This window comes from Pedobacter fastidiosus, from assembly GCF_014306625.1.
In the GTDB taxonomy this organism is placed as follows: domain Bacteria; phylum Bacteroidota; class Bacteroidia; order Sphingobacteriales; family Sphingobacteriaceae; genus Pedobacter; species Pedobacter fastidiosus.
This window is the reverse complement of sequence record NZ_JACRYL010000009.1, coordinates 10039-125381: the sequence shown is the minus strand read 5'-3', so window position 1 is coordinate 125381 and position 115343 is coordinate 10039. Positions and strand designations below refer to the sequence as shown.

The window sequence follows — 115343 nt, the reverse complement described above, 5'->3', positions numbered from 1 at the left end:
CTCGTTTTAGAAGTGCCAAGCTTTCATTTTATCAAGGTAATTTTGAATATAGCAATGGACAGTGCTTGGTATTAAAAGCTGCCACTTCTCAATTGATAGCTAACGATGCGCTAAATTTAAGCTTGTTGATTACCGATAACATTCAAACACCAGCAGATAGCAATGCCTTAAAAATGTATGCAGATGCGGAGATGTTATTATTCAGAAACCTTCCAGTTCAAGCCGTTAAAAAAATGGATAGCATCGCAATTGCATATCCTCAAAACAGCCTTACTGATGCGATTATGATGAGTAAGGCAAAAATATTTATCAACTCTGGCGAGTACCAAAAGGCTTCGGAAATACTTAAAAAGGTAACTGAAGATTTTAAGGAAGGAATTTGGACTGATGATGCCTTATTTACCTTAGCCGATTTATATGAGAAAAAACTTAATGATATTGCCCAAGCTAAAATCTATTTTCAAAAATTGATTACCGATTACCCAGGCAGTATGTTTACCGCCGAAGCCAGAAAAAGATTTAGGAATTTAAGAGGCGATGGCGTTTAGGCAGTTTTGACAACTCTAATAGCGCTTTGGAAGGAGAGTTGTCAAAGCTCAAATAACCTAACCATTTAAATTTAGCTTCGGATAAAATGATCATTCTATAGATCTTTCGGTCGGTGAGACACCAACCGATAAGTTAAAAAATTAAATTTGATTTGGAAATTTTGACATTTGACCATTTAAACTAAGTCTTTCTACACTAAACCTTAAAGCTTAATTATTTATCTTTGCCACATGCTTTTATACAACGTAACCTTAATATTAGATGATTCTGCAGCTGAAGAGTGGTTGCAATGGATGCAAGAAATTCACATTCCTGAAGTAATGGCTACAGGTATGTTCGTTTCCAGTAGATTATTAAAAGTTATTGACTCGCCGAATGAAGGCGTTACTTATTGTGCACAATATGTAGCCGAGAGTTTGGACAATTACAATCAATACCAAGAAGTTTATGCACCAGCGCTGCAGGAAGATTTAAATGAAAAATTTAAAAATCGCTTTGTTGCTTATCGTACTTTAATGGAATTTGTGTAATCCTTGGATGGTACTTTTGAAAGGCTCAAGCCAATACAAATATTACAATATACATTAAAAATTTTAAATCTGTTTCTGAAAATATCTAATAGAAAATAGCATAGGAACGATAGAAGGCAAAGTCCCCTTTAGGGGATTTAGGGGTTTATCTTTTTATTATTCTTATGCCTATCTGCATCACGGATACTTTTCTTAATCAAATTTTTCTCGAAAGCTTCCGTTAAGTTAATCCCCGTTTGATTGGCAAGGCAAATGAGCACAAACATTACATCAGCCATTTCATCAGCTAAATTTACTTCTTCATCGCTCTTTTTAAAAGATTGCTCCCCATATTTTCGAGCCATTATTCGGGCAACTTCTCCAACTTCTTCCATTAAAATGGCGGTATTGGTTAGTTCGTTAAAATAACGTATTCCAGTTGTTTTAATCCACTGATCTACTGTTTCCTGCGCTTCGTTTATCGTCATTATACTTATTCTTTATTTTTTGTGTCGATTAATATGGTAACCGGTCCATCGTTTAACAAACTGATTTTCATATCTGCACCGAAGATTCCTGTTGAAACTTTTTTGCCTAGCAATGCTGATAATTTCTCGATCATTTTTTCATAAAGCGGAATGGCTACATCCGGTTTGGCCGCTCTGGTAAACCCCGGACGATTTCCTTTTTTAGTCGCAGCAAATAAAGTAAACTGACTAATCAAAAGAATATCTCCATTAACATCAGCCAAAGCTTTATTCATCATTCCATTTTCATCGCTAAAAACCCGCATTCCAATAATTTTTTGGGCAAGCCAGTCTAAATCTTCGGCTGTATCCGCATCTTCAATCCCCAAAAGGACTAAAAACCCTGTTGTAATAGCGCCTGTTGTAATACCATCTACCACGCAACTTGCTTGTGTAACTCTTTGTAAAACTGCTCGCATTTTATGCTACTTTTGATGAATAAATTTGGTATGCGCAAGATAGGTATTTTAGTGATTTCTGTATTTTTCTTTGTCTCTTGCAAGCAGAAAATGCCTGTTCACCCCACATTTTATTTTTGGAGAACCGATTATCAGAACAAAAAAGCAGAGACAAACTACCTCAATCAATTTAAATCGAAATCGCTTTACGTTCGTATTATGGATGTAGATTTTAATCCCGATTTACAGCAAGCCGTGCCAGTTTCTCCCATAAAATTTTCTGATCCATTACCCAAAAACATCGATATTATTCCAGTTGTATTTCTAGTGAACAACCTATTTAATCAGCTCGATTCGCAACACGTTGCTCTGCTCGCTAATCGTGTTGCAAACTTTGTTGATGCTAAAGTTAAGCAAGCAGGCAAACAACATTTTACCGAACTCCAAATAGATTGCGACTGGACAAAAACAACCAAAAATCAGTATTTTAACTTCTTAAAAATATTGCAGACCAATCCGCTCCTAAAAAACAAAACGGTTTCGGTCACACTGCGATTGCATCAAGTAAAAAACTTAATCTCAAGCGGAATTCCTCCGGTAAAAAAAGCCATATTGATGTGTTATAACATGGGAAATTTAAGAAAATATGGCCAACAAAATTCAATCTTGAATCAACATGAGATGGACATATACTTAAAAGATTATTTAGAAAGTTATCCGTTGAAACTTGATGTTGCCTTGCCAATTTTTGAGTGGGCTGTGGTTTTTAGAAAACAACAATATGCCGGAATTTCTAAACGGGTAAATAAAGATTTGCTTTTAAACAAAAAGCTTTTTAAACAGCAGGGAAGTTCGATTTTATACGATCTTTTGATTGATTATCCAGAGGCAGGACTAAAGCAAGGAGACGTAATTCGATGGGAAGAAATTTCTCCTACAGATTTACTTGCAACATCCAGTTTTTTATCCCGATATTTAAAACCAGAAGAACGAAATCTCGTCTTTTATCATCTCGACACCGACCTTTTAAAACATTTTACGAATGAAGACTTTCAAAAAGTTATTGCTAATTTTTAGCGTTTTCTTAATTACATTTTTTGGCGAAATCGCCATCAATTTCGCTTGTGGTGGAGAAGTTGATCCTTATGATTATTACATTTCTTATTTCCATAACAATGTTGAGGGAGATGAGTATTCATCGTTCGCCTTTAATCAAATGCAATATTTAAATAGTGAGGATGAAAGAGAAGATGAGACTGAAATTAATAGTAAAGAATGGGCTAAATATTTAGACGTTAAAGCAGAAGATGTACACAAAGTGATGTATGAAACCGATAGCGCAACAAGTGTTAAGCTTGCAAATTATAAAGGACAAATCTCTGAACTGCCAGATAGCTTACAAAAGAACAGCTTTATTCAAAGTTTAAGTAAACAAAAAAATGTTTTGAAATATTATCTTTTCGCAAAAAACTGTGAGCCGTATGCAAATGTAGATTTCAATCTTTGGGATCCTAAACCTCGTGATAGTGTAGCTATGGATGTTAAGGCTAAGGAAGCTTTGAGTTTAACAGAATCAGAAAAAGATAGTTTTCTTAAATTGCGCTATGCATATCAGGCCCAGCGTATGTTTCATTATGCTGGCTTACACAACGATAGCAAAACTACCTACGATAAATTTATAGGTGGCAGTAAAGAAAACAGTGCAGTAAAAGGATGGGCTTTGGCATTGTATGCTGGTTCTATTCGGAGATTAGGTAATCCAGAGGAATCCGCTTACCTTTTTTCCAAAGTTTTCGCAAGCAGTCCAGAGAGAAGAGTTCAAGCTTATAAGAATTATTATTACAATAGCGCTCCGGTAAATGGTGCATTAAAATATGCAAAATCTAGTAATGAAAAAGCAAATATTTGGGCTATAAATGGTTTTGGAAATCCAGAATCGAATGTGGAAAGCTTAAATAAAGTTTATCAATACGAGCCTAAAAGCTTGCTGAATGGTGCCTTATTGGTTAGAGAAGTAAATAAACTAGAACAAGCTTTAATCGCAGATAACGACATTGCTAAAATATCTTTTAACTACTATTTCTCTGACAGCAACAATCCAAAATACAAGGATAGTATTAAAAACATAAACCTGAAACACCTCAACGAAATCAGAAATTTTGCTGTAAAACTAGCTTCAGAGAAAAAATATCCGCAACCAGAATTGGGCACATTAACTGCTGCTTATTTATCGTGGATAGAAAATAAAGATTTCTTGGCTTCGAATTATCTGGCGATTTTAAATCCGGATAAACTCCCAGAAAGATTACGCGATCAATACCGTATTACAGATCTTTTACTGAAAGCAAAAAACATTAAAAAAGGCAACCCATTTAATGAGAACGATTTATTGCCGACCTTGAAATGGCTTGATGAAAAACGATTTGAAGAAAACAAAACCCAGGTTAATGATTGGGATAATGAGGATAAAAGATTTAGTAGAACTACGAGAAACTTTTATCAGCAAATATTAGCGCCCTCCTACCTTAAGTTAGGTGATACGGCAAAGGCAGCTCTAGCGATGGTAAAGGGAGATTTGGAATCTAAAATTTTGAAAGAAAATTCGCTTTTCCAAAACATGAGCTATCAAACCAAAGTCTTTTGGCAACAATATCTAACTCCAAAAAGTATGCAACGCATAGCGGTTTATAAAACTAAAGCTTCTGGAAACGATGTGACTGCTTTATTGGCAAAAGCATTAAACCAACTCAAAAATGACGATTTTTATGAGCTTTATGGAACTACATATTTGCGTACGCACCAATATGACAAAGCAGTTCAAATGTTTGCAAAAGTATCTTCCACTTACACCTATTTCACTCCTGAAAATTGGTATGCTCAAGAGGAAAACACTAAATTATATGCAAATCCTTTCGTACAAACCATCAATGATTATCCTAAAAAATATGTAACGTCAAAAACATCTATTACGAAAAGATCTTTTGCTATTGAAATGCTTCACTTGCAAAAGTTAAGCGTAAGTGACAAGAAGAATGCTTCACTTTATTATTACAAAATGGCAAATGCAGTTTATCAAACGGGTTATTTCGGGAACAGTTGGTTTTTAATTAGCTATGATTGGTCATCTTATGATAATTATAGTCTGCCAAAATATGGTTACGATGTAGATTATAAAAAAGCGCAGACTGCGAAAGCTTGGTATTTAAAAGCAAGGGCTTTAAGCACAAATGCCGATTTTAAAGCGAAGTGTACTTTCATGCTGGCCAAATGCGCACAGAAACAGATTATAATGAATTCGCAATCACTTTCTTTTGGTTATTACGATAAGGATGATGTAAAGTATAAAGATTTTATTCGTGCAAATTACAACAATCCCTATTTTAAGGAATTAAGATTAAAATATAGCAAAACCCTATTTTATCAAACCGCATCAACAGAATGCAGTTATTTGGGAGACTTTATTGCAGGAAAATAAATCCATTAGGCTACGATAAGCATGTTGCGAACTTGCTGTAATTCTTCATTTTGGAGGCGGGCATAATAAACGCCTGGGCCATAATTTTGATTTTCGAAATTAATGCTATAATTTCCTTCTTCTTTAACTGCATCAACTACGGTTGCCATTAGGCGGCCCATTGTATTAAAAACCTGAATTAAAACATGGCCACCTTTTGAGTAATATTTAATGGTTGTAGTGGTTGTAAAAGGGTTCGGATAGTTTGTAATTAAAGATTCGCCACTTAAATGATTGGCTTGGGCTAAACTTGTAGACATGCAATTGGTGCTCGCCTGAATGATGGGTAGAGATTGAAAATCTTTAAGCATTACGTTAGAAAGTGTTGCCTTATCTACACAGAACCATTTTTCTAATAAAGTGGCATACACGGATCTAAAATCATACTGCATTGGAATATTATCATTTACTGATGTTGTGGCACTGATGGTTGGATTTTTACCTAAAACTCCACCTTGTATGGCATCTCCAAAAACAATTAGCGGTGCCGCTGCGCCGTGATCTGTTCCATTACTGGCATTGGATTTTATCCGTCGACCGAACTCTGAAAAAGTCATTCCGGCTACTCGTTTTGAAGCGCCAAGAGTTTTCAAATCATCCATAAATGCTTTAATTGCATCGCTAACCTTTTGCAGCAAAATAGCATGAGTTCCTGTTTCTGTTGATCCAGTATTTACTTGAGCGGCATGTGTATCAAAAGACCCAATGTTAACCATGTATAATCTGGTTTTTAATCCGCCAGCAACTAATCGGGCTACAACTTTTAACTGATCTGCCAACGAATTATTGGTTGGGTAAACACCTTGCTTGGTTACCTTGCCCGCAGCTGTTTTAATAACCGAAGAATATTGTTGCGTTTGTTGTGCAACCTGTCTTACATAAGTTAACTCTTTACCCGCATTTGTATTTGGAGCAGGCGATTGAATTCCATTTATTAAATTATAAAAATTTACAGGATCTGAAATGGCCATCCCCATGTTTACCGATGGCCCTTGAAAGGCTGGAGAAATGAATGATCCGATTTGAATCGCTAATGGATCTGGCATTACTGCATTTGGATAACCGATCGGAAAGTTTGTGTACTCCTCAGCCAAATATCGCCCGGCCCAGCCACTATTTACAACCTGATCAGATTCTGATGCCGAAAGCCAAATATCTGTCGCCCTAAAATGGCTGAAATTTGGCTGTGGATAACCAACAGATTGAATGACCTGAACTTTTCCATCATCATACAAGCCTGCCAAGCCAGACATAGCTGGGTGAATGCCGGTATTAAAGCCAGTAAGTTTTATAATTTTATTTTTAGGCAGGATTATATTGGTGCGAGCAATGGTTAAATTATCATATTGATCCAGTGGAAGAATCATATTTAAACCATCATTCCCACCATTTAATTGGATGATTACCAAAACATGGTCAGTTTCTTGATTGGCGGCAGTAATGGCCGATAATAAACTTGAAGCACCAAAGGCTTTAAGCGAAAAGCCACCAATTAATGATGGAATTAAAACCCCTGCAGGCATTGCCTTAGTTATAAAATCCCGCCTTTTCATGAGAGTTGATATTCTTCAAGGTTCATAATATATTTATAAAACTCCTGTAAACGGGTTAAAACAATTGTGGTTTTCATTGTTGTTGGAGCCGTCTTATAATCAAGCCAAGCAGTGGTCCAATAACTATCGTTAACCTGATTGCTTAAAAGAATACTTTTTAAAAACGCTCTAACTTCTGGGCTCACATCTATCGTGTATAAATGCGATAAAGCTTCATCAACCAGTACATTTGGATCTTCGGGTTTACTAAATTTTGAAGTATAGGCAATTGCATCAATCACAATCTTTTTCCCATTGCGGGTATAACCAGAGCTAATAAACCGATCGGTAAAAATATTTCTTTTTGGTAAAGTGTCAGAATTAATCCAGAGTTCGTAAAACTGAGGAATTTGATAATATGCAGGCCAACCAGAAACATTCGGTGGATCACCAAGATTTTGTTGAAGGTTGGATGCTGTGGTTCGCAAATAATCCCACATGTAATAGGCATTTACATAATCAGTCGCATCAGGGAAAACGATTTCAAATTCCTTGGCCAAACCGACCACAAAATCTACAGGGGCTTTAATATTGCATGATCTATTTTGTGCCAAAAAGAAATGACTGCTGGTGAGTAAAGCTTTGAGTACGGGTTTTATTTCGTAATTATTGGTTCTAAAAATTTCGGCAAGTGGCGTAATGATGTTCGATTCTACATCTGAAGTAATATCATAATAAACGAAAAAGCGATACAGTCTTCTGCAGATATATTTACTCAATTCTACCTGTGCAAAAAGCATATCCAGCAAATCATCAACCTCTTTTGCTCCATCTACACCTATTCTACCCTTAATTAATTTACTGCCGTAAAACGCAGAAAATTGTTTGTCGGCAACGTCATGTCTAGTCGAATCGAATACAGAAGTGATGGCAACCGAATCAATTTTATAGCCGGTTAACAATCTTGCTGCTGCCTTTACATCGGCTTCTGTGTATTTAGAATCTGGACCTTTCCCCATAGTAAAGAGTTCCTGTAACTCCCTTCCATAATTTTCATCGGGAGCAGATTTTGTACTTGCAGATCCGTTAAGGTATTTAAGCATGGCAGGATCAATAGTTACCTGCTTTACCAAAGTTTTAAAATTGCCTAAAGCTAAACTGCGAAGTAAATTATTGTGTTTGTAAATGTATCGGGCATCATCAACCGTATCAGCTTCTGTAGAAAAATGATTGTGCCAAAACAGCGTCATCTTTTCTACTAGCGAAATGGGTTGAGCCAACATTTGACTAACCCACCAAGCTTTAAACGAACCTACCCGCCGACTATTTGCCGTACCATCAGTATAAATGGCATTAACCCAAGTTTGGCCAGCAGCAACATTTGCATCGGTGTAACCGGTATCGTTGTAGTTATTTATTGGAGGATTTGGAAGCGGAAGATCTTTTAGGAGCAGATCGACAACTTGAGTTACAGACTGACCCATAACTATACTAATATCACTTCTTTTTGCGCCAAATAAAGTACGTTTAAGGAGGTGATTTATTTCTTTTGTTCCAAAATTGCCTGAGTAAATCTCTATCGCCATATAATCCTTTGTAACAAAAATAAAACTAAGGATTAAATTGCTGATTTTCAGCGATATTGATATATTTTTTTTCGATTTTTTATAAAACGTTTAATTACCACCTAATTAATGCGCTTGCCCAAGTAAATCCCGACCCGAAAGCAGCTAAACAAACTAAATCGCCATCTTTAATCTTACCCGCTTCCCAAGCTTCGCATAAAGCAATAGGAACTGATGCGGCGGTAGTGTTCCCGTATTTTTGGATATTATTGAAAACCTGATCATCGCGTAAGCCCAAAAGCTGTTGCACATATTGGCTGATGCGTAAATTGGCCTGATGCGGAACCAACATATCGATATCTTTTTCTGTTAAATTATTAGCCGTTAATGCTTCTTTTATTACTTCCGGAAATTTAACAACTGCTTTTTTGAAAACCGATGGTCCATCCATGTAAGGTAAAGCTGCGCCACTTTCCAAAATTTCATTGGTCATAAATAATCCACCTAATTCCTGATCAGGAAAGGCAGGTTTATCTTTCATCCATTTATTGGCGTGAGAACCGGGATAGTACATGGCCAAAATCTCAGCATCAGCGCCATCACTGTGTAAATGTGTACTTAAAATCCCTTTACCCGGTTCATCGGTTGGCTGAAGCACAACTGCACCTGCCCCATCTCCAAAAATTACAGAAACATTTCTACTTCTGGTTTCGAAATCCATCGCGAATGAATGTTTTTCACTGCCTACCACCAAAACATTTTTATACATTCCGGTTTTCACAAACTGATCCGCAACGGATAAAGCATAAACAAAACCCGAACATTGATTGCGGATATCTAAAGCACCAATTTCGCCCATTCCCATTTCGCGTTGCAGTAAAACGCCACATCCAGGGAAATAATAATCGGGACTTAAAGTTGCAAAAACTATAAAATCAACATCTTTTGCTGTAATCCCTGCTCGTTCTAAAGCTATTTTAGAGGCCTCAATACCCATAGTTGTGGTGGTTTCCTCATATCGATCGGCAAAACGACGCTCTTTAATCCCTGTACGTTCTTGGATCCATTCATCGCTGGTTTCCATAAAACGACTTAAATCATTATTGGTATATACATTTTTCGGAACGTAATATCCAATTCCGGCAATTTTAGATTGGTGCATGCTCATTTTATTATTTGGTTAACAAATGTATTAAAAGGGATGAAGATTATGTAAGAAGTACGAGGGAAGATGGAAAATGGATTGAACATCAGTAAACAAACCCAAATCGAAAATTAAAAATATTTCTATAACCTGCAAAAGCTCATCTTCCATTTAACATATTACATCTTCCATCATATTATCTTCCAATTATTGTTTATTTTTGCTCCATGTCTACAGAAACCAAAGAAGAGACCTTTACGCTCGAAGAAATTTTAACTTCCCTAAAAACCGTACATCGCCTTATTTTGTGGAATGATGATGTGAATACCTTTGATCATGTAATTTACTGCATGATGAAATATCTAGATTATAACGAATCTCAATCAGAAAAAATTGCGTGGAAAGTTCATAATGATGGAAAATGTCCTGTACTAGAAGGATCGTTTACTGAAATGGAAGTTTACCGTAAAATTTTGCAACAAGAAGGATTAACGGTTAGTGTAGATTAAACTAAAAACCATTTTAGCTGTTGAAAATGGTATATTTAGATTAAACAATAAATCCTATGGAAGTTACATTGGAAATAAAAGGCGAGAATGCCTTTTCGATATTAGAAACTTTAAAAAGCATTAAAGGTGTTAAGATTAAAAATATTGATCAATTAAAAGAACAATATCTAAATGAATTAGCTAACGCTTACAAGGAAACAGAATTAGCTGAAAAAGGAAAATTAAATTTAAAGCGTTTTGAGGACCTAGTGGATGAAATATGATGTACTTACATCATCCCTCTTCATTAAAGAATTAAAAAACTTTGCAAAAAACACAAATCTGCTAAAAATGATCTAATTACTTTTGTAGAAAACCTAAGAGAAGACCCTCTTCAGGGCACACCAATAGGAAACGATTGCTATAAAATTAGAATCACTATCTCAAGTAAAGGCAAAGGTAAATCTGCAGGCGCTAGATTAATCACTAGAGTTAGGATCGTAAAAGAAAAGATCTATCTCCTATCCATTTATGATAAATCCGAACAGGATTCTATTTCGGATAAAGAACTTGAAACTGTATTAAAATCTATTGAAGATTAAGAAACTGTTAAAGTGCTGCGTCATTTTAATTTTGTTTACAAATGAGCGCACATATTACCGATTGGGCAGGACGCTTTGGTTAGTGTCCCACAAAAAAGCAATGTTAGTATCTTTAAAGCCTAACTTAAATTTAGGCCGACGACTTTAATTAATTATCCTCCAACTGATTTAAAAGCCCACTTAACTCTGCCTGTGTAGTTTGAGTTTTATCTTTTGCGTACCAACCATGAAGTTTCTCTGCTATTACAAGCATTTCGGTTGTTTCCTTTTTCCACTCTTTTAGTAGCGCTTGTAAAACCTGGGGTCTTGGCGCCCAACTTGCCAGAACATTTTCGCCTGTTTTATCTAAAACTAGTAAAACTGGAATTGCTCTTCCGCCGTTGGTTAAATGCGCATCAATTAAAGGAAGATTTTTATCACGAAGTACGAATTTTAACTCAAATTTATCTGGCGCCGCCAAAGCAATTTTATTAAAAATTGGAATAATCTGTGCCGCATCACCACACCATCCTTCTGTAATAACCAATAGTTTATAGTTTCCTTTTATTTGATCAATTGCTGTCGATAATTCTGTGTTTAAACTTGCTGTTTTATCTACGCGACTCATGCGCTGAACATTCATTTTACTATAATGCAGCATAGCCTCAGAACTATCTGGCCCGGTGGTATGCCCTTCAGCTAAAAGCTTATCAACCAGTTGGCGATAAGTAGAATAATCCATTCCTTGCTCTTCGAAAATTTCGCGATAATTAACCATAGTACTTGCTAGAATTATTGCGCAAAGTAAAGGAGAAAATCAATCAAAATAATCATGGCTTTGCAAGAAAAAATTGCGGACGAAGCATATATTAAATGATGATACAGCCAAAAACCCATATGTGTACATTTCACACTAAGCTCGCAATCAAATTGACTGTTTTTCCTAACATATCATCGAAATTCTAACCATTACATTGTGCCTTCTTAACATCATTTAACAACTGTCGCAATTAATTTACATAGCATTTTTAGCTAACAAATCAACCTTAATACCCTGTTAAACAAGTTTTTAAACAGTTTTTAATGAAAAAATAAATCAATCGATTGATTAAATGACAGAATTTGGACAGACTTATTTTTTTTTAGGCTCTATTTTTGGACAGTTGAAGCGAAAATCAAAACTTCGGTATTTGATTACGCTTTTAACCCCGGAAATTTAAATTTAAACACACAGAAATAGTCCATGAGAAAAGTAACAACTCTCTTTTTTAGCATGAGCATCGGTATGCTTTTAGCATCCTGCGGAAGTAATGACGATGCAAAAAAAGCAGCAGCCGCAGCAGCGGCTGGTCCACAACCTTACCCGGTTTTTACCGTTAATGCACAAACAACAGAATTAAATTCAGATTATCCTGCAACTATAGAAGGAATTCAAAATATCGATATCCGCCCAAAAGTAGATGGCTTTATTCAAAAAATATTGGTTGATGAAGGCGCTGTGGTAAAAAAAGGGCAACTTCTTTTTACTATAATGGCACCACAATACGAGCAAGAAGTTAGAACAGCAAGAGCGGCAATTAGCAGTGCAGAGGCTGATGTTAATGCGGCTCAATTACAGGTAAACAAAACAAGGCCTTTAGTTGAAAAAGACATTATTAGCAAATACGATTTAGATGCTGCACAGTTAACTTTGCAAAGTAGAAAAGCAGCATTGTCTCAAGCTAAGGCAGCTTTGGCAAATGCACAGGTTAATTTAAGTTATACCTCAATTACAAGTCCTGTTGATGGCGTTGTTGGAAGCATTCCTTTCAGAAATGGAAGTTTGGTAAGCAGTTCGAGTACCGAGCCACTTACTACCGTTTCAAATACATCTAGAGTTTATGCTTACTTCTCCCTTAACGAAAAACAGCTTTTAGATTTTTCTAAAACGTACAAAGGAAATACATTGGCTCAGCAAATGAAAAACATTCCCGCTGTGAGTTTGGTACTGGCAGATGGAACAGTTTACGCTCAAAATGGCAAAATCGAATCGATTAATGGTCAAATCAATACTGCAACGGGTTCTGCAAGTTTAAGGGCTACTTTTCCTAATCCAATCTCCTTATTAAAATCAGGAGGAAGTGCATCTGTAAGAATTCCCCAACATATAGAAAACGCTATTCTCATTCCTCAAAAATCTACAATCGATTTACAGGGCAAAAAATTCGTTTACGTATTGGGCGATTCTGCTAAAATTATCAGCACTGAAATTCAGATTATGGATTTAGCAAAAGATAAATTTTATGTAGTAACTAAGGGTTTAAAAGCAGGCGATAAAGTAGTATTAGAAGGTTTCCAATCGTTAAAAGATGGTGCTAAAATTAAACCCGAAGAAAAAAGCTCTGATTCAGTTTATGCTGATATAAAAAAGTAATAGTAATCAGTACAATCTCACTAATCAGCGATATTAATTATGTTTAAGAAATTTATAGAAAGGCCGGTTTTATCAACGGTTATATCCATCATCATCGTAATTCTCGGTGTTTTAGGTTTAGCTACGTTGCCGGTTTCACAATATCCAGAAATTGCGCCACCAACGGTGCAGGTTTCTACTTCATACCAAGGTGCAAATGCCGATGTGGTAATGAATAGCGTTGTTGTTCCACTGGAAGAGCAAATAAATGGTGTAGAAGACATGACATACATGACTTCATCAGCCAGTAACGATGGTACAGCTACAATTACCGTAAACTTTAAATTGGGTACAAATCCAGATTTAGCCGCTGTAAACGTACAAAATAGGGTTGCCCGAGCAACAAGTTTACTTCCGGCTGAGGTAACTAAATCGGGTGTAATTACAGCAAAAAGACAAGCGAGTAATGTACTTATCTTTGGTATTTACAGTGATGATCCATCATACGATCAGAAGTTTTTACAGAATTATGCCAACATCAACATCATCCCTCAAATTAAGCGTATTAATGGCGTAGGTGATGCAAGTGCCTTTGGACAAATGGATTATACCATGAGAATTTGGCTTAAGCCAGATATTATGGCAACTTATGGCTTGGTTCCGAACGATATTAATGTTGCTTTGGCCGAGCAGAATGTTGAAGCTGCTCCAGGTCAGTTTGGAGAACAAGGCGATCAGGCATTTCAATATACTTTAAAGTATTCTGGTAGGTTAAAAGATGAGGCGCAGTTTAGCAACATCATAATTAAAGCAGATGCTAATGGGCAAATTCTTCGTTTAAAAGATGTTGCCAGAATTGAAATGGGTGCTCAAAGTTACGCCAGTTCAGTTAAGTTTAATGGTAAACAAGCTTTAGGTATCGCTATTAACCAAACTGCGGGCTCTAACGCGAAAGAGGTTATTGAAAACTCCATCAAGACATTAGATGAGGCTCAAAAAACTTTCCCGAAAGGAATTCACTATACAACTTTAGTTAACGTAAATGATTTCTTGGATGCATCAATCGAGAAAGTAATTCATACTTTAATTGAAGCATTTATCTTAGTATTCTTAGTTGTATTTATATTCTTACAGGATTTTAGATCAACATTAATTCCGGCGATAAGTGTTCCAGTGGCGATTATTGGTACATTCTTCTTTTTAAGTTTGTTCGGTTTTACCATCAATTTATTAACCCTTTTTGCACTTGTCCTCGCGATTGGTATTGTGGTGGATGATGCGATTGTAGTCGTCGAGGCGGTGCACGCAAAACTTGATGAAGGTTATACCGACGCAAAGAAAGCAACTATTGATGCGATGGATGACATTAGCGGTGCGATTATTTCCATCACACTGGTAATGGCCGCAGTATTTATTCCGGTGAGTTTTATTCAAGGATCTTCAGGTGTATTCTACAAACAATTTGGTTTAACCCTTGCCATTTCAATTATCCTTTCTGCAATTAACGCTTTAACTTTAAGTCCGGCGCTATGTGCATTGTTTTTAAAACCACATACGGAAGATCACGAAAAAAAGAAAAACTTTTTAAATCGTTTTTACGATGCATTTAATACTTCATTCGATGCCGTTACTGGAAAATATAAAAAATCAGTTGGCTTCCTATCTAGAAAAAAATGGGTTGTTGGTTTAGGTATCGCATTCTTTACCGTTGTTTTGGTTTGGACCATGAATACCACGCCTAAAGGTTTCGTACCTAACGAGGATTTGGGAACGATCATGTCTGATATTTCATTACCTGCCGGAACATCTCAAGAAGAAACAAATATTATAATTGCAAAAATCGACAGTATTGCACACAAGATTCCTGAAATCAAAAACTCACTAAGAGTTGTTGGTCGGAGTATGATTAGTGGTTCGGGAAGTTCTTACGGGATGGTAATTGCTCGTTTAGCTCCATGGGACGAACGTAAACGCGATGTTAAAGCAATTATTGGCGAACTCTTTGCAAAAACTGCAAACATAAAGGGCGCTAAAATTATCTTCTTTGCGCCACCAACCATCCAAGGTTTTGGTACAAGTGGTGGTTTCGAATTTCAATTACAAGATAAAACCGGTGGCGATATTAATAAATTTAATGATGTTGGAAATGGATTCTTGGCAGCGTTGAGTAAACGTCCAGAAATTCAATATGCATCAACTTCCTTTAACCCCAACTTCCCACAATATCAAATTGATGTTAATGTTGCAAAAGTTAAACAAGCCGGCTTAACAGTAAGCGATGTTTTAAGTGTAATGCAGGGCTATTATGGTGGTGTTTATGCATCAAACTTTAATAAATTTGGCAAGCAGTTTAGGGTAATGTATCAGGCCGATGCACAATATCGTGCCAATCAGCAAACTTTAACCAGCATTTTTGTTCGTAATAGTAAAGGAGATATGGCGCCAGTTTCTGAGTTTATCACCTTGACAAAAGTTTATGGACCACAAGCAATTTCACGTTTCAACTTATTTACATCTATCGCCGTAACAGGTAACCCAAATGCGGGTTATAGTTCTGGTGATGCATTGAAAGCTGTACAAGAAGTTGCCGCACAAAGTTTACCAGCAGGATATGGATATGAATTTTCGGGTTTATCTCGTGAGGAAATAAGTGGTGGAAGCCAAACCGTATTTATCTTTTTATTATGTATAATTTTCGTTTACTTCCTTTTGGCAGCACAGTACGAAAGTTATATTTTACCATTGGCAGTATTAATTTCTCTACCAGTTGGTTTGGCCGGTGTATTTGTTTTCGATAAAATATTCGGAGTAGATAACAACATTTATACTCAAATTACCTTGATTATGCTCGTTGGTTTGCTCGCTAAAAATGCCATTTTGATTGTAGAATACGCTGTAGATCGACGAAGAAAAGGAATGAGCATTGTTAATGCCGCAATAGATGGTGCAACAGCTCGTTTACGTCCAATTTTAATGACTTCTTTCGCCTTTATTTTAGGATTATTGCCTTTGATGTTGTCATCTGGTGTGGGAGCTTCAGGAAATAAATCAATTGGTACAGGTGCAGTTGGTGGGATGTTAATCGGTACGTTATTTGGTGTATTTGTAATCCCTGCATTGTTTATTATCTTCCAAAGCCTACAAGAAAGAGTGAGCAATAAATCGCCATTCGATGAGGGAATTGAGAAAGAACAGACACCTGAAGAATACGAATTAGCCACAGCTAACAGCAAACATTAATTTAACAGAACATGAAATTTAGCTATAAGCATTCCGTTTTAATCGGACTTACCATACTTACCCTGAGTGCCTGCGTAACTAAAAAATACGACCGTCCGCAGGTTAAGAATGATGGTTTATACCGAGATAATAATACAACTGACACCGTTACCATGGCAGATTTACCGTGGAAAAGCTTGTTTTCGGATACTACTTTACAATCATTAATTCAGCAAGGAATTAACGAGAATCTAGATTTGAAACAAGCTATTGAGCGGATTAAAATTTCTGAAGCAATATTACAACAAAGTCGTTTGGCTTTTTTACCTAGCTTACAAGGTGATGTTTCGGTTACCGACAATAAGGCATCTGCAGCGGCACAAAATTTTCCTGCAGGCATTAACATCAACTTAGAAACGCAAACTTACAGAGCGCAACTAAGCACCGCTTGGGAAGCCGATATCTGGGGAAAGTTAAGTAGTGCGAAACGTGCTGCTTATGCTACTTTACTTCAAAGCGATGCGGCCAAACGTGCTGTTCAAACCCAGTTAATTGCTACAATTGCCAATAGTTATTATACCTTATTGGCTTATGATAAGCAATTGGCCATTACAGAACAAACTGTAAAAATTAGAACACAGGATGTTGAAACCATGAAAGCCTTAAAAGAAGGAGCAGTTGTTAATGGAGCCGCAGTGGTGCAAAGTGAAGCAAATTTATATGCTGCACAAGTAACCTTACCAGATTTGAGAAGAAGTGTAAAAGAAGCAGAAAATGCATTGAGCGTTGTTTTGGCTAGAGCACCAGGCAGTATTAACCGCACTACTTTAGATCAGCAAACACCATATACGAATTTGCAAACAGGCGTTTCTGCACAGCTCTTGCAAAACCGCCCAGATGTTATTGCGGCAGAATTTGGATTTAGATCTGCTTTTGAAAACACCAATGTTGCAAAAACGTACTTCTATCCTGCTTTAACACTCACTGCTTCTGGTGGTTTAACAAGTTTACAACTCAGCAATTTTTTCGACAATTCTATTTTTTATAGTTTAGTTGGTGGTTTAACGCAGCCAATTTTTGCAAAAGGTGCAAATAAAGCTCGTTTAAAAACAGCACAGGCAAATCAGCAAATTGCATTTTACACTTTCCAACAAGCACTTTTAACAGGCGGACAAGAAGTATCGAATGCGTTGTATGCTTATCAAACCGCAGCAGAAAAAGAAGAAACCAGAGCAAAACAAATTGCTTCTTTAACCAAAGCTGTAGATTTTACAAAAGAATTATTACGCTATAGTTCGGCAACAAATTATACGGATGTTTTAACCTCAGAGCAAAGCTTATTAACTGCTCAGCTGAGTGGGATTAATGATAGATTACAGAAATTACAATCTGTCGTAAATTTATACCGTGCACTCGGTGGTGGCTGGAAATAAAATTTAAAATTCACAAAGTATTAAAGGCATTCTGGTTTTCAGGATGCCTTTTGTTTGTAGAAATAAATTTTATATAATTTATTATCAAACGTTCCTACGGAACGTAAAAAATACATGGTTTGGGTTCTACCCAGCAGTCGTCCCGATGGGACGAATACTTTAAAGGTATTGGAGCTAAAAACATATATCTTTTCTAAAATTACGTTCATACATAACCGGATCAATAAATATCAAATTAAACTGAAAGACCTTAAATATCATATAGTTATTAAGATTGTGCCTTCGAGAAGACCAATGAGTAGAGTCTTAACAATATATCTTTTTGAATATCGCCTAGATGAGACGAATAATTTAAAGCTCTTGAAACCAAATACATAAGATTTATAACCATTTCTTCACACCGAATCGGATCAATAAATGCTAAATTAAACTGAAGACATAATAATATATTGTAATGGGGTTAAAATCGTCCCATCAGAAGGATGATGACTCGACCTAAGGTAATAATATGTGTTGAAGTCGCTAACTTTATATGGCAAGAATAATTTAAACGTTCGAATATGATAAACATTTATGGCAAACATTTCCTCAAACGAATCGGACCGACAAACATCAAATTAAACCCAAGACATAAATAATATATTAAATGTTAAAATCGTCCCATCGGGACGACTGCTGGGTAGCAAAAAGGCCATTTAAAATTTACGTTCCGTGGGAACGTTTGATAAGCCGTAATTTAGAAATAATACATTATATATTTCATCTACATTTTAATTGAATAATCACGATAATTTGAATCAAAAATTTTATGCCCATTTAAGCTAGATTTTTTGATGTAAACTTAAATTATTGTAAGTTTAAAGTTTTTTAAGCGCCTAGCTTCTAAAAAATTTCAAACCATTCAATGTTACGTGTCGATAGCTCTAAAACCTGTAAAGTGGTGTACTCTTTGTGCAAGCATGAGTATTTGGGCTATGTTATTGAGCCTCATGTTGTTCAATTAAACCCACAAGGCGATTTTTCTTTTACTTATCAGAGAATTTTCACGCATACAGCTGAAGAATTTAATGCATGTCTTTCTGAAATAGATTACAAGCTAATCAAGATTTTGGATGATATTGAACAAGACTCTATCATTAAAAAATATTATAAAAAATTAATTCGCCCAACAGAGTTTTTCGCGAAGGTTTTTGATGATAAATTTTATGAAAGTGTAAGACCGAAAATCGAGAAAAAGCTTGCTGAAGCTTTGGAGCTTTTAAAGGTTAAAGATGAGCTTTATATAATGGATAAAGACGGCTGGCCTGTTGAACGCAAAATTGAATTGGCTACTGAACCTGCTTCAATACTTTTTCATTTCCGTAAGAACGAGACAGAAACCCGTTATTTTCCAACAATAAAATATCAAAATTTACGCATCGAATTTATGTTTAAAGATGCGCAGATTGTGAGCAACAAACCTGCTTGGTTATTGTTAAATGATGTCTTATACTTTTTTGATCAAGATATTGAAGGCAAGAAATTACAACCGTTTTTAAACAAACGTTACATCGCGATTCCGAAAGCGACAGAGGCAACTTACTTCGAAAAATTTGTAGCGCCGTTGATAGAGAAACATCACGTTTACGCTGAAGGTTTCGAAATTAGAACCGAGCAATTTGAAGCCACTCCTATAATTAAGGTTTTGTATGTTGATGGTGGTTTATCGCAAATTCAACTTTACTTTAAATATGGCGAATATACTTTCCCTGTCGAAAATGCACACCGAGTAACAGTTCGTTTAGAGAAAACCGATGATAACTATATTTTCCATAGAATAAAACGCTCTGCAGAATGGGAGAAAAAACAATTCAGTTTGCTTCTATCTTTAGGACTTAAAAAAACAAGTGCACTGTTTAGTAATTTGGAAGTTATTGCTGCGGATGAAAATCCGAGTTATGCGGCTATAAATTGGGTTAACGAACATATTGAAATTTTACAAGGTTCAGGTTTTGAAATTGAACAAGCTACAGGACAAAAGAAATTTGTTTTCGGCGCCAATAAAATAGATTTAGAAGTTAAAGAAGGCAACGACTGGTTTGATATTAATGCTGTAGTTTGGTTTGGAAAATACCAGATTCCATTTCTCTCTTTAAAACAGCACATCTTACATAAAAGAAGAGAATTTTTATTGCCCGATGGCGAAGTTGCCATTATTCCTGATAAATGGTTTACGCAATACGGCAGTTTATTTAGCCTGGCCGAAGCCGGAAAAACCTTAAAATTAAAGAAACACCACATTGGTTTAATTAACGATTTGGCCGAAGATAGCTTAGCAAATGTAACGCTAGAACGCAAGCTTCAACGCTTAAATGATTTCGAAAATATTGCCGATACGCAAATGCCGGTGCACTTTAAAGGCAGTTTACGCGATTATCAAAAGGCAGGCTATAACTGGTTTAGCTTTTTACGTGAATATAACTTTGGAGGCTGCCTTGCCGATGATATGGGTTTGGGTAAAACCATTCAGACTTTAGCCATGTTGCAAAAAGTTAAAGAAGACGATCAGCTTTTAGAAACCCAAACTACATCGTTGATTATAATGCCGACCTCGCTAATTTACAACTGGCTAACAGAAGCTAAAAAGTTTACGCCAAAGCTCAAGATATTGGCGCATACTGGCACAAACAGAAATAAAGACGTGGCAAATTTTGCCAATTATGATATCGTAATTACAACCTACGGCGTAACCAGGGTTGATGTAGATGAGCTTAAGAATCTTTATTTCAACTATATTATATTGGATGAAAGCCAGAATATAAAAAATCCTTCCTCGAAATCTTTCAAAGCGGTTAGAAGTTTAAAATCAAAAAATAAATTGATTCTGAGCGGAACTCCAGTAGAAAATTCTGTTGGTGATTTATGGTCGCAGTTAACTTTTTTAAATCCAGGCTTATTAGGCACACAAGCTTTTTTCTACGAAGAATATGTGCAAGCCATTGAGAAAAAGAAAGATGAAGAAAAAGCTAGAAAACTACAATCGATTATAAAGCCATTTGTTTTACGAAGAACTAAAGAACAGGTTGCGGCAGAACTTCCACCAAAAACAGAGCAGATTATTTATTGTGATATGAGCGAAGATCAAGCTCAGTATTATGAAAAAACCAAATCTGCTTACCGTAATGATTTATTGCAGAGCATGGATGATGGAACTTTTGCCCAAAAGCAGGTTCAGCTTTTACAAGGTTTAACGGCTTTACGTCAGTTAGCTAATCACCCTGTGATGATTGATAGCGACTACCATTCCGATTCGGGCAAGTTCGAAAACGTAATTCATACGCTCGATAATGTACTTAAAGGTGGGCATAAGGTTTTGGTATTTTCTCAGTTTGTAAAACACCTCGATATTTTTAAAAAGCATTTCGAAAAGGAACATATTCCTTTTGCTTACTTAGATGGCTCAACTAAAAACCGTGGAGAAATTGTTTCTGAATTTCAGCAAAACACAGAATTAAAGGTTTTCTTAATCTCAATAAAAGCCGGTGGCGTAGGTTTAAATCTTACCCAGGCAGATTACGTTTTTATTCTAGATCCTTGGTGGAATCCTGCGGTAGAGCAACAAGCAATTGACCGTACCCACAGAATTGGGCAAGACAAAAAAGTATTCATTTATAAATTTATCTCGAAAGATACTGTAGAAGAAAAGATTCTAGCGCTCCAGAAACGCAAAAAATCTTTAGCAAATTCTTTAATTACGACCGAAGAAAGTTTCTTTAAATCGTTAAGTAAGGAAGATATAAGAGATATATTGAAGTAAGAAATTATAATTATTGTTTCTTTATTTTTTTTCTGCATTAAGATTGCTTCGCACCTCGCCATGACGAGACTTCTAATTTATTCCGTGTTAATGTGTGTTTCCGTGGCAATACTTCTATCTAATTAATTTTAAAACTCAATCCTCCTTAACTTGTTATATTATAGAACATAAATTCTACGATCATGACAAATGAAGATTTAAACACCACAATAAGCAACATTAAAGAGGTATGGAAATACCCTGAATTATTCCAAAATGTTTCTCGATCAGAGCGTTGGTTATCTGGCGCAGCCGGAACTTATTTACTGTATAAAGGCTTAACGAGCATTTTTTCGCATCCAGTAATTGCTTTAACTGGCGCAGCAATTGGTGCAGGCTTGCTATACAGAGGCGTTACAGGCTATTGCCCAATGCGTGATTTAGCAGAACAGCAAAAAATTGATTTAGCGCCAGACGAAGTTTTAGTAACCGAAACCTATATTGTTGACGAATTGGGGTAAAATTTTAAATACGAAATTTCCATTTCTTAATAAACTGGTTAACTTTAGAAAGTTAATCCTTGAATATGAACAAATACGCATTATTATTTATTCCGGCATTTTTTGCAGTAGAAGCAATGGCGCAAGATAAAAAAGTAGATCCTGCCAATGATCCTAAAACTACAGAGGTTTGGGAACCCGTTCCGAAAGTAGTTTCACCAGGCAAACTTCCCCAAGAAGCACCTTCAGATGCCATTATATTGTTTAATGGAAGAAATTTAGATGCTTGGCATTCGGTTAAAGATCCATCTAAGCCTGCCTCATGGACAATTGATGATGGCTTCTTCACTGTAAAAAAGGGAACTGGAAATATCGAAACCAATAAAAAATTTACCGATTACCAACTTCACATGGAATGGAAAATTCCAGCGAATATTTCAGGCGAAGGTCAGGCAAGAGGAAATAGTGGCGTCTTTTTAGCCTCAACAGGCGGTGGAGATGATGGCTATGAAATCCAGATTATGGATGCATACAAAAACAAAACCTACGTTAACGGGCAGACTGGAAGTGTTTACAAACAAGCAATTCCTTTAGCTAATGCAAATAAACAACCTGGAGAATGGCAGTATTATGATATCGTTTGGAATGCACCTCGCTTTAACGAAGATGGAACTGTTAGTAAACCAGCAAGCGTTACCTTATTTTTAAACGGCGTGCTTTTACAAAACAACTTCATATTAAAAGGAGAAACGAGATATATTGGTGCTCCTGCTTATAAAAAACATGGCCCAGCTTCAATTAAACTTCAAGATCACGGAGATCCAAGTCCGGCGATAAGCTTTAGAAACATTTGGGTTAGAGAATTATAATAGCCAAAAAACCTTAAAACGAACCTGCAATATTTAAACATTGCAGGTTTTTGTTTTTTAAACTAATTTGGTTGATAATTGTAAACAAACTGAACCCAAACAAATTTTATGAACAAAGGCAGACTAGAAGCATTTAGCGATGGGGTAATTGCAATTATCATCACCATTATGGTACTCGAAATTAAAGTACCAGAAGGCGAAAGTTTAATGACTTTAAAACCGCTGATCCCAAAGTTTATAAGTTATGTTTTGAGCTTTATTTATGTAGGTATTTATTGGAACAATCATCATCATTTAATGCATGCTGTAAAAAAAGTTAGTGGCGCTATGCTTTGGGCCAACCTTAACTTTTTATTTTGGCTTTCATTATTTCCGGTTGCTGCAGGATGGATGGGCGAAAATCATTTTGCCTTATGGCCAGTAATTATGTACGGAGTTGTACTTTTTCTCGCTGCGGTTTCCTATACTTTACTTGTAATTGTGATCAAAAAAACGGAGGGTCAAGATTCTTTAATTGTTCATGCAATTGGCAATGATGCTAAAGGAAAAATCTCTTTATTGTTCTACATTACAGGTGTCGGCCTAAGCTTTATAAACCCGTGGATTGGTGTTTCATGTTACTTTTTAGTCGCTTGTATTTGGTTTATTCCCGATAAAAGAATTGAACACGCCATGCGCCAACAAGAATTATTAGATAACAAATAAAATTTAAATGGCTTTTTGAAGAATAGATGTATATAGTTCCCGTTCTATCATTTCAGCGCCCATACTCATTAAATGGTCGTTCGGCAACTGGCAATCAATTAAATCAAGATCTGTTTTACTTAGGTAAATTAGTGCTGTTTTCGACGCATTGCTTACGTGGCTAAACATACTTTCGCCACAAAAAACACGGTTAATTTTTATTCCATATAAACCCCCGACTAATTTTTTATCGAGCCACACTTCAACACTGTGGGCAAAACCTTTTTTATGTAAATTGATGTAGGCGTTTTGCATTTCGTTAGTTATCCAAGTTCCATCCTGCCCTATCCTTGGTGTATCAGCACAATTTTTAATTACGGCTTCAAATGCAGTATTAACTGTAACCTCGAAAACATTTTCTTTTAGAATTTTTTTCATGCTTTTGCTTATTTTAATTCTCTTCGGATAAATTACGCAACGCTGATGTGGTGAATACCAAAGGATTGGATCGTCTTCGCTGAACCAAGGAAAAATGCCGTTTGAATAGGCAAGGAGTAATCTCTCTAAACTTAAATCGCCACCAATAGCAAGCAAGCCATCCTCTTCTGCTAAAGCAGGATTTGGGAAACTTAGATCATCATCAGCGAGTTGAAAAAACATAGGTGAAAATAAGAAAGAAAACAAACATTAAACCCTAGCGTTTAAATTATGTCATACTGTTAAAATCGTCCACTATGAACGCGAAAGATAATTTCCTAAAAGTAAAACATCTTTACAACCGTGCAGGCTTCGGCATTTCCTATCCCGATTTACAAAAACTAAGCAGAAAGAACATCGATAAAGTTGTTGATGGATTATTAAAAAAATCTAAAAATGATGATAATATAACCTTGGTTAATGATGTTGAATCTAAACGCCAGTTATTGGCACAAGCTGGTCTTTATTCCAAAAAAGATTTAACGGATGAGGAAAAGAAAATGCGACAGGATATTGTGCGCATGCAGAACGAAGTTAGTCGCGATTTGAACATAGGCTGGGTAAGCAAAATGATTAATACTGATGCGCCTCTGAAAGAAAAGATGACGCTTTTTTGGCATGGGCACTTTGCTTGTAGAAGCAACAACCCATACTTTGCACAACAGCTTAACAACATCCAAAGAGAAAATGGTTTAGGCAGTTTTAAAACTTTATTAGTAGAGGTTTCCAAATCTCCTGCCATGTTGCAATACCTCAATAATCAACAAAATAGAAAGGGCAGACCAAATGAAAATTTTGCTCGTGAACTGATGGAGCTTTTCACCTTGGGCCGAGGAAATTATAGTGAACAGGATATTAAAGAATCTGCCCGTTCATTTACAGGTTGGCAATACGATAAAGATGGTGGATTTATTTTTCGTCCCAATCTTCATGATGACGGAACCAAAACTTTTTTCGGTAAAATTGGAAATTTTCAGGGTGAAAACATCATCGATATTATTTTAGAAAAACCAGAAACTTCACAGTTTATCGCTCGTAAAGTTTATAAGTTTTTTGTTAACGATAATCCTAACGAAGAGCAAGTTAAAGAATTGGCAACCCATTTTTACAATTCGAAATATGATATTTCGGAATTGATGAAAAAGATGTTCACTTCAGATTGGTTTTATGCTCCAGAAAATGTGGGTACAAAAATTAAATCGCCAGCAGAATTTCTAGTCGGTTTAAGTCGCGAGTTTTATGTTACCTACAACAAACCACAGGTTTTAATTCAGTTACAAAGTAGCCTTGGTCAATATTTATTTAATCCACCAAATGTTGCAGGCTGGCCCGGCGGACAAAGCTGGATTGATAGTTCCTCCTTAATGTTGCGGATGCGAATTCCTTCCCTAGTTTTAAATGATGGCGAAATAGATTTTAGTGGCAAGGCAGATCCAGAAGATGAAGCTGTAATTGCGTTGAGCAGAGCAGGAACAAATAATGCTAATGCAAGTATTAAGCCAAAATCTTACGTAAATGCAAACGCAGATTGGCCGAAGTTTTTAGATACGCTCCCTAAAGGATTAACCCCACTTGAACTCACTGAATTTTTATTGCAACCAAAATTAAACGATAAAATAATCAAGATGGTGAGCGATAATAAAGGTTTAAGAAGCACGTCGGTAGAAATTACCAGCCTGCCAGAATATCAACTTTGTTAAAAAAATTATAGTTGATGACTTGTTGGCTTTTGTGCCAAAATTAATATCTATCAACTATTAACCGTTTAATCAAAATTTAAAAAGATGAACAGAAGAAATTTTCTAAGAAATACAGGTTTTGTTGCAGCGGGTTCGTTATTTGTTCCAGCATTCATGAAACCGCTCGAAGCCATGGCTTTAGATGAGTTGAGTTTATATAAAAATTTGGTTGTGGTACAGCTTTCTGGAGGTAACGATGGTTTAAATACTGTTATCCCATTCGGGAATGATATTTACTATCAAAAAAGAAAAAGCATCGCTATCCAGCCAGATCAGGTAATTAAATTAAACGATATGCAAGGCTTAAACCCAAATATGGCCGCATTGCAAGAAATTTACGATCAAGGTTGGATGACGATTATCAATGATGTTGGCTATCCAAATCCCGATCGTTCGCATTTCCGTTCGATGGATATTTGGCAAACCGGAAGCGACAGCAATCAGTTTCTATCAACCGGTTGGATTGGCCGTTATTTAGATAGTAATTGCCAAACCTGTAAATTTCCATACACCGCAATAGAAGTTGATGATTCTTTGTCGCTTGCTTTAAAAGGACAGACGAAAAAAGGAATTGCTTTAAAAGATCCCGCAGCTTTGTTCCGCAATACGAACGATCCCTTTTTCAAAACGATGATTCAGAATGATAAAGAGCATTTAGATGAAGATAATTTAGGTTATTTGTACAAAACAATGATCGAAACTTCTTCATCCGCAAGTTACATTCAAAATACCTCAAAGGTTTATCAATCCAAAGCAACCTATCCAAATACTGGGTTTTCAAATCAGCTTAAAACGGTTTCTAAATTTATTTCCTCAGGGTTAAAAACTAGGGTTTATTATGTTTCTTTAAGTGGTTTCGATACTCATGTTAACCAAACCAACCAACAAGGCAATTTGCTTAAACAATACAGCGAGGGCATGGCCGCTTTCTTAAAAGATTTAAAAGCCAACAATAAGTTAGAAGATACTCTGGTAATCACCTTTTCTGAATTTGGCCGTCGCGTAGAACAAAATGCAAGTAATGGAACCGACCACGGAACGGCAAATAATATGTTCGTTTTCGGTGGCAGGTTACAGAAAAAAGGAATTTATAATCCAGCTCCAAATTTAGGCGATTTAGATACCGGAGACTTAAAATATCAATTGGATTTTAGGCAAGTTTACGGAACAATTTTAGATAAATGGCTCGATGTGAATAATGCTGATATCTTAAATAAGAAGTTTAATACTTTAGATTTTATTTAACGGTAGAAAAGCAATACCTGTTTTCTATCGGCTTGTTTCTCTCCCGCTACACATTACAACGCCAGCAATAGAAAAAATTGCTGGCATTTTCATTGCTATCGGGTTTATTTAACTTCGGCTTGTTCAATAAAGCAAGGTACTGCCAGCCTGTGTAAAAATTACTTTCTCTTCAAAATATAAACCGATCTGCCTGAGTCTTTTCCGTTTTGTTCGGAGTAAGCTTGAAACAGTTCATATCCATAATTCTTCATTTTGTTTACGCAATCAATTGCAGAGTTAAATGCTAGCTTTTTACCGTCTGGCCCTTTAATGTAGGCATCATCAAGATATTCAGCCTTTTGTCCAAAGTGCAGTGCAATCCAAATATTATCATTAAACGTGGAAGTAACAGCTCTAATTTCGATGTAATCTGAACGGATATCGCTCAGTTTTGTTCCGCTTACTGTTTGAGCCTTTATATTAGAAAATGCAAGGCAAGTGACGACCGTCGCCAATAAAATTGATTTTTTCATTTTAATAGGTTTTAATTTGTGTGTTATTGTAATTTAGGAAGAACTTCAAAATTAAAAAAGCCCATTAGCATTTTTCCGCGTAACAATTCTGGTTAAAACAAATCTTAAATAAAACACAAAAAATGAATTTTATAGGCAACATCATCTGGATAATTTTTGGCGGGATCTTTATTTTCTTTGAGTATATTATCGGTGGATTAATTCTCTGCTTAACAATTGTTGGCATTCCATTTGGCATTCAATGCTTCAAATTTGCTATTGTAGGCTTAGCTCCTTTCGGTGTTAAAATAACGGATACCTCTTCTAATACGGGTTGCCTTTCTACTATAATGAATATCATTTGGATTTGTTGCGGTGGTTTTTGGATTGCACTGACACACCTATTCTTTGGCTTGTTGCTTTGCATAACCATTGTTGGAATTCCTTTCGGTCGCCAACATTTTAAATTAATGAACTTGGCTTTTACGCCATTTGGAAAATCGATTTCTTAAGTATCTTATTTACGCTTCGTTGGTCGAGATTTGCAATCTCGTCCTATGGAATTGTGGATTTGTAATCCACCATAAAACCAGTTTTTCCTTCGCTGGTCGAGATTTGCAATCTCGTCCTATTAAGTTGTGGATTTGTAATCCACTAAGAAGTAACTATACATATCAAACAGCAATCTTTCAGAAGAACATTTAACCTGAGTTAAATAGACCCGATTGTATTGAAGCACCCGATTTTTCATCGGAGCGAAAAGAAAAGCGGGACTACCGAAACCGATTAGCACTGAAACTGCTCTCCAAATTACTGGATTAATCCTATAGTTTTTGAATGTACAATAGCTTCTTCGCTATTGTTAAAAAGGCAAGCATGAACCTTTTGAGATTCTATTTTTTGCAATAACAGCCTCGTTTCAGCTTCTTTCTCTGGGCGGATATTTCTAATATAAACCGCCTCGATATTTTGCGGATATTTTTCTACAATTACAGCATAAATGGATGGGTCTTGTTGAGAATTATCGCCAAAGAAAACAAACTTTTGATTCGGAAAAACATCTAAAATTCGCATAACTCGAAGTAATTTTCCCTCATGACCAGTTTTACCTGTTTTAACTAAATCTTTCCATCGCTTCAAAGTATTCAAAAGAAAAGCACCATCTGGTAACTTATTAAATTTGAAGGTTTCGATTAAATAATCGTATAAATTCCACTCGCTACTGCTTACATAAAAAAATGGATTTGGCTGATTTTCGGAAGTATGGGAAAGCGCCAATTGCTGATAGTGGCTCGGTGCATTTGGAAAGGTTTTACGGGTGTGTGGATTTTTAATAAACAGCTCTCGCAAACGCCGACCAATTGTTGCTGAGTGTGAAATCACAACGGTATCGTCTACATCAGAAATAAAAGCATATTGCGTAATATGCGGTACATAAATTTTTCCCGTTCCAACATTTAAAACTTGATCATCTTCTGTTAGGGCTTCAATCGTGACATCGTGCCAGCCTGCAGGTACTTCTGTTTCTGCTTCCCATTCGAACTTAAAAAACCCATCGCCTTCGGTTTTATTGTAAATTGTTTGTCCTAAAAACTGCAATTTGACCTTAACAAAAGGATAGGGTTTAAGAATAAAAAGCTTTAAAAGATGAATTATATTAACAAATAAATTATTGCTGTAAACCTGGTTCGCTTTGGCCTTCCGTTTAAAAACATGACCATAAACCACCAAATTATGGGTATGGCCATAACCGTGATAAACTTTTACACTTACAGATTTATTCATTATAGTTAAAACAGAGTTTATTTAAAGTTGTTTGTGTTGTAAAATCATTAAGGTTAACCGCATGAAATTACTATTCATTATCAACCCGGCTTCGGGCAGTCACGACATTAATTTAAAGGAAGTAATTTCTACTCATTTCAGCAAAAAAGAAACTGAAATTGATTTATTTGAACTGCCGGAAGATTGCTCTTTGGAGAAGATTAAGAAACGAATTAAAGATTCTAATGCCGATCGAGTTGTTGCTGTTGGTGGAGATGGAACCTTAAAATTGGTAGCCGAATGTTTATTAAAAACGGATATACCAATCGGAATAATTCCAGCTGGTTCTGCCAATGGAATGGCAAAAGAACTGGGCATTCCAACCGATATAGAACTTGCATTGGATTTAGCCGAAAGTGGTACGCCAAAAAAGATTCATGTAACAAAGTTGAATGATGAAATCTGCATCCACTTATCAGATTTAGGCTTTAATGCTTACTTGGTTAAAAAGTTCGATACCTTGCCAGAGCGAGGAATGTGGGGTTATGCAAAAGCAACTTGGCATGCCTTATGGAATCATAAAAGAATGGAGGTAGAATTGAAATTAAAAGGTGAAACCGTTAATTCTGCGGCTGCAATGGTTGCTATTGCCAATGCAACCATGTATGGCTCTGGCTTAAAAATAAATCCAGATGGAAAGTTAGATGATGATCTTTTTGAAGTGGTTTTAGTGAAGGATTATTCCTATCTGGAAATCATAAAAATTTGGCTTACCAAATTACCTTTTAACCCCAAAAAGATTGAGATTTTTCAAACATCAGAAGTTAAAATTATATCAAAATATAAGGCTCACTTTCAGGTAGATGGCGAATATATCGGAAAGGTAAATACTGTAGAAGCGAAAATTATTAAAGATGCGATTGCAGTTATTGTTTAGCTCAATTCTTTCCGATGAATTTTGATGGTATAGTACAATCTGAAGAACTCGGCAACGAAACACAGTTTAAAAAATATCTCGAACCATATTTCTTTAAGGTTTAACAATTCGGGAAGAAGGGTTATAAAACCGATCGAAAATACCCAAACTACTAATCGAAATGGGAATTGAATGTAATAGGCAATAAAGCCAAACTTTCTAAAGAGGAACAATCCAACTGCAGAAACAAAAAGGGAAAGGAATAATGGCAAAGTTAAAACCACTCTAGCCTGTGATAAAAGTTCTTGAGGGATTTCATTTAAATGCGTAATAATTCCCCAAAAGGGCTGGGCAAGCAATACGATACTTATAACATCTAAGAGCGCAAAAATTTTAATTGTGTATCGCATTTATTTACAATATTGAGCAATGTATTTATCGGCTTTCGCACTTCCTACATTTTTAACAAAGGAAAAATCTTCGCAAGCACCCTGTTTATCGCCTTGTTTAATTTTTTTTAAACCGTCTTTAATGCGGTCATCCAAATAATCATCATCTATCCCAAGCTGGTTTTTAATGGCGATAATTTGCGCTTCCTGTCCGGGTTTTGCAAGTGTTATATTTTTATAAAAGTTGATTACCGTTTTGGTTAAGTTCTCATCGGTTTCGTAAGCTTGGATGGCTTCACGAATATCAGCATCGCTTTTTCCCTCGCAGTTATAACCCGATAACTTAAAATTAACAGGCACAATTACCGAAGTTGTGGTATCGTAACCCATTGGAACTTGCCATTTGCCACTACTTAAGCGAACTAAGCGCAAAGCTTCTTCATCCAGTTCGGTTAAAATTCCTTTGGTAACTTTTGATGAATACACTTTCCCATCCTGATCCAATTTGAAGCTGATATTTACCGTTCCCTGAATACAATTTTGCTTTGAAAAAGGAGGATAAACGGTATTGTCTCGTAAAAAATTCACGAAGCCTGCCTTACCCGTTTTAAACTGCAACTGAGCTACAGCAACTGTACAGCAAAACATTAAACATAAAAACAGTAACTTCTTCATTAAGCTAATTTACGGTTTCTAAAAAGCTTTAATGCAAAGAAAATAAAGTTTCTCGCAACGAAGAGAAGAGTTTTTAGGAATTAAAGAGAAGAGAATTAATAACATATTTAAACTTTGTGATCCTTGTGTCTTTGTGGTTAAAATCTAAATTAACCAAATGAATAATTCAAAATCAAATTCGGATCTGGGCAATTGGCTAAATATTTTTCGCGTTCGCTAAATTTACAAACACCAGGATAATCGCCTTTTAAACCTTGAAGATCTTTAATTAGCTGGAAATGTAAATGTGGTGGCCAGTATCCATTTTCTTCTTTAGCTCCAAGTTCGGCAATCTTATTTCCAGCAGGGATAAATTGACCTTCTTCTAAATTATTTAAAGATGCCAAACTCAAATGACCGTACAATACATTGAATTTGAAGCCATCGATTTCGTAAGCCAAAATTATCGTTGCACCATAATCTCCAAAGTTATTGTTATTGGCAAAACTCTGAACTGTAGCATCATAAAAAGTATAAACAGGCGTTCCAGCCGGACCCCAAATATCTACCCCTAAATGTAAGCGACGAGGTTCTTCACCAGTATCAAAGTGCGCACTTCTGGAGTAAATGGTTCTATGCTCACCATAACCTCCAATGCCATAACGAGCATTATGATCCGTGAGTTTCTGACTCACCCAAGTAGAGAACAAATCCGTATTATCCAAGATCTGATCCGTAAGCTCAGTATTCGTAGCTGTAAAATCTAATGGTAAAAGTTGATCAGAAACCACATCAAAATCAACGACTTTAAGAATTGCCGATGCGTTTGATTTTATAATTTGATCGAAAGTTTTCATTTAAGAAAGATCTTCGCCGTCCTCTTCTTTTTGTCTTGGCTCTTTAGCAATCTTTTCAAAAAGATGATCCATTTTCTCTACATACTCATTGGTATCATCAACAAAGAAAGTTAACTCAGGCACAACTCTTGCCTGATGGCGAATTCTAGCCCCTAGTTTATATCTGATTTCTCCAGTATGCGCATTAACTGTATTAATCGAAAGTGTGGTATTGGTGGTATTAAAAAAGCTTAAATAAACTTTTGCCACAGATAAATCTGGCGATACCCGAACACGCGTAATCGTTACCAGTGTATTTGGCAAAAATGCACCACCCTCACGTTGAAAAATTTGTGCCAATTCTTCCTGTATTACTCCTGCAAATTTTTGCTGACGTTTACTTTCCATAATATTTTCCTCTTCGTCATTGCGAGGCACGAAGTAATCTTAAAAGCAATCGCTTAAATTTTGGCGTTGTAAGATTGCTTCGTGCCTCGCAATGACGGTTTAACTTAACTAATATAACAAATTATTATCATAGGGATATCTCGCCGTATGGATCTCCTTAACCTTATTGTATAACAATGTTTTAAACTCTTCTATATTTTCCTTTTCTGTTGCAGAGATAAACAAAACAGGCGTTTTTCCATGACTCATCCAGCTTTTCTTAAAATCAGCCAAACTCATTTTCCCTTTCTCAAAGGCGACTAAATCATCTTCCTCAGGTGCGACATAAGCATCAATTTTATTAAAAACCAAAATCATATCCTTATCAATTGCACCAATATCTTTCAATGTTTCGTTAACAATATGAATCTGATCCTCAAAGTTTGGATGCGAAACATCAACCACGTGAATTAAAACATCTGCTTCTCTAACTTCATCTAAAGTAGATTTGAAACACTCTACCAAATGGTGAGGTAACTTGCGAATAAATCCAACCGTATCCGACAATAAAAACGGCAAATTCTCAATCACCACCTTTCTAACCGTAGTATCTAAAGTTGCAAACAACTTATTTTCAGCAAACACTTCCGATTTCGAAAGCATGTTCATAATCGTCGATTTACCAACGTTTGTGTAACCAACCAAGGCAACGCGAATTAGCTGACCACGATTTTTTCTTTGTGTTTCATTCTGTTTATCAATTAAGCGCAAACGCTCTTTTAATAACGAAATTTTGGTTAAAATAATCCGTCTATCACTTTCAATCTGCGTTTCACCTGGCCCACGCATCCCAATACCACCTTTTTGGCGTTCCAAGTGCGTCCACATACCTGTTAATCGTGGTAATAAATATTGTAATTGCGCCAATTCTACCTGCGTTTTTGCCTGTGCAGTTTGGGCTCTATTTGCAAAAATATCGAGAATTAAATTACTTCTATCCAAGATTTTCACACCGATTTCACGCTCAATGTTTCTCAGTTGAGATGGTGATAATTCATCGTCAAAAATAACCACATCAATCTCTTCGGATTTTACAAAACCCTTAATTTCTTCCAGCTTTCCTGTACCTACAAAAGTTGCACGCTCAGGCTTCAACATCTTCTGTGTGAAGTTTCTTTCCACCACACCGCCAGCTGTTTCAACCAAAAAGGCCAACTCATCTAAATATTCTTTTGTTTGCTCTTCCTTTTCGCCAGGGGTAATTACACCCACCAAAATGGCTCGCTCCTGCTGAACAGCAGTATCATATAATTTTTGTTTTCCCATGTAATTGTAGCAAACTTAGATAAAATTGCTACAATTATAGTAGCAAATAAGCAATTTTATCGTTCTCTCCTTAACCTTTAAATAACAATTAATTTTCTTAAGGAAAGATACGAATTTGCTGTTCGTAATTCCATTTACAAACCAATTCGATGCAATAAATGTTTTTTATAAATTTGAAAGTGAAAGCCAGTAGCTTTTGGCCAATACAGCCCCGCTTTTTGTTGCAAGTTTTTGTGCGATGCCATCCTAAACCTGTCGAAAGGCGCAACAAAAACTTTCCACGTCAATCGGGCTTATTGAACTTTGGAAACTGCTGTTATTCGAAGCCTGTTACTTAGCCAGCCAATAAAACCAGTATTTGGTCGGTGAGACACCAACCGATAGGAATATGGATTACAAATCCACTCTTATACTAAGTTCGAGATGCGCTATGCTTAACATCTCGAACAGCGATGTTCCATAAATTGCTTCGGTCGTTGAAATACCAACCGATAGAACAAGCGCTTTAACATTGCTTCGTGCCTCTCAAGTACTAAAGCCTAAATTATCCGTGCATTCAGTGTTTCCGTGGCAAAAATTTATGACTACATCTCTGCTACAAATTCCTTTATCGCTTCACCCGGATTCTCTGTTTTCATAAAATTTTCTCCAATTAAAAATCCATTAAACCCCGCGGTTTTCAAATCTTTAATAATAGCCGGATCACTAATCGCACTTTCAGAGATCTTCAAAAACTCATTCGGAATCTTATTTACCAAATCAAAAGAAGTTTGAATGTTAACCGTAAAATCTCCAAGGTTTCTATTATTTACACCAATAGCATCCAAATTCGGGGAAATGCTTCTTTCAAGCTCTTCCAAATTATGAACTTCTAACAGTACATTTAAACCTAAATCATGGGCAAATTTTCCGAAATCATGAATTTGTTTTGGAGTCAAAATGGAAGCGATTAATAAAATAATATCAGCGCCCCAAGCTTTTGCTTCCAAAATCTGATATTCATCAATCATGAAATCTTTTCTCAAAATCGGAATATTATTTACCGCTCGTGCCGAAAGAATATCAGCCATTTTACCACCAAAGAAATCCACATCAGTTAAAACCGAAAGCGCCGAAGCGCCAGCATTGTTGTAAGCTTGTGTTACTTCAGCAACACCAGCAACGCCATTAATTAAGCCCTTAGAAGGCGAACGGCGCTTGAACTCCGCAATAATTCCAGTCCGATCTTCAGCCAGTAAAAATTCCTTGAAAGAGTAAGGCGTACGTTTAAAATATTCAGCCTTTTCTAAATCCTGTATAGAAACCAGTCGCTTTGCATCGGCAACTTCTTCTTTTTTTCGTAATACGATTTTATCTAAAATATTCATATTCATATATTGCCGTCATTGCGAGGCACGAAGCAATCTAACTCACAAATGAGATTGCTTCGTGCCTCGCAATGACGAAATTCCTTAAGTCGTCAACCAATTCTCCATCATCTGTTTCCCATACTCCGTAAGCACACTTTCTGGATGAAATTGAACACCGCGAACATCCAAACTTTCGTGTCTAAGTGCCATAATCTCACTTTTATGATCTCTGGCTGTGATTTTTAAACAAGCTGGAAAATTCTCTTTACTCACCACCCAACTGTGATACCTACCTACATTTATCGTTTGCGGGCATTCCCAAAATAAAGGTTCATCACCATCTACAACGGTTACTGGCGTAGCAATCCCATGCATGGGTCGGCCGAGGTTTAAAAGTGTACCACCGAAAGCCTCAGCAATGGCCTGCTGACCTAAACACACGCCAAAAATACTTTTTGTAGGCGCATAAGTTTTAATTACATCCAATAATAACCCAGCTTCTTCCGGAATCCCAGGGCCAGGAGAAAGCAAAATCTTATCGAACTTTTCTACATCAGCCAAGTCGAATTTATCGTTTCTCCAAACTACAGCTTCATAACCAACTTCGTTTATTAAGTGAACTAAATTGTAAGTAAAACTGTCGTAGTTATCAATTACTAAAACTGTTTTTTTATCTATATTTTCCATTGTAATTTCTTCTTTAATTTACACATCATCCGTTGCACATTTCCCCTCTTCCATTAAATGCCTTCTGCCATTACAATTGCTTTACGCAAGGCGGCAATTTTATTATTTACTTCCTGCATTTCAGTTTCGGGAACAGAATCTGCAACGATGCCTGCACCAGCACGATAATGCAATTCGTTGTTTTTGCTCATGAAAGTTCTGATCATAATCGCATGATTAAAATCTTCATTAAAGCCCATAAAACCAATTGCTCCTGCATAAAAATTACGACCAAGCTTTTCATTTTCATCAATTAACTGCATGGCTTTATATTTTGGCGCACCACTTAAAGTTCCGGCTGGATAAGTATCTGCAACCACTTTAAACGCAGTAACATCTTCCTGTAACTGCCCGCTAACTTTGCTTACCAAATGAATTAAATGCGAATAATATTGAACCTCTTTAAAAGACTTCACTTCTACCCGATTGCAATGTCTGCTTAAATCATTCCGAGCCAAATCGACTAACATTACGTGTTCGGCACTTTCTTTCGGATCTTGCTCTAATTTTTTTGCCTGTTCAGCATCTTCAATATCGTTTCCACTGCGTTTAAATGTGCCTGCAATTGGAAAAATATTAGCTGTATTATTTTTTATAGTAATCTGTGCTTCTGGCGATGAACCAAAAAGTTTAAAATTTCCGTAATCAAAATAGAACAGATACGGAGAAGGATTTATCGATCTTAAGCAACGATAAACATTAAATTCATCGCCAGAAAAAGCTTGTTTATATGCTCTTGAAGGAACAATTTGGAAAATATCACCTCTATAAATATGCTTTTGAAGTTTTTCTACTAAAGTCATAAAACCTTGATCTGTTAAGTTTGATGACTCTTCTCCACGAAGTTGAAACTTATATTCAGGATAGTTTTTGTTCTGAATTAGGTATTCCATTTTTTCCAAGCCACCCTCTTCTTCGCCTTCGAAAGTATTTTTGAACAAGGTAATTTCATTCTTAAAATGATCTATCGCAATTAAATAACGATACAAATGATATTGCATTTCTGGAATTTCCTCTCCTTCAGGAGTTTCAGAAGTAAATTTAATATCCTCAAAATGTTGTACTGCATTCCAAGTAAAATATCCGAATAAACCGCTAGAGATAAACTTAATCTCTGGGAATTCGGTTTCTTTAAATTTATCCTTAAAGGCAGTAATCTCCTCGGTTAAATTTTCGCTTTCTTTAATCTCTACAGAACCATCAGGAAAATAAGTTTCCAATCTTGTTCCCTTCAAAATAATGCCTGCAACTGGATCTGCACAAACAAAGCTCATGGAATTTTCACGACTGTGATAATCAGAACTTTCCAATAAGATACTATTTGGATATACATCGCGTAAGCGCAAGTAAATGCTTACAGGAGTTGTGGTATCGGCAAGTAATTTTTTATACGTTGTATTTATTTTAAACATTTTTTTATCGTCATTGCGAGGAGGCACGACGAAGCAATCTCCTCTTTTGTAAAACTATTTTTAAATAAAAAGCCCTGCGTGTGGTTCTACGCAGGGCTTTAATGGTTCAATTAGGTTTAGGTTGATAAACTATATTTTTCTCATACGCAGCCTGCGCAATCCGTTTTCGAATTACTTTGCCAAAGCCATGTGTGTATATTGCTGATCATGAGCGACAAAAATATAAAGAATTTTGAAAAACCGAAATATTTAAAGAAATAGTTTTGCTAAAATTATTTAGTCATACCAAAAAAAGATCTTCCTGGTACATCTTTAACCATAAGCAAAATGGTTACAATAATTAAAATTAAGGCCAAGCCAAAGAAAACTGAAATCGTTCGGTGCTTTGCAATAGACTCTGTTAATTTTTTTGATTTAGAATTTCCGATGGTGATTAAAACGATTGCAATAATCATCATACTAATGTGTTCCATTTTCCAATAGCGCCCAACAGCGTTGCTGCTATCTACTTTATACCAATCTCCTGCAAAATACAATACCAATCCAATTAATAATTGAATGTGTGCGCTAATCAATGTAAATACATTCAGCTTTCTATCCCCTTCGGTGTAAGCTTTATTACCCAACCAACCCGATAAAGCTTTAATAACAGCGATAACCAACAGAGCAAAAACGATATAGCGCCAACCTGAGTGTGCACTTTTTAAAATTTGATACATAATATGATATTTTGTTGTTTCAAAAGTAATCATTAATTGTAAAAAATAGGTTATCAAGCAATATCAACGCTTATTTATATTAGTTTTAAACAAATTAAACCCCTAAACAAGTTATGAAGAAAATTTTACTCGCCATTGTGCTGGTATTTTCTACTACAATTCTGTTTGCACAACAATCTACATTTCCTGTAAATGGTTCTTTTGATACAAGACCAGGAATGTACGCATTTACAAATGCAACAATTGTAGTAAATGCCAACCAAACCTTAACAAATGCCACACTTTTAATAAAAGGACAAACTATCCAAGCTGTTGGCGCCGGTTTAGCCGTACCAAAAGGCTACGTTATTATTGATTTAAAAGGAAAATTCGTTTATCCATCTCTGGTTGATGCTTTTACAAGCTATGGCTTACCAGAAGCTGCAACACCAGTTCGCGGTTTTGGAGGCGGTGGCGGTGGAGGTACGCGTCAATCTATTTTTGTATCTACCAAAAAAGGTGCATTTGGCTGGAACGAAGCCATTAGACCAGAAACGCAGGTAAAAACTATCTTTTCTGTAGATAGCAAAAAAGCCGATGAACTTCGTAAAGTTGGTTTCGGAAGTGTTAACGTAATTAATCGTGATGGAATTGCTCGTGGAACTTCTGCGGCAGTAACCCTGAACGAAGGATCGGATAATAATGTGTTTTTGAAAGATCAAACCGCAGCAAACTATTCATTTAACAAAGGAACTTCATCAAACGATTATCCAACTTCACTTATGGGGTCCATCGCTTTGCTCCGTCAAACTTATTACGACTCGCAATGGTATGGCAAACAGAAAGATGAATATAATATCTCGTTGGATGAATTTGGAAAACAGCAAGATTTACCTCAAATTTTTGAGGTTGATGGTTGGCAGAGTGTTCTTCGTGCAGATAAAGTTGGAAAAGAATTTGGCAAAAAATACATTATCAAATCTGCTGGAGATGAATATCAACGTATTAACGAAGTTAAAGCGACCGGTGCAACTTTAATTATTCCATTGGCTTTTCCAAAAGCTTATGATGTGGAAGATCCGGCAGAAGCCAGAAATGTAAGCTTACCCCAAATGAAAGGCTGGGAAATGGCTCCAACAAATGCTTCAGCTTTAGAAAAAGCAGGAATCAAGTTTGCTTTAACGGCATTTGGTTTAGAAAACAGTCGCGATTTTTGGGCAAATATCCGCACCGCGATAGAAAATGGCTTAACCGAAAAACAAGCTTTACAATCTGTAACTGAGATTCCTGCTTCGATTTTAGGCATTAGCGATAAAGTTGGTTCAATTGAGAAGGGCAAAGTAGCCAACTTCTTAATTTCATCTGATAACCTATTTAAAAACGGAAATATCATTTTCGAAAACTGGGTTCAGGGCAAGCGCTATATAGTTAACAAAATGGATGTTAGCGATGTACGTGGCACTTACAACTTAAATGTTGATGGCGTTGGTGCTTTAACTTTAAAAATCACAGGAACATCTGGCGGCTCTATTGCGGCAATCGAAAGAATTGGTGTAGATAGCGTTAAAACAACCGCAACATTTAGCAGAAATGGCGATTGGGTAAGCATCAATTTTAATTTGAAGAAAAATCCAAAAGGCGATGTTCGTTTAAGTGGTTATTTAACTTCTGCTAATCCGTTAACTTTTAAGGGCGAATCTGCACTTTCTGATGGAACAATTGGAAAATTCACAGCGACATATAAAGAGCCGGCGAAAGAAATGCCCAAGCGTGATGAGCCTAAACCAAGTTTAGCAGTAGGACCGGTTATTTATCCTTTTACCGCTTTTGGTACCGCTGAATTGCCAAAACAGGAAACTGTTTTAATTAAAAACGGCACCATCTGGACAAATGAAAAAGACGGAATTTTACAGAATGCCGATATCCTTTTAGAAAATGGAAAAATCAAAGCTATTGGGAAAAATTTATCGGCGGGCAGCGCTAAAGTAATTGATGCTACAGGCAAACACGTTACTACAGGAATTATTGATGAGCATTCGCACATTGCAGCAAATGGAATTAACGAAGGCGCACAATCTGTTTCTTCTGAGGTTCGCATGGGCGATATCATCAATCCTGAAGATGTAAATATTTATCGCCAGTTGGCTGGTGGGGTAACCACTTCTCAAATTTTACATGGCTCGGCAAATCCAATCGGCGGACAATCGCAATTAATAAAATTACGTTGGGGTAAATCTGCAGAAGAATTAAAATTTGCAGGTGCAGATGGTTTCATCAAATTTGCTTTAGGCGAAAACGTTAAACAAAGTAATTTCGGAAATGGAGCTCGTTTTCCTGTTACCCGTATGGGTGTTGAACAAACTTATGTAGATGAGTTTACGCGTGCAAAGGAATACGAAAAAGCAATGGCTGTTAAAGGAAATTCTGTCCGTAGAGATTTAGAATTGGATGCAATTGTAGAAATCCTTAACAACAAAAGATTCATCACCTGCCACTCTTATGTGCAGAGCGAAATCAATATGTTAATTCATGTTGCAGATAGTCTTGGCTTTAAAATAAATACGTTTACACACATTTTAGAAGGTTATAAAGTTGCCGATAAAATGAAAGCGCATAATATTGCAGGCTCTACTTTCTCAGATTGGTGGGCTTATAAAAACGAAGTTGCTGAAGCAATTCCGTACAATGGAAAAATTATGCACAACGTAGGGATTACAACTGCGTTTAACTCTGATGATGCTGAAATGGCTCGCCACTTAAATCAAGAAGCTGGGAAATCTATACTTTATGGAAATGTTCCAGAAGAAGAAGCCCTAAAATTGGTTACTTTAAATCCGGCTAAAATGCTTCATATTGATGGAAAAGTTGGCAGCTTAAAAGTTGGCAAAGATGCTGATGTTGTAATCTGGTCGGCTAATCCATTATCTATTTATGCAAAAGCAGAAAAAACTTTTGTAGATGGAGTTGCCTATTGGGATATTGAAAGAGATGCTCAAGTAATGAAAGCACAACAAGTAGAAAAAGCACGATTGATTCAAAAAATGTTAGATAGCAAAAGTAAAGGCAGTCGCACACAACGCCCAATGGGAGATGCGCCGCGTTTATTCAATTGCGAAACTTTAGACAATTATTCAGCAGAATTAACCGAAAAAGAACATGCACACTAACATGAAAAATTACCTATTCAGTCTGGCTTTATCGGCATCTAGCCTGATGTGTTTTGCACAAGCAAACATATCGCCAGCACCAAAACAAAGCAAAACCATTGCCATTACTGGCGCAACGATACATATTGGAAACGGAACTGTAATCGAAAATGGAACCATTCTTTTTGGAAACGGAAAAATTATTTCGGTAAGAGCCGATGGACAAGTGCCACAAGATGATGTAGTAAAAATTAATGCTTCAGGAAAACACATCTACCCAGGTTTTATTGCCTCTACAACCAATTTAGGTTTGGTAGAAATTGAAGCTGTAAAAGCAACATTGGATTTTCAGGAAATTGGAGATTTCAATTCGCACATCCGTTCTATTGTTGCTTACAATACCGATTCTAAAGTACCTGCTACTTTAAGAAGCAATGGTGTTTTAATGGCTCAGCCAACCCCACAAGGCGGAACAGTTTCTGGGAGTTCTTCGGTTGTGCAGTTAGATGCATGGAATTGGGAAGATGCCGCTTTAAGAAAAGATGATGCAATGCACATGACTTGGCCCGTTACCCCACGTTTTAGAGGTGGTTTTGGAGGTTTCGGAAGAGCCCAAACTTCGCCAGAATTATTAGCAGAACGTACTCAAGCCGCAATTGCGCAGTTAACAGCTTTCTTTGCTGAGGCAAAAGCTTATTCGGAGATGGGAAAACCCGAAGTAATCAATACTCGTTTTGAAGCCATGAAAAGGGTTTTCTCTGGTGATGAAAAATTGTTTATCGCAGCAGAAAGTCAGAAGGATATTGTTGCGGCTGTAAACTTTGGCAAAAAGTTTGGTATTACGCCAGTAATTACTGGTGCAGATGAAGCTTATCTTATAATCGAATTCTTAAAAGAAAACAACATCACGCTAGTAGTAAAACAGCCTCATGCTTTACCAAATAATATTGATGATGATGTAAACATGCCGTATAAAAACGCTGCTGTTTTAGCGAATGCTGGTTTAAATGTGGTTTTAAGTATCGATGGTTATTGGCAACAACGCAACCTTCCGTTTATGGCAGGTACCGTTACCGCTTGGGGCTTAGATAAAGAAAAAGCACTTTCTACCATTACCTTAAACGCAGCCAAAGCGATGGGAATTGATAAAACTACTGGCAGTATTGAAGTAGGGAAAGATGCTACGTTCTTTATTTCTGCCGGAGATGCTTTGGATATGAGAACAAACAAAGTTGAGCAGGCTTTTATTCAAGGAAGAGACATCAACTTGGATAATTTGCACAAGCAACTAGACAAAAAATTCAGCGACAAATACACCGCTGAAAAAAAATAAGTTAACACCACCTTAACATGAAACGGCCAATATTAGTTTATTGGCCGTTTTTTATTTTAACATCAGCTCAAAAACCTACAAATTGTAAACCTTTTCATAATATAAAGTCAAATTTCAGTTAACACTACAACAACATCTTTGCGGTCAGATAACAAATCAAAAAACTGATCATGATGAAAAATTTACTAGTCGCATTATTGCTCTTGTTTTGCTTTGCCAATAACTCGGTATTTGCACAAACAACTCAAGCATCCATATCCGGAACAGTAACGGATGAAGCTAAGAAACCTGTTCCTGGGGTTTCGGTTCAAATTAGAAATGAATCCACTGGCTTTACAACAAAAACTTCAACCAATTCAAACGGAGAATATATTTTTAAAGAACTTCCGTTGGGCGGACCTTACACTGTAAAAGCAGCGTACATTGGTTTCGGAGAGCAAACCCGTACGGGTTTCATGCTAAACCAAGGCGATGTTGTAAAAGTGAGCATCAAAATGCAAGAGGCTTCTCAAAGTTTAGATGCAGTACAAGTTACAGGTTCATCTTTAAAAAACAAGGTGAAAAACTTTGGAGCATCAACAGAGATTTCGGCAAAAACCATGACTCAACTTCCTGTAAACGGACGTAACTTCTCTAACTTAATGGATTTATCTCCATTAAGTCGCGGTGGTGGTATTTCTGGCCAGCTAGGTTCTTCTACAAATTATACTATTGATGGTATGGGTGCTAAAAACCCTACCTCTTCTGGTTCTACCACCAGCCGTAGCGGTGCGCCGTATTCTATTTCTATGGAAGCTGTTCGCGAGTTTAAGGTAATTACCAACCAATATGATGTAACTTATGGTAGAGCAGGTGGCGGTACCGTGAGTGCCGTTACCAAATCTGGCACAAACACTTTAAGCGGAAGTGCTTTTACCTACGGAAGAGCCGATTGGTTATCTTCTCCTTACGATATTAGAGGCATAAAACGCGATAATGACTTCTCTACATATCAATATGGCTTTACTTTAGGCGGTCCAATCATCAAAGATAAGTTACACTATTTTGTAGGATGGGATCATCAAAGAGATGCTCGTCCGTTGATTATTGCTGATGTTAACGGCGCTGCTGATGAGGCAAGATTCAGAATTACAAATAGCACTTTAGAACAATTTTTAGGAATAGCACGTACAAAATACGGTGTAGCCAATACGAAACAATATGGCACATTCGATAAAAAGCGTGGAACTGATGCCGCATTTGCCCGTTTAGATTGGCAGATTGATGATAAAAACTTATTAACTATCCGTGATAACTATACCAACGATAGAAATCCATTGGGCTTAGCTGATAATACGGCAATCAATTTCTTCGAAAGTTATGGTAACGATAAAAACGTTGATAACAATTTATTGGCAACCTTGCGTTCAACCATCAGCAGCAAGGTTACAAACGAATTAAAAGTACAGCATTTATATACTTTCCAGGCGAGCACACAAAATGATGAATTAACTGGTGCCATTCCAAGAGCACAAGTTGGTAATATTGTTTCAAAACTTGCTGATGGTTCGAGCATTGCTACTGCCATTCAAATTGGTGGTCACCGTTTCGGCCAAGAAGGTTTTACCAATAACGTAATTCAATTGGTAGATAACTTTTATTACAATACCGATAAGGTGAAATACACTTTTGGTGCCGATTTACAGTACACCCATGCAAAATCTCTTTATGGAAGTGAAGTAAACGGTCGTTTTGAATACAGCAGCAGTAATGGCGGAGCAACATCGGCAATACAGAATTTCGAGAACCTAGCACCAAACAGATACTATCGCGAAGTACCGTTATTAGCAGATCCAACAGTTAAAGCCGCCATTTGGAATACTGCAATTTATGGACAGATGCAAACCAAATTAGCTAAAGGATTAGACTTTATTGGTGGTGTTCGTGTGGATTACAGCGCTTATCCAAAATCACCATTAAACCAAAAATTATTTGATGCGATTGGCATCAGAACAGATCATAAATTAAAACAGTTTTTGGTGCAACCGAGAATTCAATTTGATTGGGACATCAACGAAAATAGAACTGATTTTGTTCGTTTAGGCGCTGGTATTTTCGGATCGGATGTAAACAATTATGTTACTATTAACAACTTAACTTTTGATGGCAAGCATTTAGCTACCGTAGATGTTTTCGGTCCAGATGTTCCAACACCAAATTTTATTGGTTATAGAAATGGTTCTGCTCAAGCACCAAGCTTAACTGCCTTGCAAGTTCCAACCATTAATACTTATGCAGAGGATGCTAAAATTCCAGTAGTTTATAAAGCCAATTTATCATATAGTAAATTAATTACCGATAAATTTAAGGTTGGGCTAACAGGCTATGCTACTTTAGGTCGCAACAACTATATGTATGTGGATAGAAACATGGCGGCCAATCCATTTTTCACTTTGCCTAATGAGGGAAATCGTGGTGTTTTTGTGCCAACCACTAGCATTGCAGCAGGCAACGGTGTTGCCGATTGGAAAGGTGGTCGTTTAACGAATCAATTTGGACGTGTGTTAGAATTAAATAGTCAAGGTAAGGTTAATCAATTCGCTGTGGTGTTAGACGCAACTTGGAACTATTTCAGAGATGGAGAAATTTCTGCAAGTTATACCTACAACGATACAAAAGACAATACTTCTTACAATGGTAATGTGGCTAACTCTGCAACTTTATCACTTCCAGTTAAAGATGATCCTAGAGATTTAAGCAAAATGTCTTACTCAGATAATCAGTTCCGTACCAAAGTGGTTATTTACGGAACGTTACCAACTTTCTACGGCATTACTGTTGGCGTACGCTACTCAGGAATTGGTGGCACTCGTTACAGCTTATTGGCTGGCGGAAACATCAATGGCGATTTTGTTGCAACGAACGATTTAGCTTATGTTTTCGATAGAAACAACACAAGTGTTCCAGCAAACATTCGTACTGGTTTACAAACGTTGTTGGATAATCCAGATGCGAGCCAAAGTTTAAAAGACTATATCAATAAATATTCTGGTCAAATAGCGGAACGTAACGGTGGTATTAATGATTTCTTCGGAATTGTTGATTTAAGAATCAGCAAGAAATTCAAAATCTATAAATCACATAACTTCGAGCTTTCTGGAGATATCTTCAACCTTGGCAACTTGCTAAACAAGAAATGGGGTGTTAACGAAACCATGGGTAACCAAGCTTTATATGCAGTTTCAGCGTTTGATGCCACAAACAGAGCTTACACATATCGTGTAAATAATACGGGTGTGGTTACGCCATCGGGTAATCCTTGGCAAATGCAAATTGGCTTACGCTACGGATTTTAAACCCTCAGCTAGTATCTTAGCTTAAAGTCATAAAAAAAGGGAATGGATTTATATCCGTTCCCTTTTTTTATGTTTGTAAAACAAACAACAAAACTTTAATGAACGTATTAATTAATTACCTGAAGGGGCACAAATGGATTGTGGCTTTAGCTCTACTTCTTGCAGGCATAAATATTGGCTTTTCTTTGATGGATCCTTATTTTACAGGGCGAATCCTAGATTTGTACATCAATAAACGAAGTGCCTTTACCAATAAAAGCGCATACATTTGGGGTGCTTTAGGCTTTATTGGCTTAGCTATTGGCGCTGCAATGATTTCGAGGATTGCAAAGAACTTTCAAGATTATTTTACCAGTGTAATTGTACAAAAAGTTGGCGCAAAAATGTATGCAGATGGCTTACAGCACTCCCTAAAACTTCCTTATCAGGTATTCGAAGATCAACGCAGTGGCGAAACTTTAGGTATTTTACAAAAAGTGAGATTGGATTCTGAAAAGTTCATCACCTCCTTTATCAGTGTACTTTTTGTAAGCCTAATTGGGATGGTTTTTGTAATCGTTTATTCGGTTTCCATTAGCTACAAAGTAACGCTTGTTTATTTCGCCGCCATTCCGATTATTAGTTTTGTAAGCTGGTTTTTAAGTCGAAAAATCAAAACCATTCAGCGTTCCATTGTTGGCGAAACTACTGCTTTGGCAGGTTCTACAACAGAATCGTTAAGAAACATAGAATTGGTAAAAAGCTTAGGTTTGGCCGATCAGGAGATTGAAAGATTAAACAAAACCACATACAAAATTTTAGGTTTAGAACTTAAAAAAGTAAAATATGTTCGAAGCATGAGTTTCGTTCAGGGTACTACCGTAAACTTGGTAAGAAGCTCGATGATTGTTGTGCTTTTACTTTTAATTTTCGACAATACGATTTCACCAGGACAATACTTCTCTTTCTTATTTTATTCGTTCTTCCTTTTTGGTCCACTTCAAGAGCTTGGAAATGTAATCTTAGCTTGGAGAGAAGCAGAAGTTTCTTTAGGCAACTTTAAAAAGATTTTAAGCACACCGATTGATAAAAAACCAGCCAATCCCATCTCGATTAAAAAAATCAAAGAACTTGCCTTTAAATCGGTAAGCTTTAAACACCTAACTGCAAATAGAAATGCGTTAGAAAACATTTCATTCGATACCCACAACGGACAAACCATTGCCTTTGTAGGCCCGTCTGGATCTGGAAAATCTACATTGGTTAAACTTTTGGTTGGATTATACCCAGCAAAAGATGGAGAAATTTTATACAACGGAACCTCAAGTAACGATATCGATTTGGATGCTTTACGCGAAAAAATTGGCTTCGTAACTCAAGATACACAGCTCTTTTCTGGTACGATAAGAGAAAATCTTTTGTTCGTTAATCCAAACGCAACAGATGAAGAATGTTATAAAGTTTTAAATCAAGCTGCTTGTCAAACTTTATTGGCCAGAGCAGATAAAGGCCTAGATTCTTTAATTGGAGAAGGTGGTGTAAAAGTTTCTGGCGGAGAAAAACAACGCTTATCCATCGCTAGGGCATTATTGCGTCAGCCAGATATTTTGGTTTTTGATGAAGCAACTTCTTCATTGGATTCGATTACCGAAGAAGAAATTACAAAAACCATTCGTTCGGTTTCAGATTTAACAGATCATATTACGATCTTGATTGCCCACCGACTATCCACCATAAAACACGCCGACACCATTTACGTTTTAGAAAAAGGACACATCATTGAGCAAGGTTCGCATGAGGGATTAATTGCACAAAATGGTTTATATCAAGCGATGTGGCGCCAACAAATCGGCGAAAGAATTGTTGAAGCTTAAACAAAAAGCTTCATCATGTTATTAGCACAAGTAGAAAGTAATCAAATCGCGATCATCATTATCATTGCAGCCATCCTTTGGTTAGCCCTCATTTTAGTCGCATTATTTCATATATCGAGAAACTCATCAATGGGTTTCTCGGTAAAAGTTCTATGGTTTATCATCATCCTTTTCGCCCCCTTTTTAGGATCGATCGTCTATCTGATTTGGGGTAAGAACAAGAAGTTTTAAATCTTTTCTATGATTAATTAGCTTCGAATAAATCAAAGATTTGGAAAGCAATGGTAGAAATTCTTCGGCTTGTTTCTGTCCCGCTGTACCTTCAAGCGCTATGAAAAATAGCGGCTTTGCGTAACATCGGGTTTAGCTTGCAGGGCAATTCGCCTTTTTTAAAGTTGGTTCAGCGATAGGAAAAAAGAATTTTGCGAATTAATAAGTCATAACTCTAATACGATCATGATCCTAAATAAATTCAGGATTTTCTTTATGCTATTTTATTGCCGTCCTTCCCACGCAGGTTGGAATCTTAATGCGTTTAAAAGAGGTTCTGCATTAAGATACACTACTAAGTTGGGTATCACGAGTGCATAGAAAAAAGGAATTAGAGCATAACCATAAATTTTTTGCTCACACTAAGCTACTTTCGTAGTTTGCTCATTAATATCCTTTAAACTCAATTTAGTAAGCGATTTTGTTTTAAACCAGGTTAGCCCAGCAATGGCAATCGTCATACTTCCACCAAAAACTACCGCAGGAACAAGCCTCATATATTTTGCGGTTAAACCCGATTCGAACTCGCCAATTTCGTTTGATGAACCAATAAACATGCTATTAACAGCAGAAACTCGTCCACGCATTTCATCTGGCGTTAACAACTGCATAATGGTTTGGCGGATAATTACGCTTACACTGTCAAAAGACCCCTCTAAGAATAAAAAGAATAAGGTTAAATAGAAATTCCTGGATAAACCATAACAGATAATGCTTAAACCGAAGCCTGTTACCGCAATTAACAAGTTTCGCCAAGGTTTACCCATTGGAGAGAAACGCGTCATTGCCAACATGGTAATTACAGCCCCAGCAGATGCTGCGCCACGCATCATGCCCAAACCAAATGAACCCATGTGAAAAACATCTTTTGCAAAAATTGGCAATAGCGCTACTGCTCCACCAAAAAATACCGAGAATAAATCTAAGCTCATGGCCCAAACCATCATTTTGGTTTTGAACACAAAACTGATTCCTTCTTTTAAACTATGGAATATATTTTCTTTCGGAACATAAGTTGAGGGATGCTTTTTAAGGGTAAATATGCAAATTAGCGAGATTGAAACTAACACTACAATTACACTATATGCGGCTGTAATTCCCCATAACCAATTTATTAAGCCACCCAATAAAGGACCAATAATTGTTGCCAATTGCCAAGTGCTGCTGCTCCATGTACTGGAATTCGGATATAATTCTTTAGGGATAATTTTGGCCATCAACGAAAATGTTGCTGGTCCGAAAAAGCCTCTCGCTATGCCAATACAGAAAACCAAACCATACATAATAAGCACGATCAAGTCTTCTTTTAGATGCAAGAATTTACTGGTAATAATGAGCATGAGTACTGATGCCAACCACACTCCAGAAAAAATCTTGATTAGCAATCCTCTCTTTTCACTTTTATCGGCAACATAACCACCGTAAAGTGCAATTCCTATCGCCGGAATGGCTTCGCATAAACCTACTAAACCGAGCTTTAAAGCGTCGTGGGTTAAATCGTAAATGTGGTAACCTATAACTACCGCTTGCATTTGATATGCAAGTGTAAAGAAGAAACGCATACCTAAAAACGATCTAAATTCTTTAAACCTTAAGGCGGCGAATGGATCTGGTTTTTCTACTATTGGATTGGGGTCGGAGTCTGCCACTAAAAAATATTTTGATGCTGCAAAATTACACTTTGAAAGGGAAATATTTCTATCGTTTTAAATTAAGAGCTCAAACCTTACAGATAAATGATTTTAAGAAATCTTATCGAAAGAAATTCCTCGTTCCAACTTTTTAAGATAAGCTTTCAACAAGGCATTTTCAGGTTTCTCTAATTGCATATCATCTTCTAAAAGTTTAATTACTGTATTTCTAGCTTCTTGTAAAATCACTTGATCGGTTGCTAAATCCGCTAATTTTAAATCTAAAACACCACTTTGCTGGGTTCCTGTAATATCTCCAGGCCCACGAAGTTGCAAATCGATTTCCGAAATCTCAAATCCGTTATTTGTTCTCACCATCGTTTCCAATCGAACCTTACCTTCTTTGCTAAGCTTATTTCCGCTCATTAAAATACAGAATGATTGCTCGGCTCCTCTCCCTACTCTCCCACGCAATTGATGCAGTTGGGAAAGACCAAATCGTTCCGCATTTTCGATCACCATTACCGAAGCATTAGGCACATTTACACCAACCTCTATTACCGTAGTCGCCACCATAATCTGGCTTTTACCATTAATAAATTGTTGCATCTCAAATTGCTTATCGGCATTTGGCATTTGGCCATGTACAATACTCATTTGATAATCTGGCCGAGGAAATTGATAACTCATTTGTTCTATTCCAGCTTCGAGATGAAGAAGATCCAACTTTTCACTTTCTTTTATTAAAGGATAAACAACATAAACCTGCCTACCCTTTGCAATTTCCTGTTTCATAAAGCCGAACATCCGCATCCGCTGACCTTCAAAAAGATGTTTGGTTTCTATGGGTTTTCTGCCAGCCGGCAATTCATCAATTACAGAAACATCTAAATCACCGTATAAGGTCATGGCTAAAGTTCTTGGAATCGGGGTGGCCGTCATAACTAAAATATGTGGTGGAACTAAACTCTTTCGCCAAAGCTTTGCCCGTTGCTCTACCCCGAAACGATGTTGCTCATCTATAACCACCAAACCCAAATTCTTAAACTGAACTTTATCTTCTATCAAAGCATGGGTACCAATTAAGATATCGATTTCGCCACTTTCCAACTGCTGATGCAGGATGGTTCTTTCTTTTTTCTTACTGTTTCCGGTGAGGATGGCAACTTTAACCAAATCATCAGTAACCAGATCGGTAATGGAAGCATAATGCTGGCGGGCCAAAATCTCTGTAGGTGCCATCATACAAGCTTGGTAGCCGTTATCATTTGCCAAAAGCATACTCATTAAAGCAACAGCCGTTTTACCGCTTCCTACGTCGCCCTGAACAAGCCGATTCATTTGAACCCCTCTTTGCGTATCTATGCGGATTTCCTTAACAACCCGCTTTTGGGCATTGGTAAGTTCGAAAGGTAAAAATTCTTTGTAAAACCTGTTAACTTTCTCTCCCACTTTTTCAAAAGTAACCCCCTTAAACTTCAATGCCCTAAGGTGTTTATTATTTAAAAGCTGAAGCTGAATGAAAAATAATTCCTCGAACTTTAATCTACGTTCTGCATCATTTAAATCTTGCTGATTTTTGGGAAAATGAATATTCAGCAAAGCCATTTTTTTATTTGGCAACTGATATTTATCTAAAATATATTGAGGCAAATTTTCTGGAACCTGAGGAATTACCTGATCTAATAATCCCGCAATTAACCGTTGTAATCCTTTCGAATCGAGATTAAATTTCTTTAACTTCTCTGTCGAATTATAAACGGGTTGTAAAGTTAAATTTCCTCTTCCAGTAGGTTTGTTTTGATACAATTCCATCTCTGGATGAGAAATACTGAATGTTCCGTTAAAAAGGTTCGGCTTTCCGAAAGCTACATAAGCCACCCCAACTGTTATATTATCGTCAACCCACTTTAAACTTTGAAACCAAACCAATTCCATTAAACCTGTTTCATCTTTAAAAACAGCTACAATTCTTTTGGTTCGTTTTTCGCCAATTACTTTTTTACTAATTACGCGACCAATAATCTGGATGTATTGAGAATCTGGATTGATTTGATTGATTTTGAAATACTTCGTTCTATCAATATACCGAAATGGATAGTGAGAGAGCAGATCCTGATAAGTAAAAATGCCAAGGTCCTTTTTTAAAACGTCGGCACGAGTTGGCCCAACGCCTTTTATAAACTCAACAGGTGTATCTAAAATCGAGTTAAACACAATCTTTACTGCTTTTTGTAAACAACACTTTTTATCAATTGCGCATTAAAAATAACAATCGAAAGCAACAAAAGTAAATAGGCAAAGATTTGGTGCATATCGATTTTCTCTTTAAAGTATAAAAATGCGACTGCAAAAGCAACTATTGGGTTTAAATAAATTAAAATCCCCAATGCTGATGAAGGCATCCCCAAGAGCGCATAAGAATTTAAAAATAAGGGAATTATGGTAAACACTATCGCAATAAGAAAAATATGCGACCAGAAAAAACCATTAACAGGGAAAGGATTTGAGCTAATTAAATACATCGGCAACATGATTAAACCCGATAAAATTAACTGCAAACCTAGGAAGTTAAATTTATCTACATCTTTAATCACTTTTAAAACAATAACATACGAAGCATAGAATGATGCAATTACAACTGCCCAAATCACTTCGCGAAATGAGCCTGTTGCCAACAATACTATACTCACTAGGGCAATTATCATTGCGATAATTTTTGCCTTGGTAAGTTTTTCCTTTAAGATAAGGAAACCGCACAAGGCCGTAAGTAATGGGCAAACCATGTATGCAAACGCTGCAGATTTTAAGCTAATGCTATTAACAGCATAAATGTAAGTAAACCAATTTCCCGTAATTAAGAAAGCTGAAATAACGGTTAAAAGTAGGAGCCTATTCTTTTTCGCTACACTTAAAGACTTAATAAAAATAATGTCCTTTTTAAGGGCTTCTCTTCTGAACAATAAAATAGTTGCCCAAATCATCACAATAGAAACAAATATTCTGTAGTATAAAATTTCCTGCGGAGGAAAGCCTTTTATATTGCGTAACGGGATAGACATTGTTCCCCAAATGATATAGGGAATAATGCCAGCTAAAAAATATTTGCTCCTGCTTGTTGCCAAAATTATTCTACAATGGCGATTACTGAAATTTCTACATTAACATTTTTTGGCAATACAGATACTTGAACTGTTTCACGAGCAGGAAAATCTGCTGTAAAATATTGACCATAAACTTCGTTCACTTGCGCAAAAGTTCCCATGTCACTTAAAAAGATGGTCGATTTTACCACATGATCAAAAGTTAATCCTGCTTCAAGCAAAACGGCTTTTAAATTTCGCATTACCTGATGAGTTTCTTCCTCAATATTACCCAAGTTTAATTCCCCACTTTCTGGATTAATAGCCACTTGACCAGATACGAACAAAAAATTTCCTGCTTTTACAGCTTGGCTATAAGGCCCAATAGGTGCTGGTGCACTCGTTGTTTTAATGATTTCTTTCATGATAAAATTGGAAGTAATTTAATTATTTAATAAGCCACTGAATTAGCTTATAGATGATGCCTGCCAGAAAAACAGAAATAGCCAATGCATTTATGATGTGCATTATTTTGATATTGATGTTGTTTGGCCGATTCGGATCCTTTTTCCTAAAGAAGTACATAAAGCAAACTTAGCGAAAAAGCTTAATACAGGAAATTAAAAGGCACAAAAAAAGTCCCGATTCGCATCGGGACTTTCTTTTAAACTTTATATTGAAATACTAGTTTCTAGCAGTTTCAACACGACGGTTTTCAATACGACCTTCTTCAGTATCGTTAGAAGCAATTGGATTAGCTTCACCGTTTCCTTTAGTAGCAACTTGACTAGCGTTAACACCAGAGTTTACTAAGTAAGTTTTAACAGAATTTGCTCTGTCTTTAGATAATTTCAAGTTATATGCAGCAGTACCTTCGCTTGAAGCGTAACCGTTTACAGTTACTTTACCACCGTTTTCACGTAACACTGAAGATAATTTATCTAAAGTTGGATAAGATTCAGTTTTTAAAACTGATGAGTTGAAATCAAAACCGATTTTTTCGAAACCTGTTACACCAGTAGCTGGAGCAGTAGTTGCAACTGGAACTGGAAGAGGACAACCTGAACCATCAACAGCAGTACCTGCAGGAGTTCCTGGGCATTTGTCAAATTGATCAGCAACACCGTCACCGTCAGTATCTTTTTTCAAATCTTCAACAGATTTTTCAACAGCAGTAACACGAGTTTTTAAAGCTTCAACTTCTTGACGTAAAGTTGGATCTTTTAATTCGTCATACATTGTAGCTAATGGGTTAGTCCATTCTAAGCTAGGTTTAGCAGAAGAACCTAAAGAGAACTCTAAACCAGCATAACCGTAAGAGAAGTGATCTTTAGTAGTACCTTTTGCATAAACTCCATCAAAGTTATCAGCGTCAACAAAGTTCATAGTGTAACCTAAGTTAAAGTTAACACGCTCAGAAACTTTGAATTTAACACCAGCACCAACTGGAATATAAAATCCTTTTACGTAATCTTTAGCTTCGTGTTTGTCTCCAACTGGACCTGTAGAATTACCTTTCCAGTCAGTAACAGTTCCGTTAGAAGCCGTAACTTTTGGAGCGTAAGCTAAATAACCACCACCGGCAGTTAAGAAGAAACCTACTGAATTCTCACGACGTAAGAAATCGATAGAACCAACATTTACAACACCACGTAAATCTACAGCATATTGTAATTCAGTTTCGAATTCTCTGTTTGTAGAACCTGCACCTGTAGTAGTCAAATCGTTAGATCCTGAAACTTTACCACGTAATCCGTTTAATTCTAAAGCGAATGAGTGACCTAATTGTTTACGGATATTTAAACCGTAACCTAAGTTAACATCCCATTTGTTGAAGTCATTTGAACCACCGATAGCAATAACTGGAGCTAATACACCTCCGTTAACACCGATTGACCAAGTTCTGTACTGTCCTCTTCCACCAAATACCTTGGTTGAAGAAGTTGTTGCAGGCGCATCTTGAGCGACAGCAAGAGTCGCAACTCCTGTTAATGCCACTAAAGAAAGTGCAACACTTTTCTTTAAAGTAGAATAATTCATAATCTTTTTCTTTTTTAAGGGTTAAACAATTGTATTGATTAATTTTTTAAGTAATCGCAAAATTAAACAAAATTTTAAATTTTCAAACTTTTATACAAACTCCGTTCCAAACTTTACGATAATTAATCATTTTCTTACATTTGATCTTTACCAAGTTAAAAGTACAATAATTATGAAATATCCTACAATTGATCAATCCCTATTCATATTAAACAGAAATAATTTCGCTAAGGAACTAAAAAACAACTCTTTAGCCATATTTCAAGCTAATGACGAGTTCCCTAGAAGCGGCGATCAAAACTTCATTTTTAAACAAAATCCAGATTTATTTTATTTATCAGGAATTGATCAAGAACAAACCATATTGCTATTATACCCCGATTGTCCTAATCCTTTGTACAGACAAGTCCTGTTTTTAAGACAGACAAATGATTACATAAAAGTTTGGGAAGGTTATAAGTACACCAAAGAGCAGGCAAAGGAAGCATCAGGCATCGAAAGCATTTATTGGTTAGAAGATTTTGATAATATTTTGCACAGTATAATTCATTATGCAGATAATATTTATCTAAATACGAATGAAAATGATCGCTATGCACACGCTGTTCCTTATCGCGATATCCGTTTTATAGAGCAAATGCGCTCTAAATACCCTTTGCATCATTACGAACGCTCTGCCCCTATCATGCGTGGGTTACGAGCAATTAAATCTGACATCGAAATTGAGCTGACCCAAAAAGCTTGTGCAATTACTAGAGATGCTTTTGTTCGGGTTTTAAAATTTACTAAACCTGGAGTTAAAGAATATGAAATCGAAGCAGAAATTATTCACGAGTTTATTCGCCAAGGTGGAACAGGCCATGCTTATACACCAATAATAGCATCTGGACACAACGCAAATATCCTTCACTATAATGACAACAATCAAGAGTGTAAAGAAGGAGATGTAATTCTATTTGATTTTGGAGCAGAATACGCCAATTACAATGCAGATATGAGCCGTTCAATCCCTGTAAACGGCCGTTTTAGCAAAAGGCAAAAAGAGGTTTACAATGCTGTTCTTCATGTAATGAAAGAGGCTACAAAGTTAATCGTTGCTGATACGGTTTGGAATACTTACCACGAACAAGTTGGTGAAATTATGACAGAGCAATTAATAAATTTAGGATTGATTTCAACGGCTGATGTAAAAAATCAAAGTGCGCAATGGCCAGCATACAAAAAATATTTTATGCATGGAACTTCGCATCATTTAGGAATAGATGTACATGATTTCGCAGGGCGATATACACCATTCGCTGTCGGAAACATTTTGACGGTGGAGCCTGGGATTTATATTCCTGAGGAGGGATTAGGCATTCGTTTGGAAAACAACATTCTAATCACATCATCTGGAAATTTAGATTTAATGGCCGATATTCCTTTAGAAGCAGAAGAAATTGAAGACATCATGAATGGAGGTAATTAACAATTAACCAATTTGAATAGTTAATCATTTAAGCTTATTCTCTATTTAAAAATTCATCTGCAAAGCGATAAATATTAAAATCACTTTTTTTCAAGGCTTCGTGAATACCATCGCGAAGCCTTTTTTTATCTACATTTTGCATTTTTCGAATCTGGATAATTTTCCACGCCTTTTCAGCAAAAAGAAATTCCTTTTTATTATTAACAGATTCTATAGGTTTAATAATCCATTCGCAAAGCGCTTCGACACCTTCATTTTTATCTGCGATCGTTTTTAAAATCGGAATAGATTTAACACCCTGATGAACGATCTTTTTTAAATTATTCGCAAATGTGTCGGCACCATCTCTATCTGCTTTATTAACAACAAAGCAATCGGCAATTTCCATCAAGCCAGATTTAATATTTTGCACCTCATCACCAGATTCGGGCACCAGAACAACCACAGTTTTATCTGCCAAGCCAGCAATTTCTACTTCTGATTGCCCAACGCCTACAGTTTCTACCAAAATTAAATCGAAGTTAGATGCCTTTAAAACATCAACCATTTCAATGGTTTTTGCCGAGATCCCACCTAATGCGCCACGAGTTGCCAAAGAACGGATAAATACATTTGGATTATTAAACTGTCCGGCCATCCTTATTCGATCACCCAACAAAGAACCAAAATTAAAGGGTGAAGTTGGATCAATCGCTAAAATCGCAATCCGTTTGTTTAAAGCGGTAAAATGATTAGTTATCGCATTTACCAAAGTGCTTTTCCCTGCTCCCGGCGGACCAGTTATACCCATAACAGGAACATCAGCTCTACTATCCAAATCTCGAAGAATTAAAGCAGATGGCACAAGATCATTCTCAACAAGCGTTAATGTTCTTGCTAAAACCTTATAATTGCCTTGCTTTATCTCGTTTAAAATGGATAGATGTGGATTCATCAATAAAACTATCTTTGTACAAAGAAACAGATTTATTTTTAATCGCTATTGTGAAGCAGGCATTGATTTAGCCCGAAGCAATCTATTTTATATATGAAAGTTACCGGATTTACCTTTATCAGAAATGCAATCGCAAATGATTATCCAGTTAAAGAAGCTATCCTTTCTATTTTACCGCTGTGTGATGATTTTGTAATCGCCCTCGGCAACTCTACAGATGAAACAGCCGATTTGGTTAAATCTATCGACCCCAAAAAGATCAAAACCATAGATACTATTTGGGATGAAAGTAAGCGGGAGGGCGGATGTGTTTTTGCCGATGAAACCAATAAAGCTTTAGCTCTAATTCCATCAGATACCGATTGGATGATTTATATTCAAGGTGATGAAGCCATCCATGAGGATTATTTGCCATTGATAAAAAAGGAAATGGAACTCGAGCTCAAAAACGATAACATTGAAGCGCTTTTATTAAAATACAAACATTTTTATGCCTCATACGATTATCTCGCTGAATCCAGAAGATGGTATAGAAGGGAAGTCAGAATTATCAAAAATTTGCCAGGCGTTCAATCTTACAGAGATGCCCAGGGGTTTAGAATTAACGACAGAAAGCTAAAAGTTAAGTTAATCGATGCTTATATATATCATTATGGCTGGGTAAAACCACCGAAAGGCTTGCAAGGAAAAGTGCGTAACTTTAATCAGTATTATCAAACCGAAGAATGGATTGAAGAAAATTATCCAGTTCAAAATACGTTTGATATGCATAATGCCGATCGTTTGGTTCATTTTAAAGGAACGCATCCAAAAGTGATGAAACCCAGAATTGATGCAGCTAACTGGAAGTTTGAGCAAGATTTAACTAAGCAAACCCCTAAAATGAATTTCAGACGGCGTGTTTTGCAAAAAATTGAAGATTTAACAGGTATGCGTTTATTTGAATACCGTAATTATAAAATTGTAAAGTAGATGCAAAAAAGCGTTTCCATCGTAATCCCAAATTATAACGGCGAGCATCTGCTAGAAAAATATTTACCTTCGGTTTTTACCGCAGCAGAAAACGCTAAAACCATTTTCGAAGTTATTGTAATTGATGATGGATCAAAAGACGAAAGCATCAATTTTATTAAATCGAATTATCCCAATGTTAAGCTCCTGGTTAATGATAGAAACCGAGGGTTTTCTTACACTTGTAATCATGGCATTCGCAAAGCGCAGTACGAACTCATTTTACTTTTAAACTCTGATGTAAAATTAACGCCTGATTATTTTGAGCATCAATGGAAATACTTTAATAAGCCAGATACTTTCGGTGTAATGGCTCGTATTATGAGTTTTGATGAAGGTAGAATTGAGGATGCAGCTCGCTTATTATATTACAGCGGTTGCAGAATAAAAGCAAACAAATTCTACTACAGCGAAAATCCAACTGATGAAAACGTTTTTACAGCTTACCTTTCTGGGGCTAATGCATTGGTAGATGCTAAAAAACTAAAGGAACTAGGTGGTTTCGATGAAATTTATTCCCCTTTCTCATCAGAAGATTTTGATTTAAGCTTACGGGCATGGCAATTGGGCTGGAAATGTTATTATGAACATCAAGCATTTTGTTTTCATCACGTTAGTGGAAGTACTAAAACGCAGATAAAATCTAATTTCATTAAGAAAATTTATTACCGCAATCGGTATATTTTGCAAGGCATCCATTTACAGGGATTAAGAAAAACACTGTGGCCTTTACAACAAATTTTATCAGAGCTTTTACCAAAAATGCTCACTGGAAAATTTTGGGTTTTGCAGAGTTATAATGACTATCTAGCTCATAAAAAACCCATTATTTCGAGCCGTGAAAGGCTTAAAATATTAAAGAAAAAATACAATTCTGACTTAAATATTTCTGACGTGATGGTGATAATTAATCAATCTATAAGTACAAAGAAAATTAAACGATTGTAATTTTAAATCTAGCAAGTCTTCAAAACCAACTAGGTTTATTTGAAAAACGTACATTTGCCAAGTTTTAACAAGATTTTTCATGGAGATGTTTTAAGTTCATCATCCATTTTACATATACCATTTTACATAAAATGAAGATCTACTTTCGTTTATTATCCTTCGCTAAGCCAATAGAAAAATTTGCTATACCTTATGTTATCGCAACGCTTTTATCTATTATCTTTAATACATTCCTTTTTACTTTACTGGGGCCATTAATGCAGACTCTTTTTTTAAAAGACAACTGCGTTAAACCTATACCAGTTTCCACGGAAAAATCTATGTTTGACCCTAGAGAGCTTTTCCAAAGCTACATTGATAAGATTAGTTTGCAACATAGCGAGGTTTATGCACTTCAGATTATTTGCGTAGTAATTGTAATTACTGTTTTTCTTGCCAATTTCTTCCGTTATTTTTCACAAAGATATATGGAAGACCTAAGAGTACATACGCTCCTTAATATGCGCAAAACCGTGTTCGATAATGTTATGAATCTTCACGTAGGTTATTTTAACAATGAAAGAAAAGGAGATATCATTTCTAAAGTAGCTTCTGATGTACAAGTAGTTCAATTTACGGTAACTAATACACTTCAGGTTATTTTTAAAGAGCCATTGCAGTTGATATTCTTCATTGCTGTATTGCTTTCTATTTCTGTAAAACTAACATTGTTTTCTTTATTGGTAATCCCGATTTCTGGTTTCATTATCAGTAAAATTGTAAAAAGATTAAAACAACAAGCTACACAGTCCCACGAATCTTTTGCAAAAATGATTGGTTTCTTAGATGAATCCTTAAGTGGCATAAAAATTATAAAGGCTTTTAATGCTACAGAACGAGTAAAAGATAAATTTGGTGAAGAAAATAAATTTTATTCTTTTCTAAATAGAAAGATGGCAAGAAGACAGCAACTGGCGTCGCCAGTTTCGCAGACACTTGGCGTTTTGGTTGTCGTATTTATCCTTCTATATGGAGGAACCATGATTTTAACTGGACAAGGAGACTTAAAAGGCGGTGCATTTGTGGTTTACCTTGCAACTTTTAGTCAGGTTATGCAACCTATAAAGGCGTTAACAGATTCTTTTAGTAGCATTCATTCGGGAATTTCTGCTGGCGAACGTGTTTTAGCATTAGTGGATACTAAACCTGATCTTATAAACAAGCCAAATGCTGAAGTGCTAACAGGATTCAGCACGGCTTTAACCATAGAAAATGTTTCTTTCAATTATGGTGAAAAGCAGGTTTTAACCAGCATTAATATCAATATAGAAAAGGGAAAAACAATTGCTTTAGTTGGCCCATCTGGTGGTGGAAAAAGCACATTAATGGACTTAATTCCACGTTTCCACGATCCTAAATCCGGCTCCATAAAAATTGATGGAATCGATTATAGAGACTTAACCGTAGAAAGTATCCGTTCGCAAATGGGAACTGTTAACCAAGAATCTTTCCTTTTTAACGATTCTATTTTTAATAACATTGCTTTTGCCAAACCAAACGCAACCGAAGAAGAAGTTATCGCAGCCGCTAAAATTGCAAATGCGCACGAATTTATTTTAAATACAGAAAGTGGCTATCAAACTTTTGTGGGAGATCGTGGAAATAGACTCTCTGGCGGACAAAGACAACGTGTTTGTATTGCAAGAGCAGTACTTGCGAATCCACCAATTATGTTGTTAGATGAAGCAACCTCGGCGCTTGATACCGAATCAGAAAAATTAGTTCAAGAAGCATTAAATAATTTGATGAAAAACCGAACTTCGATTGTAATTGCCCATCGTTTAAGCACCATCCAACATGCGGATCAAATTGTAGTTATAGATAAAGGTGAGGTTTTAGAAACTGGAAGTCATACTGAATTGTTAAACAAAAATGGCCTTTATAGGAGATTAATTGATATGCAGGCTTTTAACGATTAAGCATGAGTGATCTTTTAAACATAGCAAAACCGATTACCGAACAAGAATATCCTTTCGAGTTTTCGATTTGCACATTGGTGACTAGAAAAACGGAATACGAAGAAATGCTTCAGTCTTTTTTAGATAAAGGCTTTAATCAAAACCGTTGCGAATTCTTATATGCCGATAATATCGCCAAGAATAATCATGATGCCTTTTCAGCCATCAATCAATTTTTTAGACAAGCAAAAGGTAAATACATTATTATCTGCCATCAGGATATTTTAATTAATAAAGATAGCTATACAGAACTAAAAAGCTGTCTAAAAGAATTAGATGAGAAAGATCCTACTTGGGGTGTTTGTGGTAATGCTGGGGCTGCTGGCCCAAATTACATTGTTTACCATATCTCCTACCCCGATGGCTCTTTTATGAATAAGGGAAATTTTCCATTGCAAGTGACTGGACTAGATGAAAATTTTCTGTTAATTAAAAACAGTGCTAATTTAAAAGTATCCAATAATTTAGATGGCTTTCATCTTTATGGAACTGATCTGGTCCTTCAGGCAGAACTAAATGGCTATTCATCTTATGTTATCCCTTTCAATTTAATACATAAAAGTCGTGGTAACCGCAATGAGGATTTTTTCAGGATAAGGAAAGCCTTGATTAAAAAATATAGCCATTTCTTTAGGAGCCGATGGGTACAAACCAACTCAACTGTTTTTCACCTGTCAGGATCATTAGTAGGTAACCTTTTAGGTAATCCTATTTTTTTGTTTTTTTTAAGAATGTGGAATGGTTTAAAGAAAAGAGCTAAATCATGAAAACTCAGCTTACAGTTTCCATAGCAATCTGTACTTTTAACGGAGAAAAATACCTGCAAGAACAGCTTGATTCAATAATCAATCAATCTTATCAAAACCTAGAAATTATCATTGTTGATGATTGCTCTACAGATGGAACAATTACACTCCTAAAAAAATATCAAACGGAAAACACCAACATAAAGCTTGTTCTAAATGAGATAAATATTGGATTTAACCAAAATTTTAAAAAAGCCATTCAACTCTGTACTTCTGATTTCATTGCGATTGCAGACCAAGATGATATTTGGGAAACAGAAAAAATAGCCCTGCTTGTTAAAAAAATTGGCAATAACCTTTTGCTTTATCATGATTCTGCGTACATAGATGAAAATGGGAATTTAACAGGTAAAAGCACTAGTTCCCACCATCGCTTCGTATCTGGAAATTGTGCCGAAAAATTAATTTATTACAACTGTATCTCTGGTCACGCTTGTTTAATTAAAAAGGAACTCATAAACCTTTTACCTAAATTCGATCCTGGAATATATTACGATTGGTGGTTGGCTTATACCGCAGCTTGTACAGGAAAAATCGATTACATAACTAACAAACTTGTTCGTCATCGCAAACATGCAGAAAGTTCTACAGGCCAAGATAAAAGTGATGCAAAAAAACTGCGTGTAAAACATTTTCAATTATTCCTAAATCATCCATTAACCCCTAACTCTTTAAAAGTTTTACTCAACAAATTAATAACCTATTATCAACAGCTTAATTACATAAAATTCTCTTTAAAACTTTTCAAACTACTTCTAGCAAATTCTTCATCCCTATTTTTTATTCGTAAAAAATCCTTGTATTCGCAAATCCGTTTTATGATTAAGGAAAGTTCAGGACAAAGAATAAGCGATTAAGAATTAAATATCATATTTTTGCCTACAGCCTTAAATTTAAAGTTTAACCTTTGGTACATGTGGAATAAAGTAAGATCATGGTTTAGTTCCGGAGATTCAAATTCGATTATTAATTATGACTTTTTAGATCAATCAAAAAAAACAATTTTGATTATTGATGATGATATTCCACAACATGATAAATCTTCAGGATCAAAACGCCTGTTCGAACTTATTAAAATTTTCAAAAAGATGGCATTTAACGTTATCTTTTTGCCTAATAACGGCCGGCCTGACGAGCCTTATTATACGCAATTAAAAAATCTTGATGTAGAGGTTCTATTGTTTAATCCCGGTCGAAAAAGCATGCTTAGAAAGCTTAACAAGCTTTTGAGTGCAATTGATTATGCTTGGATTTCCAGGCCCATGTTAAATCGTGCATTTCAACCAATTGTTAGCAAAAATAAAAAGGTCAAAATTATTTTTGACACTGTTGACCTGCATTATATCCGTATGTTGCGACAAGCAGAAAGCGAGCAAAATGAAAAATTAAAGAGAAAGGCATTAAAGTTTAAGAAACTTGAATTACAACTTGCCAAAAATGCAAAAGCTACAGTAACAGTTACCGATACTGAAAAAAAATTGCTAGAAAAAGAATTAATACAAAATGTATTTGTAGTTCCTAATATTCATGAACTAAGTATTCCGAATCACGAAATTCCTTTCTCAGAAAGAAATGGCTTAGTATTTATTGGAGGTTACAAACATGAGCCAAATATAGATGCTGTAAAATGGTTGATTAACGACATTATGCCACAGGTTTGGAATGCATTAGGAAAGATACCCGTTTATTTATTAGGAAGCTATCCAAATGAAGAGGTTTTAAAGCTTGCGAATATTGATGTAATTGTGCCTGGCTATATTGAAGATGTTTCTAAATATTTTTTAAATGCCAAGATTTTTATTGCTCCATTGCGATATGGTGCCGGCATGAAGGGTAAAATTGGTCAAAGTTTAGAATTTGGCTTACCAATCGTTTCTACAACAATTGGTGCAGAAGGGATGAATCTCATTCATGAAAAAAATGTACTTATAGCAGATCAATCGAAAGATTTTGCAAATCAGATTATCACAATTTATCAAGATGAGCAGCTTTGGACTAAAATTAAAAAAAATGCCTTTCAATCAATCGTAAATTACACACCAACTGCAGTAGAAAAACAGCTTGAAAATTTGTTTCAAAATCTTGACTCAAAATAAAAATGGTTAAAAAACTATCCATCATAACAGTCAATTATAATGACAAAAACGGTCTGCAAAAAACCATCGAAAGTGTTGTCAATCAAACTTGGAAGGATTTTGAGTTTATTGTAATTGATGGTGGAAGTAAAGATGGAAGTGCGGAGCTCCTAATCCAGTATCAAAATCGAATTGCTTATGGCATCAGCGAAACCGATAGTGGCGTTTATAATGCAATGAATAAGGGCATAAGAAAGGCGACTGGAGACTATGTCTTGTTTTTAAATAGTGGAGATATATTAAATGATCCGAAAGTATTGGAAAAAGTTGAACAAAATTTAGATTGTACGTTTGGTATTTATTATGGAGATGCAAACTACATTGAAAAAGATGGCGAGCATAAACGAACCTATCCAGATCAACTTTCCTTTAGTTTTTTTCTTGACTATAATTTATCTCATCAAGCAAGTTTTATCAAGAGGAATCTTTTCTTTGATATTTTCCTTTATAATGAAGATTATAAAATCGTTTCAGACTGGGCATTTTTTATTTATGCAATCTGTAACCAAAACGTTCCATATAAGCATCTTAATTTAATTATATGTAAGTACGATACTATGGGGATTTCTTCAATCATTGATAATCATAAAGCTATGCATGAGGAGAGAAGAGCTACAATTCAGAAATACTTCCCCTTATTTATTGAAGATTATAATTCAATCTCTGAAATAAAATCAAAAAGATTTAAGCAGTTTGCTTTTATAAAAAGTCATCCTATTGCTTTCAAAATTTTAAAGGGTTTTATGAATTTGATTTTGGCATTTTTACCAAAATTTAAAAAATAGAGTATGACGAAGGTTCTTTTCGATCACCAAATATTTTCGCTCCAAGTTTATGGAGGGATTTCGAGATATTTCGCTAATATTCAAAATGCTGCGGACAGTGAAAATGATTGTTCAGTTGAAATTGGTATTCTATTTAGCAATAATTATTATATCCAGAATTATAGAGCTCTGCTTCAAAATTCACTAGGAAAATGGTTGTTATCACAACAGGAAAAACGTTACAATTGGAATAAAAAATACTCTAAGTATTTGATTAAAAAAAACGACTTTGATTTACTTCATCCTACCTATTATGAACCGTATTTTCTAAAGAAATTAAAAAAACCTTATGTAATCACTGTTCATGATATGATTCATGAATTATTGCCTGATTCCTTTCCTTCAAATGATGTGGCTGCTCTTCAAAAAAAAGAAGTAATCAAACAAGCAGCAAAAATCATTACCATTTCCGAAACGACTAAAAATGATTTGAAAAATATTCTTGGTATTCCTGATCATCGGATAGAAGTTATTCATCATGGATATCAATTAAAAAAGAAACAGAATGAAATTACAAATCAAGATTCACAAAAAGACGAATACATATTATTCGTTGGCGCAAGGTCTGGATATAAAAATTTCAATCGTTTTATAGTAGCAGTTTCTCCATTACTAAAAAGCAGAACAACCTTGAGATTGATTTGCACTGGCGGAGGAGCATTTCAAAAAGAGGAGATAAATTTGTTTAAAAAATTAGCTATAAGCAATAATATTTTGCAAGCTAATGTTTCTGATGAGCAATTGGACTCACTATACTCTAATGCAATGGCATTTGTTTTCCCTTCCATTTATGAAGGCTTTGGCTTGCCGATTTTAGAGGCATTTCAAAATAGATGCCCTGCAATTTTAAGTAACTCGAATTGCTTTAAAGAAGTTGCGGCCACAGCAGCCGAATATTTCGATCCAAATGATGAGCATTCTATTTTAAATGCAATTATAAAAGTTATCGATCATGTGGATTTTGCCGATGATTTAATTAAAAAAGGAGAAGAAAGGCTTCAACATTTTAAGCCAGAATACTGTGTGCAAAAAACCATTTCTCTATATAAATCTTTGAGTTAAGACAATTTAGTTTTTATAAAACTCCAATCTTTTTGTAGTAAACTTTCCTTTATACCATCAACTTTTCTAAAATAGCGATCAACCTTGCGTTTCATTGTGCGTATTACATAAGGAAGTTTCGCTGGTGTTAAAGGATTAATTGCAAAGCTTTTATCTGTAAAAAGATGTACCCCTTCACCATCCGTGTAAAAATTCAATCCGAATTTTTCCGCAATGTAATTCAAAGAATTTTCTGAATAAAGCGATACGTGTTGTCCGGTTTCGGGAATTAGATACCACCAATCTTGTAGCTTATCAAAACCTGGGTGTAACACTGTTGTAAATAGGAGATTGTTACTGTATTCTAGTATTTTTTCAATTTCAGAAATAGGGTTTGGTAAATGTTCAAAAACTTCAAATGCAGTAACCAATTCAAATTTTGAGTTTATTGTCAGATCGCTTAAATCAAAGAACTCAGCGAACAAATTATCACAATAAATATCAGTATGAAAAAAGTTATATCCTTTATCTCGCATCATTCTAGTGAAAATACCATAACCACCAGCATAATCTAAAAATAAATTATCAGTGTTAAAATATTTAGCCAAAATTGGAATAATTCTATTTCTCAACAATTCATTTCTTTCTACTAGGCCAACGTCAAGTTTAGTAATAGCGGATGAATAAGATTCAGCAAGCCAATAAGGTTCTTCTGTTTGTATAAAACCAGTTTCAAGACATTTAAAATAATCAACATCATATTTGTTAAGAATTTTAAGCGTTAGAATTTTTTCGGTTAACCCGCCTGTTATTTTACTTACCATTTGATAAATAGGTTTTAATTTTTTTCCAAGTGATCGAAAATAGGTTTTTTTTTCGCTTAGTAATAACAAATTCTTTGTTTTGTGTATAGATATCCGCATCAACATTTTGTTTAAACATTACCGGATGTTTTATTAAATCTATTTCCTGCGTGGATTTTACTATTAAAGGATGATCAGCTGAAGTATGTGTTCCATTGATACCCAAGCCAATATTTTTAATTAAATTAACATTTGGCATAATACTTTTGTAACCTTTAATTAGATTGAGGAATGCATACTGATAATCCCATGTATTTATTTCACCTTGAGCTACTTTAGTAAATATATTTTTCCAGTTTGATGCAAAAGGTAAGTGCGCAGGAAAAGCTTTAAAACTAGCATCAAAATGATAATATAAGGAAATTTTATAATCATAATCTTTCCAAACACGTTTCCAGCTTGCCCATCCCCAAACATGAGTTAGGGCAGAAAAATAGTAGCTACCATCACCACGCTGTTGTTCATCCTGGAAATTAGATCCACTTATATGTCCAACTCTAACATCATTATTATAATGATGAAGCAGGTCAGTACAGAAGCCGAAGAAACTGTTATTAGGTAAACAGTCATCTTCTAATACGATTCCCTTTTCAACTTGATTAAAAAACCACTGAATTCCACTACTTACTGCCATCCCGCAACCAAGATTATTATCTCTGAACAATGTTTTTAGTTCACAGTCCCAATCAATTTTATTAAAAACTGCTTTTACTTCTTTGCATTGGGTTTCATCATCCTGATCTCTAGGCCCATCCGCTGCCACATATAAATATTTAGGCGCAACCTCACGAACTTTGTCAAAAACCTGAGATGTAAGTTCAGGCCTATTAAATACTAGCATTAAAATAGGAACATTTTGATCGTAGACCATCATTTCTGTTTTATGGTTTGAAAAATCATAGTTCGTTGTGTTTTTGCAACCAATTCATAATTTTTATCCTTTAAAAAACTATAAACTTCTGATTTTTGGAGATCAGCAAAATCTATTATATCTTCTGCCAAAACAAATTCTGGCCTATACTTTCCCCAATTATTTGATTTCAGTACTTGAAGGTCCAAACCTTCTACATCAACACTCATAAAATCAATATATTGACCAGACCTAATATGTTTATCGAGCACTTCTGCCAGTGGATAAATAAATATATTTTTAGTTTCCTTAATTTTATATTTAGTTGTATTATGTCTTTCTTCAGATAGCTCTTTTGAGAAACTATTTAGAGCAGGTTCATCAAAACAATAAAATTTCAGTTGATCCTGCTTTTCTCCTATTGCAATATTTAAATTGATATCATGCTTTCTATATTTTTCAAAAAGCGCTATTGCATTTGGTGTGGGTTCAATGTTTATTCCTGTCCAACCATTTTCGTAAAAATGTGCTGTATTAGAATATTTGAAGGGATGATGAGCACCAATGTCGATAAAAAACCCTTTTCCCCTGCCACCCATATCTTCAAATAGTGAGCTCAATAATACATCTTCACCATCTTGTGCATAAGACTTTTTAAAATGCTTGATTTCACTATTCTCTTTCTTATTAAAAATTTTTTTTAGGATTTTCACCTTCAAAGATATTCAATTAAAGTGCGACAATCCACCTTAATTTTGTTTTATTTAGCAACCAGATGATTAGTAAACTTAAGCCATAAACCAGTAAAAATCTAAATGAAATAAAGAATAGCATAAATGCAACTGACATTTCTTTGAAAGGAACAAGATGAAATGGTCTGAAGATTTCGGGTAAAAGAGATACCACTAATATGTAATGAATCAAGTAAATTCCGAATGTTGTTTTTCGAGGTTTTAAATATTTAGTAAAATTAAAATTTTTAACTTTTAATAACAGTGCCAACGTTGCTACCGAATAAAAGATATTACTTAACCTAAGCGTATTATATGGATCAACACTTTTTGCATCCATTAGTCTGGTAATATCAAAAACAGCCCATACAAAAGTGATTAAAAAAACTGTTAAATAGATAAAAATGTTGGTTTTACTAACAAAGTTTTCTAACCTATCCCAATAATGATTGCATATGGCGCCTAACCACAAATAAAATATGAAACCAAAGATGGCAATAGTATGTGAAGGTAAAAACCATTCATAATACACATTAATGCTGTAAACCAAACTGCAAATTAAAAGCACTGAACCCAGCCAAAAGCTATATAAGTACTTTTTAAAACACAATAAAATAGCAATGCAAAACATAAAATTAATAATGAACCAATAATTGGTATATAAATAAACCAATTTAATCTTCGACTCCAGTTCTAGGATAAAATGATATTCATCTCCTGACTTATGGATTGCCACATACCTTTGTGCCAAAATTGCAACTAACATTACTAGGGACCACACCAACCATGGCTTAAAAGTATTAGAAAGCCTACGCTTAAAGTATTCCCATGATGAATAGGTGGTAAATTTATCTCCAAGTAAAAAGCCAGCTAAAACAAAAAATGCAATTGTACCAAATTTAGATAATTGAATTAAGCATATATATAAAATGTGCTTTGGCGGGTAACCACTAAATATATAAGTACCATTATAAATAGAATGTTCCATAACTATCCCAATCATAGCTAAACATCTAATCGAATCAATAAATTCGAAGTTTTTTTTTGCTGGAATGGCTAGTAAATCTTGCTCGCTATTACTCATTAAAGTTAAGACGCTGTTGATTAGCGAATATCAACAAAAAATGAGCCTCAATTTTTAATTGAGGCTCATTTAACATTTATGTATAGGAAATATTACATGTAATAAAATTAAATGCCTTTAATTTTCCTTGCACTCGAGCCTCTTATATTTAAAATAGCAGGAAGTACAATTTGCTTATTTCCTGAAGCTTTACTTGTTGCGTTTAATTTAGAAAGCATAATTTTCATGATGTTCTCTGCAATGGCTTCTAAGGGTTGTGCAATTGCCGTTACAGGCGGATTACAGAATTCCAGTAACTCAAAATCATCAAAAGATACTACAGCCAAATCATCAAAAATATTGATGCCCATTTGTCTAAAAGCCCTTAAACCATCCATACAGATATAATTGGCTGCGAAAATTACGGCGTCGCATTGTTTTTCCTTTGATAAGAACTCACTTACCTTATTAATAGAATCTAAAGAATTTTGATAAGGAATTTTTAAAATGAAAGACTGAAGCTTACTGTTTTCAATCGCCATTTCGTAGCCAGATAAGCGATCAATCATTTGTTGCTGTTCGGTATCGATAGTTACAAAGGCAATATTTTTATAACCATTATCAATTAAATGCTGGGTTGCCTTTTCCGTACTTCCCTGGTTATCGATAATAACGTAATCGGTTTTAAGGTCGGGCACATACCGATCAAAAAGAACAACGGGCGCATCGGTTTGCACTAATTTTTTTATTTCTTCTTCCAAGCCTTCGGGCAAGGCCATAATGTAGCCATCAACATGCCGATCTCTAAAAATCTGCAATAATTCGATAGCCTTCTGTGTACTGTTACGCGAGCTACTGAATAAGATTTTATATCCTTTTTCTGAAGCTTTTTCATCAATTAATCTGGCTATGCCCGAAAAAAACGGTTCGGAAATATCATCAACTAAAAACCCGATAATTTTCGTTTTTCCTGTACGTAAACTTTGCGCAAGCGAATTTGGTTGATAATCTAGTTCTGCAACCAGATCCAAAACTCTTTTAATAGAGGCATCACTTATATTATTCTCTTTAGCTTTCCCATTTATTACAAAAGAAACCGTTGTAATAGACATATTTAGCTGGTTAGCTATATCCTTTAACAGAACTTTTTTTTTCATTAAATCTCTATATACAATTTATTTCTACTTTATAAACAGGGTAATATAACAAATTATTTTACGGCTAAACTTAATTTTAAGGAAAGATTGTTAGAATGTATTCGGATTGTTATTATGGAAAAATGGAAAGTGCTTAAAATGAAAAAGAGCAACCCATCCGGGATTGCTCGATTAACTAACTTATTATTCATAAAAAATGCTGTTGGGGAAGGAGTCGAACCTTCAAGGGGTAGTTAGCTACAGTTCAAAAAATTAATTGTGGTCAACCCAATAAACTGCGTTTGTCCCATTATTCCCCACCACCGAGACAAGGAGGCGTGTCTGCCAGTTTCACCACCCAACATTGTAAGTCCTCAGTCTTGAGTCTGTAGTCCATAATTTAACGATTTAAGACTTCTGACTCTTGACTAAAGAAGCTGTAGGGGAAGGAGTCGAACCTTCAAGGAGTAGTTAGCCATTACTGGTTTTCCATATTCTCCACCACCGAGACAAGGAGGTGTGTCTGCCTGTTTCACCACCCTACATTATGTTTGGCAATTGTTAAAGAACGTTCCCTTTTTGTTAATTGCTTGATACAAATGTAAAGGAACATCCAATACCTTGCAAATATTTTAAACATTTAATTTTATTTTTATAATATTGATAAATTATTGTAAATTTGCTTATCATAATTCAAAAATATGCTTAAAAAAGACAATTCCAATTTAGAAATTGACAACCTCGATATCGATATCTTGAAACAATTGATGCAGGATGCCACAAAACCTTATACTGAAATCGCTAAAGATTTAATCGTTTCTGGAGGAACAATCCACGTTAGGATGAAAAAGCTTCATGAAATGGGCATTATAAAAGGCTCTCATTTAATTATCGATCCGCAGAAAGCCGGATATGACATTTGTGCCTTTTTAGGGATTTACTTGGAAAAGGGAATTCAGTATAAAGATGCCGTTGCACAACTGAGCAAAATAAAAGAAGTGGTGGAGTTGCATTACACAACAGGCTCTTATAGTATGTTCGCTAAAATTATATGCAGAGATACCAACCATTTGCGCCATGTTTTAAATGAAGAAATCCAAGCGGTAAATGGAATCCAACGTACAGAAACTTTAATATCATTAGAGGAAAGCATTAAGAGACAGATTGAGTTGGGGTAAAAGTGCCTCGCCCTTTGAAAGTTTTGTAGTTGGGCTTGGGTAGTGCAGTCCCTCTCCCAAAGAGAGGGAAACAATATTTTGTACTGATAACCCATAGCTTATAAAGTAGAGATACAAGCGGTTAAGGGTAACCGACGTACTGAAGCTTTAATCTTGAAAGAAAGCATTAAAAGGCAGATAGATTTGGGGTAAAAGCTTAAAGCAGAAAGACCAAAGTGAAAAGGCCAAAGCGAAGATGATATATGATTTGGGCGTTTTAACACGCTTTCCGCTATATCCCCGATGAAAAATCGGGGGATGCCGCTTCTATCGTTAACGCAACCATTATTAAACGGACTACTTACTGCTCTCCCATTTAGCCCCGATTGTAGTGAGCACGAAGCCACAGCTTTTTCGGCTGATGGCGCAGTAAAATGGAAAGCTCCAAAGGAGTCCCTTTGGGACAGGAAGACACTTAAATCTTAGCATTGAATTTGCGCTCCAAATAAATTGAACAGTTAATAAACAACAGAAAAAAATCTAGGTGTTTGGATTTCTACTTAAGAAATTGATAAGCTATCAATGCAGCTACATATGCCATGGCCGTCATATACGCCAATTGAATTACTGGCCATTTCCATCCTTTTGTTTCGCGGTAAACAATAGCAACCGTACTCATGCACTGCATGGCAAAAGCATAAAATAACATAAGAGAAATCCCTGTTGCAAATGTGTATACAGGTAAACCGGTTTTACTATTTACCGATGCCTCCATTCTTTGCCTAATGGTTACGCTATCCTCATCGCCACCATCTACACTATAAATAGTTGCCATAGTACCTACAAAAGCTTCACGAGCAGCGAAAGAAGTAATTAAACCTATCCCAATTTTCCAATCGTAACCCAAAGGGCGAATGGCGGGCTCAATAAAATGACCCAAAATACCAACATAAGAGTTTTCTAATTTTTCGGTTGCTACTAATGTTTTAATGTGATCGGTGTTTTTGGTTGTATCTGCCAAGGCAGAAGCATATTTTTGATCAATGTTATCGAAACGATTTCCTGGCCCGAAAGAAGCTAAAACCCAAAGAATAATGGAAATGGCGATGATTACTTTACCCGCCTCGAAAACGAAGGTTTTAGATTTCTCGTACATGGTAAAGAGTACATTTTTCCATCTAGGCATCCGATAGATGGGCAATTCCATTATAAAATATGATTTCTCTTTTGTCTTGATAATGATTTTCATTACCCAAGCCACTACAATGGCAGCCACAAAACTCACCAAATACATAACCATTAGGGCTAAGCCTTGCAAGCTTATTATTCCTAAAATTGTTTTTGAAGGAATGATGATGGAGATTAACAAAATGTAAACTGGCAACCTTGCAGAACAACTAATTAGTGGCGTAACCATAATGGTAATCATTCTGTCTTTCCAGTTTTCGATATTTCTTGCAGCCATAATAGAGGGTACAGCACAAGCTAAACCACCAATCATAGGTACTACAGATTTTCCGTTCAAGCCCACTTTACTCATGATTTTATCCATCATAAAAGTAACTCTAGACATGTATCCGGTATCTTCAAGAATGGAAATAAAGGCGAAGAGTATGGCAATTTGAGGAATAAATACAAAGATCCCGCCTAAGCCTGCAACTACGCCATCGAGGAGTAAATCGGTTAACATCCCAGCAGGCAAATGTTCGTGCCCCATTGAAGTAATCCATCCAAAACCACGTTCTATCCATTCCATTGGATAAGAAGACCACGCGAAAATGGCATTAAAAATTACAAAAAGGATTAGAAGGAAAATTGCAAAGCCCCAAACTTTATGGGTTAGAATTGAATCTAAACGATCGCTAAATGAAAATTTCTGTGCTGTTCCTTTATCTATAACAACATCTGCCAAAATAGTACTTAGATGTTTATACCTAGCAATCGTTTCTGCCGCCTGAACTTTAGCTGATTCAAATTTATGTGCCTGTTCAATCTGCTCAATCTCACCTTGTTCTTGCTCAGTAAAGAAAGTTAAATGTTCGTGCTGATGTAAAACCTGAAGGGCATAGTAATCATTATCAGATTTAATTTTTTTCTTTATCTCACTAATTGCTTCAGGTGCCAGAAAATTAACATCAACAGCTCCGATTTGAGTGGCAATTTTATTCGTGTTTGCAACAGCCTGTTTTAGTTTATCGATGCCAACATTATTTCTTGCAGAAATTGGAATTACCTGCACACCCAATCTTTCTGCAAGTTTATTGATATGGATATAAATTCCCTGTTTATCAGAAAGATCTGTCATGTTTAAAGCCAGTACCATCGGGATACCCAAATCTGCTACCTGCGAAAACAATAACATATTTCGTTTCAGGTTTGAAGCATCTACAATAAGAATAATTACGTCGGGGTGACTGCTATTATCCTTATCTGCAAGTACCTGAAATACAATACTTTCATCTTTACTTTTTGGATAAAGGCTATAAGTTCCAGGCAAATCGATAATTTCTACTTCTTGGCCATCAGCTAATTTGGTGAAGCCAGTTTTTTTATCGACCGTGATTCCGGGAAAATTACCAATTTTTTGATTTAACCCAGTTAAACGGTTAAACAGAGTAGATTTACCAGTATTGGGATTACCAACTAACGCAACTTTAATATCCAAACCCAGCCTATTTATTGAATGATAATAACATCGGCCTCGCTTTTACGCAAGCAAAGCTGATAACCAGCAACACGAATCGCCATCGGATCGCCAAAAGGCGCAAACCGCTCTACTTCAACTACTTCGCCTGGTAGGCATCCCATCTCCATTAACTTTACAGACATTTCTAAATCTGTAAAAGCTACAATTGTTCCTGTTTCGCCGACTTTTAAGTGTGAAAGTTTCATCTACTAATTTGGCGCAAGTTACCCTTTCTTTAGATTTATTCCAAATAAGATAATGCGAACTTGTAATCAAAAAAATATTGTTTGACTATTAGATGATTTAATTTCTCCTTCCGACACCACCAAATCCACCCTCGCCTCTTCCTTCACCATTGCGTCCTCTTCCTTCTCCACCTTGATTTCTATTTTTACCACCCATTCTGTTTAAGGAATATGTAAATGAAAACATAAAATAACGCTTTAAAACATTAAAGCTTACATCTTGAATGGTGTTGTTATTTGCGGTACGGCTTACACCTTGATTTTCGTTTAAAGCATCATTTACGGCAGCTTTAAAAGTTCCTTTATTTTTAAAAAACTGTTTGCTGATGTAAGAATTTATAAGTGTGAAATGAGTGTCGAATCCTTCGCCTCGACCTGTGTTCTGATTATAGTCTGCATCAATAGCCCAACGGATATCTCCAGGAAACATATAGCTTACACTAACATTCGGACTAAAAGTATAATAACGTGTATTGGAGTTTGGCTGAACGGAATAGGTTGCTCTATTTATCGATCCGTTTACACCTGCGGTTAAATCTAACTTATCGAGATTTGAAACCAAACGATAGCCGTTTCCTATAGACCAGCTGTTGGTAATGTTGCGCAAGGAGTTGGTAAAATTAACATCTCTATCATAACTTCCGGCTACGTTAATGTGGAAATTAAGTTTATTCTCTGGCATTAATGGCAAGCTCAGCGCAGAACTTATAGAGCCAGAATAAACACCATTTACGTTTACAGGCAAAACAGCCAGCTTACCTTGGTTTACACCGCTTTCTATTAAACTACTGCTGTTTGCAATCCGGTTTGAAGTTTGCGTTAAGTTCAAGTTTACGAAGAGCGATCGGTTTTTGCCAACCGTAAATGTATTGTAGGCAATGCGAATGTTATTGTTAAACTCGGGTTTCAAATCGGGGTTACCAACGGGAATGCTTTGTGTGTTCGTGTTGTTTGGAATGGGTTGCAATTGCTGAATAGTTGGCTGATTTGTACTGCCACGATAGTTAAAAACCAATCGTTTGCTGTTACTGAAATTATACCTAAACATTGCAGATGGCGTGTAATTAAATACATTTTGTTTAAGCACAAAACCTCGAGAAATGTTATTATTTGTTCGATCGGTATTTTGGACACCCATGCCAATATTCCAATTGTATTTTTGTGCATTGGCATTAAAGCTTAAGCCTGCATTATTGGTTAAAATCGTATTTTCATAAGAATTACTGTAAGTCTGATCAAGTAAATCATATTGTAAAGTAACAGGATTATAATTGTATGTAAAGCGATCTGAAGTATTGTGATTATAACCATTTTGATAATTAAATTCTATACTAAGCATTTTGGAAATTGGTTCGGTATAAACCAATCTTGTATTCTGATTTAGGGATTCGCTTTCCTGATCGTTAAATTGATCGGTTAATCGTGGCGTAGTTACACCGCCCTCAATTCTGGTTTCTGGATTTGTATTGTAATTATCGGCTTCGTTATTATTAATATTGGTATTGAAATTTAAAGATAAAGTTCTACCTCTCCTCATAAATTTTTTACGCAGAAGAATATTATTGCTGATGGATGGTGAGGTATTGTGATTGGTTAAAGTTTGTGTTCCATTAATTTTGTACAGGTTATAATCTCTGGTGTAAATACTACTGTTAATCCCTTCGTTATCGGTATAACTTAAATTCGGCTGGATTCGTAATGAGGTTAGAGAATCGATTTTCGTATCGACCATAAAATTTAAACGGTGGTTCAATCGATCAGAATTATTGGTTTGCTGATTATTGAAAATCGTTTTCGTATCGCCCAGTAAATTCTGGGTTACGCTGTTTCTTAAAATTAAATTATCAGATTTGTTGAAGAAATAACTCATACTCACTTCAGTTTCATCCTTATAAGTATCTGCGTAATTAAACCCACCTGCATTGGTCTCGGTAATTCCTCCTCTCCCGCCATTGTTTCCACCGTTCCCACCACCTAAACCGCCCCCAAAGTTTTGTTTGTTTACATTGTTAAACTGTGCGATCACACTTAATTTCTGATCCTGATCAAAGTGATTAACATTTGCGTTTACATCATATCGATTATCCGATCCATAGCCCACCGTGGTATTCCCAAAATAACCATTCTTCTTATCTTTCTTTGTCGTAATATTAATAATCTTGGTTCTCGAACCATCATCAATTCCAGTAAATTGTGCCTGATCGGAAAGCTCATCAATAATCTGAATCTTATCAATCATATCTGCCGGAAGGTTCTTTGTGGCTAATAAAGGATCATTGCCAAAAAACTCCTTTCCATCAACCTTTACCTTTGTAATGGTTTCGCCTTGGGCTTTTACCGTTCCAGCTTTGTCAACCTCAACACCAGGCAACTTTTTTAATAAATCTTCTACAACTGCATTTTCTACCACTTTAAAAGAGCTTGCATTAAATTCAAGCGTATCTTTTTTAACTACAATCGGCGGAATTTCTGCTTTGATATCTACCGTTTGAAGATCAATCGCGTTGCCTTCTCAAACTAAATCGCCAAGATTAACATCGGTTTTATCTGCTAGAATTGTAAAATCTTTAGTCGAATTTTTTAGGCCCAGAAATGCCGCATACAATCTATAAGTTCCTGGCTGAAGGTTTTTGAAAACAAATTTTCCATCAGTGGCCGTGGTACTTGCGCCAATTACACTAGAGTCTTTTAAACTTTTAATTGCGATAGATGCATAATCTATAGGCGTTTTATCTTTTGATTGAATAATTCTACCGCTAACTGAACCAGTTTTTTGAGCATAAACAACGGAGGAGATTAAAATAAGTAAGAGTGTAAAAACTTTATTCATTCGGCTAGTTTGATGATTTATGGTTTTAAGACTGTTAACCTACATAAAGGTTTATTTTATTTGAGTAACAATTGGAATACATAAACTGTCATAGAGACAATTAATAAATCAAGCAAAAAAAAGGCCCGTTTAAAAAACGAGCCTTTAAAATTGTTTAAGAAGAAATTACATCCTCATCCGTTGGCCACCGCCTCCGCCCTGTCCAGGCATCTGCATATCGCCACTCATTGTTCTTCCGCCGATGCGGGTTAATGAGTAGGTAAATGATAACATATAATAGCGTTTTAATACATTATAATTTAAATCGGTAATTGATGTACCTGTTGCCGTTCTGCTGATTCCTGTATTTTGATTAAGTGCATCGTTAACCGAGAATTTAAAAGTTCCACGGTTTTTAAAGAACTGGCGACTTACATAAGGATTCAAAATTGTGTATTCCTGGTTATAAAGATCACCGCCACCGAAGTTTCTAAAGTAATCAATATCCATTGCTAATCTGATATTTCCTGGAAGCACATAACTTACATCAAAACTTGGGTTTACGGTATAAAACTGAGTGTTTGAAGTTGGCTGAGCCGAGAACGTTGAATGTGTATAGCTTCCTGTAATTCCGCCCGTCAAATCAAATTTATCAACATTGGTTACCAATTTATATCCATTAGAAATGGTATAACTATTGGTAATGTTTTTTAAGCCAGTAATAAAGTTTACGTTTCTATTGTAGTTTCCACCGCCAGAAATATTCAGTGTTAATTTACGCTCCGCAACTAATGGAAGTGACCAGTTTGCATTACCATCTGCAGCAAAAACACCATCAACATTTACATAACTGCTAGATTGTTTACCAACGTTTGTACTTGTTGTATCTGTAATTAAGGCTACACTATTCGCAATGCTGTTAATGCTTTGTGTTAGGTTTAACCGAGCAAAAAAGAAACGGCCACTTGCAATATTGAAATTGTTAAAATTAATCCTCAATGAGTTATTAAATGATGGTCTTAGATTCGGATTACCAATAAATACGGTTTGGCTATTTGTGTTATCTGGCACCGGCTGAATCTGATCAATAGATGGCTGAGTTGTGGATCCACGATAATTGATGAACAAACGTCTACTATTACTGAAATTGTATCTAAACTGCGCCGATGGCGTAATATTGATGAAGTTTTGGGTAAACCTAACGCCAGTAGTTAAATTCGTATTGGCTCTGTTGGTTTGTTGTGCAGCTACACCAATATTCCAGTTATATTTTTTCTCGGTTGTGGTAAAGCTAATTCCCGCAGCGTTTGTTAACGTGCGGTTATTGTAAATGTTCGAATAGGTATTATCAACCAAATCATAACTTAAAGTTGCTGGGTTGTAATTAAAAACATCACGTTGAGAATCGCTGTTAGAATACCCATTTTGGTAGTTAAATTCTACACTTAAAGTTTTATTCAATGGCTCTGTATAAACCACTCTTGTGGTGTTATTTAAAGATTGGCTACTCGTATTATTTAATTGATTGGTTAATTTTTGAGTCGTTACGCCACCAATAGTATTGTTATCTAAAATATAATTTAAGTTAGTTCCGTCATTATCGTTAATATTGGTGCTTACGTTTAAAGATAATGTTCTACCACGACGCTTAAAGCTTTTACGCACCAGTAAATTGTTGCTCACTGTAGGCGTAGAAGAACTTGTTGTATTCCGTTGTAAACCTTGCGTTAAAGAGGTCACATAATCACGGGTATATTGTGTAATGCTGCTTCCGTCGTTCTCGGTATAAGTAATGTTTGGTTGAATTTTAATCGATAAAGAAGGATCGATCTTCGTATCTACCATAAAGTTAAAACGGTGATTGTTTTTATCTGTAGTGCTATTTAAAACCTGATTAATATCGGTTGTTGTAGCACCTAAAAGATTCTGGATGTGAGAAGTCTGACTATTATCTACAGAAGAATTATTGAAGAAATAACTGGCCTGAAATTGCGTTCCGTCTTTATAAACATCAGCAAAGTTTAAACCTGCCGCGTTTGTTGTGGTAATTCCACCGCCTGAGCTAGAAGCGCCACCGCCTCCACCACGACCACCGCCGCCACCAAAACCATTACCTAAACCACCGCCACCACCGAAGTTTTGTTTGTTAACGTTATTAAATTGCCCAATAAAACTAAGTTGTTGATCTTCATCAAATTTATTTACGTTTAAACTTGCATCATAACGATCATTAGAGCCATAGCCAACGGTACTATTTCCAAAATAACCATGTTTCATTCCGCTTTTGGTTGTAATGTTTAAGATTTTGTTTCTTGTTCCGTCATCAATTCCCGTAAACTGTGCCTGCTCAGAAAGCTCATCAATTACCTGAATTTTATCCACCATATCTGCTGGTAAATTCTTGGTTGCCAATAAAGGATCAGTTCCGAAAAACTCTTTACCATCCACCTTTACTTTGGTAATGGTTTCTCCTTGAGCCTTAATACTTCCGTCTTTAGCAACTTCAATACCCGGTACTTTTTTCAATAAATCTTCTACTACAGCGTTTTCACGGACTTTAATAGATTTTGCATCAAATTCTAAGGTATCTTTTTTAACAACGATTGGAATTGTTGCTGTAACGTTAACTGTATTCAAATCTACGCCATCATCACCCATTGAAATGTCTCCAGTACTTACTGCGGCTTTAGCTACATCGATGTCTTTTGTTGCCGTTTTTAAACCTAAAAATGCAGCATAAACTCTGTATTTTCCTGCCGGAATATTTTTGAAGGAGAATGTACCATCAGGGTTGGACTGGCCCGATGCAACAACACTGCTGTCTTTTAAACTTTTGATTGCTATTGTAGCAAAATCTACCGGTTTTTTATCCTTAGCATTAATTACTTTTCCACTTACTGAACCCGTGTTTTGGGCCTGTGCGATGTATCCACAAAATATAAGAACAACTAGTATTGCTCTTTGAACGTTCCTTTTCATTAAAAAATTTTAGATATTAATATTACAAAACTAAGCTATCAGACTACGAGAAAGCCCAAAGGTTTGTTAAGATGTGTTAAAAGCTTGGTAACATTTTAAATACAGCTAGTTAGAAATAGCTGGCACTTCGTTTGGGACGATTTTTAATACTATTTCTGCTGTGCAGGATAACTCTTATAATATACTTTGGGGCAATTACAGCCTTTTTTGAAAATACCGCATCCGCTTAAGCTTAAAGCCACAATTACACAAATTAAACTAGCTAGTTTTTTCATTGAAATTTAATTTATGCAACAATACATAACTAAAAACTGCCATGCATGCGCCCAACATATCACAGCCAAAATCCCACCATTCTGCAGAGCGATAAGTAAATACTTTCCATTGTAACAATTCTATGCCTCCGCCGATTGCCACGTTGATTAAGAGTATTTTAAAGATGGTTAACGTTCTAAAACCAAAATTATGCTGGTATTTTATTTTTCCGTAAAACAGTAATACAGAGAGTACAAAAAAGAAACCCATGTGGGTCATTTTATCAAAACCTTCGAAGAAAAATCCTCCTCCTTTGGTTTCTGGCATTCTCATGTTGCAAAGCACTAAAATTACAGCAGTCCAAAATATGGCCCATTTTTGATGTTTTAATGCTTTGAACACGATAGAATATAAATTAAGCACCAACTAATGCTTGATATGCATCTGCAGAAAGCAAAGTTTCAACTTCAGCAACATCAGATAAAGAAATTTTAACCATCCAACCTTTACCATAAGGATCAGAATTTACCAATTCTGGGTTGTCGTTTAATTCATCGTTAACTTCTAAAACCGTTCCAGCAACAGGCATAAATAAATCAGATACCGTTTTAACAGCTTCTACCGTACCAAAAACTTCTTCTGTAGCAACTTCAGAGCCTACACTGTTAATATCGATATAAACAATATCACCTAATTCGCGTTGCGCAAAATCTGTAATACCAATATAAGCTTCATTGCCTTCAACCTTAACCCATTCGTGGTCTTTGGTATATTTTAATTCTGATGGAAAATTCATTTTTCTGTAGTGATTGATTATAAATGTTTTGTTTAACGTTTAGCAACGTTTATGGCTCAAAAATACAATTTAGTTTTGCTAATCCCAATGGATGATAAATTAAGTTTAAATATGAATTAGTCAAACTCAAACAAACTTATTATTTGATGTATTGTAATAGATGAAATTCATCTTAATATTAATTGTTTATTTTTTTGTCGGCACTTATTAACCTATTCGGACTTGGCTCATCGGAATCGTATAAACTTTTAGAAGATTGCAGAGATTTAAGTTGCTGAATTGCCGATTTTCGTAAAATTTCAAAACGCTCTTCAATAGATAGTCCGGCCCTTATCAATTCAGCATTTACAACCTCAAGACCGTTCAAAACAATTAATTGATGTAATGATGCGTAATCTCTCATATTACCACCACTAAGGGCTAGTTCAGGATTTGTTTCTTTCCATTGCTTGGCCGTATAACCATACATAGCTTGGTATAAAAGATCTGCTTCCTCTGCATAAACAAAACCCTCCATCTCTTTTGGCAAGTTTTTAATTGGAATTAAAACATCCTTAACCGCGTCTGTTTGAATTTTATAATTCGCTCTAGCTAATAGACGCCTTAAATCCCAATTTTGATTTAAATGCTTTGATTCCTCTTGCTTCAGTCTTTGAAATTCTAAGATTATGAGAAGTTCCAATTCCGGACTAATCCACGACGCAAACTTTAATGCAATATCTTTGTGCGCATAGGTTCCACTGCCATATCTCCCTGACTTTGCCCTCAATCCAATGCCACTTGTTCTTTCTATCCATTGTTTCACGGACATAGTAAATCTATTGGTTCCTGTTCACTTTTAACTTGGTGGAATTCCACCAAGTTAAAATTTTCTCCATTTTTAAGTTTTTCCCAAATACCTAAATATTCAATTGTATTCTTATTACTTAGCCAACGTTTAATAAGTTGTTCTCCATCTGGTTCGCTCTTAACGATTTCGGTTAAGTTAATATATTCTTCTCCATTATTATTCGAGACAGTAATATCAACTCCCTTGATATGTATTTTACTCATAATTGTTATTCATTATTTATGATTCCAATTTTTATGATTTTAGCGTAGGAATAACAGATTTTTTATAGAAGCACCAATTGTATAATTGCTAGAATAGGGTTCAGTTTAAAATACCTATTGTTCTAAACTTTTGGGTTTAATTTAGCTTGCTCCCCTTTTGTTATAATTGATAATTCGGACGCAAATTCATGCGTCCTAGATGTGATTTCCAATAAAGTTACAACCCCCTAATTCAGCGTAAACCTCAAACTAAAACCAAAATTACTGAACGAGGTATTAAACGTTTGAGAAGTATATGGTTTGGTAACGTTCGAATCGTAAAACAACTTGATGTTAAACTTCTGATTTAAGATATAATCTACGCTTGGTCTTAAAGTGATATTCTTAGCACCAGATGAAACTTCTGCTTCCGTAACATCAGCACGATAGATTACGGTCTTGTTATCTCTAATGGCAACATCCAATTTGAAATCCATGTTGTTATCCATTTTTAAGCTTTTAAACCAGCCAAATGGGAAACGGAATTTTGTTGTTCTATAGCCCAAGCCTAAAACCATATTGTTTTCTGATAACTGTGCCAGCTGACTATTCGCCAAACTCAATCCCAATAATCTCGATCGGTTTAACTCGAAAGATGCCGTTAGGTTATTTTTAAATCGGGTATCAACGCCAACCAACGGTGAGAAATATTCTGAAATGGTGACCTGAGCAAACTGGAATTCGGGCAAGAAGTTATTATTTGCATCCCTATTGCTAGAAAAGCCATTGCTCTCCGTGTAACGCAATAAAGAGTTGTAACCATTAACATTATATGCAGAACGATATCCATGTCTAATATCTACCGACGAAAACTTATCGGCAATGAAAGGAATTCTGGTTAATCCGCTATAGGTTAAACTCCAATTAGGCAAAGGAATTTTAGGAAATGCATTCATTTTCACTTTGCTAGCATCTTTGCCTGTGTAAGCTGCTAAAAATGCAGAGATAATTACATCCTGACTTTCCTTTCCATAACCATCTGAATAACCGCCATTAACGCCTCCAGAATTAGGGTTTTGCGCACCTAGTCTTCGTGAAATAATAGCCCGATTAGTCATGAATTGATTAAACAACCCAGACACTAAAGTAGAATTATTTTCCTTAAATGCGGTTCCTAAAGCAATGTAGGAAACACTGTAATCACCTGTGGTAATTGCACTTAAATTTTCGAAAGATGAAGCACTTTCTACATATCTAAAGTTGGTAGAGAAGTTTCTAGTTTGTGCCTTGTTTGCCCTTAAAGTAATTCTCAAATCTCTAAAAGGTTCCACCTGCCCTGTTAAACTTAAATCTTCCCTCAAAGTATTTACATAAAGCTGATTTTGTAAAGTATCTGTGGTTAACCAACCATTGCCCAAAGCCATTTCGCGGATGTCTCTTTGGCTTCCGAACACAAAGCCCAAGCCCGGTGCTCCTGTAACACTTTCTACCCCAAAATAATTGGTTTTAGGCAAATAGCCTGGTAAGAAAATTCCTTTGGTTTGTGTGTAAGCAGCATTTATATTTTTAACGCTGGTTAATAAATTGATAAAGAAGTTTTTCGTTTTATTTCCTTCTTGGCCGTTACTTACGTTTCTTATAAATCCAAACTTGTTGTATAAGGTGGTTAAATTTAAAGTTGGGTTAATTTGAACCGTTCTACTATTTTGTACTGTATTTCCTAAATTGATATTCGGGTCCAAAAGAGTAGATAATGGTTCGGTTTGCCAGTTAAATACTGTTCCGTAACGGGTTTTAACAGTTACCCAATTTAAGCCCGGAATTTTATCAATTGGAAGATTATAGGTTACATTTAAATTGTGATTGTAATCTGTTGTTCTACCCAAACGTTTAAGATTCTGCCAAACTGTATCGCGTTTTAAACCTTCAATTCTACCATCTGGCTCATCAATAATCGAGTAGTTGGTCGCATTAAAATCGAGTTGTAAAGAGCGGGTTAAATTCCACGCAATCCCATAAACCCGGCTCATTCTAAAGTTTTTATTGAAGGTGGTTCCAAATCCGTTTTGATAAATCGGAAGAGAATTATTCGGATCATTATTTCTCAGTGTGTTTTCCGAATACAAGCGATCTACATCAATTCTAAAATTAATCGCACTAGGGAAAATACTAAAATTAAAATCTTTCAATAAGGCCAACATATTAGATTTTATAATCTTTTCAAACGGCGCATAGTTTTTAGATTCTTTCGAATAACTGTATTGCAAAGATGCTCGATAAGTATTCTGTAAACTACTTTGATTGATGAAATCACGGTGATCATATTGCGTATAAGCATAGCTGGCCGCAAAGTTTTCTACATCCCAAAGGTGAACAGGTTTTGTATTGTTTGTACGCTCTTTACGCACATTGGTAAAGTTAATTCCCCTGCGAACGGTATAATCCTGTGCAAAATTTAAAATAGAGTCTTTTTGTTCTTTAGTAGATTGATCTAGCGCATTTTTCAGCTCAATATCTGGTGTACGCGGATTGTATTGTGGTGTAGAAACCTGTTTAGAATAACTTACAAACATTGGAATTTTCACGCCCGATTTTTGCGGAAGGAATTTGCCCAATTCAACTGCTGATGAAACATCCAACAAAACATTATCTGCTCTATTTCTTTCGCTCACTCTAGAATCAATAGAACCAAATCCTATCGTTGATTTACTTCCAGAAATGTTTACGTCAGCAAAATCGGCTAACTTCAAGTTTAACCTAGCCGTTGCTGCCCAACCGCCTTTTTCATCAAATTCGGTTAAGCGTAATTCATTAAACCAAACCAAAACGCTTTTATCCAAGCCATCATCTCCCTCGGGATTTGCTAAATTTCGGAGCGGGTTTTTAACCCCAACCATGTACACCCTAACCTTGCTCATGTCGGGCTGTCCTTTTACAACAATCGTTCTTGTTCCATCAAAATAAGTATAGGGAACATTAATTGGCCAAGGTTGTCCATTTGCCTGTTTTGCTACATTACGGGCCAGTTTTGCATTTTGGAAGAGCGTTAAATCCACATCCATTCTATTCGCTTCCGGCCAAATTGCATCTGGATCACTCGTGCCTGGTTGCGTAACTTTTAATGGCTGTACGTATTCGTAATAATTATCTTGATTATCAGTTCCAATTCTTAAGAAGGCGGCAACTTCGTTATCACTTAAAACAAGATTGTTTATCGCCTCTGCGTGAATAAACATTTCCAAATGTTTGTAAGAACGGAAATCACTATAGGCCGTTTTAAATGCCGCTCTACCATAACCATCTCGCAAGGTTTTTACGCTAACTGATAAAGACTGTTCATTTAAACGGGTATCGCCACGGTAATTGCTATAATCTCTTTCGCGAACAATTCCTGGAGGTGTTACGTAAGGAATGGGAGACCGTTTTCCATTTTCCTCTATGTTTACAGTAGAAACTTCAATAGTCGAATTATCTGGTGTTAAAGCTGGCAATGCAGGATCAATTATGGCTTGATCTCCTGTATTTTTTGCGTTGTATTCTCTCCATTCTCCACGGATCAACTGTAATTTGGCGAAACGCATTACCGCAGTATCCGTAAAATTCGTCATAAACATTCTAAAGAAACGGATGGATTTAAAATCCTGAATGTTACCTACTTTAGATTGATATTGACTAATCGGAATTCTAAATTGATACCAAGAAACCGCTTGAGTATTTCCATTGGCCAACTTAACCTGAGAAATCACTTTATCGGTAATAAAATTCTGACCAACCACTAAATCTGCAGGGCGCATAGATACTTTGTACTGAAAGTATTCATCGCTTTGCGTCATGTTGTTATCGCGATTAATATCTTCTCCATCTGGCAAAGATGTTGAGGCAGAATTCTCGATACCCAGTTCCTCTTGAGATTGTTGCGATGTTTTTGAGTTTCCTTCTGGCCCGTTATATTTTTCGTAGCGTTTCAATATCCCTGCATTGATTTGATCTAGCGCCGGGCCTCTGAAATAAGTATAGTTATCTGATGATGGATCGGCATCAATCGCAGCCGCCGCAGTCGAATTTAATTGCGATTTAATCTGTGTAATTGCCGCAGCGAACTTAGCTCTTTCATTGGCATCAGATAAACCATCCAAACCAACATCCTGTGCTTTACGTGCATCCGGATTATTATCAAATGCCTGTACAACGGGTTGTAGCTTTGGAACGCGGCCCCAAGTTGTTTCATCATATTTCGTCGGGTCATCGCCAGCAGGTAAACCATTCTCTAAAGATTTACGCCCATCTTTTAGAATATCTTCTGAGATATTTCCCAAATTAAAATACACATCTCCACCGGCCGAGTTTGGCTTGTAGATATATGGATCCATTACCCAAAGTTCTATGAAACCAACATTTAAAGCTTCGAAATCATTCGTTTCAATCTTACGTTGGAAACCCGCCCATCTAGATCTTGGATTTAACAAACTTCCATCATTCGCAAAACCAGTTGTACTAAAGTTATATGGTCCACGTAAAGTTGGATAATAAGCAACATCAAAAGTTGTGATGTTTAAAGCCTGACCAGTTGCCGTTTCTTTAAAAGGAAAAACTTCTTGTTCAATTACCTCTCTCACATAGTGATTAGAAAGTTCGTTTCTATTGTTCCGAATATTCGCTGGCGTTGTAGAAGCGGCTGAATTATAAAAAGTTGGATCAATATTATAGTATGCAACCCTTGCTCTGTTGTAGCCATAAGCTAAATCGTTGATCAATTGCGATTCCTGAAACATTTGTGGCGTACCCGAAAGTTGCCAAGAGATGGCACTCTTCAAATCGATAACAGATCTTGAGGCTTCAAAATCATCTAAATAACTTACTCCATTTTTACTTCCTGCAAAGTTTAAAGCTCTTGGGTGACCAGGAATTAACTGTGCAAATTCTCCATAAAAAGTAACGCTAGAAGGAGCTTTAGTAGAAATTAAAGGAAGTTTATCAACCAGCTTAGTTAAAAATCTAGATGGCGAACTGTAGTTTAAATCGGCACCCCAAATGGTGTTTGAAATTGGCTCTTCACCAATATTTACTTTTTGAGTTAAAGGTTTCTCCGTCAAATTCATGATGGTACCGCCCAAATTCAATTTGTTATTTACTCGATAATCCAATCGGGTTCCGAATAAGGATCGTTGTTGCAAACCAAAAAGTTCATTGTTTTCAGTTGTAATTCTAATCGGTTGACCAGAAGTTAAAAGCGCCTGATTAATAATGCTCACTCGGCCACCTTGGTAATCAACTGTAAAATCGACACCCTCGGTTAAAGGCATGGTACCTGCAAAAACTTTTACCGATCCTTCAGGAACATTAATGGCATTTAAACTAAACTCAGAAGAAACTTCCGATTGATAATTTCCCTTAAGCACATATCTATTCTGATTTTGAAACAATTGTTTGGCAATAGTCTGCGTAGAATCATATAATGCCGTAAAAGTATATTTATCGATTAAAGCCTGCTCACTTGGTAAAAACTTAGCGGCCAAATCCCTTCCGAAAGGCTCAATAATCGGGAAGATAATTCGTCCATTTGCTGGATCAATAGTAATGTAGCCTGTATTTGTATTGTTTACTAGTGATGACAGACCAGAGCTGGAAAGACTCGAACCAAAGGCGCTATTTGTTCCGGCTGTGCTCGAAGAAAAGTAAGAGCCAAATGCGTTATTGGCTGCAACAAAATCGAAAACCCCGTCTGGCTTTCTTTCATTTTGTTGATTCAACCGATCAAATTCTGTAAGTCCAATCCATTGTTTGTTGGCCGTATTTTGGCCTTCTGTCATAATGGGTTTTTCTACACCACTTTCATTATCGATTCTGTAAATATCGAGTTTAAAATTCTGACTACTAATTTGATAGCCACCTATTGAGTAGATGTTTTTCATCATCAAATCCCAAGTTGGAAGGTTAATTTTAGTGGTTTCGTTCTTTAACAATTTGGCATATAAAACCTTTGGATTATTAGGATCGAAAGTAATATCTGTAGAAAACTCTCCTACTTGATATTCTACTCCATTATAAGTATAGCGATAAGCTACAGCTAAAACCTCATCAGAATTTAATGGATTGTTAAGTGAAATATAACCTAACTGTGGCTGGAAAGTAAACTCCCGCTCTGTAAGTTTTCTGGCGTAAGTTAATTTAGCAAAGTTATCCGTACCTCTATTGGCTTGGAAAAACGAGATTACATCATTAGAGTTTGTAAACCTCGCGTTCGGTGGAAGAACTTGCAACAAGTTATTCGATCGTTGCGCAAAACCCGTAGCGGTTGTACCTGCTGGCAAGCCTGATGTTCCTCCAGTAATTTGTGCGGTGTTAAATGGCGTATTTTCTCCTAAATCGATCAACCCCAAAACATCCCGAGAATCTGTTGTATTGCCGGATTTGTTGGTAATCCAAACTTCAATTTTTGTAATTTGGATTGGCGAGGTTATGATTGGAGCATTCGCAAGATTTTTATTATAATTATTTCTAAAGTACTGCGCCAAGAAATAGTGTTTATTGGCCTCGTAATTATCGGCACTTACACTAAAGGTATTTTGCTGTGCACCATTGGTAATCTTAATTTCTCGCGATTGCGATTTCTGTTGGGTGTAAACACTTGTAACGTTTAACTTCCCAAACTGAAGCTGGGTTTTAATCCCAAATAAAGCCTGAGTTCCAGAAATCAACGAGGTATTTAAGGGCATACTTACATTACCCGCCTCAATTTTTTTAATGATATCGTCTGGTCCGCCGGTGTAATCAAGTTTAATCTGGTTTTCGAAATCGAACTGCGCTTCAGTATTGTAATTACTTTTAATTTTCAACTTTGTACCGATATTTCCCACAAGATCCATCTGAATTCTTTGGTTAAAATCGAAGTTGGTTTGCACCCTTTGTCTTTCGTTAAAAAGCGGATTTTCGTTTTTATTTATCCGTCCAAGAAAAGTTAGTTCGGCTTCGCCACGAGGCTGAATATCAATGGTAGATCCACCAAACAATTTCTCGAAAGCTTTACTGTTTACCTGAATTTGAGGAATAATTCCTGTGCTTCTGTAATCGCTTACTTCGGCATTAGAAATGCTTCGCCAATTGCCACGTTTTACTTCGCTATTAACCAAACGAGAATATTCATCGATGGTTAAATACTGCGTTTGCGTAACATATTTATCGCCAATTAATTCTTTAACTACATAGCGCTTATTTTTGGCATCGTACTCTACAATTCTTTTAACATTACTTGGTAATGGATAAAATGGATTTGTAGACGGACTGATCCCAAGCAATTGTTTTTCGCGTAGGCTAAAGTTATTTTTGGACGCAGTTGTATCTGCTTTGCCCGGAATTACCTGAGAGAAGGTGTTTTGAGAGGCAAATAAAATTAATAGTGGGATGAGATATAATAGGGTATATATTCTCTTCAAAGGCGTTAGTTCTATAAATTTTTCAAAGCTTGTTTAATTAGTTGCTCAACCGAAAGTGTCCCTTCTGTTACTTTTAATATTTGATCGATAGTTTTTTCGGCAGTTTGTTTGGCAAAACCGAGCATTACCAAAGCTGATAACGCTTCATCCTTAACCGTATTGTGCAAAGGCATAGAAATTAATGAATCTACTCCTTCTTTTTTTAATTTATCCTGTAACTCTAACACCAATCGCTGAGCAGTTTTGGCACCCAAACCTTTAATCCGCTGGATTAACGGAAGATCTGCATGAACAATTGCGGCCTGGATTTCTAAAGGTGTTATGGAAGATAAAATCATTCTTCCAGTATTTGGACCAATGCCCGACACTGAAATTAAATGTAAAAATAAACGGCGTTCGCCCTCATCGGCGAAGCCATATAATGTATGTCCATCTTCCTTAACATGCAGCCAGGTATATAATTTACACCTTTCAGAATCTTCGAGATTGCTATATGTATTTAAAGATATATTAATATGATAGCCTATACCTCCGGCTTCAACCACAACATAAGCTGGGCTCTTAAAAGCTAATTTACCATCAATATAGGCGTACATGTTTTACTTCTTAGTTGTTTTACCAAATATACCTTTTCGTTTCGATGCTGCAATCTCTTCTTTTGCTTGCACATCTACAACTGCAATAGTAACCATATTTACGATCTCTCTCACCGAACTTCCTAACTGAACAATATGAACAGGTTTATTAAGTCCTAACAAGATTGGACCAACCGCTTCTGCACCACCCAATTCCTGCAACAATTTGTATGCAATGTTACCAGATTCCAAGTTAGGAAAAATTAAGGTATTTGCAGGTGCATCTGCCAATGTACTGAAAGGGAAATTATCTTTTAGCAACTCATTGTTAATGGCAAAGTTTCCTTGCATTTCTCCATCTACAACAACCTCTGGATGATTTTTATGAAGCAATCTAGCCGTTTCTCTAACTTTCTCTGGCGTAACACCATCGTTAGAGCCAAAATTTGAATAAGAAAGCAAAGCGATACGTGGCTTGATGTTAAACTGCTTAACAGATTTATCAAGCAACAAGGTAATATCGACCAATTCTTCTGCAGTAGGATCAACATTTACAGTCGTATCACCAAAGAAAACCGGACCTTTTTTGGTCATCATCATGTACATACCTGCAACACGCTTAACCCCGGGCTCTACACCAATAACGTGTAATGCTGGTTTAATTGTTGAACCATAATTTTTCGTTAAACCAGAAATCATGGCATCAGCTTCTCCAAACTCAACCATTGATGCACCAAAATAATTACGATCTCTTAACAACTTGGTTGCATCGCTTGCAGAAACACCTTTACGCTGACGCTTTTTGAAAAGTGCATCAGCATATTTTTTGGTTTTCTCTGGCTCTTGCATTTGATCGATAATCAAAGCGCCCTCCAGTTCCAAAGCATGCTCATCGATAATGGATTGTATTTTTTCTTTATTCCCTAAAAGAATCGGAATCGCGATTCCTTCATCTTTAACAATTTGAGCTGCCTTTAAAATTTTATAGTTATCAGCTTCTGCAAATACCACACGTTTAGGATCTGATTTTGCCTTGGTTGTGATGGCACGCATAATTACATCATCCAAGCCTAAGCGCTTTCTCAATTCTTCTGAATATGCATCCCAATCGGTGATGATTTTACGAGCCACGCCACTCTCTATTGCAGCCTTCGCTACCGCGATGGAAACCTCGGTAATTAACCTAAAATCTACTGGTTTCGGAATGATATATTCTTTCCCAAATTTAAGGTTACGGGCGTTATAAGCTAAGTTTACAGCCTCTGGAACTGATTTTTTAGCCAGATCTGCAATGGCTTTAACCGCAGCAATTTTCATGGCCTCGTTAATGCTGGTTGCGCGAACATCTAGTGCACCACGAAAAATATATGGGAAACCTAAAACATTATTTACTTGATTTGGATAATCAGAACGGCCAGTAGCCATAATGATATCCTTGCGGGTTTTAATGGCCAGTTCATAAGCAATCTCCGGGTTTGGATTCGCCATCGCAAAAACAATTGGGTTTTTAGCCATCGAGCTTAGCATTGGAGCCGTAACACAATCTGCAGATGATAGTCCGATAAATACATCGGCGTCTTTCATGGCTTCTTCCAATGTATTTATTTTTCTTTCTGTAGCAAATTCGGCTTTAATATCATCAAGCACCGCACGATCTTTACGGATTACTCCAGTACGATCGCACATTACGATGTTTTCTTTTTTTGCACCTAACGAGACATAAAGTTTTGTACAAGAAATTGCAGCAGCACCAGCACCATTTACCACAATTTTAATCTTGTCCATTTTTTTCTTGAAGATTTCACAGGCGTTTAATAACGCTGCAGCCGAAATAATCGCTGTTCCGTGTTGATCATCATGCATTACAGGAATGTTCATTTCCTCTTTCAAGCGACGCTCGATTTCGAAACATTCTGGAGCTTTGATATCTTCTAAGTTTACACCGCCAAAAGTTGGCTCTAATGCTTTAACGATTTTTACAAAATCATCTACATTTTTAGTATCTAATTCTAAATCGAATACATCGATATCAGCAAATATTTTAAAAAGCAATCCTTTACCTTCCATCACCGGTTTACCCGCTTCAGGACCAATATCGCCTAAGCCTAAAACGGCCGTACCATTACTAATTACCGCAACCAAGTTTCCTTTTGCGGTATATTTATAAACATCTTCCTTATTTTCTGCAATTTTTAAGCACGGTTCTGCAACACCAGGAGAGTACGCTAAAGTTAAATCTCTTTGCGAAGTGGTAGGTTTTGTTGGTACTACTTGGATCTTTCCCGGACGACCTTGAGAGTGATAATCAAGCGCATCTTGCTTTCTATTGGTTTTACTCATTACGTAACTTATTAGTGACGGCGCAAAGGTACAATTCTTTTATTAGGCAAGAAATAAATATACTGTTCATTTAAGAATAAACGGAGTTATAAACGGAGAAACCCAATATCTGCAAATGCGAATATTGGGGTTGAAGAATTTTTTGAAGAGGAAAATTAGCAACATAATTACTAACTGAAATTAAAGTTATAGACGCTGTCAATTACAAATTTAAGGCAACGATCTCTTTAAATACCATCCATCCCGTTGTAAATTTAATCCCATATAAACCGATTGATTTAATTTAAACAGGAAAAAGACCCTAATTTCATTTTCATTTATAATGTGCAGTTTTCCATAAATAGGCTCCTTAATTATAGAAAGGACAGGATTATATCTTTGCTCTATAATTGTGTCTCCATTGGTATGAATAAATATCCTACATTTTTTGTCCATATCCGGAATGGATATTTTATGGTTCTTATCAGAAATATTATAATTATTTCTTAAACCAATATTGTCCTTCTCAATTATAACACTAAGCGTGTTGGCATCTCTAAGGTTATAATCCTTTGCCGTTCCTACCCAAGTTCCCTGCAATTTTTCTTCTATATCCTTCCTGGTATTTTCCTGACTGCAAGCAACTAGAAAAGAGGAGAGAGAAATTATAAAAACAAGCACAAAATTAGGCTCTAATACTGGTTTAATCTTCATATTTATTAATGATAATCCTGTATTAGCCTTCTTTTTTTTGATTTTTCGGTATTTGTATTATTAAAAGATCTATAAATAACAGCAAGCGTGAATTTCAAGAGTCTATGGGAAAATATAATTACAATTCGCAATAGATAAAGTCCTTATACTATTGTTCTTCTCATCATAATACCACCAAAACTGGCCTCTATGTAGACGAACCCCCATGTAATTTATATGAAGGTCGTCAATATTTTTATGCTCAATTACAATTTTCATCCTCGCATTAAATATTCGAGAATAATATTTTATAAAATCCTTTCGGTTTTTAATTCTAATATTTTTAGTTTCATAGTTTTTCCCGTTTTTCTTATCTAATGTAAGGTGTAATGTGAAATAACTATTATCCATTAGTTTAGCAAGACCAATCTTATCCTCATTTTTCACCAGAAGTTTAAATTTTTTAAAATAGTTAACAAACACCTGATCATTTTTTAAGCCTATTGGCCTAAACTTATTTACGGCATCCTTTTCTTGCGAAAAGCTATAATTTGCTGATAAACATATGGTCACAATTATTAAGAATATTAACCCTTTCATTTTTTGCATACTTTTAATATCCAGCAAAATTATTGTAGATAAGAAAATAATTAAAATTTATACAATCTGCTAAAGGGATTTGATTTTCTTTTGGCTATCAAATCAGTTATTGAAAAGACAGGATGTTCGGCAAATGGAATTATTATGACCTCACTTGGCTCATCAAAAACACCGTGTTCATTCCTCAACTCTTTCAATTCAATAAGGTAAACCGCCAATGAAATCGTATCCTTTTTTATAGAATAATTCTGAGCTGACGAAGTTTTCATTAAAAAACATTGAACAAACAACAATAAAAAAAACATTCTCATGATCTTATATTTATGACCTACCAGCTCTTTTTTTAATGAACAATCTCATATGCTCAACATATTTATAAGAACATGAATGGCTAATTACTTTACTAAAATCCTCAAAGAATGGGCTTTTATTTTTAAATAAACTTTTACAGAAATACTTATCTGCCTGATCTTCAAGAACTCCTGCATCGTGATATATTTTAGTTTTATACCACCTGCTTATATCTTCGTGTGGCCAACAAAAATCCAAATCATCATGTATTTGAGTTTTATAGCCGAATCTCCATGAATTCCAAAGTAGCGCCCACATATCAGAACACCATGCTTGGATAGGCACACTATCCTTCGGATTTAAACCAATAATTTTATCATTTAGTTTTTCGTATACGTTTGGTATAAAATAAAGCTTCACGCAATCTTGCTCTACCTTATCCCAAAACTCATAAGTTGTATTCTTTAATAAGTATTGTGCTCCACCAACATTATTATCATTTGCCACTACCATATTTGGAGAGATATTAACAATACTGCACATATTTTCAAACAGGCTTTCGCCTTTCGACTTTAGGTAAGTTGAATCTAAATATGACTTTGCATTTGATAAATACCAAATATCATCATCAATCATTTGATCAAAGTTTGGCAATTCTCTAAAAATAATATCAGAATCATGATAGAAAATAACCTCCCTCTCTAACAACGGATTAGCACTTATATGTTTCTTAATTATATGTGGACGGAGCGAAGATGGATAAAACTTGAGCTCTCTTGTATCTGGATAAATGAAAAATTGAACTTTATCATCACCTTTAATAAAATCTGCAAACTTAGAATTTAGACCCCTATTTTCATCAAAGCCAATAAGCACCTGAACATGTTCAGGTGCTATTTTTAATTTTCGAAAATTATAAAGCTGTAACTCTAACTGCCAAATGAAATAGTCTTCATCAGGCTGTGCAGACAAAAAAATCATACAATTCTAAAATTAATGTTTCAATAAATATTTATCTTCAATTTTAATCCCACGTGCCCGAACCAATTGGAACATTTTATCAGAATTTTTATAGTCATGTTGCTCATAATAAATTTTACCTAAAAAATAGTAAGCATCATAAATCGATCTGCTTTTTTTTATCTCATATAGAGGAATAGCCCTTTTACCAAATTTAATAGCGTTTTTAGGATCCTTATTATAATAAAATACAGTCATAAGATTATAGTAACTTTCAGGATCCGTTGGATATTCCTTTAAATATTTTTTCCCTTCCAATATTGCTCGTTCATAATCCTTTTTATATAGATAACATAATATGATATTTCTTTTGGAAGAGCTATCAGTTTTATTTATAGCAATTGCATAATTAAAATTATCAATGGCTACACCATAGTTAGAAAGGTGCATATATCCCCATGCTATACCACCTTTAATATGGTAATTATTTCCTTCCAGCGAATCTGCTTGTTTATAAAAATCTAATCCCTTTCTAAATAAAGACATACTATATAATTCTTGTCCTTCGATACAGAGGGCATCAATTTTTGGATTTGTAGAAAATTTAACTCTGACATATTTTTTTGAAACCTCTAGATTAGCTGTATCCAAAATTTGAGCAGATACATCGAAATAACTTAAGTTTAATATAATGATCCAAAATAATACCCTCTTCATGTTAAAGATTATTTAAAATATTAATCATCTCCAGTATTTATAGTCGTTAGTTTTCCGGATATTGCGGCATTGTATAATGCTGTAGCTAGTTCAGCCGAGGTCATATTAGGATTAGCCTTTTGAAAAACCATTATTTAATTTTTTCTTTTGTAGATTATTATCAGTAAATTTTGGGGGTACTTTAAAGAAGTTTCTATGCCCAACTTGAGTGTATCTTGGTTCAAAGTCAAAATTTTCATATTATAAGTCATATTGGCTTCAGTAAAGTTAGGGTCTCGAATATAATAACCTTTTCTACTATGGGATGAATAAGAGCCATTTTCATGAACAACATTTATACTTTCTGGAAAATAACTACTTTCAAAATACCTTACATATTTTCCAAATTTTATCTGATGCCCCAATTCTTCATTATTAAATCTAAAATTTTCTTTTTTTACAATCACCCACGTACCTTTTAATGTATTTCGAACTTTTGTAACATCTTTTGTTTCCTTACATATATAATATATTATAATGCCATATTTTTGTGTTAAAAAAAAAGCTCCAAAAAAGCATATGCAATAACCTATCCAACTTAAGGATTTTTTAAATCTTAACATCGTCCCCTTTTTTAAGTTGTATTTTAATATGGCATTTTTTGCAGCATTATCGTTCTGCTGCCACTTCCGATTCCAAAATTTGTGCCATCAGTACCTCTTGGGTGCATCTCCCCACAATAAACCATTAGCCATCTATCTCCATTATTGTCAACAAAAACACCATCTTCTGTTATTACACCAGGCATTGTAGAAACATATTCCTTTGTTACAACTACTTCATGGGTGTCTAGAGGTATCTGTTCATTTGAACTGTAAGTAAAATAGAGTTCAACATCTCCAGAAATAGGTGTTAAATTTGGCATTGGCTGATCTCCCGGAGCTTGCGAAGGTTGATTTCCATTGGATGTGCTTCCACTATTTCCTCCATAGCTTCCTCGAGAAGATATACCTCCAAGCTTGCTGATAAGTCCTTGAACATCACCAACACCATTGATTGTTTCTTTAAAATGCGCAAGGTATGAGTCTCCTTTCGCCCCGACTAGTTGTCCATCACTATTTATGTACCCAAAATTTTCCATATCTTGCTTAACTGATCTCATCAAATCCGCCATATCAATGCTTAAAGCAATTGCAGATATAGTTGTATTTGTAAATTTCAAGGTGCTATTCAAGCCTTGACCTTGAGTCATAAACGCAATATAGTTGTCTTGCAAAGCGCTAATAACGAGATCATTACGAACTTTATTTATTTCTGAATTACTAGAAGTACTCGGTGCTAATGCACCGCCAATACCACCAAGAGCACCACCAATTACTAATTTTGTTGGAATCGCCCCTACATAGGAAGTTACCAATGTAGATAATCCCCCTGAAACTGCAGCCAAGGTTGCCCCAGTAAAGGCAGCAAAAGCCTTATTCCAAAAGTTCTCATAAGTCATATCAGAACTATTTTTAATTGCCATTGTATATCCATCACCACGATAGAACGCCTTACCAGAAGATTCTAAAAATACTTGAAGAGCATTACTTTGCGCTCCGATAATAGGTATCCATGTACTATTAACTTCTGCTGTAGGTAAATTTTGTCCACCTTCATAATTCCCAAGGAAACTATTTGATGAATTTGCCCAAAAGCCCCAATTATTGCCATGGCCTGCACTTTGAACAATGTCAATTGAATTGAGTCCAAAAGCCCCATTTGCTTCAAAATGCTTATTAGCTATATCAGACGTAATTCCATTTTTCGCAATATAATCCATTAATTCATAAAAATCATTGAAAGTGATACCACCTAAAACAGCCCTCATTTCATCGTCATTAAGCATTCCTTTAATGTCGTCAAATTTTAAAACTTGTCTTTTCATATATTTAAGATTAGACTTATTACTGTTAAAAAACTATGCCAAGCTATCATCGTGTTTGCCCATTTTAAAATAGCCATCTATCAAATTTGGGCATTATGCCCTATAAGGTTATAACCAAAGGCATTGTTGTATAAATACTACGCCATATAATTTTTACTTTTTACATAAAATTGTATCATTTTTTCGTACAGAGAGAATTATTTGTTGTGAATATTTATGCCCAAATTTCCCCATTATGGGATATTTTTATTATTGCGCCCCACTTTGGTTTGCAACCTAAAGTACCCAGAACGCCATTTTAGTAAGCTTTTAAACTTTGGTTACATATTTGCCTAATGGTGGGCGTTATATGAGCATAAAAAAATTCCCAAACGAGAGACAGTTAGACATGATGGATTGCGGCCCTGCATGTTTAAAAATGATCGCAAAGCATTATGGAAAATTCTATAGTCTGCAATACCTCCGCGATAAATGTGGCATAACTAAAGAGGGCGTTTCATTTCTAGACATAAGCCATGCTTCAGAAGAAATTGGACTCAGGAGTTTATCGCTAAAATGCACTGTGAACGAGCTGCTGTTAAAAATCCCCTTACCTGCTATTGTACATTGGGATAACAGCCATTTTGTTGTAGTTTACGATGTAAAAAGCAAAGGGAAAATTAAAAGTGATCAAATTAAAACCGAAGGCACTATTTATGTATCAGACCCGGCAAGAGGACGAGTTAAATATAACACAGATGAATTTGCTTCAAAATGGATAAAGGAAGGCACTGATAAAGGAATTTTAATGGTTATTGAGCCACAGGCAGATTTTTACGAACGCCAAGAGACTGAACGGATTGATAGGAGAAAAACATTCTCAAATTTTTTAGGCTATTTTAAGCCCTATAAAAAAAGCTTTATCAATCTATTAATTGTAATGCTTTTGGTAACCATACTGCAAGGTCTTTTGCCTTTTATCAGTAAAGCCGTAATTGATGTCGGCATTCAAACACATGATGTTGATTTTATTAATATTGTTTTAGCGGCTAATGTTGCCATAATTGTTAGTGTACTCTTAAGCAATATGGTTAGAGATTGGATCCTGCTTCATGTAACTTCGAGGGTAAATATTGCATTAATAAGCGACTACCTCATTAAACTGATGCGCTTGCCCATAACGTTTTTTGAGAACAAGATGACTGGCGATATTTTGCAAAGGGCGCAAGACAATGAAAGAATAAGGGCCTTCATCATGAATAACTCTCTTGGAATGATTTTTTCTACCCTAACTTTTGTTGTTTTTGGAATAATCATGTTCGTTTACAACCCAATAATATTTTACATTTTTTTAGTTGGCAGTGCGCTATATGTTGGTTGGGTAATGGCTTTTTTAAATATTAGGAAAAAACTAGATTGGGAATATTTTGATTTAGTGAGCAAGAACCAAAGTTATTGGGTAGAAACCATCGCCAGCATACAGGATATCAAGATTAACAATTACGAAAAGCAAAAGCGATGGAAATGGGAGAACATACAGGCTAGGCTTTACAAAGTAAACCTTCGTGTTTTAAGCATTACCAACACACAAAACCTGGGTGCACAATTTATTGATAGCTTAAAAAACTTATTCATTACTTTCTATTGCGCTAGGGCGGTTATAAATGGAGAGATTACTTTTGGCGTAATGATTTCTACACAGTTTATTATTGGGATGCTCAATGGCCCCGTACAGCAATTTATCCAATTCATTATTTCTTTCCAATTTGCTAAAATTAGTTTTTTAAGACTAAATGAAATCCACCAATTAGACGATGAACATGAGGGCGTTGGCCAAAATAGCATTGAGCTCCCTGACAATAAAAGCTTAATTATAAATAACGTTGCCTTTCAATATACACCAACTGGCAAAGTTGTTTTACAGGGCATTAGACTTATTATTCCAGAAGGTAAGGTTACAGCCATTGTTGGCGATAGCGGAAGTGGTAAATCTACCTTGTTAAAATTACTGTTGCGTTTGTACAAGCCTAGTTATGGAGAAATTAAAATTGGCGATATGAATATCAATAATATTAGTTTACGCCAATGGCGAGATAAATGCGGTGCGGTAATGCAAGATGGTAAAATATTTAACGATACCATATTAAATAACATTGTATTGGATGATGAACGCATTGATTATGAGAAGCTTAAAAAAGCATTGAATACGGCAAATATTGCTCAAGAAATAGAAGCGCTACCATTGGGTTATCAAACGGTAATGGGAGAGCAGGGACGTGGCCTTAGCGGTGGCCAAAAACAACGGGTTTTAATCGCCAGGGCATTATATAAAAATCCCGATTATTTGTTTTTTGATGAGGCTACAAATTCTTTGGATACCATTAATGAAAAGAAAATTACCGATGCGCTTGATGATGTTTTTAAAGACAAAACAGTTATCGTAGTTGCCCACCGATTAAGTACAATACGTAAAGCAGATCAGATTATAGTGATGCAAAGCGGAATGGTTGTCGAAATTGGAAATCATGATCTATTAATGGAGCGCAAGGGGCGATATTACCAACTTGTACAATCTCAAATGGATTTAACAGGCATGGCTGGTTTGGATGCTGAAGCTGCTCTAAACATTGAAAATTAATGGAAACTTCTAAATTAAATGTAGCCTTACAATCAGAACGTAGTGAGGAAGTACAACACATCATCGAAAGAATGCCTGTTCGGTTTGGTTTCTGGATTAGTATGATTGTATTTTTCTTATTCATTTTAATGGCTGTTTTCGGTTGGCTAGTGCGCTATCCTGATGTTGTTTCCGGGCAGATTGTAATTAATTCAAATACCGCCCCTTTAAAGTTGGTATCCAATAGTTATGGTAAAATCAAATTAAACCATATAAAATCAATGGATAATGTTAAGGAAGGGCAAGTTATTGCCTATTTGGAAAATGCTACAAATCCAATCCAAGTAAATTTTATAGATAGCCTAATTAAGCCTTATAATCCCAATAGCGATTCCATTTTAGTACTTTTTCAAAATTTACCCAAAAATTTTTCTTTGGGAGAATTAAATATAAAATATTACGCGTTTTCATCTGCGCTCCAACAAATGATAAATTTTAGAGATCATCATTTATATGATAAGCAGGGAAAGAGTTTACATGAAATTTTAAATGAGCAACAAATGGCAATAACCTCTGCTGAAAAACGGATTATCATGGCAAAGAATACGTTAGCATACGTTCATAAATTTTATTCAAGAGATTCTACACTATTCACGAAAAAAGTAATCAGCGAATCTGAATTAGATAAAACACAGATGAGTTACATCTCATCTAAAGATGCTTATCAAAATACGCTAAATAATTTAACAGTAGCTAAACAACAAATCCAACAAACGGAAAGCAGATTGAAAGAACTTGGCGTAACCAAACCAGAAAAGGAAAAGGAATTACGAATTGCCTTAATATCAGCATACAATGATTTAACGGATAACATTAAAAGTTGGAATCAGAAATATGTATTTAGAGCGCCCTTTAATGGAAAGGTGCAATTTCTAAAATTTTACAATGAGAACCAATTTGTTCAAAATGGAGAACAGGTTTTTACAATAATCCCAAAGCAAACTGATTTACTCGGCCAAGTTATCGTTGCATCTCAAGGGTCGGGAAAAATAAAGAAAGGGCAAGAGGTCATTGTTAAATTAGACAACTATCCTTACAATGAATATGGATCGGCAACTGGAAAAGTGAATTCTATTTCGCTAACCACAAGTACAGCTAAAACGGATAAAAACGAAATAGAAACTTACTAAATCTTGGTTGATTTCCCTAACCAATTAACAACGAATTACGGCACAACATTAGAAGCAAAAGCGGAAGCTAAGGGATCTGCAGAAATTATTACAAACGACAGAAGGCTGATTGAACGTTTGTTTGATAACCTAAAATATGTTATGAAAAAGTAATTCCTACCCCTTACTTATTTTCAATACCATGCCCGGCTGTAAACCTGCTTTTGCCAATCTATTATCTCTTTTAATGCTCTGAACTGTTGCACCATTAAATTTTTCGGCAATTTCTGAAAGCGTATCCCCCATTTTTACAGTATAATTTGAAAAAGATGCCGGAGCCTTTAAGCGATTGTAATTTTTAGTATAAATTTTAAGTTTCTGCCCAGGAACAATTGTTTTGCTCTTAAGTCCGTTCCAAACTTTTAAATCCTGAACTTCAACACCATATTTATCTGCTACTGTATTAAGGCTTTGGCCAGAAGTTACTTTGTGATAAACAATATTAGAATTGGGAGCGCTTGAGAAAGCAACTTTTTTCTTACGTAAATCGCGAACATCATCTGTACTGGCTTGAATAATTCTCATGTCCATATCAGCGCCAGAATTGTTCAACACATCATAAACTGCGGCATAATCAAAATCTTTAAGTTTAGGCATCACAATCCGTTTCGGGAGTTCGTCCGTACCATTTACAATTTTCTTCTTATAAGATGGATTTAAAGCAAACAAAATTGATTCTTCTACATTTAACGCTTTTGCCAATGTAGATAAAGAGATAAATTTATTAACCTGAACAGTATCTGTTTTTAAAAAGAGGTTACAAGCCTGAGCCGTGATTTGATGTTTTCCAGAATAATTCATTACATAAACTGCAGCAATAAATGCAGGCACATAGTTTCGGGTTTCTTTAGGGAGAAACTGTCTAATCTCCCAAAAATCTCTCGATCCTGCTTTGTCAATGGCTCGGTTAACATTTCCTTTACCACAATTATAGGCTGCAATGGCCAATAACCAATCGCCCAGCTCTTCAAAGGCATCTCTAAAGTAAGCCGCTGCTGCATAACTGGCTTGAATGGGATCTTTTCGTTCATCAACAAAATTATCCATTTTTAAACCATAGGCTTTTCCAGTGCCAAACATAAATTGCCAAATTCCGGTTGCGCCAACTCTAGAAATGGCATGTGGATTCATCTGAGATTCTACAATGGTTAGATATTTTATTTCTGTTGGAAGGTTATAATCTTTCAGAGCCTTATCAAAAATCGGGAAATAATAGCTGGAGAGTCCGATCATTTTACCAAACATATCTTTTCGTTTGGCGTAAATATCTATATACTGCTGAACGTACTCGTTGTAAGGCAATGGAATGGTTTTTACAATCGAATCGAGCCTAAGTTTATAGATATAATTTTGCCCCATTAACAATGGGTTTTCATAAATAAGAGGAACAGCTACCGTATCTGTATTAACGAAAATGTTGTTCTGAACTTTGGAAATGCTATCGGTTTTGATTGTTTGTTGCGCAGATGCGGAAGAAATGAATCCTGTAAAAGCACAAATTGAAGTAAAAAGTAATTTTTTAATCATGGGCTATTTGGTTTATTCTCGTCAACCATAATCTGTATCATTACAAATCATTATCGATTTTCGTATGTTGAAACACGAATCGAGGTTAACGAAATTAATAACACAGCTCAACCGAGCTAATGCCTATTTTAAAAATGCCTGAGAAAAAGCCAGAAGCTTACCTTCCTCAAAATGTTTGGCTGTAAACTGAATACTTAACGGCAAACCTGCACTATTATTGCCTAATGGCAACGCGATAGCTGGATTACCACTTAGTGATGGGAGAACTGTAAAAATATCGGCCATATACATTACCAAAGGATCTTGCATGTTATCGCCAATTTTAAATGCTGGGGTTGGTGCCACAGGCGATAAAATTAAATCGTAATCCTGAAACAAAGCGTCTAATTTTTCTTTAATTAATCTCCGTACTTGTTGCGCTTTTTGATAATAAGCATCATAATATCCTGCGCTTAAAACAAAGGTTCCTAAAAGGATTCTTCGTTTTACTTCTTCTCCAAAACCTTCAGCACGAGATTTTTTATACAATTCGTTAAGCGATTTTGCCTCTGTATTTCTATGTCCATAGTGCACACCATCATATCTAGATAGATTTGAGGAAGCTTCTGCCGTAGTTAAAATATAATAAGCCGGAACGAGGTAATCTAAAAGATCGAAAGACACATATTCTACTGTATGGCCTTGTTCTTTTAGGTTTTCGATTGATTGTAAAATGGCCATTTTAATTTCGGGATCGAGCGCATCGCTTTCCATCGTTTCTTTTAAAACAGCAATTTTTTGTTTTTCATTCGTTTCTAAGTGAGCTGGGTAATCCGGAACTTCTAGCGGAGATACCGTAGAATCATTTTCATCAGCGCCTGCCAAAACCTGCAAAAGTAAGGCAGCATCTTCAACAGATGAAGTGATCGGCCCAACTTGATCGAAAGAAGAAGCATAGGCAATTACGCCATATCTAGAAATACGACCATAAGTTGGCTTTAACCCAATTTGCCCACAAAACGCAGCGGGTTGCCTAACAGATCCACCTGTATCGGTTCCCAATGCAGATAAACACATATCGGCTTGAACGGCAACTGCCGAACCACCAGATGAGCCTCCTGGAACAAGTTCTGCATTCGCAGCATTTTTTGCCGGACCGAAATACGAAGTCTCATTAGAGCCACCCATTGCAAATTCATCACAGTTTAAACGACCGATAATCACGGCATCTTCCTGTAATAAACGTTTAACAACTGTAGATGAATAAGGCGATACAAAACCATCAAGCATTTTTGATGATGCCGTAACCACATGATCCTTATAACAGATATTATCTTTAATACCAATTACCATGCCCGCAAGTTTCCCCGCTGTACCTTGTTCTATCTTTTGCTGTACCGCTTGAGCCTGAACTTCTGCCGAATAAAAAAACACCTCGTTGAATGCATTGAGGTGTTTGTTATCTTCAATTTGCTTAAAATAATAAGCCAATAAATTGGGTAGAGTTAACTGCTTTTGCGAAATGAGCGTTTGTATCTCTTTAAGAGAGCTGTATTTCTTCAAAACTAAAATTTATTGCAATTAAACGGTTTTATCGCGGTTAGAAGGATCTACTTGTTCCCCATCAACCCCGTCTTTACCATCTTTAAATTCTTTAACACCTTTACCTAAACCACGCATAAGTTCAGGAATTTTTTTACCACCAAATAATAAAAGTACCACTACCGCAATAATGATTATTTCTGGTGTTCCAAGCATTGCTGCTATTGTTGTATTTAACATAACTTTTTTTGATTAAACTTTTTGACTGTCAGTTACTGTTTTTTCATCTATGGGAGTGCTAACTGAGGGATGTGGTGGTGTATTTACACCGTGTTCTACTTTCTCATCAACCGAAGGTTCTTCTGTTGGGTGATGGCGTTCATTACTATTGGTTACGGCTTGTTCTTCTTCTTTATCTATATCCATAGCATTAATATTTCTATGAATTTCACGCTTCACACCATCAGATGCGTCTTTAAACTCTCTGATTCCTTTTCCTAAGCCTCGTGCTAATTCTGGCAATTTTTTACCACCAAATAACAAAAGAACTACTACTAAAATGAGTACGATCTCTGATCCACCCATGTTTAAAAATTCTAATAACGTGCCTTGATACATCACTAATCTATTTTATACAAATATAACATTTAAAACTGTGTTCTTTTATTTACTAATCCAAGCCTCGGGGTTTAAAGTAGATTGACCTCTTCTAATCTGAAACTTCAAAATTGCATCATCTCCAGTATTTGCAACAACACCAATTGCTTGTTTTGTGTCTACATTGCTACCCGTAGTTACAGATACGTTTCTTAAATTCTGGTAAACCGTAATATATTCACCATGAATAATAATCACAACTCCTCTACCTTGAATATATTGAACTGTTAATACTTTTCCAGCAAAAACCGCTCTAACTGTAGCACCATCATTAGTAGTAATATCTACACCATCGTTTGTGTAGCTCGCCAAATCAACTTTATGCGACCCATATCTTTCAGTAATACTTCCCGTTGCAACTGGCCATGGCAATCTGCCTCTATTGTTTTCAAAACCAGCAGATAATCTAGCGGCTTCCGGGGTTGCTGTTAATAACTCTCCAGTTGTTTTTTCTTTTGTAGAAACGGTCGGTGCCTTAGGTATTGGCCTGTTCTCCGCTTTTGCTTTTGCCTCCGCAGCTCTAGCTTCTGCGGCTGCTTTTGCGGCAGCGATACGTGCTTCTTCGGCAGCTTTTCTTCTTGCTTCTTCTATTGCACGTTGAATTGCTGCAGCAATTGCTCTGTCTATTTGAGCCTGCTGTTTCTTTCTGGTATTAATATCTTGCTTAAACTGTTTCTCCTGTTTGCTTAATTTATTTAAGGCAACAGATTGTTCGTTTTTATCTTTACCTAAACGCTCTTTTTCTCGCTCTTGATCTTTTAAGAGATTACTTTTTTCTCTTAAAGTTTGATCTAATACTTTTATTTTACCATTTAAATCCTGTTGGGTATTTTCTATATAACCCGCCTGTTTTTTACGATATTGGCTAAACTGCTGTAAATATTTAATGCGTTTATAAGCTTGATTAAAATCTTTTGCAGCAAATATGAACATCATCTTATCATAAGAGTTTCTGTTGCGTTGCGCAAACCTAATCATGCCCGCATATTCCTTTTTAAGATCGCCTAACTGACCTTGCAACGTATGTACGGTATTCGTGTTCTTTGAGATTTGGTTATCTAGATTTTTTATTTCAGAATTGATGGTCCCAATCTTATCCTGACGCAACCTAATTTGAGTATTTATAGTGTTAATCTGCTGTAGGGTAAGTTTTTTACCACTTGCAGTTTTGTTTAAATTTTTTTGGAGCTGCTCAATTTCGCGTTGGATTGCCTCTTTTTTCCGCTTTAATTCATTTGCGGTTTGAGCCGAAGCCGTTAGAGCGAACGAAAAGAAAATTAGTGTAAATACAAGTTTTTGTAGCTTCATTAAGCCAAAAGTATAAAAATTTTACAGTAAAATATATTAAAAAGAAGATACAGAACCTCTAAATCCTTATTACATAACCTTCTTCACTTAATCTTCATAGTAAGCGAGAACAATTCTTGCAGTTAAAATTTACACCGTTCTATTTTATGAAAAGCAAATTTCTTTGGTTATAGCTCGCTATCCTCCCGCCCTTCAATCCAAATCCTCGCCTCGTGCCTCGGCTGTGGGTTTTCCTTTACGGTCGGGTTTAGGTGGCGCAAATAGGAGTACTATTATTGGTTAATAAACCCGACAATAGCGGTAATACTTTTTACCAAATTCCCGTTAGGGGATTTAGGGTAAAAAGATTATAGCGGATGGCGGGGCTAAACATTCCAATGAAATACCGAACCTAGCTTTTCTAATAAATAATAGCTTATAAAATTTATTTAATTACTGTATATCTCTTTGGTACAGTAAACGGAAAATCGACCGGAACATTGCCATCAATTTTTACAAACTGTAAATTGATATTAATTTTTTTTGCACCAGAAAGTGTATTGATCTGTAAAGCGCCAGGAAATAAAAATTCGTTTAATTTTTGATAGTCTGTATAGGTAACTTTTAGTGCCTGCCCAGCTTTTGAATCGTTTAAATTCGTTTCAGAAATCTTATATAAAGTATTAAACAAGAACTTATAATCTAAGGTTTCTCTATTACCAGAAACTGTCCAAACACCATTTTCTTGCTTAAGTGTAGATTTTTCATTCAAAAATTCATCAACAGCATTCCCAGTTAAAATGGCTTGAAGCGTGTTAAAATTAACCTGTTTGTTGGTAAAGGTATAAATGTAGCTGAATGGTTTTTTAGTGTATTCGCTTTTTAGCTTATTCATTATTTTAATACTATCTGGCGTAATTAAAGCTCTTGCAACCTCTGCCAAGCCGCCCAAAGCGGTAATACTTACCCAAATGGTTTCCTTATCTTTCATTTTAAAGTTCATGGCAACATCATTGGCATCGCCAGAAATATCTAAGGTAGCCTTAGCTTTTAAAGAAAGTGTATTAAATTTAAGTTGCTTGCCATTTAATAAAGTCAAGGCCTCTGCTTTTGAATTATCCGTTTTAACATCGGGCTTGGTTGGTGGGGCAACCACAATTTCCTTTTTTGGTTTACAAGCGGATAAAGAAGCTACTGCAACGAGAACTAAAATGCTATTTAAAATATTTCTTTTCATTTATTTTTTTATTTAATAATTCAGAGCCGTTTCCAGCTTCCTTGGCCTTTTGCCACTGGATTACAGCTTCGTTTTTATCGCCCTTCATGTAAAGGATGTCGCCATAACGTTCCAAGTAAACACCATTCTTACTGCTATTGTTTTGCAAGGCTTTTTCTATCCAAGTTTTGGCCAAATCGTACTTTTGCTGTTTAAATAAAATGAAGGCATAAGTATCGGTAACGGATGGATTATTGGGCAGGGCATTCGCTGCAGTTTCCGAATACTTGGCCGCTTTATCCAAATCATCATTTTTCAATGCTAAGTAAAAAGCATAATTATTCATAATCAAATAATTATCAGGCTCCACGCTTATGGCTTTTTCGAAAGCTATTTTGGCCGAAGCAAAATTATTTTGGTTAATGTAAATATCGCCTTGCAACGCATAAACTTGCGCTTGCAAACTCTTGTTTTCGACATCTAACTGCAAGGCACTTTTTAAATTTGTTTGTGCAGACTCATATTTACCTGTTTTAAATTGCGCATAGGCCATGTAATAATAAAGGCCGGCCTGATTGGGATAAATGGTCAACGCTTCTTCTCCAACCTTAATGGCTTCATCATAATGCCCCAACAAAGTTTGAATATTAATTACCTGCTCCCAAACGATATAAACTTGCTCGCTTTGTTTTAATGCGAGTTGATACTGAACCAACGCTTCGTTCAGTTTATTTTGCTGATAGAGAACATCTCCATAAAGCGCCAATGCTTTTGCCGAACTTGGGTTTTTCTCTGCAACAATCTTACTTAAATCTGTTACATTTTTGCCAACAATCGGCTGATCCAACTTTGGGAATAATGCTGCGATTATTTTTACCTTTTCATCCAGTGGCATTTCTGCACTTTCGAAAGCTTGTTTGAGGGAGGAGAAAGCCGCATCATCATTCTTTTGCTTGCGGTAAATATCGGCCAAGCCTAAATTAACCTCAAAATTATTGGGTTCGAGTTGCTGTGCTTTTATCAATACTTTAAGTGCTTCTACATCGTTGCCTTTTTGGAGCAATAATCCTGCTGCGTATAGATAATTTTTTACGTCGGCTTGATTGCCTTCCAAAAGTTTTACAATATCGCTATCGGTAGCATTTCCGTTTTGCTGAAACCGTTGCTTGGCTTTTGATAAATCTCTAGACGCTCCAAACTTGGCTTCAATCTCATCGTAAGTTTTCTTCGAAGCTTCAATTTGTCCTGATAAGAATTGGGCATTTGCTTTATCGAAATAATAAGAATCGTTATCTGGCTGTAAGCGAGTTAGCTGACTAAATACATCAATCAGCTCAGGCATTTTATTGGTTCGCTTGTAAATTTCGCCCAGTAACCTCCAATACCATTGGTTATCGGGATTTAACTTAACCGCTTGCTTTATATTTTGCTCAGCTTCGGGCAATTTATCTTGACGGAGATTGGCATTTGCCAATTCGAAAAGCGCTGCATGATTATTTGGATCGAGCGATATGATTTTAGAAAAACTAGTTGAGGCAACGGCGTAATTCTCCGTCATTTTTTCGCGAAGGCCAGCAAAAAAAAGTTGCTTTACCATATTGCTATCCCGATTGGTTGGCAATGGTTTTACCTGACCCAAAGCGGATACACTTAAAAAAAGCACTACAAGAAAAACATATATTCTAATCATATTCTATTAATGAATGAGTGATGTATTAATGAATGGAAAACTTTTAAAGCGTTTCGCAAGTTCAAAATTCGATCATTCAATTCTATATTTATCCTTTCCCTGTGTGGCCGTAACCACCTTCCCCTCTTGTTGTTTCATTTAATTCATCAACGGCTTTCCAGCTCACCGTTTCGTGTTTCGCAACCACCATTTGCGCAATTCGATCTCCATTAACAATTTTGAAATCCGTATCCGATAAATTTACCAATAAAACTTTTATTTCGCCACGATAATCAGCATCAATTGTTCCAGGAGAATTTACAATGCTAATGCCGTATTTGTAAGCCAAACCACTTCTTGGCCTAATCTGCGCTTCATAACCAATTGGCAATTCTATAAACAAACCTGTTGGAATTAGTAACCTTTGCAGAGGTTTCAAAACAATTTCTTCGGTAATTGATGCTCTTAAATCCATCCCAGCTGCATGAGCAGTTTCATATTGAGGCAAAGGATGCTCGGATTTATTGATGATTTTTATTTCCATATCACGAATGAGTGAATTTTGAATGAGTGGATGAACGAATGGTTAGCGCTTTAAAATCTTCATCAAATCTTTTTTCTCGAAATAAGCGATCCCCAAAATGAAGGCGATTAGCATTGCATTGCCAATATAGATATTTCTATTAAACAAGAAAAAAGAAGAGAAAACGATTACCGTTGAAACAATTATGTACGCTAAAATCTTTTTAAGGTTGTAAGGAATTGGGTAATATTTTTGACCGAGGATGTAAGAAATAATCGTCATTGTTGCGTAAGCAGCCATTGAAACCCATGCCGAGCCCATATATCCATATTTTGGAATCAACAACATGTTAAACACGATTGTGATAAAAGCACCAACAAGGGATATGTAAAGACCAAACCTGGTTTGATCGGATAAACGATACCAAACAGAAAGGTTCATATAAATCCCTAAACAAACGTAGCCCAATAAAAGATAAGGCACAGCAGGTAAGCCAACCCAATATTCTGCTCTATGGGCTGCATCCCTACTAATAAACAATTTAAGTATTTCGATATTTGCAACCAAAGCAACAAACAAAATAGCCAATGCAATTACAAAATATTGGAGAATAGCAGCATAGGTTTGTTTGGCGTTTGCATTTTTAGCATGACTGAAGAAGAATGGTTCGGCACCCAATCTGAATGCAGTATTAAAAATACTCATAAAGATGGCGATTTTACAAACTGCTCCATAAATACCAACTTGAACTTCTGTAGAATATTTATCTAAAAGAATTTTGTCTAAATTTTCATTGATAATGAAAGATAGGTTAGCAACCAAAACTGGCCAGCTGTAAGAAAGCATCGTCATAAACATTGCCTTATCAAACTTTAACTGCAGTTTAAGAAACTCCGGAATAAGCAATAAAAAAGTAATTAAGCTTGCAGCAAGATTCGCAAGAAACACATAACCAATCCATTTTTCGCGAAAAAAACTAACAAAGAAATGAGCTGTCGGCCAGTTATGTTTTATAATTGCTGGCACAACATAAATAAAGAATAAGCTGAAACAAACGTAACTAAGTATGTTAATAAACTTAAGCAAACTATAACGAAAAGGTTTTCCATCTGCCCTTAGTTTGGCAAAAGGAATGATACAAATTGCATCAAAAAACAACAACCATAAAAAATACTGAACATATCGCCGTTGATCTTGAAACTGAGACATATTATTATTTAATAACCATTTGGTAATTGGATCAGTAAAAACTAAACCTGTAATTAGAAATAATACTGATATGAAGGCAATTACCAAAAAAGAATTATTATATACCTGTTGCTTTTTATTCTCATGCTTATTTAGATAACGGAAAAAAGTGGTTTCCATACCAAATGCGAGTACAGCATTTATTAGAGATGCGTAGCTATACATCTTGGTAAAAATACCATAAGCTGCCGCTGCATAAGTCCGGGTAAATATTGGCGTTAAAATAAAATTCAATAAACGTGATAGTATGGTACTAATACCGTAAACCATCGTTTGCCCAAGAAATTTTTTATATACAGACAATTGATTTTAGATTTTAGAGTTCAGATTTTAGAGTTGAAGTTGCTACACTTATCTCTAAAATTAAAACCGATTTATATAAACAATTTGAGCAATTTGACCTTTAGGTTTTCAATCATAATTCAATAATCTAAAATTGTCAATTCCTTTACTTTTTTAAGATTTCAAAATTACGATAGTTTTTCACTTCGCCTTCGGTAAAGCTTACATTTTCTACACGAGAACGGTCTGGCCCTTCATTGCACCAGTTTACAAATTCTTCTAAAAACATTTCATCGGCCTCTGCCTCGATATAAACCGAACCGTCCTTTTCGTTTCTAACAAAACCTTGAACCATCATTTGATTGGCAATAATTTTTGTGGTTTCTCTAAAGCCAACCCCTTGAACTTTTCCTGTAATCGTAATATTAAGGTGTTTCATAATTAGGCAAAGTTAATTTTTTTGATTGATGTTAAGCTTGCTTTTTAAATTCATGTCGCCCAAATGAAACCAACCCAAAAGCAATTGCAAATATTAAATATATAGCCGTTGGAACTATTAAAATAGTATTTGTAGGATATTTGGAGAAATATTTTGCGAGGGTTATTCCACCAGTTACAAAATGTAAAAAGTTGCCGAGCGAAACGGGTTTGCTGTAAATTCCACCGATTAGATTGGCTCTTGCTGTCCAATTTAATAACGTAAAGCCCAAATATAGTGCGCCAAGTATTTGAATAATCAGTTCAAATATTTCCGATTCTTCCAGCCTGAAATAGATTAAAATCTCACTGGCCGCAAAAGTACAAACCAGGCCTATCAAGCCTAGAAAAATACTACTGGCAATCATTAAATATTTAGTATTCATATATTAATATTCTTTAAAATTTAAATTGGACAAATTATTTTTCTCTAAAATAAACTCTGCCCAAATTTCTTCTAAAATCTGCTTGGCAGGTTTTATTTCTTTTAGCATGGCTGAGATTTGCCCAATTTCGAGTTCACCATTTTCCATATCGCCCTCGAACATACCAAGTTTAGCTCTTGCTTTACCTAATAATTCCATTAATTGGATTCGATTTGCACCTTCAGCTTCAGCTTGAGAAACAGCATCGGCAAATTCATTTTTCAATAACCGAACAGGAACCAATTTTTTCATCGCCAATTTTGTATCACCCTCAACAGAAGAGATAATTTTGTTTTTGAATGCCGAATGAGCGGATGATTCTTCTGCAACAGCAAATGCAGAACCAATTTGAACCGCATCGGCACCTAAAGCAAAAGCGGCCAACATCGATTTTCCACTTCCTATTCCGCCGGCAGCAATTACAGGAATATTCACCGTATTTTTTATCATCGGAATTAGGCACATCGTTGTGGTTTCCTCTCGCCCGTTGTGTCCGCCGGCCTCAAAACCTTCGGCAACAACCGCATCAACACCAGCTTCTTGTGCTTTTAATGCGAATTTGGTATTTGCAATTACATGCACTACAATAATTCCGTTTGCTTTTAAAAAGCTTGTCCAAGTTGCCGGATTGCCTGCTGATGTGAAAACAATTTTAACTTGTTCTTGAATTACAATATCAATAACTTCTTCAACATTTGGATATAACAATGGAATGTTAACTCCGAAGGGTTTATTGGTTGCAAGTTTGCATTTTTGAATGTGTTCTCTTAAAACATTTGGATACATCGAACCTGCACCAATGATCCCTAAACCACTAGCATTAGAAACAGCTGATGCCAACTTCCAACCGCTACACCAAACCATTCCGGCTTGAATGATAGGATATTTTATATTTAAGAGTTTACAGATTGGGTTTTTTATTTCCATAAAGATTCATTTTGCCAATGAGGTTTTATTCCTAATGCTTTTGGATCTACACTTGTGTATTTCTCTAACAAATCTAACAACTGAATTTTCAGATTATTCTGTGGCTGAATAATATTTAGTAAGTATTTCATGCAACACAAGTGGATAATCTTTATGTTTTGTTCTATGATAACCAGCCAAGCGATAATAACTAATATGAGAGAGAAAATGAAAGGCTGAGTCAGAATCGGTGATTACCAAACCTCTATTTATCAGTTGAACTATTTGTTCGTCTATTGCGAGTGACTGCTTATTGTACATAAAAAACAAAAAGCTTATAAAACAAAAGACACGCCCTGGGACGCTGTTCTTAAGGGTAGCGTGGCGTGTACTGTTAATATAAATGTATATAAATTCATTTAATAAACTTACATCTTTATTCATTAATTAGAAAGTCATTAAAATAGCTTCACCACTTCATCACTCTCAATTAAAAAATCGTCAGATAATTGAATGAGATTTAAACCTGGTTTTTTACCAATTTCTATCGTTCCCAACTGATGCTCTAGATTTAAAAATTCAGCTCCATTTACAGTGGCCCACTTCAAAAGTTTCTCGAAAGGCACTTCCTTTTTTTGTTGCAAAGTTTTCATTTCTGACAAAATATTCAGTTGATGATTACTCGCCAAGCTGTCCGTACCTAAGGTAATTTTAACTTTTCGCTCCATTAGCAAATCTACATTAGGCAAATTATTTTCAATGTATAAATTGGCTTGCGGACAAAGACACCAATATAAATCTGAATGGTTTTGTTTCGCAAATTCTATATCAGCTTTGCTCGAAACTGTATTGTGAACCAACAGCGTTTTTTGCTTTTTGATAAATGGCAACCAAGTTTGTAATGAAGTTTTACCAGTTGGCTCGAAAAAAGAAATGTCCAGCCCAAGAAATTTATACAGATCTAAAAAGCCTCCTGTTTTACTTTCGAAAAATGAATTTTCATCAGTCGTTTCCTGATTGTGAATGCTTATAAATGTATTGTTATTTTGTGCTTCTTCATTTATTAAAGTAAAAAGTTCCTTCGAAACAGAATATGGTGCATGCGGAACAACAGATGCTGACAAGGGTAAAAAATCATTTTTAATTCCAATTGCATAGTCCATAATGGCATTTGCTCTTTCTGGATTAAATCCCATCGCTTCGACAAAAGTGTGGTAATAAATTTTACTTGTTGCTTTGATTGCCTTTGATGCAATATGATTAGAAATATCCCCGATAGCTACAATCCCATTATCGAACATTTCCTCATCAGCCATTTGCATAGCTAAATTAATCTGCTCCACATCACTTTGTCGGTTTTTAATAATGCTTTGCACAAACTCTACCAAACCTGTTTTCTCTGGAATTTGTCCCATCAGGTGCGACAATTCTAAGTGGCAATGGGTATTGATAAAACCCGGAACAATTGCACCCTTATACTTTTCAACCTCAAAATCTAAGTTAACTGTCTCTATTTCAGTCAATACTTGATTTATTTCTCCATTCGGATGAACAGCAACTACTCCATTTTTAATTGGGGCACTAGAAACGGGGAAAATCCAGTCGGCTGAAAAGTATTTTAACATAAGGCGAATTTAAGATTTTAGATTTACGATTTGTGGTGAAGCGAAGAAGTAAATGCTTTGGAGAAATTTTAGATTTTCGAGTACAATCTAAAATCGTCAATCTACAATTGTAAATT

The 115343-nt window shown here is 35.7% G+C and carries 99 protein-coding genes and 1 tRNA gene (1 of these 100 running past the window's edge); 36 read left to right on the top strand and 64 right to left on the bottom strand.

Annotation, left to right across the window (positions count from 1 at the left end; genetic code table 11):
- Nucleotides 1-548, top strand: the 3' end of a protein-coding gene (locus tag H7U22_RS11710) for a tetratricopeptide repeat protein (RefSeq protein ID WP_187071542.1). 1276 nt of this gene lie to the left of the window's left edge; the window shows 548 of its 1824 coding nt (coding positions 1277-1824); the start codon falls outside the window, past its left edge; its stop codon occupies nucleotides 546-548.
- Nucleotides 549-779: 231 nt separating this feature from the next.
- A complete protein-coding gene (locus tag H7U22_RS11705) occupies nucleotides 780-1079 on the top strand; it encodes a DUF4286 family protein (RefSeq protein WP_187071541.1) in 300 nt (99 codons plus the stop codon).
- Between the two features lie 137 nt (nucleotides 1080-1216).
- On the opposite strand, the gene H7U22_RS11700 is transcribed toward H7U22_RS11705, so the two are convergent.
- Both H7U22_RS11700 and dtd read right to left on the bottom strand, forming a co-directional pair.
- On the bottom strand, nucleotides 1217-1546 hold the full coding sequence (locus tag H7U22_RS11700; RefSeq protein ID WP_187071540.1) for a nucleotide pyrophosphohydrolase: 330 nt from the start codon (nucleotides 1544-1546) through the stop codon (nucleotides 1217-1219).
- 5 nt (nucleotides 1547-1551) lie between these two features.
- The gene (gene dtd / locus H7U22_RS11695) at nucleotides 1552-2004 is read right to left on the bottom strand and encodes a D-aminoacyl-tRNA deacylase (protein ID WP_187071539.1); all 453 of its coding nucleotides are present in this window, start codon (nucleotides 2002-2004) and stop codon (nucleotides 1552-1554) included.
- A gap of 30 nt (nucleotides 2005-2034) precedes the next feature.
- On the opposite strand from dtd, the gene H7U22_RS11690 reads away from it, so the two are divergent.
- Together H7U22_RS11690 and H7U22_RS11685 are read left to right on the top strand one after the other, a co-directional pair.
- Entirely contained in the window at nucleotides 2035-3060 is a 1026-nt protein-coding gene (locus H7U22_RS11690; protein WP_248284732.1) for a hypothetical protein, read from the top strand.
- Nucleotides 3026-5458: a hypothetical protein gene (locus H7U22_RS11685; protein WP_187071537.1), complete on the top strand. Its 2433-nt coding sequence runs from the start codon at nucleotides 3026-3028 to the stop codon at nucleotides 5456-5458. Before H7U22_RS11690 ends, H7U22_RS11685 begins: the two co-directional genes overlap by 35 nt.
- Nucleotides 5459-5463: 5 nt before the next feature.
- Here H7U22_RS11685 and H7U22_RS11680 read toward each other — a convergent pair whose 3' ends face one another.
- The 3 genes from H7U22_RS11680 to H7U22_RS11670 form a co-directional block, all read right to left on the bottom strand.
- Nucleotides 5464-7050 carry a DUF1501 domain-containing protein gene (locus H7U22_RS11680; RefSeq protein WP_187071536.1) on the bottom strand — a complete coding sequence of 529 codons (1587 nt, stop codon included), beginning with the start codon at nucleotides 7048-7050 and terminating at the stop codon, nucleotides 5464-5466.
- The gene (locus H7U22_RS11675) at nucleotides 7047-8615 is read right to left on the bottom strand and encodes a DUF1800 domain-containing protein (protein WP_187071535.1); all 1569 of its coding nucleotides are present in this window, start codon (nucleotides 8613-8615) and stop codon (nucleotides 7047-7049) included. The genes H7U22_RS11680 and H7U22_RS11675 overlap by 4 nt, the downstream gene beginning before the upstream one ends.
- A gap of 94 nt (nucleotides 8616-8709) precedes the next feature.
- Nucleotides 8710-9762 (bottom strand): 3-oxoacyl-ACP synthase III family protein, encoded by a 1053-nt coding sequence (locus H7U22_RS11670; RefSeq protein WP_248284731.1) that lies wholly within the window; start codon nucleotides 9760-9762, stop codon nucleotides 8710-8712.
- A 203-nt stretch (nucleotides 9763-9965) separates the two neighbouring features.
- Between H7U22_RS11670 and H7U22_RS11665 the strand changes: the two genes are divergently transcribed.
- Genes H7U22_RS11665 through H7U22_RS11655 form a run of 3 tightly spaced genes read left to right on the top strand, consistent with a single transcriptional unit; the run spans nucleotide 9966 to nucleotide 10828 of the window.
- The gene (locus H7U22_RS11665) at nucleotides 9966-10247 is read left to right on the top strand and encodes an ATP-dependent Clp protease adaptor ClpS (RefSeq protein WP_187071534.1); all 282 of its coding nucleotides are present in this window, start codon (nucleotides 9966-9968) and stop codon (nucleotides 10245-10247) included.
- A 56-nt stretch (nucleotides 10248-10303) separates the two neighbouring features.
- Complete coding sequence (locus H7U22_RS11660) at nucleotides 10304-10510, top strand: hypothetical protein (protein WP_187071533.1); 207 nt, start codon at nucleotides 10304-10306, stop codon at nucleotides 10508-10510.
- 30 nt (nucleotides 10511-10540) lie between these two features.
- The gene (locus H7U22_RS11655; protein WP_187071640.1) at nucleotides 10541-10828 is read left to right on the top strand and encodes a type II toxin-antitoxin system RelE/ParE family toxin; all 288 of its coding nucleotides are present in this window, start codon (nucleotides 10541-10543) and stop codon (nucleotides 10826-10828) included.
- A 148-nt stretch (nucleotides 10829-10976) separates the two neighbouring features.
- Here the strand turns inward: H7U22_RS11655 and H7U22_RS11650 are convergent, their stop codons facing one another.
- Nucleotides 10977-11585 (bottom strand): thioredoxin family protein, encoded by a 609-nt coding sequence (locus tag H7U22_RS11650; protein WP_187071532.1) that lies wholly within the window; start codon nucleotides 11583-11585, stop codon nucleotides 10977-10979.
- A gap of 465 nt (nucleotides 11586-12050) precedes the next feature.
- On the opposite strand from H7U22_RS11650, the gene H7U22_RS11645 reads away from it, so the two are divergent.
- The 7 genes from H7U22_RS11645 (at nucleotide 12051) to H7U22_RS11615 (ending at nucleotide 23700) form a co-directional block, all read left to right on the top strand.
- The gene (locus H7U22_RS11645) at nucleotides 12051-13220 is read left to right on the top strand and encodes an efflux RND transporter periplasmic adaptor subunit (protein WP_248284730.1); all 1170 of its coding nucleotides are present in this window, start codon (nucleotides 12051-12053) and stop codon (nucleotides 13218-13220) included.
- Nucleotides 13221-13259: 39 nt separating this feature from the next.
- Nucleotides 13260-16439, top strand: coding sequence for an efflux RND transporter permease subunit (locus tag H7U22_RS11640; protein ID WP_187071531.1), 3180 nt, complete (start codon nucleotides 13260-13262; stop codon nucleotides 16437-16439).
- An 11-nt stretch (nucleotides 16440-16450) separates the two neighbouring features.
- Nucleotides 16451-17851: an efflux transporter outer membrane subunit gene (locus H7U22_RS11635; RefSeq protein WP_187071530.1), complete on the top strand. Its 1401-nt coding sequence runs from the start codon at nucleotides 16451-16453 to the stop codon at nucleotides 17849-17851.
- A 904-nt stretch (nucleotides 17852-18755) separates the two neighbouring features.
- Complete coding sequence (locus tag H7U22_RS11630; protein ID WP_187071529.1) at nucleotides 18756-21647, top strand: DEAD/DEAH box helicase; 2892 nt, start codon at nucleotides 18756-18758, stop codon at nucleotides 21645-21647.
- A gap of 182 nt (nucleotides 21648-21829) precedes the next feature.
- Nucleotides 21830-22147: a YgaP family membrane protein gene (locus H7U22_RS11625; RefSeq protein ID WP_187071528.1), complete on the top strand. Its 318-nt coding sequence runs from the start codon at nucleotides 21830-21832 to the stop codon at nucleotides 22145-22147.
- Nucleotides 22148-22212: 65 nt separating this feature from the next.
- Nucleotides 22213-22995 (top strand): 3-keto-disaccharide hydrolase, encoded by a 783-nt coding sequence (locus tag H7U22_RS11620; RefSeq protein ID WP_187071527.1) that lies wholly within the window; start codon nucleotides 22213-22215, stop codon nucleotides 22993-22995.
- A 108-nt stretch (nucleotides 22996-23103) separates the two neighbouring features.
- Nucleotides 23104-23700 carry a TMEM175 family protein gene (locus H7U22_RS11615; protein WP_187071526.1) on the top strand — a complete coding sequence of 199 codons (597 nt, stop codon included), beginning with the start codon at nucleotides 23104-23106 and terminating at the stop codon, nucleotides 23698-23700.
- A 3-nt stretch (nucleotides 23701-23703) separates the two neighbouring features.
- Here H7U22_RS11615 and aat read toward each other — a convergent pair whose 3' ends face one another.
- Nucleotides 23704-24339 (bottom strand): leucyl/phenylalanyl-tRNA--protein transferase, encoded by a 636-nt coding sequence (gene aat, locus H7U22_RS11610; RefSeq protein ID WP_187071525.1) that lies wholly within the window; start codon nucleotides 24337-24339, stop codon nucleotides 23704-23706.
- Between the two features lie 74 nt (nucleotides 24340-24413).
- Here aat and H7U22_RS11605 point away from each other — a divergent pair, with 74 nt between their 5' ends.
- Nucleotides 24414-25856: a DUF1800 domain-containing protein gene (locus H7U22_RS11605; protein WP_187071524.1), complete on the top strand. Its 1443-nt coding sequence runs from the start codon at nucleotides 24414-24416 to the stop codon at nucleotides 25854-25856.
- A gap of 84 nt (nucleotides 25857-25940) precedes the next feature.
- Entirely contained in the window at nucleotides 25941-27140 is a 1200-nt protein-coding gene (locus H7U22_RS11600) for a DUF1501 domain-containing protein (RefSeq protein ID WP_187071523.1), read from the top strand.
- Between the two features lie 158 nt (nucleotides 27141-27298).
- On the opposite strand, the gene H7U22_RS11595 is transcribed toward H7U22_RS11600, so the two are convergent.
- Entirely contained in the window at nucleotides 27299-27652 is a 354-nt protein-coding gene (locus H7U22_RS11595; protein ID WP_187071522.1) for a hypothetical protein, read from the bottom strand.
- 122 nt (nucleotides 27653-27774) lie between these two features.
- On the opposite strand from H7U22_RS11595, the gene H7U22_RS11590 reads away from it, so the two are divergent.
- A complete protein-coding gene (locus H7U22_RS11590) occupies nucleotides 27775-28143 on the top strand; it encodes a YccF domain-containing protein (RefSeq protein WP_187071521.1) in 369 nt (122 codons plus the stop codon).
- A 298-nt stretch (nucleotides 28144-28441) separates the two neighbouring features.
- Here the strand turns inward: H7U22_RS11590 and H7U22_RS11585 are convergent, their stop codons facing one another.
- Nucleotides 28442-29416 carry an App1 family protein gene (locus tag H7U22_RS11585; protein WP_187071520.1) on the bottom strand — a complete coding sequence of 325 codons (975 nt, stop codon included), beginning with the start codon at nucleotides 29414-29416 and terminating at the stop codon, nucleotides 28442-28444.
- A gap of 61 nt (nucleotides 29417-29477) precedes the next feature.
- Between H7U22_RS11585 and H7U22_RS11580 the strand changes: the two genes are divergently transcribed.
- Entirely contained in the window at nucleotides 29478-30332 is an 855-nt protein-coding gene (locus H7U22_RS11580; protein WP_187071519.1) for a diacylglycerol/lipid kinase family protein, read from the top strand.
- On the opposite strand, the gene H7U22_RS11575 is transcribed toward H7U22_RS11580, so the two are convergent.
- The 9 genes from H7U22_RS11575 to H7U22_RS11535 form a co-directional block, all read right to left on the bottom strand.
- Complete coding sequence (locus tag H7U22_RS11575) at nucleotides 30329-30721, bottom strand: hypothetical protein (RefSeq protein WP_187071518.1); 393 nt, start codon at nucleotides 30719-30721, stop codon at nucleotides 30329-30331. The genes H7U22_RS11580 and H7U22_RS11575 overlap by 4 nt on opposite strands.
- Nucleotides 30722-31375 carry an energy transducer TonB gene (locus H7U22_RS11570; protein ID WP_187071517.1) on the bottom strand — a complete coding sequence of 218 codons (654 nt, stop codon included), beginning with the start codon at nucleotides 31373-31375 and terminating at the stop codon, nucleotides 30722-30724.
- 149 nt (nucleotides 31376-31524) lie between these two features.
- Entirely contained in the window at nucleotides 31525-32211 is a 687-nt protein-coding gene (locus H7U22_RS11565; RefSeq protein ID WP_187071516.1) for a peptidoglycan DD-metalloendopeptidase family protein, read from the bottom strand.
- Nucleotides 32212-32598 carry a 30S ribosome-binding factor RbfA gene (gene rbfA, locus H7U22_RS11560; RefSeq protein ID WP_187071515.1) on the bottom strand — a complete coding sequence of 129 codons (387 nt, stop codon included), beginning with the start codon at nucleotides 32596-32598 and terminating at the stop codon, nucleotides 32212-32214. It abuts the gene before it with no gap.
- Nucleotides 32599-32706: 108 nt separating this feature from the next.
- Nucleotides 32707-33903 (bottom strand): GTPase HflX, encoded by a 1197-nt coding sequence (gene hflX / locus H7U22_RS11555; protein WP_187071514.1) that lies wholly within the window; start codon nucleotides 33901-33903, stop codon nucleotides 32707-32709.
- Nucleotides 33904-34487: 584 nt separating this feature from the next.
- Nucleotides 34488-35270, bottom strand: coding sequence for an indole-3-glycerol phosphate synthase TrpC (gene trpC / locus H7U22_RS11550; RefSeq protein WP_187071513.1), 783 nt, complete (start codon nucleotides 35268-35270; stop codon nucleotides 34488-34490).
- An 84-nt stretch (nucleotides 35271-35354) separates the two neighbouring features.
- The gene (locus H7U22_RS11545) at nucleotides 35355-35939 is read right to left on the bottom strand and encodes an anthranilate synthase component II (RefSeq protein ID WP_187071512.1); all 585 of its coding nucleotides are present in this window, start codon (nucleotides 35937-35939) and stop codon (nucleotides 35355-35357) included.
- Between the two features lie 53 nt (nucleotides 35940-35992).
- On the bottom strand, nucleotides 35993-37390 hold the full coding sequence (locus H7U22_RS11540) for an anthranilate synthase component I family protein (protein ID WP_187071511.1): 1398 nt from the start codon (nucleotides 37388-37390) through the stop codon (nucleotides 35993-35995).
- 272 nt (nucleotides 37391-37662) lie between these two features.
- Nucleotides 37663-38109 carry a cytochrome B gene (locus tag H7U22_RS11535; protein ID WP_187071510.1) on the bottom strand — a complete coding sequence of 149 codons (447 nt, stop codon included), beginning with the start codon at nucleotides 38107-38109 and terminating at the stop codon, nucleotides 37663-37665.
- 113 nt (nucleotides 38110-38222) lie between these two features.
- On the opposite strand from H7U22_RS11535, the gene H7U22_RS11530 reads away from it, so the two are divergent.
- The 5 genes from H7U22_RS11530 to H7U22_RS23290 all read left to right on the top strand — a co-directional run bounded on the left by H7U22_RS11530 (nucleotide 38223) and on the right by H7U22_RS23290 (nucleotide 47986).
- Nucleotides 38223-41255: an amidohydrolase family protein gene (locus tag H7U22_RS11530; RefSeq protein WP_187071509.1), complete on the top strand. Its 3033-nt coding sequence runs from the start codon at nucleotides 38223-38225 to the stop codon at nucleotides 41253-41255.
- Between the two features lies 1 nt (nucleotide 41256).
- Complete coding sequence (locus H7U22_RS11525) at nucleotides 41257-42567, top strand: amidohydrolase family protein (protein WP_187071508.1); 1311 nt, start codon at nucleotides 41257-41259, stop codon at nucleotides 42565-42567.
- Nucleotides 42568-42737: 170 nt separating this feature from the next.
- On the top strand, nucleotides 42738-45902 hold the full coding sequence (locus tag H7U22_RS11520; RefSeq protein ID WP_187071507.1) for a TonB-dependent receptor: 3165 nt from the start codon (nucleotides 42738-42740) through the stop codon (nucleotides 45900-45902).
- A 98-nt stretch (nucleotides 45903-46000) separates the two neighbouring features.
- Nucleotides 46001-47755: an ABC transporter ATP-binding protein gene (locus H7U22_RS11515; protein ID WP_187071506.1), complete on the top strand. Its 1755-nt coding sequence runs from the start codon at nucleotides 46001-46003 to the stop codon at nucleotides 47753-47755.
- Nucleotides 47756-47770: 15 nt separating this feature from the next.
- Nucleotides 47771-47986, top strand: a complete 216-nt coding sequence (locus H7U22_RS23290) for a PLD nuclease N-terminal domain-containing protein (protein WP_187071505.1) — start codon at nucleotides 47771-47773, stop codon at nucleotides 47984-47986.
- Between the two features lie 401 nt (nucleotides 47987-48387).
- On the opposite strand, the gene H7U22_RS11505 is transcribed toward H7U22_RS23290, so the two are convergent.
- From H7U22_RS11505 to H7U22_RS11485, 6 genes are all read right to left on the bottom strand, one after another.
- Nucleotides 48388-49674: an MFS transporter gene (locus H7U22_RS11505; RefSeq protein ID WP_187071504.1), complete on the bottom strand. Its 1287-nt coding sequence runs from the start codon at nucleotides 49672-49674 to the stop codon at nucleotides 48388-48390.
- 93 nt (nucleotides 49675-49767) lie between these two features.
- A complete protein-coding gene (gene recG, locus H7U22_RS11500) occupies nucleotides 49768-51873 on the bottom strand; it encodes an ATP-dependent DNA helicase RecG (RefSeq protein WP_187071503.1) in 2106 nt (701 codons plus the stop codon).
- Between the two features lie 5 nt (nucleotides 51874-51878).
- Nucleotides 51879-52781 (bottom strand): EamA family transporter, encoded by a 903-nt coding sequence (locus tag H7U22_RS11495; RefSeq protein ID WP_187071502.1) that lies wholly within the window; start codon nucleotides 52779-52781, stop codon nucleotides 51879-51881.
- A 2-nt stretch (nucleotides 52782-52783) separates the two neighbouring features.
- A complete protein-coding gene (locus H7U22_RS11490) occupies nucleotides 52784-53164 on the bottom strand; it encodes a RidA family protein (protein ID WP_187071501.1) in 381 nt (126 codons plus the stop codon).
- Between the two features lie 22 nt (nucleotides 53165-53186).
- Nucleotides 53187-53324, bottom strand: a complete 138-nt coding sequence (locus tag H7U22_RS23405) for a DUF6728 family protein (protein ID WP_317172967.1) — start codon at nucleotides 53322-53324, stop codon at nucleotides 53187-53189.
- Nucleotides 53325-53423: 99 nt separating this feature from the next.
- Complete coding sequence (locus H7U22_RS11485; protein WP_187071500.1) at nucleotides 53424-54779, bottom strand: OmpA family protein; 1356 nt, start codon at nucleotides 54777-54779, stop codon at nucleotides 53424-53426.
- A 172-nt stretch (nucleotides 54780-54951) separates the two neighbouring features.
- Here H7U22_RS11485 and H7U22_RS11480 point away from each other — a divergent pair, with 172 nt between their 5' ends.
- Nucleotides 54952-56247, top strand: coding sequence for an aminopeptidase P family protein (locus H7U22_RS11480; protein WP_187071499.1), 1296 nt, complete (start codon nucleotides 54952-54954; stop codon nucleotides 56245-56247).
- 34 nt (nucleotides 56248-56281) lie between these two features.
- Here the strand turns inward: H7U22_RS11480 and meaB are convergent, their stop codons facing one another.
- Entirely contained in the window at nucleotides 56282-57181 is a 900-nt protein-coding gene (gene meaB / locus H7U22_RS11475; RefSeq protein WP_187071498.1) for a methylmalonyl Co-A mutase-associated GTPase MeaB, read from the bottom strand.
- A 93-nt stretch (nucleotides 57182-57274) separates the two neighbouring features.
- Here meaB and H7U22_RS11470 point away from each other — a divergent pair, with 93 nt between their 5' ends.
- The 8 genes from H7U22_RS11470 to H7U22_RS11435 all read left to right on the top strand — a co-directional run bounded on the left by H7U22_RS11470 (nucleotide 57275) and on the right by H7U22_RS11435 (nucleotide 65964).
- Nucleotides 57275-58153, top strand: coding sequence for a glycosyltransferase family 2 protein (locus tag H7U22_RS11470; RefSeq protein ID WP_187071497.1), 879 nt, complete (start codon nucleotides 57275-57277; stop codon nucleotides 58151-58153).
- On the top strand, nucleotides 58154-59140 hold the full coding sequence (locus tag H7U22_RS11465) for a glycosyltransferase family 2 protein (protein WP_187071496.1): 987 nt from the start codon (nucleotides 58154-58156) through the stop codon (nucleotides 59138-59140).
- A gap of 131 nt (nucleotides 59141-59271) precedes the next feature.
- Nucleotides 59272-61098 (top strand): ABC transporter ATP-binding protein, encoded by a 1827-nt coding sequence (locus tag H7U22_RS11460; RefSeq protein ID WP_187071495.1) that lies wholly within the window; start codon nucleotides 59272-59274, stop codon nucleotides 61096-61098.
- Nucleotides 61099-61100: 2 nt separating this feature from the next.
- Nucleotides 61101-61904, top strand: coding sequence for a glycosyltransferase family protein (locus tag H7U22_RS11455; RefSeq protein ID WP_187071494.1), 804 nt, complete (start codon nucleotides 61101-61103; stop codon nucleotides 61902-61904).
- Nucleotides 61901-62800: a glycosyltransferase family 2 protein gene (locus H7U22_RS11450; RefSeq protein WP_187071493.1), complete on the top strand. Its 900-nt coding sequence runs from the start codon at nucleotides 61901-61903 to the stop codon at nucleotides 62798-62800. Before H7U22_RS11455 ends, H7U22_RS11450 begins: the two co-directional genes overlap by 4 nt.
- A 57-nt stretch (nucleotides 62801-62857) precedes the next feature.
- Nucleotides 62858-64039 carry a glycosyltransferase gene (locus tag H7U22_RS11445; RefSeq protein ID WP_187071492.1) on the top strand — a complete coding sequence of 394 codons (1182 nt, stop codon included), beginning with the start codon at nucleotides 62858-62860 and terminating at the stop codon, nucleotides 64037-64039.
- Nucleotides 64040-64041: 2 nt separating this feature from the next.
- Nucleotides 64042-64863, top strand: coding sequence for a glycosyltransferase family 2 protein (locus H7U22_RS11440; RefSeq protein ID WP_187071491.1), 822 nt, complete (start codon nucleotides 64042-64044; stop codon nucleotides 64861-64863).
- A 195-nt stretch (nucleotides 64864-65058) separates the two neighbouring features.
- On the top strand, nucleotides 65059-65964 hold the full coding sequence (locus H7U22_RS11435) for a glycosyltransferase family 4 protein (RefSeq protein ID WP_187071490.1): 906 nt from the start codon (nucleotides 65059-65061) through the stop codon (nucleotides 65962-65964).
- Here H7U22_RS11435 and H7U22_RS11430 read toward each other — a convergent pair.
- From H7U22_RS11430 to H7U22_RS11405, 6 genes are all read right to left on the bottom strand, one after another.
- A complete protein-coding gene (locus H7U22_RS11430; protein ID WP_187071489.1) occupies nucleotides 65961-66767 on the bottom strand; it encodes a class I SAM-dependent methyltransferase in 807 nt (268 codons plus the stop codon). The two genes, H7U22_RS11435 and H7U22_RS11430, sit on opposite strands and share 4 nt — an antisense overlap.
- A complete protein-coding gene (locus H7U22_RS11425) occupies nucleotides 66757-67680 on the bottom strand; it encodes a nucleotide-diphospho-sugar transferase (protein WP_187071488.1) in 924 nt (307 codons plus the stop codon). The genes H7U22_RS11430 and H7U22_RS11425 overlap by 11 nt, the downstream gene beginning before the upstream one ends.
- Nucleotides 67677-68369 carry an FkbM family methyltransferase gene (locus H7U22_RS11420; protein ID WP_222621851.1) on the bottom strand — a complete coding sequence of 231 codons (693 nt, stop codon included), beginning with the start codon at nucleotides 68367-68369 and terminating at the stop codon, nucleotides 67677-67679. Before H7U22_RS11420 ends, H7U22_RS11425 begins: the two co-directional genes overlap by 4 nt.
- Nucleotides 68370-68385: 16 nt before the next feature.
- Nucleotides 68386-69471 (bottom strand): acyltransferase family protein, encoded by a 1086-nt coding sequence (locus H7U22_RS11415; RefSeq protein WP_187071487.1) that lies wholly within the window; start codon nucleotides 69469-69471, stop codon nucleotides 68386-68388.
- Between the two features lie 107 nt (nucleotides 69472-69578).
- Complete coding sequence (locus tag H7U22_RS11410; protein WP_187071486.1) at nucleotides 69579-70607, bottom strand: LacI family DNA-binding transcriptional regulator; 1029 nt, start codon at nucleotides 70605-70607, stop codon at nucleotides 69579-69581.
- 416 nt (nucleotides 70608-71023) lie between these two features.
- A tRNA-Asp gene (locus H7U22_RS11405) sits at nucleotides 71024-71131 on the bottom strand.
- Nucleotides 71132-71287: 156 nt separating this feature from the next.
- Here H7U22_RS11405 and H7U22_RS11400 point away from each other — a divergent pair.
- Nucleotides 71288-71764: an Lrp/AsnC ligand binding domain-containing protein gene (locus H7U22_RS11400; protein WP_109931046.1), complete on the top strand. Its 477-nt coding sequence runs from the start codon at nucleotides 71288-71290 to the stop codon at nucleotides 71762-71764.
- 282 nt (nucleotides 71765-72046) lie between these two features.
- Nucleotides 72047-72229: a hypothetical protein gene (locus tag H7U22_RS11395; protein WP_187071485.1), complete on the top strand. Its 183-nt coding sequence runs from the start codon at nucleotides 72047-72049 to the stop codon at nucleotides 72227-72229.
- A 70-nt stretch (nucleotides 72230-72299) separates the two neighbouring features.
- Here the strand turns inward: H7U22_RS11395 and feoB are convergent, their stop codons facing one another.
- The 19 genes from feoB to H7U22_RS11305 all read right to left on the bottom strand — a co-directional run bounded on the left by feoB (nucleotide 72300) and on the right by H7U22_RS11305 (nucleotide 98039).
- Entirely contained in the window at nucleotides 72300-74414 is a 2115-nt protein-coding gene (gene feoB / locus H7U22_RS11390) for a ferrous iron transport protein B (RefSeq protein ID WP_187071637.1), read from the bottom strand.
- A gap of 5 nt (nucleotides 74415-74419) precedes the next feature.
- The gene (locus H7U22_RS11385; RefSeq protein WP_187071484.1) at nucleotides 74420-74635 is read right to left on the bottom strand and encodes a FeoA family protein; all 216 of its coding nucleotides are present in this window, start codon (nucleotides 74633-74635) and stop codon (nucleotides 74420-74422) included.
- Nucleotides 74636-74732: 97 nt separating this feature from the next.
- Entirely contained in the window at nucleotides 74733-77084 is a 2352-nt protein-coding gene (locus H7U22_RS11380; RefSeq protein WP_187071483.1) for a TonB-dependent receptor domain-containing protein, read from the bottom strand.
- Nucleotides 77085-77186: 102 nt separating this feature from the next.
- Complete coding sequence (locus tag H7U22_RS11375) at nucleotides 77187-77504, bottom strand: carboxypeptidase-like regulatory domain-containing protein (RefSeq protein ID WP_187071482.1); 318 nt, start codon at nucleotides 77502-77504, stop codon at nucleotides 77187-77189.
- 165 nt (nucleotides 77505-77669) lie between these two features.
- Complete coding sequence (locus tag H7U22_RS11370; protein WP_187071481.1) at nucleotides 77670-80462, bottom strand: outer membrane beta-barrel family protein; 2793 nt, start codon at nucleotides 80460-80462, stop codon at nucleotides 77670-77672.
- Nucleotides 80463-80720: 258 nt separating this feature from the next.
- On the bottom strand, nucleotides 80721-81119 hold the full coding sequence (locus tag H7U22_RS23075; RefSeq protein ID WP_187071480.1) for a VanZ family protein: 399 nt from the start codon (nucleotides 81117-81119) through the stop codon (nucleotides 80721-80723).
- Nucleotides 81120-81132: 13 nt separating this feature from the next.
- Nucleotides 81133-81513, bottom strand: a complete 381-nt coding sequence (gene gcvH / locus H7U22_RS11360; RefSeq protein WP_187071479.1) for a glycine cleavage system protein GcvH — start codon at nucleotides 81511-81513, stop codon at nucleotides 81133-81135.
- A 178-nt stretch (nucleotides 81514-81691) separates the two neighbouring features.
- Nucleotides 81692-82324, bottom strand: a complete 633-nt coding sequence (locus tag H7U22_RS11355; protein WP_262890361.1) for a KilA-N domain-containing protein — start codon at nucleotides 82322-82324, stop codon at nucleotides 81692-81694.
- Nucleotides 82315-82566: a KilA-N domain-containing protein gene (locus H7U22_RS23285; protein WP_262890360.1), complete on the bottom strand. Its 252-nt coding sequence runs from the start codon at nucleotides 82564-82566 to the stop codon at nucleotides 82315-82317. The genes H7U22_RS11355 and H7U22_RS23285 overlap by 10 nt, the downstream gene beginning before the upstream one ends.
- Before the next feature lie 227 nt (nucleotides 82567-82793).
- Entirely contained in the window at nucleotides 82794-89978 is a 7185-nt protein-coding gene (gene sov, locus H7U22_RS11350) for a T9SS outer membrane translocon Sov/SprA (RefSeq protein ID WP_187071478.1), read from the bottom strand.
- Nucleotides 89979-89989: 11 nt separating this feature from the next.
- Complete coding sequence (ruvA, locus tag H7U22_RS11345; protein WP_187071477.1) at nucleotides 89990-90574, bottom strand: Holliday junction branch migration protein RuvA; 585 nt, start codon at nucleotides 90572-90574, stop codon at nucleotides 89990-89992.
- 3 nt (nucleotides 90575-90577) lie between these two features.
- A complete protein-coding gene (locus H7U22_RS11340) occupies nucleotides 90578-92893 on the bottom strand; it encodes an NADP-dependent malic enzyme (RefSeq protein WP_187071476.1) in 2316 nt (771 codons plus the stop codon).
- 210 nt (nucleotides 92894-93103) lie between these two features.
- On the bottom strand, nucleotides 93104-93586 hold the full coding sequence (locus tag H7U22_RS11335) for a hypothetical protein (RefSeq protein ID WP_187071475.1): 483 nt from the start codon (nucleotides 93584-93586) through the stop codon (nucleotides 93104-93106).
- A gap of 102 nt (nucleotides 93587-93688) precedes the next feature.
- Entirely contained in the window at nucleotides 93689-94165 is a 477-nt protein-coding gene (locus H7U22_RS11330) for a hypothetical protein (protein ID WP_187071474.1), read from the bottom strand.
- 50 nt (nucleotides 94166-94215) lie between these two features.
- Nucleotides 94216-94434: a hypothetical protein gene (locus tag H7U22_RS11325; protein WP_187071473.1), complete on the bottom strand. Its 219-nt coding sequence runs from the start codon at nucleotides 94432-94434 to the stop codon at nucleotides 94216-94218.
- A gap of 52 nt (nucleotides 94435-94486) precedes the next feature.
- The gene (locus H7U22_RS11320; RefSeq protein WP_187071472.1) at nucleotides 94487-95437 is read right to left on the bottom strand and encodes a hypothetical protein; all 951 of its coding nucleotides are present in this window, start codon (nucleotides 95435-95437) and stop codon (nucleotides 94487-94489) included.
- A gap of 12 nt (nucleotides 95438-95449) precedes the next feature.
- A complete protein-coding gene (locus H7U22_RS11315; RefSeq protein WP_187071471.1) occupies nucleotides 95450-96133 on the bottom strand; it encodes a tetratricopeptide repeat protein in 684 nt (227 codons plus the stop codon).
- Nucleotides 96134-96267: 134 nt separating this feature from the next.
- Nucleotides 96268-96735 carry a hypothetical protein gene (locus H7U22_RS11310; RefSeq protein ID WP_187071470.1) on the bottom strand — a complete coding sequence of 156 codons (468 nt, stop codon included), beginning with the start codon at nucleotides 96733-96735 and terminating at the stop codon, nucleotides 96268-96270.
- A 23-nt stretch (nucleotides 96736-96758) separates the two neighbouring features.
- Nucleotides 96759-98039 (bottom strand): hypothetical protein, encoded by a 1281-nt coding sequence (locus H7U22_RS11305; protein WP_187071469.1) that lies wholly within the window; start codon nucleotides 98037-98039, stop codon nucleotides 96759-96761.
- A gap of 349 nt (nucleotides 98040-98388) precedes the next feature.
- Here H7U22_RS11305 and H7U22_RS11300 point away from each other — a divergent pair, with 349 nt between their 5' ends.
- Both H7U22_RS11300 and H7U22_RS11295 read left to right on the top strand, forming a co-directional pair.
- Nucleotides 98389-100656 (top strand): peptidase domain-containing ABC transporter, encoded by a 2268-nt coding sequence (locus H7U22_RS11300; RefSeq protein ID WP_187071468.1) that lies wholly within the window; start codon nucleotides 98389-98391, stop codon nucleotides 100654-100656.
- Nucleotides 100656-101825: an HlyD family secretion protein gene (locus tag H7U22_RS11295; RefSeq protein ID WP_187071467.1), complete on the top strand. Its 1170-nt coding sequence runs from the start codon at nucleotides 100656-100658 to the stop codon at nucleotides 101823-101825. Before H7U22_RS11300 ends, H7U22_RS11295 begins: the two co-directional genes overlap by 1 nt.
- A gap of 156 nt (nucleotides 101826-101981) precedes the next feature.
- On the opposite strand, the gene H7U22_RS11290 is transcribed toward H7U22_RS11295, so the two are convergent.
- The 14 genes from H7U22_RS11290 to H7U22_RS11225 all read right to left on the bottom strand — a co-directional run bounded on the left by H7U22_RS11290 (nucleotide 101982) and on the right by H7U22_RS11225 (nucleotide 115227).
- Nucleotides 101982-103391, bottom strand: a complete 1410-nt coding sequence (locus H7U22_RS11290; protein WP_187071466.1) for a lytic transglycosylase domain-containing protein — start codon at nucleotides 103389-103391, stop codon at nucleotides 101982-101984.
- Between the two features lie 123 nt (nucleotides 103392-103514).
- Complete coding sequence (gene gatA, locus H7U22_RS11285) at nucleotides 103515-104933, bottom strand: Asp-tRNA(Asn)/Glu-tRNA(Gln) amidotransferase subunit GatA (RefSeq protein WP_187071465.1); 1419 nt, start codon at nucleotides 104931-104933, stop codon at nucleotides 103515-103517.
- Nucleotides 104934-104951: 18 nt separating this feature from the next.
- Entirely contained in the window at nucleotides 104952-105152 is a 201-nt protein-coding gene (locus H7U22_RS11280) for a Sec-independent protein translocase subunit TatA/TatB (RefSeq protein WP_029287719.1), read from the bottom strand.
- 12 nt (nucleotides 105153-105164) lie between these two features.
- A complete protein-coding gene (locus tag H7U22_RS23400; protein WP_187071464.1) occupies nucleotides 105165-105530 on the bottom strand; it encodes a Sec-independent protein translocase subunit TatA/TatB in 366 nt (121 codons plus the stop codon).
- A 45-nt stretch (nucleotides 105531-105575) separates the two neighbouring features.
- Entirely contained in the window at nucleotides 105576-106877 is a 1302-nt protein-coding gene (locus H7U22_RS11270) for a murein hydrolase activator EnvC family protein (RefSeq protein WP_187071463.1), read from the bottom strand.
- A 424-nt stretch (nucleotides 106878-107301) separates the two neighbouring features.
- Nucleotides 107302-108093: a DUF4292 domain-containing protein gene (locus H7U22_RS11265; protein WP_187071462.1), complete on the bottom strand. Its 792-nt coding sequence runs from the start codon at nucleotides 108091-108093 to the stop codon at nucleotides 107302-107304.
- The gene (locus tag H7U22_RS11260) at nucleotides 108071-109762 is read right to left on the bottom strand and encodes a tetratricopeptide repeat protein (RefSeq protein WP_187071461.1); all 1692 of its coding nucleotides are present in this window, start codon (nucleotides 109760-109762) and stop codon (nucleotides 108071-108073) included. The genes H7U22_RS11265 and H7U22_RS11260 overlap by 23 nt, the downstream gene beginning before the upstream one ends.
- Before the next feature lie 88 nt (nucleotides 109763-109850).
- Nucleotides 109851-110285: a dUTP diphosphatase gene (gene dut, locus H7U22_RS11255; protein WP_187071460.1), complete on the bottom strand. Its 435-nt coding sequence runs from the start codon at nucleotides 110283-110285 to the stop codon at nucleotides 109851-109853.
- Between the two features lie 42 nt (nucleotides 110286-110327).
- On the bottom strand, nucleotides 110328-111815 hold the full coding sequence (locus H7U22_RS11250; RefSeq protein ID WP_248284728.1) for a lipopolysaccharide biosynthesis protein: 1488 nt from the start codon (nucleotides 111813-111815) through the stop codon (nucleotides 110328-110330).
- Between the two features lie 145 nt (nucleotides 111816-111960).
- Entirely contained in the window at nucleotides 111961-112233 is a 273-nt protein-coding gene (locus tag H7U22_RS11245; RefSeq protein ID WP_187071459.1) for an acylphosphatase, read from the bottom strand.
- Nucleotides 112234-112264: 31 nt separating this feature from the next.
- Nucleotides 112265-112657 (bottom strand): hypothetical protein, encoded by a 393-nt coding sequence (locus H7U22_RS11240; RefSeq protein ID WP_187071458.1) that lies wholly within the window; start codon nucleotides 112655-112657, stop codon nucleotides 112265-112267.
- 3 nt (nucleotides 112658-112660) lie between these two features.
- Nucleotides 112661-113623, bottom strand: a complete 963-nt coding sequence (locus H7U22_RS11235; RefSeq protein ID WP_222621849.1) for an NAD(P)H-dependent flavin oxidoreductase — start codon at nucleotides 113621-113623, stop codon at nucleotides 112661-112663.
- Nucleotides 113614-113754 carry a hypothetical protein gene (locus H7U22_RS11230; RefSeq protein WP_187071457.1) on the bottom strand — a complete coding sequence of 47 codons (141 nt, stop codon included), beginning with the start codon at nucleotides 113752-113754 and terminating at the stop codon, nucleotides 113614-113616. Before H7U22_RS11230 ends, H7U22_RS11235 begins: the two co-directional genes overlap by 10 nt.
- 306 nt (nucleotides 113755-114060) lie before the next feature.
- Entirely contained in the window at nucleotides 114061-115227 is a 1167-nt protein-coding gene (locus H7U22_RS11225; protein ID WP_187071456.1) for an amidohydrolase family protein, read from the bottom strand.
- Nucleotides 115228-115343: the final 116 nt, after the last annotated feature.

Excerpts from the sequence above, each read along its gene's own strand:
- H7U22_RS11335 (WP_187071475.1), bottom strand. The coding sequence starts at position 93,586 with ATGAAGATTAAACCAGTATTAGAGCCTAATTTTGTGCTTGTTTTTATA.
- H7U22_RS11580 (WP_187071519.1), top strand. The coding sequence starts at position 29,478 with ATGAAATTACTATTCATTATCAACCCGGCTTCGGGCAGTCACGACATT.
- H7U22_RS11295 (WP_187071467.1), top strand. The coding sequence starts at position 100,656 with ATGGAAACTTCTAAATTAAATGTAGCCTTACAATCAGAACGTAGTGAG.
- H7U22_RS11490 (WP_187071501.1), bottom strand. The coding sequence starts at position 53,164 with ATGAAAGAAATCATTAAAACAACGAGTGCACCAGCACCTATTGGGCCT.
- H7U22_RS11450 (WP_187071493.1), top strand. The coding sequence starts at position 61,901 with ATGAAAACTCAGCTTACAGTTTCCATAGCAATCTGTACTTTTAACGGA.
- H7U22_RS11520 (WP_187071507.1), top strand. The coding sequence starts at position 42,738 with ATGATGAAAAATTTACTAGTCGCATTATTGCTCTTGTTTTGCTTTGCC.
- H7U22_RS11225 (WP_187071456.1), bottom strand. The coding sequence starts at position 115,227 with ATGTTAAAATACTTTTCAGCCGACTGGATTTTCCCCGTTTCTAGTGCC.
- H7U22_RS11305 (WP_187071469.1), bottom strand. The coding sequence starts at position 98,039 with ATGAAAAGACAAGTTTTAAAATTTGACGACATTAAAGGAATGCTTAAT.
- H7U22_RS11615 (WP_187071526.1), top strand. The coding sequence starts at position 23,104 with ATGAACAAAGGCAGACTAGAAGCATTTAGCGATGGGGTAATTGCAATT.
- H7U22_RS11650 (WP_187071532.1), bottom strand. The coding sequence starts at position 11,585 with ATGGTTAATTATCGCGAAATTTTCGAAGAGCAAGGAATGGATTATTCT.
- H7U22_RS11270 (WP_187071463.1), bottom strand. The coding sequence starts at position 106,877 with ATGAAGCTACAAAAACTTGTATTTACACTAATTTTCTTTTCGTTCGCT.
- H7U22_RS11470 (WP_187071497.1), top strand. The coding sequence starts at position 57,275 with ATGAAAGTTACCGGATTTACCTTTATCAGAAATGCAATCGCAAATGAT.
- H7U22_RS11590 (WP_187071521.1), top strand. The coding sequence starts at position 27,775 with ATGAATTTTATAGGCAACATCATCTGGATAATTTTTGGCGGGATCTTT.
- H7U22_RS11585 (WP_187071520.1), bottom strand. The coding sequence starts at position 29,416 with ATGAATAAATCTGTAAGTGTAAAAGTTTATCACGGTTATGGCCATACC.
- H7U22_RS11415 (WP_187071487.1), bottom strand. The coding sequence starts at position 69,471 with ATGAGTAATAGCGAGCAAGATTTACTAGCCATTCCAGCAAAAAAAAAC.
- H7U22_RS11595 (WP_187071522.1), bottom strand. The coding sequence starts at position 27,652 with ATGAAAAAATCAATTTTATTGGCGACGGTCGTCACTTGCCTTGCATTT.
- H7U22_RS11400 (WP_109931046.1), top strand. The coding sequence starts at position 71,288 with ATGCTTAAAAAAGACAATTCCAATTTAGAAATTGACAACCTCGATATC.
- H7U22_RS11570 (WP_187071517.1), bottom strand. The coding sequence starts at position 31,375 with ATGAAGAAGTTACTGTTTTTATGTTTAATGTTTTGCTGTACAGTTGCT.
- rbfA (WP_187071515.1), bottom strand. The coding sequence starts at position 32,598 with ATGGAAAGTAAACGTCAGCAAAAATTTGCAGGAGTAATACAGGAAGAA.
- H7U22_RS11460 (WP_187071495.1), top strand. The coding sequence starts at position 59,272 with ATGAAGATCTACTTTCGTTTATTATCCTTCGCTAAGCCAATAGAAAAA.
- hflX (WP_187071514.1), bottom strand. The coding sequence starts at position 33,903 with ATGGGAAAACAAAAATTATATGATACTGCTGTTCAGCAGGAGCGAGCC.
- H7U22_RS11235 (WP_222621849.1), bottom strand. The coding sequence starts at position 113,623 with ATGGAAATAAAAAACCCAATCTGTAAACTCTTAAATATAAAATATCCT.
- H7U22_RS11485 (WP_187071500.1), bottom strand. The coding sequence starts at position 54,779 with ATGAATTATTCTACTTTAAAGAAAAGTGTTGCACTTTCTTTAGTGGCA.
- H7U22_RS11315 (WP_187071471.1), bottom strand. The coding sequence starts at position 96,133 with ATGAAGAGGGTATTATTTTGGATCATTATATTAAACTTAAGTTATTTC.
- H7U22_RS11320 (WP_187071472.1), bottom strand. The coding sequence starts at position 95,437 with ATGATTTTTTTGTCTGCACAGCCTGATGAAGACTATTTCATTTGGCAG.
- H7U22_RS11685 (WP_187071537.1), top strand. The coding sequence starts at position 3,026 with ATGAAGACTTTCAAAAAGTTATTGCTAATTTTTAGCGTTTTCTTAATT.
- H7U22_RS11625 (WP_187071528.1), top strand. The coding sequence starts at position 21,830 with ATGACAAATGAAGATTTAAACACCACAATAAGCAACATTAAAGAGGTA.
- H7U22_RS11535 (WP_187071510.1), bottom strand. The coding sequence starts at position 38,109 with ATGTATCAAATTTTAAAAAGTGCACACTCAGGTTGGCGCTATATCGTT.
- H7U22_RS11645 (WP_248284730.1), top strand. The coding sequence starts at position 12,051 with ATGAGAAAAGTAACAACTCTCTTTTTTAGCATGAGCATCGGTATGCTT.
- aat (WP_187071525.1), bottom strand. The coding sequence starts at position 24,339 with ATGTTTTTTCAACTCGCTGATGATGATCTAAGTTTCCCAAATCCTGCT.
- H7U22_RS11545 (WP_187071512.1), bottom strand. The coding sequence starts at position 35,939 with ATGGAAAATATAGATAAAAAAACAGTTTTAGTAATTGATAACTACGAC.
- H7U22_RS11300 (WP_187071468.1), top strand. The coding sequence starts at position 98,389 with ATGAGCATAAAAAAATTCCCAAACGAGAGACAGTTAGACATGATGGAT.
- H7U22_RS11430 (WP_187071489.1), bottom strand. The coding sequence starts at position 66,767 with ATGGTAAGTAAAATAACAGGCGGGTTAACCGAAAAAATTCTAACGCTT.
- H7U22_RS11375 (WP_187071482.1), bottom strand. The coding sequence starts at position 77,504 with ATGAATAAAGTTTTTACACTCTTACTTATTTTAATCTCCTCCGTTGTT.
- trpC (WP_187071513.1), bottom strand. The coding sequence starts at position 35,270 with ATGAATATTTTAGATAAAATCGTATTACGAAAAAAAGAAGAAGTTGCC.
- gcvH (WP_187071479.1), bottom strand. The coding sequence starts at position 81,513 with ATGAATTTTCCATCAGAATTAAAATATACCAAAGACCACGAATGGGTT.
- H7U22_RS11290 (WP_187071466.1), bottom strand. The coding sequence starts at position 103,391 with ATGATTAAAAAATTACTTTTTACTTCAATTTGTGCTTTTACAGGATTC.
- H7U22_RS11230 (WP_187071457.1), bottom strand. The coding sequence starts at position 113,754 with ATGAAATACTTACTAAATATTATTCAGCCACAGAATAATCTGAAAATT.
- H7U22_RS11330 (WP_187071474.1), bottom strand. The coding sequence starts at position 94,165 with ATGAAAGGGTTAATATTCTTAATAATTGTGACCATATGTTTATCAGCA.
- H7U22_RS11385 (WP_187071484.1), bottom strand. The coding sequence starts at position 74,635 with ATGAAACTTTCACACTTAAAAGTCGGCGAAACAGGAACAATTGTAGCT.
- H7U22_RS11675 (WP_187071535.1), bottom strand. The coding sequence starts at position 8,615 with ATGGCGATAGAGATTTACTCAGGCAATTTTGGAACAAAAGAAATAAAT.
- H7U22_RS11515 (WP_187071506.1), top strand. The coding sequence starts at position 46,001 with ATGAACGTATTAATTAATTACCTGAAGGGGCACAAATGGATTGTGGCT.
- H7U22_RS11670 (WP_248284731.1), bottom strand. The coding sequence starts at position 9,762 with ATGAGCATGCACCAATCTAAAATTGCCGGAATTGGATATTACGTTCCG.
- H7U22_RS11680 (WP_187071536.1), bottom strand. The coding sequence starts at position 7,050 with ATGAAAAGGCGGGATTTTATAACTAAGGCAATGCCTGCAGGGGTTTTA.
- H7U22_RS11440 (WP_187071491.1), top strand. The coding sequence starts at position 64,042 with ATGGTTAAAAAACTATCCATCATAACAGTCAATTATAATGACAAAAAC.
- H7U22_RS11705 (WP_187071541.1), top strand. The coding sequence starts at position 780 with ATGCTTTTATACAACGTAACCTTAATATTAGATGATTCTGCAGCTGAA.
- H7U22_RS11565 (WP_187071516.1), bottom strand. The coding sequence starts at position 32,211 with ATGAAAACTTTCGATCAAATTATAAAATCAAACGCATCGGCAATTCTT.
- H7U22_RS11465 (WP_187071496.1), top strand. The coding sequence starts at position 58,154 with ATGCAAAAAAGCGTTTCCATCGTAATCCCAAATTATAACGGCGAGCAT.
- H7U22_RS23290 (WP_187071505.1), top strand. The coding sequence starts at position 47,771 with ATGTTATTAGCACAAGTAGAAAGTAATCAAATCGCGATCATCATTATC.
- H7U22_RS11280 (WP_029287719.1), bottom strand. The coding sequence starts at position 105,152 with ATGTTAAATACAACAATAGCAGCAATGCTTGGAACACCAGAAATAATC.
- H7U22_RS11530 (WP_187071509.1), top strand. The coding sequence starts at position 38,223 with ATGAAGAAAATTTTACTCGCCATTGTGCTGGTATTTTCTACTACAATT.
- H7U22_RS11340 (WP_187071476.1), bottom strand. The coding sequence starts at position 92,893 with ATGAGTAAAACCAATAGAAAGCAAGATGCGCTTGATTATCACTCTCAA.
- H7U22_RS11425 (WP_187071488.1), bottom strand. The coding sequence starts at position 67,680 with ATGATGGTCTACGATCAAAATGTTCCTATTTTAATGCTAGTATTTAAT.
- H7U22_RS11265 (WP_187071462.1), bottom strand. The coding sequence starts at position 108,093 with ATGAAAAGAAATATTTTAAATAGCATTTTAGTTCTCGTTGCAGTAGCT.
- H7U22_RS11445 (WP_187071492.1), top strand. The coding sequence starts at position 62,858 with ATGTGGAATAAAGTAAGATCATGGTTTAGTTCCGGAGATTCAAATTCG.
- H7U22_RS11635 (WP_187071530.1), top strand. The coding sequence starts at position 16,451 with ATGAAATTTAGCTATAAGCATTCCGTTTTAATCGGACTTACCATACTT.
- H7U22_RS11665 (WP_187071534.1), top strand. The coding sequence starts at position 9,966 with ATGTCTACAGAAACCAAAGAAGAGACCTTTACGCTCGAAGAAATTTTA.
- H7U22_RS11245 (WP_187071459.1), bottom strand. The coding sequence starts at position 112,233 with ATGAAACACCTTAATATTACGATTACAGGAAAAGTTCAAGGGGTTGGC.
- H7U22_RS11700 (WP_187071540.1), bottom strand. The coding sequence starts at position 1,546 with ATGACGATAAACGAAGCGCAGGAAACAGTAGATCAGTGGATTAAAACA.
- dut (WP_187071460.1), bottom strand. The coding sequence starts at position 110,285 with ATGGAAATAAAAATCATCAATAAATCCGAGCATCCTTTGCCTCAATAT.
- H7U22_RS11660 (WP_187071533.1), top strand. The coding sequence starts at position 10,304 with ATGGAAGTTACATTGGAAATAAAAGGCGAGAATGCCTTTTCGATATTA.
- H7U22_RS11395 (WP_187071485.1), top strand. The coding sequence starts at position 72,047 with ATGAAAAATCGGGGGATGCCGCTTCTATCGTTAACGCAACCATTATTA.
- H7U22_RS11690 (WP_248284732.1), top strand. The coding sequence starts at position 2,035 with ATGCGCAAGATAGGTATTTTAGTGATTTCTGTATTTTTCTTTGTCTCT.
- H7U22_RS11630 (WP_187071529.1), top strand. The coding sequence starts at position 18,756 with ATGTTACGTGTCGATAGCTCTAAAACCTGTAAAGTGGTGTACTCTTTG.
- H7U22_RS23285 (WP_262890360.1), bottom strand. The coding sequence starts at position 82,566 with ATGAGTAAAATACATATCAAGGGAGTTGATATTACTGTCTCGAATAAT.
- dtd (WP_187071539.1), bottom strand. The coding sequence starts at position 2,004 with ATGCGAGCAGTTTTACAAAGAGTTACACAAGCAAGTTGCGTGGTAGAT.
- H7U22_RS11640 (WP_187071531.1), top strand. The coding sequence starts at position 13,260 with ATGTTTAAGAAATTTATAGAAAGGCCGGTTTTATCAACGGTTATATCC.
- H7U22_RS11480 (WP_187071499.1), top strand. The coding sequence starts at position 54,952 with ATGAAATATCCTACAATTGATCAATCCCTATTCATATTAAACAGAAAT.
- H7U22_RS11325 (WP_187071473.1), bottom strand. The coding sequence starts at position 94,434 with ATGAAAACTTCGTCAGCTCAGAATTATTCTATAAAAAAGGATACGATT.
- H7U22_RS11620 (WP_187071527.1), top strand. The coding sequence starts at position 22,213 with ATGAACAAATACGCATTATTATTTATTCCGGCATTTTTTGCAGTAGAA.
- H7U22_RS23400 (WP_187071464.1), bottom strand. The coding sequence starts at position 105,530 with ATGTATCAAGGCACGTTATTAGAATTTTTAAACATGGGTGGATCAGAG.
- H7U22_RS11455 (WP_187071494.1), top strand. The coding sequence starts at position 61,101 with ATGAGTGATCTTTTAAACATAGCAAAACCGATTACCGAACAAGAATAT.
- H7U22_RS23405 (WP_317172967.1), bottom strand. The coding sequence starts at position 53,324 with ATGTACTTCTTTAGGAAAAAGGATCCGAATCGGCCAAACAACATCAAT.
- H7U22_RS11260 (WP_187071461.1), bottom strand. The coding sequence starts at position 109,762 with ATGATTAGAATATATGTTTTTCTTGTAGTGCTTTTTTTAAGTGTATCC.
- H7U22_RS11575 (WP_187071518.1), bottom strand. The coding sequence starts at position 30,721 with ATGCGATACACAATTAAAATTTTTGCGCTCTTAGATGTTATAAGTATC.
- H7U22_RS11355 (WP_262890361.1), bottom strand. The coding sequence starts at position 82,324 with ATGTCCGTGAAACAATGGATAGAAAGAACAAGTGGCATTGGATTGAGG.
- H7U22_RS11525 (WP_187071508.1), top strand. The coding sequence starts at position 41,257 with ATGAAAAATTACCTATTCAGTCTGGCTTTATCGGCATCTAGCCTGATG.
- H7U22_RS11410 (WP_187071486.1), bottom strand. The coding sequence starts at position 70,607 with ATGAAAAAAAAAGTTCTGTTAAAGGATATAGCTAACCAGCTAAATATG.
- H7U22_RS11605 (WP_187071524.1), top strand. The coding sequence starts at position 24,414 with ATGAACGCGAAAGATAATTTCCTAAAAGTAAAACATCTTTACAACCGT.
- ruvA (WP_187071477.1), bottom strand. The coding sequence starts at position 90,574 with ATGTACGCCTATATTGATGGTAAATTAGCTTTTAAGAGCCCAGCTTAT.
- H7U22_RS11600 (WP_187071523.1), top strand. The coding sequence starts at position 25,941 with ATGAACAGAAGAAATTTTCTAAGAAATACAGGTTTTGTTGCAGCGGGT.
- H7U22_RS11240 (WP_187071458.1), bottom strand. The coding sequence starts at position 112,657 with ATGAATACTAAATATTTAATGATTGCCAGTAGTATTTTTCTAGGCTTG.
- meaB (WP_187071498.1), bottom strand. The coding sequence starts at position 57,181 with ATGAATCCACATCTATCCATTTTAAACGAGATAAAGCAAGGCAATTAT.
- H7U22_RS11370 (WP_187071481.1), bottom strand. The coding sequence starts at position 80,462 with ATGAAAAGGAACGTTCAAAGAGCAATACTAGTTGTTCTTATATTTTGT.
- H7U22_RS11310 (WP_187071470.1), bottom strand. The coding sequence starts at position 96,735 with ATGTTAAGATTTAAAAAATCCTTAAGTTGGATAGGTTATTGCATATGC.
- H7U22_RS11540 (WP_187071511.1), bottom strand. The coding sequence starts at position 37,390 with ATGTTTAAAATAAATACAACGTATAAAAAATTACTTGCCGATACCACA.